This window comes from Cytobacillus sp. GQ23, from assembly GCF_059758675.1.
The window spans coordinates 57,672-140,569 of the sequence record NZ_JCAXER010000014.1; the positions used below are offsets into that span (position 1 = coordinate 57,672).

Here is an 82,898-nt window from a genome sequence, read left to right on the forward strand (position 1 = left end):
GGTAATAATAGCAAAAACTGTTCCCATCAAACGCGCTGCGACCCAAAATTTACTTACATTGAGTAATTTATTCAAATAAGGGCTGTTTAATATAAAGGCCGGTTTGAAAATTACTGCTATCAATGAGCCAATTACTGATAGAGCCATTATAGCAACAGTAGTAGCAGGGATAGAAGCTCCCAGCCATCCATTAATTTGATTTGCTAAATATGCAACCGGGATCGTGATCCCATCTTCTCCTTGAACGGGTATCATAAATAGTAAAACCCCAACAAGAGATGGTATTAAAAATTTAATATAGTCCCCGGCTGTATACGATGCCGAATCTTCCTGCTGAATGATTTTCTTTGAAAGACTGCTCATACGTTGTGCCCCTTTTTATTTTTTTGATTTTTACTCCCCTGCTGTTCAGTTTTATTCAACAAATAACTCCTGATCAGCAAATAAAATTTCCAGTTCCTTCCGTCTTCCAGCGATACGTTCACGAACCTGCTCATGGATACCCGCTATCAGCACCTCCAGCAGACTAATAACCGAAGCAATTGAATGATGTCCGGTATCCATTAGTTCATCAGTAGTAAGTGTGACTGCAGCCATCTGCCCGATTGGCGAAAGCTGCCGGTCTGTGATGGCAATCACCCTCGAGCCTTTCCTATCAGCAAACGATGCAAGCTTTAAAGTTTCCTTTCGATAGCGGGGAAAAGAAAAAATGACAACTGCTGACTGATCTGTCCAATCACACACATCCTCAGGAAGAAATCCATGAGGGTCTGAAATATAAACATTTCCCCTCATTTGTTTAAGTGTGTAGTAGAACCAGTATGCGGCTGCAAAAGAACTTCCAAATCCCCCAATATAAACCCTGTCTGCCTGGATTAATGCATCAATCGCTTTCCAGAGGTCATTATCATCAACCTGATCAAGCAATTGCCGAAGTATTTTCCTCTCTTGATCTATGACTCTCTTAAACAAGTTCTCGTGCGCTGCATTTTCTATGTAAGAATCATTTTCATCTGCAGCCTGTTGTTTCCCTGCAAGCCAGTCTTTTCTGATACGTTCCTGCATTTGGGAATAACCGCTGAATCCAAGTGCATACGCAAGCCGAATGACGGTTGTCTCACTGACACCTGCCTTTCTTCCAACTTGAAATGCTGTTAACAACACTGCTTCATCAGCATGCTCCATAATAAATTCAGCTGCTTTCCGCTGTCCTGGCGAGAGGGTTGAATAGTTTTCTTTAATCATCTGGCTAATTGTTTTCTTATCCATGCCGGCTCCTCATGAATAGTGAAGGAAAAACTTCTTATTCAAAGTATAAAGCACGAAATGCTTCTTAAACAAGAAAATTTTCTACTATTCGCAATTATTTTATTTATTTTGGCTTAGAAATCAATATTTTCGTGAAGGCAATCCTTCTTTAAGAAAATTTTAAAGGATAAAATACTTCTTTAGCAATAGATAATTGTATTTTTAATAAAATCTATTTATTTTTATGCACAACAAACAAATTAGAATTTAGATAAAATCGATTACAAATTATTAATGTTATATCTAAGTAAGAAGCCTGGAGAATTATTTGATTGCCAGATACCTCAGCACTAATAGTTTTACCATTTCTATTCATTCTTCTATGAATTATCATATTACAATCTGTATTACTGCAGCTCTTTCGTCCTTATTCATGCCTTTATAATGATCGCTGCCCAATTCAGGTAATTATGGAACATAAAAAAATGGCTATTCTGCTATTCAGCGGAATCCTCCGCAAAAGGAAATTTGATACGAAGTGAGAAGGAGATTTGATCATAAGATGGAGCGTATTTTTGTTTGGTTGAAATTTAAAGAATCCAAAAGAAAATCCCGGACAATGCAGTCAGGGATACCACTATAATTTTTATTTGTAAATAGGTTCTGGGTGAAAAGCCTGAAAAATCTCACCTGTCGGCTCAAGCCAACCTTCTCATAAACCCGGATAGCAGGCTCATTCTCCTTGATGACAGACAGGTAGATTTCATCGCATACATACATCTCTTTCATTTCCTCAATTACAAGCTTAATTGCAGGCATACCATCCTTTACCCTGGAATTGATGTCCAAGCATCAGACTCACAATACCGGTTATGGTCCCTGTCCAGTCCATGGGTTGCAAACCCCATTAAAATATCTTTGTCATATATTGCTTTGCATGTCCAGCCATTAACTGAAGCAAGAGCAATGAAAAAAGCATTGGATCCGACAAATCTTTCGAAGATCTGAAACTTCTTTTCCTGCTCTTCCTCAGGTTTCAAATTAATAATCTCAAAAAGTCTGTAACAAGTTTCAGCTGCAGGTCCATTTCCGTCCCTATCCTTCGGTTCTAAAATATTTGCTAAGATCAGATTCGCAGTTAAGATCAGAAATTCCTTTCGGAAAAGAAAAAGCCTCCCTGAATTTCTAACAAAGGGAGGCTCTTGCTTATTATTTTTTTCTCTTTTTTGTCAATCTTCCTAATAGGAAAGCTCCTGCTGCTACACCAATCACAGTATTGGTTTTCTTAGTAAATACCTGCTTGGCAACAAGGTTTATGTTCTGAGGCCGTTCTGCCAGGCGCCTCATGAAGTAACCGTACCAGTCATGCCCAAAAGGGACATATGTGCAGAAATTATAGCCTTCACCCGCAAGCTTCAGCTGCATATCCTTGCGGAAGCCATATAGCATTTGGAATTCAAATTTATCTTTTGGGATATTGTTAGCCCTTACAAAATCTTTTACATGATTAATTACATTATGGTCATGTGTTGCAATTGAAGTAAATTTGCCATTTAGCAGATGCCACTCTATTAATTTTATGAAGTTAGCGTCAATGTCATTTTTGTCCTGATAAGCAATTTCTTCAGGCTCCTTGTAAGCACCTTTTACAATCCGCAGCCGGAAATTCTGATACTTTTTAAGGTCTTCTTCTGCAGCACGGAAATATGCCTGGATAACAGTACCAAAGTTATCATATTCTCTGGATAATTCATCCAAAATATCAAAAGAGGGCTGCAGACGCTTTGAGTCTTCCATATCCATATTCACAAAAATACCATAGCGGCTTGCTCTCTCGACTATCTCCCTGACATTTTCAAGGCAAAAAGAATAGTCAATATCAAGGCCTAATTGAGAAGGCTTTAAAGAGATATGTGCATCAACCTGATTTTCATGAATTGCCTCTATTACTTCTATTATTTGTTTTTTCGCCTCTGCCGCCTCTTCTTTTTTAAATACAAATTCCCCGAGATTATCGACAGTACAAGAGATGCCATGAGCATTAAGCTCTTTTATACTCTGAATTGCTTCATCTAAATTTGTTCCCGCAACTACATTCTGCGCTCCCAATTTCAAACCATATTTCTTTGCAGCGTTATTCAGAAATTCGTTTTGGGAAAGGCCTATAAACAGATCTTTCAACATAGAAATATCCCCTAACTCTTGTAATTTCACAATAAGATTATAGCATGGATTTTCAATAAAAATTATTTTGCGAATTTTTATATTTTATTGATTCCCTACCAATGTTTCGTTAAAACCTCACAGGAAACCCGGCTCAACAATGACGATCCCCAGGCGCATAAAAAAACGCTTGGCATTATTAGCCAAGCGCTATAAGTATGATTCCGACTGGGTTCGAACCAGCGACCTCTACCCTGTCAAGGTAGCGCTCTCCCAGCTGAGCTACGGAATCGTTATGAATATTCCCCTTTACTTGGGACAATATAAAATATACTTCTTTTTATTCTAAAAGTCAATACCTATATTTCATCCAGAAACTATCAGGTTAGTAACTTTATAACCAGATTACATTCCCTTTACAAATTCAGCATTTGTACCTTTTAGGTATCTTTTTAAGATTATATGCTTTATAATGCCCTCTATATGATTCTTTTCTTAGTTGAATCAATCTATGCAGGGTTACGGAAGGAGAATTTGAATGAAGAAGCTAATGTACCCCTTTTTACTAGTATTAATATCTGCCGTTTTAGCTGCTTGTGGAGCTGATGACGAAAGCAAGAAGGCAGATAAAAAAGAAGAAGCAAAAACAGCTGAAACCGATCAGCAGGACCAGCAAAAGCAAATGGAAGAAATGCAAAAGAAAATGGATAAGCAAAAGCTTGATGAAAACAAGACAGTTGCCATTGTGAATGACCAGAAAATTCTTGGACGCGAGTATAACAGCGTGCTTACATCATCACAAATGATGTATCAGCAAATGGGACAAGATCCTACTAGCAAAGATGCTGCAGAAGAAATTAAGAAACAGACACTTGACAGTCTAGTGGGACAGACCCTGCTTCTACAGGAGGCTGATAAAAAAGGCTATAAAGCTTCAGATGAAGAAATTAAGAAAAAGCTAGAAGAAACAAAAGGGCAATTCAAAGATGACAAGGAATTTGAAACAGCAATGAAACAGGCTGGCCTTAATCCCGATTCATTAGAGACGGAAATTGCCAATAATATTAAATATACGAAATACATCGAAGGCGAGATTAAGCCTGGAGAAGTTACAGATGCTGATATTCAGAAGTTCTATGAAGAATATGCCAGCCAGGGTGGTGCTGAAGGTCAGGAGCCCCCTAAATTGGAAGAAGTAAAGCCGCAGATCAAACAGAATCTCGAACAGCAAAAACAGCAGGAAATGCTCGTTAAGCATGTAGAAGAGTTGAAGAAAAATGCAAAAATTGATATTAAGGTATAAATATATTTGAACAGCTCCCTATATCGGGAGCTGTTTTTCTATGCAAATGGCACTTAATGGATGTAATCTTCCCCTTGAGGAATTATTTAAATGCTGTAATATGTACTAGGGAGGATCAACATGATAAAACATACTACATTTATTCAAATAATTGCAGGTTATTTAATTCTCACTCTCGGTGTCTCATTAATCATTTTATCCAATATTGGTGCAGGTGCCTGGGACACTGTTTATGTTGGACTTTTTAATCAGTTCGGTCTGACCATCGGAACATGGTCATTCCTGGTCACTGCATCCCTTATATTTTTCAATGCCTTACTGACCTGGGAAAAACCGCAGTTTAAATCATTCATTGGTACCATATTAGCGAGTCTGGGGATTGATTTTTGGATGGAGATTGTTTTTAGCGGCTTCACAGTTACACAACTTCCCTATCAGATATTTGCCTTCTTCACTGGTATTATTCTTCTGGGCTTCGGGGTATCTATCTATATCCGACCGCAATTATTCAGCGGCCCAATTGATGGTTTAATGATCGCCACTGCCAAAAGGCTCAATATCAGCATAAAATCAGCTCGTATCATTAATGAATTTCTAGCATTAGCCCTTGGCCTTCTCTTAGGCGGCCCTGTAGGATTGGGTACATTAATTGTAGCCATCTTTTTAGGCTATGCCATACAATATGGAACTGCTTTTCTAAATCACTTAAAAGATAAGGGATTAAAAATTATTTAAAAGACTTCATTTGTGAAGTCTTTTTTTAAGCGAACAAATTTTCGTATTTCTCTTGATTAAGAACACACGTTCGTTTATAATGTAAATAAAAGTAAGGAGGGATTTCTCTATGAAAGGAATTCTTTATCGAGCTATGGAAGAGAGAAAACCTGTGGAAATCATTTACCACTCCAAACGCAATTCATTTACGCAAAGAAAAATATTAATCAAAGAACTTCGAGGCAGCACGATTTTAGCCTATTGTTTATATAGAAAACAGATGCGAATCTTTAATTTAAATCATATCATGTCCATTTTACCTGAAAAGCAGGCTCGCCAGATCAGCTAAAGGACAATTCAATATATTCATCAAGGCTGTATTTCACAGAAGAAGTACGCCTTTTTATTATGCCCCCTTCCCGATTATCCAGCTCCCTTTGGGGTATATATTCTCTAACTGGGATTGGACCCTAAAATTCTGCATGGTTTGGAAAGGATGGATTTTATGAAATCAAAATCATTCATTACTGCTTTGTTTGCAGGCTCCCTTTTATTGGCAGGCTGTAATCAGACTGAAGAGCAAATTGTAGAGAAGGAAGACAAAAACAACCCTTCTACTGAAGAACAGCGGGCAGAAACGAAGGAAGCATCGAAAGAGAACAAAAGAATCACTGAAGAAGTTGGCTTAGGAGACTCTCGAGATCTTTTCACAGAGGCTTATGGCGAAAATAAAAACAACGAGGAAATAGCCCGCTTTAATGGAGACAGTTTGCTGGTAGAGTTTCAGACCCATCGTGCAGTTAACGTTGAACTGCAATTTGAGGATATGGAAAAAGAAATGAGCAATGAAGAGGTTCTTGCATTTATCGAAAAAAGGATTCCGAAAGATGCTGAGGAAGTTAACAGAGTTAAAGATGATAATAACCACCGTGAAATCATTGAGTATAAAAGCGAACTATTAAAAGAAACCCTCAGTGAAGAAGTATATGAGGGGGATGAACCCGGTACCTTTACTGTTCTATTAACGAGCAGCGAAGAAAATTACGTCAGTGCCACACTTTCTATCGGCCATAGCGGCCAAGGTGCCTGACAGACCATACCAGATGAAAAAAGGAAGGATCTCATAGGAGCATCCTTCCTTTTTGCTATAATATTATTTTAAATTTGGAACTGCCCGGCTCGAGCCTGTTAGCCTTTTTATTAGGTTAAGCTGTTTGCGGCTTAGCCTGATCATCTTTTTTCATGAAAACCTGCAATGCAATCAACAGGATAAAGATACCTAAACCTACAATATCAGAAACCCCTTCAGGGTAAATAAGCAGCAGCCCCCCTGCAATTCCAAGCAGTCTTTCAAGAATATTCAGCTTTCGCAGCCAGTAGCCTATTACGCCAGCGCCTATGGCCATCATACCTGCCAAAGCGGTGAATACTACCCAGATTAAGTAATACCAGGTGGTATCAATCATCAATAACTCCGGTGAAAGTACAAACATATATGGAATAATAAAAGCCCCGATGGCAAGCTTGGAGGCTGTTACTCCAGTCTTTATCGGATCTCCACCGGATACACCAGCCGCCGCAAATGCTGCCAGAGCAACTGGAGGTGTGACATCTGCTATAATACCGAAGTAGAAAACAAATAAGTGTGCAGATAAATCAGGTACGCCCAGTAGAATAATTGCCGGGGCGGCTATTGTTGATGTAATAACATAGTTTGCTGTTGTTGGCGAACCCATTCCAAGGATAATTGCTGCAATCATTGTCAGCATCAAAGTCGGGATTAACAGCCCGCCGGAAAGATCAAGAAGGCCATTCGCCATCTTTAATCCAAGACCTGTCTTTACAACTACCCCAACAATAATACCTGCTGCAGCTGTGGCTGCAGCAACGCCCAAAGCCGTACGTGCACCATCAACTAAAGCATCGATAGCATCTCTGAATCCAATACGTGTTTCCTTGCTGATCATACTTACTGCAACCGTAATGACAATTGACCAGAGTGCAGCACGTATTACACTCATTCCGCTCATAAGCAGGATGATAACTGCCAAAATAGGCAGCAGCAGATAAATCTTTTTCATTACTTCTTTACGGTTAGGCATCTCTTCGTCTTTCAGACCTCTAAGGCCTACACGCTTTGCTTCGAAGTGAGTCATGATCCAGACCCCTGCAAAATACAGGAGCGCCGGAATTGCAGCAGCCTTAGCAATATCCCAATATGTAATACCGCCGCCAATAAACTCAACCATCAGGAATGCAGCAGCACCCATTATCGGCGGCATTATCTGGCCGCCGGTTGATGCAGTGGCTTCAACTGCGCCAGCGAATTCTTTCTTGTAGCCAAGCTTTTTCATCATTGGGATGGTAAAAGATCCTGAAGTTACTACGTTAGCTACAGAACTTCCGCTTATTGTTCCCTGTAGTGCACTTGAGAAAATGGCAACCTTCGCCGGTCCGCCAGTTCTCTTTCCAGCGATAGAAACAGCCAAATCATTAAAATACTGCCCTACCCCGGTTTTTACAAGGAATGATCCAAATAACAAGAATAAAAATATAAACGTAGCAGATACACCTAAAGGAGTACCCAGGATTCCCTCCGTTGTAAAGAACATGGTCTGCACCAATCTCTCTAAATCCAGACCGCGGTGCGCCAAAAATGCCGGCATATATGGCCCAAAAATCGCATAGGCAAGAAAAACAACAGCAATAATGGTTATTGGAAGTCCAACCGCTCGCCTGGTCGCTTCCAATACTAAAAGCACTGCTGCTAATCCTACATAAAAATCTATTTCAGTCAAACGCCCTGCCCTCATGACTATTTCATCAATAAAAAGCGGCCAATAAGCTCCTACCGCAACACCCAGTATAGCTAAAATTATGTCGTACCAGGCAACTTTATGATTTCGGCCTCTGTCTTTTTTTCTTGCAGGGAATAATAGAAATATTAGGGCCAAAGCAAAACCTAAATGAATCGAACGCTGCAGCTGAGCTGTAAGCATCCCGAATACCCCAGTATATAAATGGAACAGAGAAAATGCCAGAAGCCCCAAAAAGACAATCCAGCCCAATAATCCTCCTAATTTCCTTGTACCTGCCTCAGGATCATATTTTTCAAGTAATTTTTGCTGTTCCTCGAGAGATAATGTTTCCCCTTTATGTTCCAAGGATATTCACTCCTTTCACACCTTCGAATAAGTTTATTTTTTTTGCCTTAATTCGTACCCATGTGCCGGGTTCAATATAATTGGAAAGGACGTATTCTTTGTCTTTGAAAATTAACCTGTGATTTGCCTTCACCTTCCCCAGTCTTAAATCAAATGAAGGAAGTACCCTTTTCATATTCTTAATATAATATTTGCCATCCTTTTGCTCGAATATCTCTCCTTCTGAAGCATTCTCAGGCATACCGATCGAAAAGTCTTCATACATGAGTTCAAACAAATTAATATTGCCATCCTCAGTTATGGTATAGCTTTCTACAACATCTGAAAGGTGGATGGAATGGGTATACTTTATTTTAAAAACACTTCCTTCATTAAGCGGAAAGTAAGCAATCACATTTCCTTTGTTTTGATACTCGAAAACAACTGCCTGCTTAATGGGAATGAAAAAAATGATTGCGATGGTAATGACTATAAGGATTACCAGGCTCAGTTTTCTAATCCCCCGCTTTTGAAAACACATGGAAACTCCACCTAAAAAGTATTGACAGTTTTTACATGTCAACGCTGTTTGATATTAAAATTAATTGACCGGCGCAATAACCCTAACAGGTTTTACAGCCGGCCAAATTTCATCCTCTGATTATGTTAGTGAAACATTATTCAGCTTTAAAGCCTTTTTCGTCAAAGTACTTTTTAGCACCTGGATGCAGTTCAATGCCAGTACCTTTAACAGCATTTTCAGCCTTAATCATTTTTCCTTTGGCATGTGTAACTTTATCAAGGTTCTCAAAAATTGCTTTCGTAACATCGTAAACTACATCCTCTGAAAGGTCATTTGAAACAACAAGCATTGCCTGCACTGCCACTGTCGGCGCAGCTTCTGCAAGCTTATATGTTCCAGATGGCACTTCGTCCTGTACATAGTAAGGATATTTTTCGATTAGTGCATCAATTTTATCCTGTTCAATCGGAACGATCACAACATCTTCAGTTGCAGAAAGTCCTTCAACAGCACCTGTAGGAGTTCCTGCTGTAACGAATGCTGCATCAATATTGCCATCCTGGATTCCGGCAGTTGACTCATCAAAAGAAAGATCCTGCTTTTGAATGTCATCCAATTTGATTCCATGCACTTCAAGAATTTGTTCTGCATTCGCAGCTGTTCCTGAACCAGGTGCTCCGATTGAAACCTTTTTGCCTTTTAAGTCTTCAACAGATTTAATGCCAGATTTTGCAGTAGTAACGATCTGGATCGTTTCAGGATAAAGCGTGCCGATTGCACTCACATTATCCACAGCTGCACCTTCAAACATTAACTTTCCTTCTTGCGCATATGACGCAATATCTGTTTGAGAGAAAGCAATCTCAGCATTGCCGTCTTTCAGTGTGTTCATGTTCTCTGCAGATGCACCTGAAACTTCAGCATTTGTATCAATGCCTGTAGCATCAGAAATAATCTCAGCGAATGATCCGCCCAGCGGATAGTATGTACCGCCTGTTCCACCAGTCACGATGCTCATGAACTTAGGCTTGTCTGCGCCGCCTTCTTTATCACCGCCGCCTTCATCTTTTCCGCCGCCGCAGGCTGCAAGAACCATAGATAGTGCTAACAGCAGAGCTGTAGCTAGAAACATACTTCTCTTTTTCATCCTGTTTCCCCCTTTTATATTTAGAAAATTCTCTATTATATACTAACATAAAACTTATCAGAATTGTTAAATGATCCCTAATTACCTTTTAAAAAAAAGAAATTTACATACTCCATTAAATTGCACTCTGTCTATGAATGATAATGCAAGTAAAAAGCAATTCCTATATATATATGATAAAATCATCATGTAAACTCTTACATAAAGACTAAACGGAGGATAAGACCAATATGGATTACCCTAGAGGATCAATACAGGATATAACAATTCAAAGCAAAGAACTGGGTGAAGAAGTTGAATTGCTCATTTATTTGCCCGCTTCCTTTTCACCTTTATATAAATACACTGTTGTTATAGCCCAAGACGGTAAAGACTACTTCCAGATGGGAAGAGTCGGACGGGTCGCAGATGAATTATTAGATTGTAAAGAAATCGAAAATATCATTATTGTTGGAGTTCCCTATAAAAACGTAAAGGACAGATGGAAGAAATATCATCCGGACGGTGAACAGCATAATGCATATATCCGTTTTCTTGCACATGAACTGGTTCCATACCTTGACCGTGAATTCCCTACTTATCAAATGGGAATGGGACGAGCCCTTATGGGAGATTCCCTTGCTGCTACTGTTTCCTTAATGGCAGCCCTTCAATATCCTAATACATTCGGAAGGTTAATTCTTCAATCACCTTATGTTGATAATTCTGTTACAGAAGCAGTAGAGGAATTTACGCAGCCCCACCTTCTTAATATTTATCATGTAATCGGGAAAGGCGAGACATCTGTAAAAACTACTGGTGGCGATGAGAAAGATTTTCTAACTCCAAATCGGGAACTTTCCAATTTGTTAAAGCAAAAGCAATTTCCTTACTTCTATGAGGAATTCGATGGAGATCATACTTGGACATACTGGCAGCCGGATTTAAAAAGAGCGTTAAAGTTTATGTTTTAACTTAGAATTGAGTGAAAAGAACTACTCTTCCTCAATAAAAAGATTCCCTAAGCTCACTGCTTTTTATTATGAAAAAAGGTATAATTATATAATGAATTTAGAAAATTTGCTATAATGATTCAACAAAGTGTTTTTCATTTATTGTTTAACCTGCCAATTATAAAAAAATTAAGAAACATGGAGGTTGTTGTATGGAGACTAATTACGGCATCGTTATTTTCCCGTCAAAAAAGCTGCAGGATTTGGCCAATTCTTATAGAAAGCGGTATGATCCTCATTATGCTTTAATTTCTCCGCATATAACTTTAAGATCGCTCTTCGAAGCGACTGAAGAAGAAATAAAGCAATTGACAGAAACACTTTATGAAATAGCTAAAAAACACGAACCGTTTCAAATTAACGCATCAAAAATCAGCTCATTCCAGCCAGTCAACAATGTCATTTATTTCAAAATTGAACCTTCATCCCAGCTCGAAGAGTTACATGTAGAACTGAATGATCATATTAGCGGAGAAACACCTGAGTATAATTTTGTTCCCCATATTACCATTGGGCAAAAACTCTCCAATGATGAGCATTCAGATGTATATGGGAGCTTAAGAATGCAGCCTGTAAATCACGAGGAGATTGTAGATCGTTTTCATCTTCTGTATCAGCTGGAAAACGGATCTTGGACCGTTTATGAAACATTCAGGCTAGGAAAGGAATAGTGTAATGGAAGTTAAGGTGGTATCATCAGAACAAGAAATGCAAGATGCCTTCTCAATAAGGAAACAAGTTTTTGTCGGCGAGCAAAATGTTCCCCTGGAAGAAGAGATCGATCAATTCGAGGACGAAGCAGTCCATTTTGTACTATATAATAAGGGTATTCCCGCAGGTGCCGGAAGGTTTCGCACCGTTGACGGCAATGGCAAAGTAGAAAGAATTTGTGTATTGAAGGAGCACCGCAAAAGTGGATCCGGAAAAGCAATTATGGATAAAATTGAAGAACTTGCCAGGAAACAAGGACTGCCTGCTTTAAAGTTAAATGCCCAGACCCAAGCCATTCCTTTTTATGAAAAGCTGGGCTACCAGGTAATCTCAGAAGAATTTATGGATGCAGGAATCCCCCACCGTACAATGAAGAAGACGATATAGCGGACAAGCTCCTGCCCTGATGGCAGGAGCTTTTTTAAATGCCTAATCTCAGGCCGAATTGTTAGAAGCACTTAAAACTTACATGCAATAATTTAGGGACTTTCTGCAAACACTATTCAGGATATAGCATTCTAAGGAGTGGTTTGAATGGAATATTTACATATCCTCAGTGTACTTGTGATAGGCTATTTTTTCTTATTTATAATGGCGAAACTCCTGGGCAAAACCCAGATCACACAGATTACTCCTTTTGATTTTATCTCCGCCATCGTATTAGGTGAGCTCGTTGGCAATGCTCTGTACGATCAGGAGACTGGAATTCCCGAGATTTTCTTTGCTGTTACAGTATGGGGTACCCTCATTTACGCAACAGAAACGCTTACCCAGAAATTTAAACGGGCACGCAAGCTACTTGAGGGTGAACCTTCAATAGTAATAAAAAAAGGGAAAATTATTTTTGAAGAACTGAAGAAAAATCACCTTGATATCAATCAGCTGCAGCACCTCCTCCGGGCAAAGGATGTTTTTTCAATAAGGGAATGTGAATATGCCATTCTGGAAACAGATGGAACAATCAGCGCTTTAAAAAAAGCGCTCTACTCGACACCAACCATTCAAGATTTAAATCTTCCACTAAATAATCCTGAACTGTCTGTAACATTAATTTTAGATGGAGAGGTGGTTTGGGATAATCTTAAAAGCATTAATTGGGACGAAACAATCCTAAAGAATGAAATAAAAAAATTCGGAGCGAACGGTATCAAAGATGTTTTGTACGCCGAATGGAAAAAAGGAGAGGCTTTGCACGTGCAAACGTACTAAGCCCCTCCTTTTTCATATACATTCACTAATAAACCGACCTTTTCCTGTCAGGTCTCCATATATATCGTCTGCTTTTTTCCCATCAGTCCGCGTTTTTTCAGCCTGTTCTTGAGTATTTGATTTAGGAAACCTTCTTTGTACATCCAGGGGAAGTGCTTGATGGAAAGCTTTTGGATTAGATTGTGCGGATATCCTGGCAACTGGAACGAACCGAAATGGGTCATACTTTGTGCTATTCTTTCTTTCTGCATACTGTTTATATTGATATGAAGTTACCGGTAGAATGTAGCCCATTAAAACTCCCCTTTCGATTATGTATTTTATCTAATTATTAAGAGGATACGAAATTGTATTGGATTTTATGTACCCGTTTCCATGAATTTTTAAACAGAAAAGCACTTTAGAATCCTCAATCGGTTTGTTATGATTAAGTTTGGCTTATATCTAAAAGGCTCTTTTCGTATAAATTGTTGATTTCCGCTTATCAATGGTGCCCGTTGATTGCGCGAAGGGATGCTCAAGCGTTCCCTGGGCAGGCGGTGAGCCTCCTCGATGCTATGCGTCTGCGCGGTCTCACCTGTCCCACAACTTCCGCAGGACGTTGGATAAGCTTCATTAAGTACACACCGCACGAAGAAAATGCGCATGCATTTTCGAGGATCTCGCACACCTGCCACAATCAACTCAGTAAATATAATACAAATAGCAACAAACGATACGAAAAAAGCTATTTAAAAAGAAAAGTCATATTGTTAAACTCGGCAATTTATATATAATGGGGTATTTTTAATGAAAACAGCAAAGCTGCATAATAAAACTGTGAATCTGGAACAATTGAACAGAGAAAGTTTTCAGCATATTTATGAAGAAGGAAAAAAAGGAAAGCTGTACTGCCCTGATTGTGGCGCTGCTGTCCGTTTGTATTTGGGAATTCTTGATGAACCTCATTTTTATCATATTCAGAAAAACAGCAATACGTGCAAAGATATGCATCTTGACCCGGAACCAGTCATGACTGAGACTGCAGAATATATAGAAAGAAACGGATTTAAAATCCCTGTATCAAGATCAATAGCTACAGCTGAAGTGATTGAAGCCCATTCAGCCTTTAAAAAGGCCCAGCAAGTAAAAAATATCCCCCCCTATATCCAGGAAGGCACTGACAGTCCCAATTTTCCTGATGAATACCTAAAGTCTCTTTCAGAAGCAGGGGTCTTTTTGGATCAGCAGCAGGCAGCGGCAGTGTCTCACCTGGATGGGCCATTGCTTGTTCTGGCAGGTGCAGGCAGCGGCAAAACCCGTGTGCTGACAACACGAACTGCATTCATGCTTCGCGAGAAAAATATCGATCCTAAGTCAATTATGCTTGTTACCTTTACAGCTAAGGCTGCAGCTGAAATGAAGGAGCGCCTTACCCAATATCCCGGAATGGACGCCCGAAAGGTCAGGCAAATCGTTTCAGGCACTTTTCACAGCTTATTTTATCGGATACTTTCTTTCCACAATCCGGAAAAATGGGCATCTGGCAAGCTCCTTAATAAAGAATGGCAGCGGGAACAGATTATTAAAGAATCCAGCAGAGACTTAAAGCTCGATGAAAAGGAATTTGCCTTTGACCTTGCCCTCCAGCAAATCAGCTTTTGGAAAAATTCCCTTATCACACCTGGAAAAGTTCACCCAAAGAATGAATGGGAGGAACAAGCAGCTATTCTTTATCAAAGGTATGAACAAATAAAAAGAAAAAGAGAAATATTTGATTTTGATGATATGCTCACTAGCTGCCATGCCCTTTTTCTGAACGAACCTAGGGTTTTGGAACAATATCAAAATCGCTTTCATTATTTCCTAATTGACGAGTTCCAGGATATTAATAATGTTCAATATGAGCTTATGAAAATGCTGTCTGACAAAACAAAAAATGTTTGTGCAGTTGGGGACGATGATCAATCGATTTATGCCTTCAGGGGAAGTGATCCCCAATATCTTTTAGATTTCGAAAAAGACTTCCCTAGCGCTAAGGTAATAACATTAAGCCAGAACTATCGCTCTGCTCATGAGATTGTTTCAGCAGCAAATCAAATTATTTCTCAGAATAAATATAGGCGTCCCAAGAGCATGAATGCTCAATTTTCCGGTGGACAGCATCCATTCCTCTTTTTTCCATATGACGAGGAGGAAGAAGCTACAATGATCCTGACTGATATCCAGGAAAAAATTGAAGAAGGGTATGAGCCGAGGGATTTTGCAGTTTTATTCCGTACTCATACCGGGAGCAGAGCCATTTTCGAGCGGCTGGCCAACTCCAGCCTTCCTTTCAAGTTAGATCATGATGCCGAATCATTTTATGACCGTTTTATTGTTCGAAGCATGCTTGCTTTTCTAAAGCTATCGTTAAATGAGGAGGACCAGAATAGCTTAAAAGATGCGCTTCCATCTCTGTTTGTTAAGCAATCCGTCCTTCAGGATATTAAAGCAGAAAGTATCTTACAGGATTGCTCACTGCTTGAAAGCCTGAAGTTTATTAAAACAGGCTTTGCTTTTCAGGAAAGCAAATTAAAAAAAGCGATCCCTGTTATTAGATCAATCTCAGGTCATTGTCCCATTGCCGCTATTGAAACGGTTGAAAAAGAATTGGGATTCCAGGACTTTTTAAAAAAACGGGGCAATGAAGGAAATAAAATGGATAAAGGCTCTGATGATATAAAAGATTTGAAGGTCGCTGCCCGTAATTTCCAGTCTCTTAAAGAATTTCTGGAGCATACTGAACATATGAGAGCCATGAACAAGGAGATTAAGCGCCTGAATAGAAATAATGATAATGCCGTTACACTGAGCACTATCCACCGTGCAAAAGGGCTGGAATATAATGTGGTATATGTGGCTGGTGCAGTAGAAGGAAACCTGCCGCATGATCATGCGCTGGAAGCTTACCGTTCTGGAGAGTCGGCGCCGCTTGAGGAAGAACGAAGGTTAATGTATGTTGCCGTAACAAGGGCCAAAAAGGACTTGTATATATCCGTGCCAGAAAAAAGGCGTGGACGGAAGGCTTATTCATCAAGGTTTCTTGCCCCCATCACAAGAAGCAGCAGGAGCAAAGGGAAAAAATAAACAGAAGACCTGGCTTTTACCCGGCCAGGCCCTTCTGTTATTTTTTATTCATCATCTGGGAAATTGTATTGAAATCAAGCTGTTTTCCATCAGCAACGATGGATTTTACAATCTTATCTTCCATATCTTTTGAAACAGGTTTATTTGCAATTTGCGAAACTCTCTTGATTACATTTCTTACTGTTTTTTCATCTTTGAAATTTGCATTCTGCAATGAGCCGGCCAGTTCAAATACATCCTTCATATTAACACCTGTTTTCTTTTCGAGGTTCTTAAAAAAGTTGTTATCCATCCTGCTCAATCACGCTCCTTCATTTACTCCTTTATATCTTATGAAGGTGGGCGGAAAACGTGTCATTTATGTACATGATATGCAAAAAAGCCGACACAAAACCTGCTGCCGGTTCTGAGTCAGCTCTTTACAATTTAGTTGTAGAAACTTGCTCCGACAATAATTAGTAAAATGAATAGGACGACGATTAAAACAAACGTATTACCATAGCCCCCGCCATATCCGCAGCCTCCATAGCCATAGCCCATGCCTCTCACCTCACTTCAATTTCTCCTTACACAATATGAGATAGAGAAGCATGGTGTATGGGCAAGCTCCCAAGAAAGGCTTAGTTTATTCATTCGGATTGGATAAGGGGCTTGTTCATATTAGTTTAGAGAATTCCCTGTATGATTTAGCCTTTTGGCTTGAAAATTAATGCACCAATAAAGCCGAAAATAATTGCTGCTGAGATACCGGAGCTCGTTACTTCGAACATTCCGGTCAAGACGCCGACAAGTCCATGCTGGTCAGCCTCCTGAAGGGCTCCATGGACAAGGGAATTGCCAAAGCTGGTTATCGGTATGGTCGCGCCAGCTCCGGCAAAGTCCGCAAGTGGCTCATAAAGCCCCACACCATCCAGAACAGCTCCTATTACTACTAGAAGACTTAGTGTATGGCCTGGGGTCAGCTTAAAAACATCAAACAATATTTGGCCAAATACACAGAATAAGCCTCCAATTACAAACGCCCAAAAAAACATAGGCAGCATACAAATTCCTCCTCTAAGTCATTTCTATAGAAACAGCATGGGCAATGCAGGGAATACTTTCACTCTGCTGGAATGTCAAAGGCGATAATAGCGCACCTGTAGCGACCACAAGGATTCTTCTGTAAGCCCCCTGCTTCATTTGATTCAAAAGATGCCCGTAAAGAACAGCAGCTGAGCACCCTGCACCACTCCCTCCAGATTGGACCGGCTGATCTTCTTTATATATCATTAATCCGCAATCTTTAAATTTCTCTCTATCTATTTTCAGGCCATTATTTAAGAGCAGCTCATAGGTAGTTTCCTGGCCAATTCTTCCTAGATCTCCTGTAACAATCAGATCGTAATGTGATGGATCGAGCTGCATATCTTTGAAGTGTGCCGTAATGGTATCTGCTGCAGCTGGCGCCATGGCCCCTCCCATATTAAAAGGGTCTGTCAGACCCATGTCAATTACTTTGCCAATTGTAGCAGATGTGGTAACCGGCAAATTGGGACCAGCTGCTTTCGCGGATATCAGAGCAGCACCTGCACCAGTTACTGTCCATTGGGCTGTAGGAGGCTTTTGGCCTCCGTACTCTGTCGGGTACCTAAATTGCTTTTCAACAGCAGCATTATGGCTCGAAGCTCCTGTTAAAACGTAATCAGCCCCTCCGTAATTGACAATAAAGGATGCAAGAGCAAGTCCTTCCATTGAAGTTGAACACGCTCCAAAAACGCCAAAATAAGGGATTTGAATCGTTCTTGCACTTAAACTAGAGGGAGTTATCTGATTAATTAAATCTCCAGCAATATAAAAATGAACATCTTCCTTTTGAACATTTGCTTTATTTAAGGCCGTTTGTCCCGCTTCTTCCAAGAGGACCCTGTGTGCTTTCTCATAAGAATCTTCGCCCATCCATAAGTCATCATGGAGAACATCAAAATCCTCCGATAAATTGCCATTTGCCTCAAAAGGCCCGCCTGAAACACCGGATGCTGCAATTACCGGGAGATTTTGAAAGACCCAGGATTGTTTTCCCTTAAGCATTAAATAACCCCCCATATAATTAATAGCGTTTTTATCAGGGCTACCACAAAAGCCGCAAAGACTCCAAAAAGAATAACTGATCCAGCGAGTTTAAACATGTTCCCGCCTACACCCAGTACAAAACCTTCCGTTCGATGCTCGATAGCAGCTGAAATCACAGCATTTCCGAAACCTGTTACAGGAACCGCGCTGCCAGCACCGGCAAACTGGCCTAAACGGTCATATACGCCAAAGCCTGTCAGCAGCATAGAAATAAAAATCATGGTAGCAACAGTTGGATTTCCGGCTGTCTGTTCGGTGAAATTAAAGAAATAGATATAAAAATACGTTATTGCCTGTCCAACAACACAGATGAGCCCGCCCACCCAGAAAGCATGGATGCAATTTTTCAGTACCGGGCGTTTAAGCTCATGTTTTTGCTCAAGTTTCTCATATTTCATCTGTTCCGGTGTTTTATTTGCCTTATTACTCATACCCATGTTCCCTTCTATGTCATTTCATTTTTAAGTTTAATGATTTTATCAAGTTTCTTTTTTGCTTTTTTATCTGTAAAGTTTGGATCTTTCATTTTTTCCTGAAGTTCTACTGCTTCTATAAAGATTTTATAATCGCTAGAAACAATGAAGTTTTCATCCGGGTATTTTTCTTCAAGCATTTTTGTCATCTCTTTCTCAATTTTCTTCATGTGGAATCGCTGCAAGTGCTTAACTTTGTAAGCAACTAGTGTATCTCCATTGCTTTTAACTACTGCAACATCATAAAGTTCTTTCATTTTTTCCACGTCATGCTCAATTTTTTGGACTAGATCCAAATTTTTTTTTGTATTTTTATCAATTAATACAGCAGGAGGATTAGTCGTTTTGAGGAGTGCAAGGTCACTTTCCGTTACCTCTCCATCCCCGCTGCAGCCTGGCAATAAGACCATTGAAAATACAATAAACAATAACAGTTTCTGTTTCATAATAGTCCCTTCCTATGTAGAGTCTTTAATTATATTGTCTCGAAATGTTTTGGTTTTATGAACAATAATATCCATCCTATTTTTCCCAAAAAAGAGCAAATAAAAAAAGCCGGAAAAACCGGCTTCAAGTATATTATCGTTTTTTTCCGCAGCCGCATCCCTTTTTCTTTTTCTTTTTCTTGGTGACCGGCTCTGATTTTTCCGATGGCTGATTATTATGCTTATTTAACATCGATGAGGCCCTCCATTACCAGTAATTTTCCTCAAATTAATTTATGCTGAGCCTCAGGAGCTTGTGTAAAACAAATGCCCACATAAAATATAAATAGATATGCTAATCAATCAGCTTTTGCACAAAAGTTTCTATAATGGCAGCAAGGCCTGCAACCGCTAAAATAACCAGCACCGGAGCCGCAAAAGCTGCATACAAGTAATAGGAAGCATATAAAAATATGGCACTCCACACACCAGTACACCAATAACAGCTTAATAGCTCTCCAAAAAAGCTCCTGACTCTTCCTTCTCTTACTACCCAATAAACTTCTATTTCTCCGTTTTCATTTGTCTCTTCCACTTCTTTTAGAAAAGGCCTGCGCAAAAATCCTGTAATTTTATCATACACAATCAGTCTGGTCAGCCTAAAGGACGCAAGAGCCAATATAAGCAGCTCCATAGGTGTTATGTCCATTTTTTTCACCTCAATTATTAAAAAATAGCCTATTTTTTGAAAAAACAAGGCGTTTGTCCGTAACCCATAGGGCACTTCGGCAATATGTTAGTAGTGTAGACCACAAGAAACAAACAAGGAGGAAAACAAAAATGGGTTGTGGAAAAAAAGACGACTTCAAAGGCAAAAGCTGTGTATGTGAAGTACTTCGTGCTATAAAAGATATTCAAGATAACGCAGAAGATGTGTGCGAATGCCCTTCAAACTGTTTCCTGGAGCCGCTTGGAACTATATCTCCCTCTGGCAGAAAGCGCCATAAGCGTCCAGATACACGCGTATTCACATTAAAAACTGCGGACGGGTCACCATTCCATGCTTTCTTTACAGGAAATGACTGTGCTTGTGTATCAATCTTCTTTAGAGTAGAAGAAGTCTTTGATAACTGCTGTGCAGTGCTTCGCGTTCTTGAGCCAGTTAACAGAATATCTGGCCCTGATAAAACAGTAAACCTTGTTGAAGACTGCTGCATCGACTTGAAAAAGGTTTGCGAAGTTGACTACTTCCGCAGTACAGATGACTGTGTAACAGTTGACTTAACTTGCTTCTGCGCAGTTCAATGTATTGCAGATGTTGACCTTGATATTTGCGAAGACTAATTAAACGAGGCCAGCCGAACATTCGGCTGGCTATTTTTTTGCCTGCCTGCTTTCGTATTCAAATCTACCTTCTCAGGCCGATCATTTTGACTGCCTTTAAGGATAGAACATTTAATTTTTCAACCCTGTCATCAAATAACTTGACCTCGATCCATTCATCATTCTTTGAAATCAGAAAGCCTCTTATCGCCTTTTCCTCGGTTTCAAATATGCATGGTATGGGCGGAAGCTGTTTTGGGAAATCAATTAAGTAATCCAGGCGTTCAAGTGTGTCCATTTCCTTAAACCTTTTTACCCGATTAAAAGATGGTTTTCTTTTTTCTGCCGTAAAGGCAAAGGATACACCTTTTTTCTCTTCTCTCCCCGATTCAAACTCTTCAATAGCTCCCTGCACATCTGCTCGCTCTGCAGTATTTTCAATTACTTCTTGAGGTACTTTTTGTTCCTCTTTAGGACCAGCCAATTCCAATAAATTGGAATTTTGTTTCTGTTTGCATTCCTGCTCTGCTTTTCTGCTGGAATAGATTGTTTGCATCCTGTTTTCAGGAATTTGAAAATTCGGCTGCTGTATATAGAATAACGGCTCCCTTTCTCTCTTCTCCGTCACTTTTTGCCACCTCCGCTATCTTAATGTTTCGTCGTATTATATGTATGCAGATAATGGGCTTTCGTTTCTAAGGAAAATAAAAAAGCCCGCTCACATTGGAGCGGACAATTTCATTAAAGGATATGATAACCGGAATCTACATGAATATTTTCACCCGTTATTCCTCTGGACAGGCTGCTGAATAAGAACAGAGCAGTATCTCCAACTTCTTCAGGCGTTGTGGTTTTGCGAAGCGGAGCTTTTTCCTCAATTTCCTTCAGGATCGTATTAAATTCGCTTATGCCTTTAGCAGAAAGGGTCCTGATTGGGCCGGCTGAAATAGAATTAACCCTAATCCCATCCTTTCCAAGGTCATTAGCCAAATATTTAACGCTTGCATCAAGGGAGGCTTTTGCTACACCCATAACATTATAATTTTTCACAACCTTTTCACCGCCTAGGTATGTGAGAGTCACAATGCTTCCGCCTTCTGTCATTAGTCCCCTGGCTTCCTTTGCAATGGCCGTCAGGGAATAAGAACTGATATTATGAGCCAGCAGGAATCCATCTCTTGTTGTGTTCATATATTCTCCCTGAAGTTCTTCCTTATGGGCAAAGGCGATGCAATGGGCAATGCCATGAATTACACCGGCTTCCTCCTTAATTGTGCTGAAACACTTCGCTATGTCTTCATCGCTTGTTACATCACACGGAAGAACCAATGATTGGGCATCCTCCAATGATTCAGCCAATTCACGTACACTTTTCTCCAGTCTTTCGCCCGCATATGTAAAGATTAAACGCGCACCAGCATCATGAAGGGATTTGGCAATTCCCCATGCAATGCTTCTTTTATTAGCTACACCCATTACGACGAATGTTTTTCCATTTAAAGAAAGAGTCATAATATATCCTCCTGATTTATTGTTACATGTTATTAGTACCTAGTGCTAATTGTACATCAATTCTGCTCAAAAGAAAAGCCGAAAAAATCCTATTGTTATCGTAGGGTTTTTTCGGCAAGAATATGCAATCAGATTCTAACACCATTCACAAAATTCGAGTTCCCGTTTTAATTCATCAACATATTCCTTAGATCCCGTAACAATCAAGCGGTCATTTACATGAAGTTCAGTATCTCCGTGCGGAACAATGGAATCTTTCCCCCTGAATATCCGGACGAATATAACATCCCCTGTAAACGGAAATCTCCGAAGCATCATGCCTTCGAACTGCTCATTCTTTAATCGGATTTCATATAAAGCTGTCTCCTGGTTCGTTAAGATGTTCACCACACTAGGTGACTCGATTAATGCACGAAGGAGCGCCTTCGATGAAAGAATAGTTGAAAACAATTCAATGTCATGTTCCCGAAGCGTTTCTTCCATATCAGGGCTTTCCATTCGGCAAATGACCCGTTCCACTCCCATATCTTTAAAAGCAATGGAAAGTGTAGCATTGGTCTCTTCATCCCCTGTGGAGATGACAACAATATCCGAATCAAAAACCTCTGTGCCTTCAAAATGTTCCATAACAAATTCATCAACTTCTATAATATCAAACAGAGAGTCAGCTATCTGCTTTTCCGCCTTTTCCTGCTTCTTATGATATAAAGCTGGCTCGTAAAGGGATGACTTAAGCTCATTATAGATCGGCATTGTCATTTGGTTAGCACCAATAAATGCCACTTTAAGCTTCTTCTCCTCGGCAGCTTCCTGAGGGAATAGCTTTTTAAAGACAACAGGTGTGAATATACTTGTGATGACAGCAACTAGGATCAATGTACCGCTCATTTCTGCAGTAATAACACCCATTCTTTCACCTATTGTTGCTGCTGCAATAACAAGAGAAAGAGTTGACGTTAACAGAAAGCCTGAGGCAAATACTGTTTTGATGTCATACCATTTCTTTAGAATATAAATCGGGATCAGCTTTGACAGCAGAAGAGCAATCAGAAGCAATGGGATAAGCATAAGCATCTTCGGATCTCCAAACAAAGTCCATACGTCCAGCTCTACCCCAACCATTACAAAGAAAATCGGGATAAGAAAGCCGTATCCGAAAGAATCAAGCTTATGGATCATTTCCTGATTTGGAGCAAGCAGCGACACGAGAACCCCGGCAAGGAATGCACCTAATATATTCTCTGCCCCGACTGTTTCTGATAATGCCACAAGGAAAATAATTAGTGCAAATACTGCTCTTGTTCCAATCTGAACAGTCCCTGTCGACATCGCTTCTAGGAAATTAAGGTTCTTAAACCTTCTGCCCAGGAAGTATAGCAATACGCCTACTCCAAATAAAATGAGAAGCAGCCATGTATTTCCTCCCCCTTTATCATTTAAGGAAACAAATACAGCCAGAAGAATCATTGTAGCCAAATCCGCAATAACCGCGATTAATAGAATAATTTGGCCAATGACTGTTTTCATTAAATGTGCTTCCTTGAGTGTCGGAACCACGACTCCCAGAGATATGGTTGAAATAATTAAAGTCATTAAAAAGGCATTATCAATAAATCCTGCCCAGACAAATAAATAAGAAAGCCCTAATGAAACAAAAAATATCCCTGCAAAAATAATTGATGACACCGCAAATGAATTTGGTTCCAGTTTACCGTTGGGAAGCTTTTCTCTCTTCTTTGCCGAAGAGAAAGCTGTAAAGTCAATCTCCAGTCCGCTCAGGAACATTAAAAATATAAATCCCAGTGTCGAGAGAGTTTCCAGCCACATATCCTCATGGACAATATCAAAGCCGCTTTTACCAATAACTAAACCAATAAGAATCTCAGCAACCACTACGGGAATAAAACTAACCTTTAGACGGTGCAGTATTATCGGTGTTATAAAAGCAGCTAGAATAACGATGACAAGCGATGCTACCGATGCCCCATGTTCCATAATATAACCCCCTTAGCCTGTTAAATAGCTCATAAATAATGTCGCCATTCCAAAATAAATTAAAATACTGATTAGATCGTTGATGGTAGTAATAAATGGACCTGACGCTACTGCCGGATCTATTTTCATCCTGTGCATTAATAAAGGAATCAGCGCACCGGCAAGGGTCGCTACGATTAATGTAAACAAAATTGAAATGCCAACTAAAATCCCCAGAAAGAAGTTCCCTTTCCAGAAGTACACAATGAAAGTAACCAGGATACCGCAAATGCTTCCATTAATGAATCCAGTACCGGCTTCTCTAATCACCAGTTTCCATTTATTTTCTTTCTCCAGGTCTCCTGTCGCAATTCCCCTTACAGCAACAGCTAATGCCTGAGTTCCGGTATTACCAGCCATCCCGGCAATAAGAGGAATGAATACAGCCAGTATGGCCACCTTATTCAAAGTGCCCTCAAACCTGCCGATCAGGCTTGCAGTTAACATACCCAAAAACAGCAGGATGATAAGCCAGGGCAACCGTTTACGCGCAGCGGAAATTGGATTCCGGTCAATATGATCCATATCCGAAACAGCAGCCAATTTAGAGTAGTCATCGGATGCTTCTTCTTCCATAACATCCATGACATCATCAACGGTGATAATGCCCAGCAAATGGTTTTGAAAATCTACAACCGGAACAGCCAGAAAGTTATAGTCCTTAATTTTTCTCGCAACTTCTTCCTGATCTTCTCCCACTGAAACCGAAACGACTCTGTCATTTGTTATTTCCGAAATCATCACATCATCGTCACTTACTATTAAGTCCCTTAATGAAATGACGCCTATAAGCTTTTTTTCGTCATTCACAACGTATACATAATAAATGGTTTCTGCCCTTGGCGCTTCATTCTTTAAGATATACATAGCAGAACGAACAGTCTGATTGGCTGAAAGTGAAACAAACTCTGTTGTCATAATACTTCCTGCTGTATATTCTTCGTAATGAAGCAAATCCTTAATTTCTTTTGCCGATTCATCATCCATAATTGTTAAATAGCTGACAACCTGATCTTTATCAAGTTCATTTAAAACATCAACCGCATCATCGGCATACATTTCTGAAAGCATATCTGCTGCATAATGGGGGCTCATCTCAGCAAGTACGTCTTTATAATCTTCTTCTTCAATCTCCAGATTTTCAAAAAGTGCTGCCATTTCTTCAGGAGATAGATAAAGATAAATTTTTGCACGAATATCCTCATCCAGATCTTTAAAAAATGAAGCCTGATCATATGGGTGCATATCAAGAAATTCATTCCTGAAGGTATCAATTTCTTCATTTTGTAAAGATTGGATTAAAAGACTGGCATTGATGTGGGAAGCTGATTTTTCCTCTGTATGACCTTCCAATTAATTAACCTCCTCTCATTCCATTAGCCATCCATACTCTGTTGGATAACAGGAAAATGTACTTCCCTATACTAGCAAAACTTTGTTTTTTTGTCGTCTCTGAGCATTTTGTAAATTTAATTTCCCCATTCTTGAACTTTAAAATCGTTAAAGCTTTATATCCTGCTTGAAAAATAATGCGATATGATAAATATTATGAAAATAGATATGATAACAGTAGAACTTTAAAGGAGCATTAAAAATGAGACTAGATATTATCGGTGATATCCATGGCTGCTTTGCTGAATTTAAAGAGCTTACATTAAAACTGGACTATAGCTGGAAAAAAGGATTTCCTGTCCATCCAAGCGGCAGAAAACTGGCCTTTGTGGGAGACCTGACTGACAGAGGCCCGGAGTCGCTTGCAGTCATTGAAGCAGTATATAACCTTGCAGTAAACAACTTGGGTTACTATGTCCCAGGCAATCATTGCAATAAGCTCTACCGCTTCTTTTTAGGAAATAAAGTACAAATTACACACGGACTTGAAACGACTGTCGCTGAATATGAAAAGCTGTCTTCCCGCTCACAGGAGGAAGTCAGACAAAAATTTATGGAGCTATATGAAAACGCACCTTTATATCATGTACTCGATAACGGCAAGTTGGTATTCGCCCATGCTGGAATTAAAGAAAGCTATATTGGGAAACACTCGTCAAAAGTAAAAACCTTTGTACTGTATGGTGATATTACAGGAGAAGAAAATCCTGACGGCACACCTGTAAGACGGGATTGGGCGAAGGAATATATGGGTGACTCCGTAATCGTCTACGGCCATACTCCCATTAAGGAAGTTAGGATAGTAAATAACACTTATAATATTGATACTGGTGCTGTATTTGGCAATAAATTAACCGCGCTTAGATATCCGGAAATGCAATTTCAATCTGTCCAGTCCCGCATGCCTTATGTGGAAGAGAAATTCAGAAAGGTATAACTAAAAAAGGCCGGCAAAGGCCGGCATTTTATAAAAGGCAATTCATGTCTCCAGGAAGCTGTTGTTCAAATTCAAGGGTTTTGTCCAGGAAGGGATGTTCGAAGGAAAGACTGCAGCAGTGCAGTGCCTGCCTCTTGATGAAAAGTCTTGTTCCACCATATAATTCGTCACCCGCAAGAGGGTAACCAAGCCAGGCCAAATGCACTCTTATCTGATGAGTTCTGCCGGTATCAAGTTTCAGTTTTACATGCGTAAATTCATTATGCCGGCTGATGACCTGATAATGTGTACATGCATATTGGCCTTCCGCACTGACTTCCCGCTCAATTATACTGTCTTTTTTTCTGGCAATCGGCTGCTCTATTGTTCCTTTATCCTGGCATATTGAACTCTCTGCAATTGCTTCATACAAGCGATGAATTTTTCGTGAGCGCTGCTGCCAGCTGAACAAATGATGTACATGCCTGTGTTTGGCAATCAGAACCAGGCCAGATGTATCTCTATCAAGACGTGTCACAATATGGGCTGCAGACTTTAAGCCGATCCGCTGATAATATCCAATCAGCCCATTGGCCAGACTTCCTGAAGGATGTTCTCGGGAAGGAATGGAACTCACACCTGCCGGTTTATTTACCACAAGAAGATAATCATCTTCATAGCGAATATCCAGGGGCAAGTTTTCCCCCTTCATGCCTTCACTCGGAACTTCTTCAGGGAATCCAACCTGAAGGTCATCCCCCTCCTTTAACACATATCGGACATTGACTTCCTGACTATTCACTCGAATGAAGCCGCCTGCGAATTTTATATCTGTCAGTGCAGTTTTCGAAATATGATTGTCTTTTAAAAAGTCTCTGATTAACAAGCCCGCCTGACGGGCTGTAATTTTCCAATGTAATACAAAACGCTCCATGAGCTATGGCTCCTGTTCTGTCAGCTGGTGACCTTTCTTCAATCAGCAACAAAAGAATCGTGGACCCTTTTCCAAAATGGAAATGGCCTGAACCTGGCAAAACGGATCTTCTCATCTGCCACTCTGAATTGTATTGACTTTACATCTTTATGAAGAAGCGTCAAATGATCAATCGTAATCTGAAAATCCGGTTCATTCACAGGCTTCAGCATGCATGTATGATGGGCCGGTAATACAAGCGGGGAGCCCACTGTTCGGAAAACCTTATTATTGATGGAAGCCATTTCAGCCAGCTGGATGGCAGGCAAGGAAGGGTGCAGAATAGCCCCTCCCAGCGCCTTATTATAAGCTGTACTTCCTGATGGTGTGGAAACGCACAGGCCATCTCCGCGGAACCGCTCAAAATGCTGGCCGCGTATTTCCACATCCATAACTAAGGTACCCTCTACCGCCTTGACCGTAGATTCATTTAATGCAAGATAACGGGTTTCTTTCCCGCCATGCTGGTAGCGGATAATCACTTCCAGGAGCGGATATTCAATCACCTGATAAGGGGTTTTGGCAATTGCAATGACAAGCTTTTCGATTTCCTCCGGCACCCAGTCAGCATAAAAGCCAAGGTGACCTGTGTGTATGCCTACAAACGCGGTCTTGTCCAAGCGGCTGCTGTATCGGTGAAAGGCATAGAGTAAAGTGCCATCCCCGCCTACCGATATGACTATATCAGGCTCTTCTTCATCATATGTAAGCTCGAAGTCCAATAAATAGGTTCTCATTTTGTGCATGAGTGTATTTGATTTTGAATCTCCTTTTGAGGTAATGGCAAATTTCATCTTATCCAAGCTCCTCTTTTTATACTGTTAGTTTTCTCCCTTTTGCTGCTTTTCCTTTTTTCTTGTAAAGAATGCCTGGGCATCCTGTATTTCACCGCGAATAAGAGACATTTCTTCATCAAGCCTGAAAGCAGCTTCTGCCGCCCGCTGAAGCCTCATCTTAATATCTTCAGGGAATTGGCCCTTATATTTGTAATTCAGGGAGTGTTCAACCGTGGCCCAGAAATTCATGGCAAGCGTCCGGATCTGTATCTCGGCAAGGATTTTCTTCTCTCCTTTGATTGTCTGAACAGGATACCGGATCACGACATGGTAAGACCGGTAACCGCTTGCTTTTTTATGAGATATATAGTCTCTTTCTTCAACTATTTCAAAATCATTTCTTTGTCTTAATAATTCAACCACTTTTTTAATATCATCAACAAACTGGCACATCATTCTTACACCGGCTATATCCTGCATTTCCGATTCCAATCTGTCGAGTGGTATGCCTTTTTGATTTGCCTTATCTAAAATGCTGGCAATAGGCTTTACCCTCCCGGTAACAAATTCAATCGGAGAATGGGAAGAATCCATTTCAAATTGGCTTCTCATGCCTTTTAGCTTTATTTTAAGCTCTTCAACCGCCTGTTTATATGGCGCCAAAAATAAGTCCCAATGTTTCACCTGCAACACCACCAAATATCCGAAATAAAAAAACAGCAACCCTACTGCACCTGCTGGGCAGGCACTTATTTGTTCATGAAGATCAACAATATTCTCTATGTTAAATACATAGCCTATCTCTATAGCCAAGTATTAAGCCGCTTAAACATTCAGCTGGAATACATTCTCTGCTTTTTCGACCATTTCATTTCCGTAATTGCTGTTCCCACGGATATTTTCTAATAAATCCCCTAATTCTTCATGAAACCCTAAAAGCTCTATGCGATCATGATTACTGTCAGCAGCGTAAACCCGCAGCTGGCCATCAAGCGCCTTCTTTAATTCCGGCCAGACTGTTTCCGGAAGAGAAATATATGTATAATCATCATTTTGCTCTGCTATGTAAATAAATGAAAGATTGTCGGAATCAGCCAATATTTGCTGCATGGCTGTCAGCCCTGAGACTTTTCCAGTTTCTATTCCTAATATTAATTCATTTTCAATCCATTCTGCATTTACAACTGTAAGTTTCTGTTTCATTTTTTCTACCTCCATTGTCATAACTTATTCTATCGCAGTTTTTATAGACAGTAAAACCCCTGCTGCATTTTTTACAGCGGCAGTAAGCCACTCTCCTGAATGAATTTATCACAAGCCTAAAAAGATATTCAAAGGATTGATGTCCAGACGGAATAAGGAGATAATACAGGTAATTACTTATTGCTGAGGTGTACAGGCTTGTCTAATAAAAATATTGAAATTGAATTTAAAAATTTGATCACAAGAGATGAATTTACTGCTTTAAAGAATTTTTTTAAATTAAGAAATGAAGATTTTATCGAACAGGAGAACCATTATTTCGATACACCTGATTTTTTATTAAAAAAAATGGGAAGTGCATTAAGGATCAGGCAAAAAAGTGGCTCATTTGAATTGACACTAAAACAGCCCCACCCTGATGGGTTACTGGAAACCAATGAAAATCTTACGGAGTCTGAAGCTGCCATGATGATTCAGACAGGTAACATTCCCGTTGAACAATTAAAACAATCCGTAGAAGAGCTTGGCATCAAGACAGATAAACTTCAATACTTTGGTACTCTCACCACAAGACGCGCTGAAAGGGAATATAAAAAAGGATTGGCTGTTCTTGACCACAGCCTCTATTTAGATAAGGAAGATTATGAGCTTGAATTTGAAGTGGATAATCGGGTTGAAGGCAAATCGACTTTCGATAATTTGCTTCAGCAGCTTAACATTCCCGTCAGAAAGACCGAAAATAAAATTAAGAGGTTTTACACCGAAAAATACAGACAGCAAAAGGCTTAATAAAAGCAGACTTTTGCCAAGGAGCAATACAATGAACATAGAACAGCTAAAACTAATGATGGAGCTGCAGGCATTGCAGGGGTTCAATAGCTCTAATCAAACGAACAATTCTAACCCTCTGTTTCATGAGCTGCTTTCAGGGTTAGTTTCGGAAAATAACGGTTCATCCAATCAAATCACAGGCGGACTTGGAGCAGTTGCATCCTTGGAGCCTTTTATTATCGCTTTACAAACTGATTCTCTTTCGGCAGCCACTCTCCCGCCTGTTAAACTAACCAAGTTCGCAGAATCCTCAAAAAGTGAGTTTGATGATCTTATTCAAAAAGCATCAGAAATGTTTCATGTACCTGTTAACCTGATTAAGTCAGTCATTAAGCAGGAATCAAACTTTAATCCGAATGCAGTCAGTCATGCAGGTGCATCCGGCTTAATGCAGCTGATGCCCGAAACAGCCAGGGGGCTTGGAGTTAAAAATATCTTCGATCCTGCAGAGAATATTTTTGCAGGAGTCAAATATTTAAGGCAAATGATGGACAGATATGGGGATAATGTAGAACTGGCATTGGCAGCCTATAATGCCGGACCGGGAAATGTAGATAAATACGGCGGGGTCCCTCCTTTTAAAGAAACCCTAAATTACATAAAGAAAGTTACCACATCGTTTATGGCTTAAGCTATCTATTGCCGCCCGACTTATTGGGCGGTTTTTTCATGTACCTTTTCAGCAGATGTTCCGGATTGACAGGACAGGCTTAATCCATACTATATAAATAAGCTGGCGATGGAGACGTAAAAGCGGAAAGTAAGCTATTTGTTTGAGATATAAACCCCTCATTGATAAAATATAAAGAGATCACAGCAATTAACATTAAACATTTTTACAAATGATAACTCATAAAAGGAGTTTTAAATATGGCCGAGAAAATGCACACTCCCTTCGACGCTATCGGTGAGGAAAAGCTTCACCAGCTAATTGACGCTTTTTACCTGCGCGTAGGACAACATCCTGATCTCGTTCCTATTTTTCCAGAAGACCTGACAGAGACAGCGAGAAAGCAAAAACAATTTATGACCCAGTATTTAGGGGGGCCGCCATTATATACATCAGAACATGGACATCCGATGCTCCGTGCGCGGCACATGCCTTTTCCTATAACAGAAACCCGGGCAAAGGCCTGGCTCTTATGTATGAATGAAGCAATGGATGAGATCGGGCTCGATGGACAATTGAGGGAAGACTTTTTTTCCAGACTTGTGCTCACTGCCCAGCATATGATCAATACACCTGAGGCCGGCGTGAAAGGTGATAACCCGTGAATATGCCAGAATCCAATGAAATCAAGTTTACATCACCCCATTGCTACGGCAGTGAAAAAAAGCCCATAGAAGTCTATATGTTTGTTGACCCCCTTTGCCCTGAATGCTGGGCTCTGGAGCCAATCTTAAAAAAGCTCCTGATTGAATATGGCCGATACTTTTCAATAAAGCATGTATTAAGCGGCAGGCTTGCAACTTTAAATATGGGGAAAAGACAAAACTACGAAAACATTGCTGAATTGTGGGAAAAGACAGCAAGCCGATCTGGAATGTCATGTGATGGAAACCTTTGGTTCGAAAATCCAATTTCTTCACCTCATCTGGCTTCAGTTGCCATTAAAGCGGCTGAATTACAAGGGAGAAAAGCTGGCATCAAATTTTTGCGCAAGCTTCAGGAGGTTTTATTTCTTGAAAAGCAGAATGTGTCAAATTTTGAAGTTTTAAAGGATTGTGCTAAGGAAGTCGGTCTTGACGTTGTAGAATTTATTTCTGATATTCACTCAGATAGTGCAGCTAAAGCATTCCAATGCGATTTAAAAATAACTTCTGAAATGGATGTTCAAGAAATACCCACTCTCGTCTTTTTCAATGAAAATATAGAAGATGAAGGCATCAAAGTAACAGGGTATTATCCCTATGAAATATATGAACAGATTTTGGAAGAAATGCTGCCTGCTAAACCTGAACGTGCTCCTCTCCCCCCCCTGGAATATTTTTTACAATATTTCAAGCTGGTGGCCAGCAAGGAGATCGCTGTCGTATACAATATGACCGACAGCGAAGTGAACAAGGAAATGAAAAAGCTTCAGCTTAAGCAAATCGCTGAATATGTACCTGCAAAATATGGTAATTTCTGGAGATATTCAGGCTAATCAAAGCTGTGCATGCTGCACAGCTTTATTTTTTTCATGAAAAAACCATGCAGTTTTCGCACGGTTCTCTCGGGGTTATTTTTTACGAACAAAGGGGATGGGAGAAATTCTCACATCCAAACAAAAGGGGTAAATGTTTGCATGTGATCAACTTAACATCTGTACTATATCATGAGGTAAAAGAACAGAGCAATAAGTTTGTGTTTTTATTCACAATATTGTCAAAATCAAGTCATGACACTCTGGACAACCGCATAAAATAGAAATAAAGCGGCTCAAAGAGGAGGCTGCAATATGAAAAAGCTGCCTGTATTTCTAATGCTGATGCTCATCTTGCTCTCCTTTATTTTAAATATTCTTGGCTTGATGAAGCTTATTCCCCTTTTCATTACTTCACCTATACTATTTATTTCAATCCTGATCTTATGTTTATATTTGAATGACCGAAGGAGATTTAAAGGGTTTTGAACCATCACAAAAGGTGCCGGGCAATTTAGCCCGGCACCTTTACATTAAGAAAGCAAGCTTTCCATTTCATTAAGTTTTTCTTCAAATACTTTACAGGCATCTTCAATCGGCTTGCTGCTCGTCATATCAACTCCAGCTTTCTTTAGGACTTCAATAGGGTAATCTGAGCTGCCGGATTTCAGAAATTCAATGTATCTGTCAACTGCAGGCTGCCCTTCCTGAAGAATCTGCTTACTTAATGCAGTAGCAGCACTGAAACCTGTAGCATATTGATAAACATAATAATTATAGTAGAAATGCGGGATTCTGGACCATTCCAGTCCGATTTCCTCATCAATTATGATGTCTTCTTCCCCAAAATACTTCTTATTAAGTTCATAATACTCTTTTGTTAATGAATCCGCTGTCAAAGCTTCATTGTTTTGCGCCTTTTGATGAATGAGATGTTCAAACTCTGCAAACATAGTCTGGCGGAAAACTGTCCCTCTAAAGCCTTCAAGATAATGATTCAGGAGATACAGCCGCTTCTTATCATCATCAATTGTTTTTAGCAAATAATCATTTAAGAGGGCTTCATTACAAGTGGAGGCAACCTCTGCAACAAAAATTGAGTAGTTTCCATAAGGATATGGCTGACATTTTCTTGTGTAATAGCTGTGAACAGAATGCCCAAATTCATGAGCCAGAGTAAATAAGTTGTTCACATTGTCCTGCCAGTTCATAAGTATATAAGGGTTGGTGCCATATGTACCTGAAGAATAAGCACCGCTTCTTTTGCCCTTATTCTCATGAACATCCACCCACCTATTTTCAAAACCTTCTTTTAGAATATTTAAATAGTCATCGCCTAGTGGCTTCAATCCTTTTAAAATCAGATCCTTTGCCTCATTATATGGGATCTCCATTTTAACTTCCTTCACTAAAGGAGTATAAAGATCATACATATGAAGCTCCTTAACCCCAAGAACCTTCTTGCGGAGTTTGACATAGCGATGCAGCAAATGCAGATTATCGTTTACGGTATTAACCAGATTTTCATAGACACTTTCAGGGATATTGTTAGCGGAAAGGGCAGCATGGCGCGCCGAATCATAATTCCGGATCTTTGCATTGAAATTATCTTTTTTTACGTTTCCGCTTAATGTGCTTGCAAATGTATTGCGAAACTTTCCATAAGTCTTATAAACTGCCTTGAAAGCATCCTGTCTGACACGCTGATCATCACTTTCGAGAAAACGGATGAATCGTCCATGAGTAATTTCTACCTCTTCTCCATTTTCATCTTTAATGGATGGAAACTCCAAATCAGCATTATTCAGCATGCCAAATGTGTTACTGGAAGCCCCAAGCACCTCGGAAGCTTGTGCAAGCAAAGATTCCTGTTCAGCGGATAAAACATGAGGCCTTTGAAGATTAATTTCTTCAAGTGAATGTTTATATAATTGGAGCTCATTTTTTTCCGTTAAAAAGCGTTCAATCTTCTTTTCATCTTCAGCAAGCAGCTCAGGAACAATATAGGCAAGTGCACTTGCAGCTTCAGAATACAAGTTTTTAATCTTATCATCCATTCCCTGATAAAATGAATTAGTTGTATCCTGGTCATAACGCATATGGGCATATGTATAAAGCTTCCCAAGGCGCGAAAGTAAATGATCCTGGAACTGAAGCGCTGTATATAATGTTTCAGCACTTTCCCCGAGCCTGCCCTGATACTTTCCTGCATCAGGAATCAGTTTCTGCACCTCACTATATTCCTTGTTCCACTCATCATCAGAAGGGAAAATATCCTCCAAACGCCAGGTATCTTCAGGTGAAATCTCACTTCTTGCCGGCAGTTTCTTAACAGCTGTTTCATTAGCCATACAATCATCCTCCATTCATAAATCCCATTACACTATCTTCTCTTTGAAGAAAAAAATTCCTGCTTTTTTAAAGTACAAAAGTGGAAGTCTTTGATTATTTTATGTTAATTTCATCTTTTTCATTTATGACCCAGTAAAATCCTTTGAGTGATGCCTTTGTAAAAATCCTCCTCTATTTGGATAATACGGGAGAAATAATCAGGATCAATGCTTAATGCGGTTTTTTCATACAAACCTTTTCCTGTATGCTTAACAATGTTTAAGCTAATAAGAACATTAAGGTATTCACTTATTGCCATGATTTCGGAGCCTTTTTGAACCAATGGGATTGACCTGATTTTTATATCGTTATTCTTTACCCTATTGCGAAAGGCAGAAATCATTTGCAGAAGTGAGAACGGCCTTTCTTTGCAGACTATATCCAAAAACAAATAACTCTGCCACTGTACTGGTGAGGTTTCGATAAATACAGAATGATGAACAGGAAGGCCAATCTCAGGCGGGAGGAACGCTGGAGCAATTGAGCGGGAGTATAAATCCTGAAGAAAATTATTTTTAACAGAACCATTATTTCGAGAAAGGGAATTCTTAATTTTCCGGACTTCCCTTTTCCACTCCTGTATATTTATATCTTTATTAAAATATGGGGCAAATAATATATCTGTTTCTGCTTTGAAAATAGGTTTTACATCATAATGCGCCCAGGCATTTCTGACAGTGAGGGGCTGGATATGGTGGATATTGATGAAAGACTTTGTAATGGGGCAAAAAGAGGGAATTACCCAATGCCCTGAAGGTGCTTGACGAAGGAACAGGTACTGAAAACCAGACAAAGAAATTTTTGTTTTGCCAATCCGCTTAATGCTTTTTCCTGCGAGTATCCAAATTGGAACGATACCTGCCTGAAAGTAAGCTTCTGTCCGCTTTATAAATAACTCCTCCGAAATACTGGAACATTGATATTCAAGAGCATATTGTACACCTTCATAACGGACAGCAATATCCGGTCTTTGTGAAATTTCCGGATAGTATGGTTCTAAAATTGGATTTAAACCTTTTTTCTCCAGCCACTGAAACAATAACACCTTTCCTGAAATATGATATTCTGATTCCCTTTCATACCTTTCCGGACATTCAGAACCCTTTCTGTGGCTGAAATGCGGAATTCTCTTTATTCCGATTTTCATAATTACTTTCTCTTTGCATTCCGGGCAGAAAAAGGTGTGTGATTCCCTGAAATGCTGTAAATCCTGGGTACTGTGTGAACCTGCTAGGCTTATTCGCACCCCTTTCTCTGTTGAGGCAACTAACAAATGATCATCTCCTTTCCTCCTTATTGTTCTATCAGTTATGGTTAAATTCCTTTTTTATCTGAGGTATTCTCTCAGTTTTTCTTATAGCTGCTATGTACAGTCCGCATACAAAAAAGCCGATTCCAAAAATGAAATCGACTTTCCTTTACTATTTAAAGTGTTTTCTAAGATTTTCAAAAACATCGTTTTCAATGATCAATTTACCATATTCCATTACACGGTGAATTGTTGTACTTGTTTCGTGCCCGTATTCAAGAAGAATGCTCAGCATGTTATCTATGTCATCCTCTTCAAAAAGCTCCTCAGGGAACTCTGCGAATAAATAATACTTCCCTTCAAAGGAATATAGCTTTGTGGTAATGGAATCAAGAATTGACCGCTTTGATAACGAAATAATGTCTTCAAAATCTCTAAATGATAATAGGAACTCAAGGTCACCCTCATATCCGCTGTCATTTGCATCTGATTTACGGAAATGATGATCAAGCATTTCCTCTATTTGTTCATCCACAGGCAAATCTTTCACTTTTTCATCCGGGACAGGAAGCTCAAACTTTTGACCATCCTTTGATAGCTGAGCTTTTGTCACAAGAACCTCCAACCCCTTATCCAATGCTTGAACCTGGATCCATAAAGGGCCTTCAACAAGAAATTCTTCCTCTTGATGGACTTCATCCATCATTTCCCAAAAGAGTTCCTCACTCCGTTCACGATTGTACCAAATCTCTTCACGGTCAAAGCCTCTTTCTTCTATATCAAGATAAGAAATATAAAATTTAACGGTATGATCATTAATACGTTCGATTTCCATGCAGCAACTCTCCCTTCTGGCTATGATTGAAGGGACTAAATACCCCCAGCAGTCATGTGTTATCCATTTACCCGTATATCATTTGGTTAATCCCCGATTAATTAAGGTAAAATGTATTTTGTACCTTGTACTTTTATTTTATGACAAATTGAGCATAAAGGGAATTAAAAAGTCATATGTTTAAAAAAACCGTTAAATGCCTATCTTGTCACAGTTGGTACATCTTATCTCATTGGCTTTACTAAATATTCTCTTATTATGTCCATTTTCCTTTTTCTTTTTCATATAATGGACAAAAAGACCTTCTTCTGTTAACAGAAAGAAGGCCTCTTAATTTTAAGTATTAATAATGCACTGGTTAATTAACCATACGCTGCGCTTCACGCAACTGGTAAGTACGGACTTTTCTTGGAAGGAAACGTCTTATTTCGTCCTCATTATATCCAACCTGCAAACGTTTTTCATCAAGAATAATTGGACGGCGGAGCAGCCCCGGGTTTTCCTTGATTAGCTCAAATAAATCTTGGAGAGGCATTGATTCAAGGTTTACATCAAGCTTTTGAAATGTCTTTGAGCGAGTTGAAATGATTTCATCTGTCCCATCTTCAGTCATTCGAAGAATTTCCTTAATTTCATCAATCGAGAGCGGTTCAGAAAAGATATTTCGTTCTTTATAAGCAATTTCATGCTCTTCCAACCATGATTTAGCTTTCCTGCAGGATGTACAACTTGGTGAAGTGTATAATGTGACCATTTTACAAATTCACACTCCTTAAATTTAGACATATATGAAACTATCAGAGATTATATTTGTTTAATCAACTATTTCTAGATTCTTCTAGATTAAAATAACTTTAATCAAGGAATTTATATTATTAATTATACACTAAACAGTTTCTATTTGGTATAACTTTTTATAAATATGATAAAAGTATTAAACATTCATTAAACAAATAGATTAAGAATTAAAATCTACTTAATAAGACGAATGAACAAGCAAAAAGTTTCATTTTTATATATATTTTTTGTTATAATTGCTTCCATAAAGTTTCTTAGGCCCAAGCCTAAGGGAAATATATATATGATTACATTAATGTTCATATTAAATTATTATATATATACCCCAGTTAATTTCAAATAAACCATTATGCTTATGAATATTTTCTCAATTAATTAATGAAAATGAAAACACAGCCATTTACATAAATGGCTGTGTTTTTCCAAATTCTTATAAATCCTCTAATACATCTGTCCCGCTTTTATTCTCTTCATAAGTCAGAACCTCATCTACTGGCTGATATGACTTCCCATAAAAATGTGAATCCTTATAAGTGTGAATCATTTCATATGTTTTCTTCATGGCCTCATAAATCATTTCTTCACTTTGATTCTCAGGGGACCAATAAAGAATTTCCATAGTATTGATCTCATTAGTCGCAAGAGAACGGCGGCTGTAACCAATTGATTGTGCGTGCTCAAACCCTTCTCTCTTATAGAACTTGAGCCTCTTCTCAGTATCAGTGTCTTCGTAATCAACCGGCTCAACTTCCAATATGATCGGTTTGCCTTTGTTTTTTAGTTTTTGAAGTAATTTATGGCCAAGTCCCTGTCCTCTGGATTCCTTCGAAACAAACAGATAATCAATAAACACAAAGTTATCCAGTTCAACATACATAAGTACATGATGTGGACCTTCATCTTTATGATAAATGTCTGACCGTTCCTTCAATAAGGTTTCCATATGTTCTCTTGATTTCATTTCTTCAATCGGGAAATATTGATTCAATTTTTCATACCAATGCATGGATCTTCTCCTTTTTTGCCCACAAACAACCTATTGTCTGCAGTGCTTGAATATTTATTCCAGCATGATAAGCTCCCAGCTTTCCTTTCCACTTACTATTATACTTAGACTGCTAATATTTCTATTCAGATTAAGTATTCGTGGAATTTCCCCTTTTAATACTTGAAAATTTCGAATAAAATAAGATTAGGGATGTTCACACACTAATCACAGGGAACTGTGAAAAGAAAGATGGGGATTTATCATGGTTGGCTACATAACTGATTTAACAATTGTTGCTCTGCTCATAATTGGATTTACTGCCTTATTAGGTGTACTGACTAATGGTATTGGAGAAAAAGTATTTGGCGGTAAAAATAAATCCGAATTCGTGGATCAATCTGCCAGGGTGCAGACTGGATGGAAAAGCGTAGGCGGAAAGAAAAAGCAGTAGCCTATGCCTTTATACTATGATACCGCATTCAAAAATAGTGTCAAATGATATGTAACTTAATGACTTGATAAACAAAGCCAGAAGGAGGCCAAATAAACGGCCTCTTTCTGGCTTTTTATGGTGTATAATCAACATTTGGTGTATATGAATTACCTGCATTCCATAAAAGGAATTCCTTAATTCCCTGTTCGTTCAGTGCCTTTATTTGAGCTTGCACCTCTGATTTTCCATAATTCTTATAATTTCCGGCTCCTAAATAAGAGGCTGTAAAGTCCTGAAGCCACGGTCTTGATACAGGCGGACTATCCAATTCTCCCAGCTTCGCTTTCTCAAGTTTAGCATATTCAGAAACAAGCTTATATGGCTCCAGATCTGGCTTTGCTATGCCAAAATAAGATGTCCAATGGCTTGGATAAATCATAGAAGAAATTACATCAACATGTTCTGAGATCTTGGAAAAATTTTGGCCAATTCCAGGTGCTTCAGGAAGGGTAGCCGTGTAGCCAAAGATATCAACCGAGACCTTTACACCATATGGCTCAAGCTGCTTCCTCGCGTACTCGACAAAGTCGGTAACTGCACTTACACGCTTTTGTACATTTTCAATCTTAAGATTTTCATATTCACCCATACTGTACTTCAAAGAGGTATCACGCTGTTCAAAACCTTCAGGAAAACGGACATAATCAAATTGAATTTCCTGAAATCCCATTTTTGCAGCTTCGATGGCAATTCCAATATTGTAATCCCAAACTTCTTTTAAGAATGGATTCACAAAGGATTCACCTCTGCCATTCTTCCATACAGAATTTCCTTCCTTATACGACCATTCAGGTTTTTTATTGGCCAGAACGGAATCCTTGAAAACGACAACCCGTGCAATCGGATAAATTTGCTTTTCTTCCATTTCTTTCAAAATGTTTTTTGGATCCTTTATGTAAGGCTTGCCGATATCATTATAGGATGAATCGTCTTCTGGAACATATGTAAGGTTGCCCCAATCATCCTTTATATCGATAACCATCGCATTTAAATCGGTGTCATCCATCAATTTCATTAATTTATTGAACTTCGCTCCCCCTGCTGAATGTCCGGTAACATAAATACCCCTTACAGCATCTGGATATTCAAAATGATAACCGGAATCAAATTGAAAACGGTTTACTTTTTCCGGAAGGGTTTTAACAAGGGAAACATGTTCCCTTTGAGGGTTTTGTCCTAATCCCTGATTTTCATGTTCTTTTGCCCCAACTGAATCGGCTGATACGGATAAAGCTGATACTAACATGAAGGCAGCAGCTAATTTTATTGACTTGTTCAAATGTTATGCCCCCTTTTCTTAGCAATCTATTGGTACCTACATTATAATTTTTTTTCAAAGAATTAAGTACTATCTTTATACTAAATTATCATTATAAGTATTCTTTAAACCAATTCTATTAAAAAAATCTCAAAATTGTGGTTAAAAAACCAAATTGACGGAAAAATATAAATAATTGAAAATTCTCATAGTAAAATTCCGGAAAATGTTGTATTATAAAGAAAATCACACATTAGTGAATAAAAGTGTTAAAGAGAAATTTCCAATCTATCTCAATATTTGATCGGGTTATTTACATCTTGGCAATTCCTTTATAGCTAACCTTTACTTTTCCAGGATGTAAAAAACGATCTCATTCGAGATCGTTTTTTGTTATTTGGCATATTTAGCTTTTAATTCTCTGTATTCTTTTTCAGAGCAATAAACAAAATGACCAGGAGTTATTTCACGCATTTCCATCTTTTCATCATCAGCGTAATTGTGAACTGATGGATCATAAGATTTTCTTCTGCGGGAACGCTCTGTTTCTGGATCTGGAAGCGGAATAGCTGACAGCAGTGATTGTGTATAAGGGTGCATAGGGTTATTGTATAAGTCTTCAGCTGGCGCAAGCTCAACCAGTTTACCAAAGTACATAACACCGATGCGGTCGCTGATGTATTTAACCATAGATAGGTCATGTGCGATAAACAGGTAGGTTAATCCTTTTTCACGCTGCAGCTTTTTCATCAGGTTTACTACCTGAGCCTGAATGGAAACGTCTAAAGCTGAAATTGGCTCATCGGCAATAATGAAATCAGGGTCAACTGCAAGCGCGCGGGCTATCCCGATACGCTGTCTCTGTCCTCCAGAGAATTCATGCGGGTAACGGTTAGCATGTTCTTTATTCAGACCGACAGTGTCCAAAAGTTCGTAAACCCTTTCCATACGTTCTTTTTTGCTTTTTGCCAAACCATGAATATCGATTCCTTCAGCAATAATATCAGCAACTGTCATACGCGGGTTTAAAGAAGCATAAGGATCCTGGAATATCATTTGCATTTTCCGATTAAACTTTTTCAGTTCTTTTGCAGATTTTTTGCCGTGAACATCTTCACCTTCAAAAAGCACCTGCCCATCGGTTGCATCGTATAATCTGATTATAGTCCGTCCAGTAGTTGATTTACCGCAGCCAGACTCACCAACTAATCCTAGGGTCTCTCCCTTGTAAATATCAAAAGTAATCCCGTCAACTGCTTTTACCATATTCGGACGGCCAACGTTAAAATGCTGCTTTAAGTTCTTAATCTCAAGTAACTTTTCCGCCATTATTATTTCCCCTCCTTCACTAATACAGGCTTATCAAAAGTGGAGGATAGCTGGCGCATACGTTTTTTAACTGCTTCTGGCGGCTCAACCTTTGGTGCATCCGGGTGAAGAAGCCATGTTTTGGCATAATGTGTTTCTGAGATTTGGAACATTGGCGGCTCTTCTTCAAAGTCAATTGCAAGTGCATATTTATTTCTGGGAGCAAATGCGTCTCCTTTTGGAGGATTTGTCAGATCCGGTGGTGTTCCTGGAATTGCAGCTAAATCGGCTTTCTCATCGTTTTCTAAACTTGGCATGGATGCAAGCAATCCCCATGTATAAGGATGACGGGGATCATAGAAAATTTCATCTACTGTACCCATTTCAACAATCTGCCCGGCATACATTACCGCTACTCTGTCAGCAACATTTGCAACGACACCCAGATCATGTGTGATAAAGATAATGGACGTATCCATTTTATTTTGCAGATCTTTCATAAGCTCCAGGATTTGCGCCTGAATGGTAACATCAAGTGCTGTTGTCGGCTCATCCGCGATAAGCAGTTTGGGATTGGCTGCAAGAGCAATCGCAATCATCGCACGCTGCCTCATACCTCCGGAAAATTCATGAGGATATTGATCTACCCTTTTCTCAGGTATCGGAATACCTACAAGTCTCAGTAATTCAATTGCTCTGTTTTTGGCATCAGACTTAGACATATTCTGATGTTTAATCAGCACTTCCATTATCTGTGTTCCAACTCTCATTGTTGGATTTAATGAAGTCATTGGATCCTGGAAGATCATACTGATTTCTTTACCACGGATCTTTTCCATTTGTTTTTCTGTTTTTGGGACGATGTCGTCACCACTCAACAGAATCTGTCCGCCAGTAATACGGCCCGGCGGCATAGGTATTAGCTTCATAATAGACTGGGAAGTAACACTTTTTCCTGACCCAGATTCGCCAACAATCGCTAGCGTCTCTCCCTTATGAAGGTCAAAGCTGACTCCGCGGACTGCTTTTACTGTACCTCCATATGTTTGGAATGAGACTTCTAAATTTTTAACTTCAAGCAATTTTTCCATGTTCTCACTCCTTATTTACGCATTCTAGGATCTAGAGCATCACGCAAACCGTCGCCAACCACGTTAAATGCAAAGATCGTTAAGCAGATAAATATTGCAGGGAAGAATAAGCGCCATGGGTAGTAACGCATAGCCGCAAGTCCATCATTAGCCATCGTTCCCCAGCTCGCAATCGGCGGTGTTAATCCCAGACCAATAAAGCTTAGGAATGCTTCTGTAAAAATGGCCGAAGGGATTGTAAGAGTCATTGTGACTAAAATAGGTCCCATTGAATTTGGAATTAAGTGTTTACCCATAATCCTGCTTGTATTGGCACCAAGCGTTTTGGCAGCCAGGACATATTCCTGATTTTTAAGAGATAACACCTGTCCACGGACGATACGCGACATATTGATCCACCCAGTGATGGACATGGCAATAATCATAGTCGACAATCCCTGCCCAAGTACAACCATTAACAAGATTACTAATAATAGATAAGGTACACCATATAAAATATCGGCAAAGCGCATCATACCTTCATCTGTGCGTCCGCCTTTATAACCGGCAATACCGCCCCAAAGTACACCAATAATCAAATCAATTACTGCTGCAGCAACTCCAATGAAAATAGAAATTCTTGCACCTTCCCAAGTACGGGCAAACATATCGCGGCCAAGATCATCCGTACCAAACCAGTGTTCTGATGAAGGTGGCTGATTTTTATTTCCAAGATCATTTGATGCATAATCATATGGAGTCATATATGGTCCAAAGATTGCCATGAAGATCAGCAGAGCTAATAATACTAATCCAAACAGGGCAAGCTTGTTTTTTCGAAATCGGATAAATACATCTTTCCAAAATGAAAGACTTGGTTTTGAAATTTTCTCAGCTTCGCCGAGCTGTGTCCCGACTATCTTAAATTTATCTTTCGAAATCTGCATAATTACTCTCCTTTCTTCCCGCCGGCAAGTTTGATGCGTGGGTCGATGATTCCGTATGCAATGTCAACAAGGAGAATAGATACAAGCAACAGAATACTGTAGAAAACGGTTACACCCATAATTACCGTATAGTCACGATTGTTGATACTAGTTACAAAGTGTGCACCAAGTCCAGGAATCCCGAAAATTCTTTCAATTACGAAGCTTCCTGTTAATATACCTGCAGTTAATGGCCCCATATATGTTACCACTGGTAATAGGGCATTACGGATTGCATGTTTTACAGTAATTACTCCCCTGCTTAAACCTTTTGATTTAGCAGTCTTAATATAATCATTCGCCAGAACTTCAAGCATGCTTGAACGGGTTAACCTCGCGATAAACGCCATTGGTGTTGAAGCCAACGCAATGGCTGGCAGGACGCTGTGCATGAAAGATTCCCAACGTGCTACAGGAAAGATACCCATTTTTATTGCCAGGAAATATTGCAGGAATGACGCCATGATAAAAGAAGGTACAGAGATGCCTAATACAGCTACAATCATAGCTGTGTAATCCGGCCATCTATTGTGTTTTAATGCTGCAACAATTCCTAAAAGAACTCCTACTGCAACGGCAATAAAGATGGCTTCCATCCCAAGAAGAAATGAGACAGGGAAACCTTCATTGATTAAGTCGTTAACAGTCTGGCTTTTATATTTAAAAGACGGGCCGAAATCCCAATTTACTATACGAACAAGATATTCCCAATATTGTGCATACCAAGGCTTGTCCAAGCCAAAATGAGCATTCAGGTTAGCTTCAATTTCGGGAGGAAGTTTTTTCTCAGATGCAAAAGGGTTTCCGGGTGCAATGCGCATAAAGAAAAATGTTGCTGTTACAATCATCCATAGTGACAGGATCATGTAGAGCAAGCGTTTTCCAATATATTTCGCCATTGTCAAACACCTCCATTTTATTACAATGCCTTAATCAGAAACGAAGGTATATGGGATTGAGAATCCCATATACCTTTCGTAAAGTTAGCTATTTTTATTCGAAGTGTGCCCACTTATACTGGACATCACCTAGACCGGATACTGCAACATCTTTTAGGTTCTCAGCCTGTACCCAGTTGTTAGTATAGAAATAGACTGGAGCTACTGGCATATCTTCCATGAAGATTGCTTCAGCATCTTTCAGTAACTGCTGGCGCGCTTCAGGGTCAGTTTCTGTTGCAGATTTAGCAAGCAGATCCTGGAACTCTTTGCTTTCCCATCCAGTATTGTTGTTTCCGCCATCAGCGTCACGGTACATTTCTAAGAAGTTGATTGCATCATTAAAGTCACCCAACCAGCCCATACGTGCTACTTGGTAATCCATTTGGTTTACGTTATCAAGGAATACGTTCCATTCAGCGTTATCAAGTGTTACTTCAACACCTAGATTTTGCTTCCACATATCCTGGATTGCCTGTGCAATCTTTTGGTGCGCCTCAGAAGTGTTATAAGAAAGAGTTACAGCTGGAAGTTCAGATGCATCTTTCATTCCAAGTTCTTCAAGACCTTTTTGTAAATATTCTTTAGCTTTTTCTACATCATTATCAGGGAAATAACCCTTTTCGTTTTCTTCAAACATTGATGGTGGAACAATTGCCATTGCAGGAAGCTGCTCACCCTGAAGGATGTTATCAATAAGCTCCTGACGGTTGATAGCATGTGCAAATGCCTTACGGATATTGACATTATTAAATGGTTCTACAGTTGTATTAAACTTGTAATTGTAAATACCTGCGATTGGTTGAGTAACTAAGCGGCCTTCCTCTTTAAGAGCCTGCATAGCGTCAGTTGGAAGGGCACCTGTTGGAGCTCCAGCCCAATCTAGTTCGCCGTTATCAAACATAGATAATTCAGTGTTAGGATCATTGATCATAATCATTTCAATGCTGTCCAGCTTAACTGTTTCAGCATCCCAATATGTTTCGCTCTTTTCAAGAACAATCTTGTCACTGTGAGCCCATTCAACTAAATGGAAAGGACCGTTAGTAGTGAAATTATCACCAGCGTCTGTTGCCCAATCTGGGTTAGCTTCAGCAATCTTGCTGTTAACTGGAAGATAAGTATAGAAAGCAGTTAATTCTTCAAAATATGGTGTTGGGTTTACTAATTTAACTTCTAAAGTTTTTTCATCGACAGCTTTAACACCAACAGCATCCTTTTCACCTTTGCCTGAGTTGAATGCTTCTGCACCTTCGATGTAGTAAAGCTGGTATGCATAAGTTGAGTTATTTGCAGGATCTAATGCCCATTTCCAAGCATATTCAAAGTCATTAGCGGTTACAGGATCACCATTTGACCATTCCGCATCGCGAATTGTGAATGTATAAGTTTTTCCGTCTTCAGAGACTTTAATGTCTTCTGCCATTGCTTTTTCAGGCTTACCATCTTGATTGATGCGAGTAAGACCTTCTAAAACGTTACGAAGTACAGTTCCAGAAGTTGAATCTTCTGCAAGTCCTGGATTTAAAGATGGTGGTTCAGTGTTGATATTTACTCTTAGCTCCTGCGGCACATCAGACTTTCCGCTGTCATCTCCGCCTTTTTTGTCGCCGTCAGCATTGTCTCCGCCGCCGCTGCACGCAGCAAGGAACATACTTAGCACAAGCAACATGCTAAAAAAGATCGATAATCTTTTGTTCACGGTATTAACCCCCTATTAATTTCCTCAAACAGTCTCTTTACCATTTGCCTATCATAAAAAACACAACTGTGCGCTCCAGATATATTGCTTAAATAGTCTGTTAATTAAATTTAAAAAATTTGCAGACTATTTAAAAGGCAACAAAAAAAGCAAGTTTATATTCTCTTAAAGATAGATTATCCCTATATTCTGATAATTCAGATTAAAAAGAGTAATCTATAATATGTAAGCAATAAACTTACTCAATATGCACTATATTCCTGAAACCTAGAATGATATAGTTTTGTTTTAAATGTAACAAATTCGTAAAGATTATGTTTGTTACGTTTATTATAAATAGTTTAAAAACTTATTGCAAGTGGCTTTTTGTACGTGCAATCCGCTCTGGTATGACATTTTTCGTCAAAAAGTCTTATAAATTAAGATTTTTGCGATAATAAAAAAATTTTTCTTTTTAATATATTTTACTATTTTACTAGGAGTTTCCACCCACATTTTGGTAAAATGCATTCTCAAAACAATGTAGATGAATGACCTTTAATTGCTTTTTATTTACTTGCTTTTTGTATCCGGATAGTTTATTTTATTATATAATAAAATTAAATTAAATTATTTGTCGGCGATGAAAAAAGAGTAGTACATTTACCGAGGGTTCAGCAGAGAGCCTGTGGAAGGTGCAAACAGGCAGCCCGGTAGATCGAATGGACTTTTGAGCCTCTGAATTTCTCAGGCGCTTCCCTGCGTTATCGGGGACCTATGCATTTTCTGCATAGGGCAGAGTGACTCAGTATTTGAGTAATTAGGGTGGCAACGCGGACCATTCGTCCCTATTTTATAGGGATGAATGGTTCTTTTTTATGCTTTTTTATGATTACAGGAAGCATTCCCATCCTTCAGCGCCTGACTGCTCATGAATTTTTGTGCCGATTAAAGGAGGAAAAACATGAAAACTATATTTTCCGGCATCCAGCCAAGCGGTACTATTACCCTAGGCAATTACATTGGTGCCATGAAACAATTTGTTGAACTGCAGAATGACTACAACTGTTATTTTTGTATTGTTGATCAGCACGCAATTACTGTTCCGCAGGACAGACTGGAATTGAGAAGGAACATTCGAAGTCTTGCTGCCTTATATTTGGCTGTTGGAATCGATCCTGATAAATCCACCCTATTCATTCAGTCGGAAGTTCCAGCCCATGCCCAGGCAGGCTGGATGATGCAATGTGTTTCTTACATCGGTGAACTTGAGCGCATGACTCAATTCAAAGACAAATCAGAAGGCAAGGATGCGGTTTCTGCAGGATTGCTGACCTATCCTCCTTTGATGGCTGCAGATATCCTTCTATATAATACTGACTTGGTTCCGGTTGGAGAGGATCAAAAACAGCACCTGGAATTAACCCGTGATCTTGCTGAAAGATTCAATAAAAAGTACAATGATATTTTCACTATTCCAGATGTAAGAATCGCCCAGGAAGGTGCAAGGGTAATGTCACTTCAGGATCCATTAAAGAAGATGAGCAAATCTGATCTCAATAAAAAGGCGTTTATTTCTTTATTAGATGACCCAAAACAAATCGAAAAGAAAATAAAAAGCGCCGTAACAGATTCTGAAGGCATTGTTAAGTATGATAAGGAAAACAAACCAGGAGTATCAAATCTCCTTTCCATTAATTCAATCCTTTCAGGGAAAACTATTGCGGAAATCGAAAGAGAATACGAAGGCAAAGGATACGGGGATTTTAAAGCCGGCCTGTCTGATATTATTATTGGGGCACTTAAGCCTATTCAGGATAGATATTATGCGCTAATGGAATCAGAAGAACTTGATCTTGTACTTGATCAAGGAGCAGAAAAAGCTAATAGAGCCGCAAATAAAATGATTAAAAAAATGGAAAACGCCATGGGACTTGGCCGAAAAAGAAAATAAAAAAAACAGCCTCGGGCTGTTTTTTTTAATTTACTTTTGGACCATGCTCCATTTCCCACAACTTCTCGAAAAATGGCTGTCCTTTAATTAAATTTTCACAGAACTTTTCATGTTTACTTGACCAGCCGTATTTACTTTCATCAAATAATTCATACCAGGCTTCCTCAAAATTCATTGATTGGATTTTCTTATAGCGCTCAGGACTCCACTCCGTATACCAATAACGGATTTCAGCATCATTTTTAGAGGAATGAAGCTGGTCCAGCGCCATAAACAGCAGCTGTTTAAGCTGCCTTTCTTTCCTTGTCAAACCTGCCATCAAATCCGGAGACGGGGAAAGAATATGGAATTCCTTCAAAGCGGTTTGATCATTAAAAGAGTAATTTGCCGTTTCCTGATTTTCAAGCATTTCATATGCAAGCTGCTCCTGCCTTGGTATTAGCCTGCTTTTTCTGATAGGGATGTTGTAGCCGATTGTATCTACAGCCAATATGCCTGTCCCATCTGATACAACAAAACAATATTCCAATTGAATGCGTTCATGATTTTTCCTTAAGTAAGCTTTTTGATAAATGTCATCCAGCAGTTGTTGTGGCAGCTCAGAAAGATCATTTTCGATGTAATTAAAAAGCACCGGGTCAATCTTCAGCAGAGGGACCTGATCTAGCAGTTCTACACCATCATCTTTTCTCCATTCATGAAAATGGCATACATTGTATCCATTTTCTTCTCCTTCAAACCAATTCACCCAAACATCATGAAGATACAACATTTTTCAACCCCCACTTCAACAAACTATTTGTCACTCAGTATGGGCATCAAGCAGTAAATTTATTCCTATATTGCACTTGCAATCCATTTTTTGTAATAACCATTCTTTATAATTAATGAAATGCCCTTTATTCACCCTCGTTTGAATGGGGTATATAAATGCTCATGGTTATAATAATGATTCCGGCCGGAAGCAAATAGCATTCTGGACGATGGGTGATAAAATTTATATATTCTTTGAATGTATGTCCAGTTGTAAGCAGGTTTAAATACCCTATGACACTGACTCCTCCTGAAACAGCGACTCCAAACCCTGTTAGAAGCCAAAATGCCCTAAATAACATGTTCTTTTCTATACTTGTGAGTCATAAAAGTTTTTACTGCTGCCATAAACACACTCCCAGTCCCTGTTTTTACAAGTATATGAAAGCATTTGTTTGGATATGTACAAGCTATAGGCCTGAAAACAACAAAAAACGCCTGAATACAGGCGTTTTTTGTTATCTTATCTGTTTGATTTAGGATTGAAAGCATCTTTTAAGCCTTCTCCAATGAAGTTGATAGACAGGATGGTTAATGTAAGAATCGCAGCAGGCGGGATCCATATCCACCATTTACTTGTTAAAACATCCGGGCTCCTTGCTTCCTGAAGCATGTTCCCCCAAGTTGGAATGTTAATTGGTACACCAAAACCGAGGAAGCTTAAGCCAGTCTCAGCTACAATCATCGCAGCCAGAGTAATCGTTGCCTGAACAATAATGGTCGACATGACATTAGGCAGCAAGTGTTTAAAAATAGTTTTTGGTGCTGAGCATCCAATGGATACCGCACTCATTATATATTCATTTTCCTTCTCAGCCATTACCTTGCTTCGTACCAGACGTGCTGTTCCTGTCCAGCTAAGTACACTTATTACAAAAATGAGTGTTCCTGTACTGGATTCAATAAAAATGGATTTTAATACGATAACAAATAGCAGGAATGGAAAATTCATCATAAAGTCTGTGAATCTCATCAGAGCATTATCGACCCAGCCCCCAAAATATCCGGCAGCAGCACCAACAATAGTACCAATGGTAATAACAGAGAGCGTGATAGAGAATGCCAGCAGGAGTGATGTCTTACCGCCGTGCAGTGTTCTGGCAAAGACATCTCGGCCAGACTTGTCTGTGCCAAAGTAGTGATCTGCGGATGGTTCTTTGCTCATCTGTGTTAAATTAATCTTCGCTGTCTCCTCCACCGGCATAGACAGCGGCTCTGCCAATATGGACATTACACAGACGATCAGCAGGAAAACAAGACTGATCATCGCAGCTTTATTGCGCAAAAACTTGCGGCGGGCGAGAGCCCATGGTGATTGACTCTTCGGAGGTTTAACAGGCTCTGCTAAACCAGGCGAAGTTTGCTGTGAAATTGATGGTTCCATACTCTCACCTACCTAACTTAAACGAATACGCGGATCTACTAATCCATATAGTAAATCAGCAATTAAATTTCCAATGAGCGTTAAAATAGTCAGCATCATGGCAATAGCCATCATGACTGAATAATCCCGTGAATTAACTGATTCTACGAATAAATAACCGATGCCAGGGTATGTGAAAATGGTTTCTGTAATAATTGCCCCTCCAAATAGGTTGGCAATATCGAATCCAAGTAAAGTAACAATAGGTATGATTGAGTTTCTTAGAATGTGCTTATTATAAATCGCAGATTCTTTCGTACCTTTCGCTCTTGCTGTACGAACATAATCCTTGCGAGAGCTTTCGATCATATCATTTCTCAGGAACTGTGTATAAGCGGCTGTAGCCATGGCTCCCAGGACAATAGCCGGCAATACTGTATGTTTTGCTTTACTTAAGTAATATTCCAGTGTTCCTGCTTCTACTCCGCTGCCGATACTTCCACTGGCAGGAACCCATCCAAGATTGATGGCAAAGACATAAATGGCAACCAAAGCTGCAACAAAGCTAGGTATTGCAAGTGCTAAATAGTTAAAAGCTGATATTAAATAATCCCCTATACTATAGGCAAACCGCCCGGAGTACCTTCCCATTAAAAAAGCTAAAAAATAAGTGATTAATAGAGCTGATATTCCTAAAATAATCGTGTTCGGCAAACGGTCACCAATTAGCTCCATAACCGGACGCTTATGAACAAATGAATCTCCAAAATCTCCTTGGACCACACCACTCATCCAGCGGACATACTGTACAGGAATAGGATCGTTCAATCCCATCTGCTCACGCATTTCTTCAATATACTCCGGATCTGAGTTTAATGGGTCAATTTTTCCAGACAGTGCATCACCGGGCATAAGCTTTGCCAGGGTGAAAACCACTACTGAGATAAGGAAAATTATTGGAATCATACCTATGAGTCGTCGAATCGTGTACTGTAGCATTTCCATTCCCCTTACCAAACAAAGATTTATTCGCTGGTTAAACTTGTATTCCTTGGAGGAGCAGCTCCACCAAGGAATACAGGTTCCTTTTATTCTATTACTCTACAATGTGCCACTTGTGGAACTCATCAGTTCCAAATGGTGTAACTTTAACTCCGCCCACACGCTTGTTGATCGCCCATGGATCTACACGCTGTTCGAAGAAAATGATTGGCAATTCTTCGTTAACAAGCTTTTGCCATTCGTTATAGACTTCCTTACGGTGTTCAGTAACATCTTTGCTTGAGTCTTCAGGGAATGATACACCTTTTTTGATTAGAGCGTCAGACTCTTCGCTATACCATCTCCACATGTTCCATTTGTCAGTAGACAGCCAGATGCCTGCTGGATCCGGGTCGTTAGCAAGTCCCCATGCACCCATGAATGTTTCAACAGATGGGTCATCTGCTTCGATAGTGTCATAGAACAGGTTGAAGTCTTTTAATGAACCGCCGTTAAGCTTTGCATTTAAGCCAACTTCCTGCCAGGATTGAAGGATGAATTGTGCACGCGCTTCTGAAGTTTCAGCACCAGCCATTGCATCAAAGTTGATTGTGAATGGCTTTCCTTCTGGATCTTCACGGAAGCCGTCACCGTCTTTATCAACATAGCCTGCTTCGTCAAGTAATTTCTTTGCTTTTTCCGGATCATATTCGTACTGATTGATTTCTGAATCGTCAATCTTAGCCCATGATACTGAAGGGAAAGGAGTGTTTAATGGTTTACCTAAGCCGTTTGCAAAACCATCGATAAATGCCTGACGGTCAATGGCATGTGCCATTGCATGGCGAAGGGATTTGTTCTGGAATTTCTTGTTATCAGATACTACTACGCCTTTTTTAGTGTCATAGTGACCCCAGTCAAAAGCAATGTAGCTGTAGGACATAGCATCTGCTTCAACAGGATTTACATTATCAAGGGCTTTAATAGCTTCCCACTGATCTTTCGGAGCTTCAATTACATCGATTTCTCCGTTTTGCACTAAACCTTGCGCCAGGGAACCATCAATGATTTTGTAAACCACACCATCCAATTTGGCTGGTCCCTGCCAGTAATCATCAAAACGCTCAAATTCGATCATTTCACCAGGTACGATATTTTTCACTTTAAAAGGACCTACACCGATTGGAGCTTTACGGATTTGATCGGCGTCCGGAAGTTCTTTAGAAGAAATATCTCCATAGTAGTGTTTTGGCTCAGGGTAAACCCAAATATTTTCCAATAAGTTAACAGAAGGTTCAGTTACTGTTACCTCAATAGTATAATCGTCTACTACTTTGATACCTTCAATTTTGTCAGCTTTTCCGTCTTTATATTCTTGAGCACCTTTGATCATTGCAACGTTAGCAAAACGCGCACCCTCATACGTTGGATCTGCAATTAAATACCATGCAAATTCCATATCCTCTGCTGTTAATTCTTCACCATCATGCCATTTAACTCCCTGCTTAAGTTTGAAAGTTAATTTAGTATTGTCTTCAGACAGCTCATAGTCTGCCAAATTCGGCTCGGAAATAAGCTCATCATTTACTTTAAGTAAACCTTCATGCATAAACTGAAGGGCATTTGCATCATCTTCACCTTCATAATAAGCATATGATAAAACGCCTTTGAATGGCTGTGTGTAACCGAAAGTTACTGTGCCGCCTTCTTTTACTTCTCCAGATGCTTTCCCATCATCTTTATTTTCCTTGTCAGTGCTGGCTTTCTCTCCGCCGCCAGAACATGCTGCAAGGAATACAGACATGACAAGCAGAAGTGAAAGCAGCCAAAATGCTGATTTCTTCATTGTTTTCCCCCCGAAAAGTATTTTTTTGATAAAGCCCTATTTATATAAGTGACAAGCTACCCTATGCCCAGGCTTCACCTCCTTTAATTGCGGTTTAACACTTTGGCACTCCGGCATTGCATGTGCGCAGCGCGGGTGGAAAGTACATCCTTTTGGAGGATCAATCGGGCTTGGGACATCGCCCTCTAAAATAATTCTTTCTTTTTTCTTGCGAGGATCCGGCTCAGGAATCGCAGAGATCAGAGCCTGAGTATAAGGATGCAGAGGCTCTGCATAGAGACTGTCCTTTTCAGCGACTTCTACAAGGCCTCCCAGATACATAACACCTATCCGGTCACTCATATGTTTAACAACACTTAAATCATGGGCAATAAATAAGAAAGTAAGATCAAATTCATCCTGCAGCTCTTTCAAAAGGTTCAATACCTGTGATTGGACTGATACGTCAAGGGCAGAAACAGGTTCATCCGCAATGATAAGCTTAGGCCTTAAAGCCAGTGCTCTTGCAATTCCGATACGCTGTCTTTGTCCCCCGGAAAACTCATGCGGATATTTATAGTAAGCATCTTCAGGAAGTCCAACCTTTCCGAGAAGATCCATCACTTCCGGTTTCAGTTCCTTTTCGGATTTACTGCTGTAATTTCTGATTGGCTCTGACACAAGGTGTCCAACCATCATCGTCGGATTTAATGATGCATATGGGTCCTGGAACACCATTTGGAAGTCCTGGCGGATTTTCCTCAAGCTGGTCCCTCTTACATTTGTAATATCCTGTCCATCAAAGATTATTTGTCCATCTGTCGGTTCCAGAAGTCTTAGGATCGTTCGGCCAGCTGTTGATTTTCCGCAGCCTGACTCTCCAACCAGTCCTAATGTCTCCCCTTTCTTAATTTCAAAGGAAATATCATCGACAGCTTTAACAACAGCCACAGTCCTTCTAAGGATACCGCCTTTTATCGGATAGTAAGTTTTTAGGTTTTTAACTTCTAATAGTACATCACTGCGGCTTTTATCTTTTTTTAGAACAGCTGTATTATTATGCACTGTACTCATTATGCGTTCACCTCTTGTTTCGGCTGGCTTGTCTTGTAAAGCAGACAGGCAACCTCATGTCCTTCTTCATTTTCTGCCAGAAGAGGTGTAACTGTATGGCATTCCGGCATTGCCTTAGGGCATCGCGCTGCAAATTTGCAACCTGTTTTTGGCATGTTTTTTAATGAAGGCACAATCCCCTTTATAGTGCTTAGCTTTTCCACTTCTACATCCATTTTTGGTATAGCTCCCATAAGAAGCTGGGTATATGGATGCTTAGGATTGTGGAATAGGGAATCGACATCTGTCCGTTCAGCTATTTTCCCTGCATACATTACAATTACTTCATCGCACATCTCAGCCACAACACCCAGGTCATGGGTAATTAGAATGACTGACATATCATTTACTTCCTGTATTTCTTTTAAAAGTTCAAGAATTTGGGCTTGTACAGTAACATCCAGTGCCGTAGTCGGCTCATCAGCGATCAGCAGCTTCGGCTGGCAGGCAATGGCGATGGCAATCATGACCCTTTGCCTCATTCCGCCTGAAAGCTGATGCGGATATTCATCTACAATTTTTTCAGGCCTTGAGATCCCTACACTTTTTAGTAGTGCAATACTTTTTAACCGCGCTTCCCTTTTTGAGATCTTCATATGATTGAATAATACTTCCTGGAGCTGGAACCCGATCGAGAACACAGGATTTAAAGAAGTCATAGGTTCCTGGAAGATCATAGCGATATCCTTTCCCCTGATTTTATTAATCTCTGAATCTGTCATATTCTCCAGATGTACACCGTCAAAAATAATCTCGCCGTTACGGATTTTGCCAATGCCTTTAGGCAGGAGCTTCATAACAGAGAGGCTCATTACAGATTTTCCGCAGCCAGACTCTCCCACTATTCCAACGATTTGTCTGGACTTAACTCTAAAAGAAACATTATCTACTGCATTATAGTATGTACCATCTATGGAAAAGGCAGTTTCTAAATTCTTCACCTCTAGTAAAGGTGCGTCTTTAAGTTGACGGGGACTTGAGCTCATAGGAACACCTCTAACCTTTTTAATTATTCTGTTAATTCATTCTATTTGTCTAAAATATTATTACAAAGTTATTACAATTGCAAGATTTTTTTAAACTTTATTAATATTCATTATCGTTTTTCAAAAAAAAAGCCCACATTTTAGGACTTTAAAGTGTATATGAATTCAGTATCTATAAAGTTTGATCCACAAAAAATTCGGATGGAGCATTAAAAGATATTTTTGCAGTAAAATGTTTTTTCTCTCGGAATTCCCTTACAATCTCGTAGCCGGCAGCATAACCAACTAATGGAGGATATGGCCTCTCTCCATATAATATCTTTCGATGGAGCCTATTATTCTTTTTTAGTTGTAAGTTCGGTTTTATTAATTTTTCCCAGAAATCCCCGATTTCTTCTTTAGAATATCGGCTGCACCAAGATCCTCTAAACCTCTTGCCGCAGTTTATTTCTACTGCATTTTCGGCAAGCCCCTCCAATATGATGGAATCAAGAAGCGTGTATTCCTCCAGTTTTTTTTTCTGGGAGTTAATTCTGCAGACATGGTGATATTCATGCACAAATAAAGCCTCCAGTTCAGCTTCGTCTATATTAGAAGGGAGAAATAGAAACAGCATTTTTGCGAATGAAACTCCTGATTTGCCCGGCTGCCGTGAAAAAAGTCCGCCGCCTGCAGACGGGAAGATGTAAATATCACAATCTGGGCCTGCCCACATCCTCCTATATTTTACGTGAATCTTTTTCGCCAGATCCCACGCATTCTTCTTTTTAAGCTCCAGGAAATTATGCCTGCTGAACCGTGCAGGTGTATACATGCCGAAATCCGCCAGGTACTCGTATATTTTTTGGGGATTATCATCATTGAAGGGTCCGGTAAGTTTTTCACACATTTTAACCGGTTCATTAAAATCTTCCTCGAGCCATAAATCTGTTCTAACTATCCCATTTCCACACCTCCCTTTACTCGATAATATGTAGATATAAGGAATTTGTTGATCAAAACAAAAAGCTGATTTAAGGAAAGGTTATTCCCTTAAATCAGCTTTTGTTATTTTTATTCATATTTTTTAAAGACAATTGTTGCATTGTGACCGCCAAAGCCCAGTGAATTGCTCATTGCAGCTTTGATTTCTTTTTCCCTTGCCTCATTTGGAACATAATCCAAATCACATTCAGGATCTGGGTTTTCGAGATTAATGGTCGGAGGCAGGATCCCTTCCTTCATTGCCAGAACTGTGAAAATGGCTTCAATTCCGCCTGCAGCTCCTAAAAGATGTCCTGTCATTGATTTAGTCGAGCTTACTGCCAATTTATAGGCATGCTCTCCGAACACCTCTTTAATTGCCAATGTTTCAAATTTGTCGTTATAATCGGTACTTGTTCCATGAGCATTTATATAATCGATATCATCCGGCTTTAAGCCGCCATCTTCAATAGCCATTTTCATGGCTCTTGCCCCGCCTTCTCCGCCTGGAGCAGGTGCAGTGATATGATATGCATCCCCGGTAGCACCATAGCCTACTATTTCTGCATAAATTTTTGCGCCGCGGGCAAGTGCATGTTCAAGTTCTTCAAGTACTACAATTCCCGCACCTTCTCCGATAACAAACCCGTCACGATTTTGATCAAATGGACGGCTTGCTGTTTTAGGATCCGGGTTTGTTGAAAGCGCGGTGTTCGCACAAAATCCTGCAACAGACATTTTTGTGATTGGCGCTTCTGCTCCGCCGGAAATCATCGCATCGGCATCGCCTCGCTGAATAACCTTAAAGGCATCACCAATTGAGTTTGTACCAGTGGCACATGCAGTCACTGTACAAGAGTTAAACCCTTTTGCACCTAAATAAATCGAAACTTGGCCGGTTGCCATGTCCGGTATCATCATTGGCACGAAGAACGGGCTGACTCTTCTGTATCCTCGCTTCATAAATGTTTCATATTGGTTCTCAAAGGTTTCCATTCCGCCGATGCCTGAACCTATCCAAACACCGATGCGGTGCGCATTATCATCTGTAATCTGAAGGTTTGCATCTTTAACTGCCATCATGGATGCAGCAACAGCGTAATGTGTGAAGCGGTCCATCTTTCTGGCATCTTTTTTATCAAAAAAATCTTCGGGATTAAAATCCTTTACTTCAGCAGCTACTTTAGCAGGGTACTCATCAGCATTCAATCTGGTCAGCGGTCCTACCCCTGAAATACCTGACTTAATATTATTCCATGTCGTTTCTGTATTATTTCCAAGCGGTGATACAGCTCCGATGCCTGTAACGACAACTCTTCTTTTATTCATATAATTGCAGCTCCTTATAAATAGTCATCCATATTAAATGGTGTTCTTATCTTCCCCAACGCATCGCAATGGCTCCCCAGGTTAGCCCTCCGCCAAAGCCGACCATCACAAGCAAATCACCATCTTTAATTTTACCAGCTTCCAGCTCTTCCACCAATGCAATTGGAATAGATGAAGCAGACGTATTTCCATATTTATCAACTGTTTTGGACATTTTTTCAACAGGGAGTTCCAATCTTTGACGGGAAGCCTCCATGATGCGGATATTCGCCTGATGAGGGATTAAAAAATCTACGTCTTCTTTGGATAATCCCGCTTTATCGAGTACGTTGATGCAACTCTCACCCATTTGACGAACTGCAAATTTGAATACTTCACGCCCGTTCATGATGATATATTCATCCTGGTATAGATGTTTTGCACCTGTGCCATCTGCTCCTAATTCAAATGATAATATTCCCCGGCCATCCGAGACTGGCCCAATAACAGCTGCACCTGCACCGTCTCCAAATAAAACCGCAGTATTACGGTCATTCCAGTCTGTAATTTTTGAAAGCTTTTCTACCCCTACTACTAAAACGTTTTTATAGGTTCCAGTTTCAATAAATTGTTTTGCCGTTATGATTCCATACATGAAACCTGCACATGCAGCACTAATATCCATTGCTGCCGCCTTACTTGCTTTTAATCGCTCCTGAAGCATGCAGGCAACAGATGGAAAGGGATTATCCGGTGTAACCGTTGCAACTAAAATCAGGTCTAACTCCTCTGCGTCAATGCCTGCATTATCCAATGCCTTAATTGCTGACTCATAGGCCATATCTGATGTTTCTACACTGTCATCTGCAATTCGTCTCTCTTCAATTCCAGTCCTTGTCCGGATCCATTCGTCAGAAGTATCAACTATTTTTTCCAAATCAGCATTTGTAACCACTTTTTCAGGAAGATATCTTCCGATTCCTATAATTCCAGCATTCATGGAGTCCCACACCCTTTTCAATTTTACTGTCCTTTATCCAGTCTCTATCTAAATTTAATATCAATTATTATGACTTGGTACTAATTTTATCAAATAAATATATACAAACGCAACACTTTTTACCTTTCCTTATGATTACTCCACAAATGTCTATACCCAGTGAATTTTTCTTCATATTCTGAAATATAGGCATCTGAAAGGAGGTAAATTGCATGCTTGATAAGGATGAAAAAGAGATGGGAAATACTGAAGACCCTTTAACACATTTTTTATTTGGAGGAAGAGTCAGGAAAAACCATCAGCAAGCTGAAAGCAATTTTGAATTGGACAGCGATGATGAAAAAAATCAGGGGAAAGACGACTGGCTTTTCGGAGGCAGAAGTAGAAATGCTCATGAAGCTGACGATTGGCTCCTTGGGGGAAAACGCAGAGAATTTAATGAAGGAGGTGAAAGTTCCGATAAAGAATATGCCAACAATATCCTGAACAACATAAACTTAGAGGAACTAATGGTCAACATTGATACGATCATGACCTCAGCCCATCATTTAAAGCCATTGCTGAAAAAAGCCGGTCCTTTGCTGGAGATGTTTTGGAAGAAGTAGGGGCGGGATTATACCTTATACGCAGATTTTACTTTTTTAACAGGTACATTAACCGGCAGTCCCGGTATTCTTTATTTGTAATATTAAAATCATTAAACAGAAGTTTACTCGCTGATCTTCTTAGTTCAGCTCTCTCTTCTGTAAGATTTCCTATCTTAACGTCATAAATAGCAAAAACCAGCCAATAAGGCTGGTTTCCTATTATTCACTCCCATTTAACGCATCCGCTTTGCCCATTTCGTAGGCTTCGTTCATGACTTTTGTGAACAGGTTCATGAATGGCTGGATCATTTCCAGGGATAATTCGATGCCTGCTTCATCGAGCTGCTGTTTGGCTTCAGGCAGGTATTTCATGGCTATTTGCATGAATTCCATGTTTTTTTCGTTCATCTTGCTGTACCTCCTATGTATGGTAATTACTATTCAGGCAGTTTCCCTGTTTTTTTGTAATGCTCAATGGCAGCATTGAGTTCTTTTTTGAATTCTTCATCGACGTCAGGGCTGAATTTCCCAAGTGAAATTACATCATCCTCGAAATCAAATGTCAGATTTCCTGATTCCAGTTCACCCTCGTTAAATTTTTCTGCCACAAGTTCATATAAAACATCAACATGCTGAATTGTACTGGTCAGGACGACCGATTCACCCAGATCTGACTGGTCGGAAATATAGCCTATTGCGTACAGCCCTTCTTCTTTTAGCTTTTCGATGACAGGAACATTATACCCATCTCCTGCCGGATAGACAACATCTGTCTTATTGGCTATTAGCTTGTCCAGAAGAGCGATGGCTTTATCATCATTGTCCCAGTTGCCGACATATTGGATCTGCACGTTTACGCTTTTATTAGTATAGTTTGCACCTTCATAAAAACCTTCTACTTCCGGCTGCCATTCAAAAGCCGCCAATATTCCTATATTATTCGTTTTCGTCATATGCCCTGCAACCATGCCTCCGAAGAAACCCATAGCGTATGCTTCAAAGTTCAAACTGGTGGTGTTTTCATTTTGAGCATCGCCATTAAAGCTGACGAATTGAATGTCAGGATATTTTTTTGAAATATTATTAAAGTATGCTGCGTATTCATTGCCATGTCCAAATATCAGGTTCACGCCTTTTTGGTCTAACTCTTTAACAGCTCTTTCAACAACCAGCTCTGAATTCATACCCTCTTTATAATAAACCTCAATATCATAATGGGATTGAATCTTCAGCATGCCTTTATAGCCTTTGGTCCCCCATACCTGGTCATTGACAGTATCGGGTACTAATAATCCAGCTTTCTCAAGTTTCCCTGCAGACATCGGCTGTCTGCAGGAGGCCAATAAAAGAAGGCACAAAAGAAGAATCCCTAATTTCTTTAATGTCTTATGCATCTTCTTTTTCTCCGCCTCTCTGTCTTTCACTTCATATCACCGGTTTAATTTACCAATCTAATTCAATTCTACCTTTTCTTTATGTTAAATGGAAAGATTTTTTTGCGATTTACAAGCCATCCGGGCTCTCTAATGAAATAAATTGTTTTCTTTGCTTTTCGAGACCATCGGAGATATTAACTGAACAATGAATCGTCCTTTCAGTTACTTTTCCGATTGCCAAATCGGGACTGCGCCAGTTTTCATTATAGTCAATGGAGAGATAATCAGCGCATTTACGCCAGTGCCCTTTGATATTGCTTTTTAGCAGAAAGGACTCATCCGAATTCCTATCTGGACCACTTGACAAAAAAAGAATGAGGTCATCGATGAAAATCGCATCATGTATCCATTCTCTCTCACTTATTATTACTCTTTCTTTCGCTATAGATTGGTAAAAACTAAATTCCTTAGGCTGCCAGGGACCGTAAATGACAGGCAGGTAAAAGGAGGAAACGAAAATATCGTTTTCTTTCAGGACTTTAATAGCATCTTCCAGCCGGCTATGTGTTCTGCTCATGTCTTTAACCCACTGAATAGGGAACAGGAATGCAATTTTCACCTGAAGGGTTTGAAATAAAGCCAAGTTTTTCAAAAGAAATCCTTCTATAAGCTCCTTCTCCCTTAAAGCAGCAATCCCATTCCTAATATATAAGTCGTAAATATCTATAAATATTGTGTCACTTTTTTGTAATTCTGCTGATTTGATCCATTCATTATAGTTTATTTCATAAAAGTTGGCATTCCGTCCGATTGTCAGCCGTTTTTCGTGAGTTATAGCGTCATCATCTTCTTTGCCAAAATGAACTCCATCTATCTCGCAGCCCTGTTCCAGAAGATACTTGCACAGGCTGAACCCTATAAATTCAAATGTTCCTAAGATGACTGCCCTGTCCATCTTCACCCCTCCTCGGAAGCATATTACTGTATACTATGCTCAAAGGGTTGTCCTTATTTCTTTACTGAATTGCAGCAGATTTTCATAGGATTTTTTCATATTTTCTAAAGAAGCTTGTCATTTGAGAGGATATTCTTTGTTTTTTATCTGGGAGGATATAAAATACAGAGATAGGGCAATTTTCATTTTCCCATTGAATTGATCGCTTCTTTAAATAATCCGATTGCTTGTAAGCTCTGCCACCGGCCAAAACCTGAATGATTCTGACGGGAACTTTAAGGCCGGATGTGAGGTTTTTTTCTTGTTTGCTGAGCAAATCCGCTATATTATCCGTTTCTATCTCATATGAAACTGCCAATTCTCTTAATAGTTTCTTATAAAAGAACTTATGCTCTCTTTCCTGTTCAAGGTGATGCTTTAATGAAAGAATAGGATTTATTAATACGGCTGAACGGATTAAATCACCCATTTCATGCAATAATCTAAGTGCAACCAATGCTCCCATGCCCTCAGCAATAATATGAATCTTTTCGTTTATAATTTCAGTGCGCAGGATATGCTCATACAAGTACTTAGCTTTCTCAACAGCCCGATCACTGCCCCAGTGCCTTCCATATAGATTTGAATAAAAAATGGTATAGCCATCTTGTCTTAGTTTCTTAATTAATGAATGTTTCCCTTCATTTTGAGTCCAAAAACTGCAGTTAGCGTCAACAAAGTGCCGATCATCCCCAATAATCAGAATACCGAAACCACTTGGTTTATCTGGGTAATGAATCATGCACCATTCTGTATCCAGCTGGAAGTTCCGGCTTTCCATAGTAAAACTCCTTTGCAAGTTTGTTCATAATATACTGTATGTATACCAACTTAAAATGAAAGGGAGATTTGCCTACTTTTAGACAAGTTCATCAATGGGCTGAAAAGAGAAAAAATAAATTTATTTCTTTAATGGGTTATGCTAATATGAAAAGGGATTAATTATGTTAGAGGTGAAATAGATGAGATTCTTTTGGACATTTTTCTGGACTTTCCTTCTTGTTCAAATGTTAACGTATGTAGTTTCCTCAATGCTTGGAACGTCTTACGATTTTGTAACCGGCACCATTTTGGCAGTTGCAACAACTGTTTTAATTTTTGTTGTCGCTTCCATCATTCCTGAAGGTCCTGTTGAAAAAGAGGGAATTCATTAATCTGCACCTTTGCAGGAAATGAAAAGAGTCATCCTGTTTATTCAGGATGATTCTTTTCATTTATGTCCTTATTTTACCAGCAGTTCAATTTTGCCGTTATCTGCGGAAATAATAACTTCACTGTGATCTTTAATTTCTCCTGCAATTATTTTGCGGGCGAGTCCCGTTTCAACGTTCCTTTGGATAAACCGTTTGAGCGGCCGGGCGCCATAGACAGGATCAAATCCGTTTTCTGCAATATATTCTCTAGCATCCTCATTTATACTTAACTTAATATGCTGATCTGATAATCTTGCTTGAAGATGAGTGATTAATTTTAGTACAATACCCTTTATTTCATTGAGAGTTAATGGCTTAAACAAGATAATTTCGTCCACTCTATTTAAAAATTCCGGGCGGAAATGGCTTCTCAGCTGTCCGAGTACATTGTCTCTGGTTTCTTCAGTTATGTCTGCCCCATTGGCAGAGCGTTCCAGAAGGAATTGGGAGCCAATATTGGAAGTCATTATGATAACAGTATTTTTAAAATCAACCGTGCGGCCCTGTGAGTCAGTTATTCTTCCATCATCAAGCATCTGCAGCAGGATATTAAATACTTCAGGGTGAGCCTTCTCAATTTCATCAAGCAGGATTACTGAATATGGCTTTCTTCTGACAGCTTCTGTCAGCTGACCGCCTTCCTCATAACCTACATACCCCGGAGGAGCGCCTATCAATCTTGATACAGCGTGTTTTTCCATATATTCGGACATATCAATTCTAATTATTTGTTCTTCGCTATCGAACAATGACTGTGCAAGTGCCTTAGCTAACTCTGTCTTTCCCACTCCGGTTGGACCCAGGAAGATAAAGGAACCAATGGGGCGGTTCGGATCTTTAATTCCTGCTCTGGCTCTCAGGACAGCATCTGACACCAGCTGTACCGCCTCATCCTGGCCAATTACTCTTTCTTGAAGGATGCTTTCAAGGCGAAGGAGCTTTTCACGTTCTCCTTCAACAAGTTTAACCACGGGAATACCAGTCCATCTTGCCACTATGCCAGCAATTTCTTCTTCTGTGACTTCCTCTCTCAGCAGCCTGTCCCCTTGATTCTCATTAACGGCTTGTTCTAGCTCTTTCAATTCCTTTTCCATAGCAGGAATTCTTCCATGGCGAAGTTCCGCAGCTTTATTCAAGTCATAATTATTTTCGGCCTCATCCAGTTCGCGGCGCATTATCTCCAGCTGCTCCCGCTTTTCCTGGACTTTTTGGATTCCTTCTTTTTCAAGCTGCCATTTTGCTTTCATGCTATTTGCCTGATCTTTTAGTTCGGCAAGTTCTTTTTGGAGGTCTCCTAGTCTCTGCTTGCTTGCTTCATCACTTTCTTTTCTTAGTGCAGCTTCTTCTATTTCCAGCTGCATGACCCTTCTTGTAACCTCATCAAGCTCGGATGGCATTGAATCAATCTCCGTCCTAATCATTGCACAGGCTTCGTCCACCAGGTCAATCGCCTTATCGGGAAGAAATCTATCTGTAATATACCTGTCTGATAATGTTGCGGCAGCCACTAAAGCACGATCGTGGATGTTGACTCCATGATGAATTTCAAAGCGCTCCTTCAGTCCTCTGAGAATGGAGATTGTATCCTCTGCATCCGGCTCCTGCACTAATACCTGCTGAAAACGCCGTTCGAGGGCAGGATCTTTTTCAATATATTTGCGATGCTCTTCAAGTGTGGTAGCTCCAATACAATGCAATTCGCCTCTTGCAAGCATAGGCTTCAGCATATTCCCAGCATCCATTGCTCCTTCTGTCTTGCCCGCTCCCACGATTGTATGCAGCTCGTCAATAAAAAGAAGAATTCTGCCTTCGCTTTTCTTTATCTCATTTAATACAGCTTTTAGTCTTTCTTCGAATTCCCCCCGGAATTTGGCCCCTGCAATCAAGGAGCTCATATCAAGTGCAAAAATGGTTTTATCCTTGAGGCCCTCAGGTACATCCTTACGTACAATTCTCTGTGCCAGTCCTTCAACAATAGCTGTCTTGCCTACCCCCGGTTCCCCTATCAGCACTGGATTATTTTTTGTTTTTCTTGAAAGGATGCGAATGACATGCCTGATTTCGCTATCCCGCCCTATTACAGGATCTACTTTTCCCTGCTTGACCTCTGCAACAAGATCTCTTCCATATTTTTTTAAAGCCTCATATGTTGATTCCGGATTTTGCGATGTCACCCTCTGATTCCCCCTAATTTCCTTAATCGCCTGCTCCACTTGTTCCTGATTGATTCCGTATGTCTTTAAAACAGCTGCAGTTTCAGAATCCGCTGATGCAGCAGCTTGGAATACATGCTCTACTGACATGAAATCATCCTGATAAATTTTCATTTTATTTTCTGCTTCTGCCAGCAGCCGCTGCAGTTTACCGGTTATATACAGTTTTCCTTGTTCCGTTCCCGAACCGGATACTTGCGGTTTCTTTCTCATTGCTTCCTGCATTTTATCAAGAAAGAAATCGGCCGGAATCTCCATTTTTGACAGAATTAATGAAACAAGGCTGTTTTCCTGCTCCAGTAAAGCCAGGAATAAATGGGCTTCATCCACCTCCTGATGCTGCTCACGGACAGCTATGGACTGTGCATTCATTAACCCTTCCTGAAGCCGTTCTGTCATCCGATTTATATCCATTATGGAACCTCCCTTTTTGACCTTTTTTGACCTTTTATTTTATTATAATTCAATCTTTTCATATGTAAAGTTTTCAGCTATTACCATATCCAAAAAGCCATCCGCAAATGGGATGGCTCTATTTCTTATTTCCCCATTTTCCAGTTAATTAATCAGAATCAGGGCTTTCTTTTATATGTCCAAATGCGGTTATGATTGGATGTTTCCGGGAATTGATCTCCAGCTCTCATTTTAAGCATTTGCGGATTATTGACGTTGCTTCCCGTTTCGCCAATTTCTATATAAATTCCATTATTAGGCGCTTTCTGGCCAGGCTTAAATTGTCTATTTTGCCCCATGCCCAATACCTCCTTTAATCGTAAATCACTTATTATTATTTCCACTCTTGCATCTCTCATGAGGGAAACTATTGGCAGTCATTTAAAGCATGGAAAAAGAATTCTGCCTTCATGTTTATTTGAAACGGAGGGATTGTGCGGGTTTATTTGCGGCTGATTTTCTGACATTCCTAAATACTGAATTTGGGGATAAATTCAGGAACTTACTGAGCCTATCCTTTTTCTACCCGGCACAGGAAATTGCCCAGCATTTATTCGGGCTTATATAGGGTATATTGTGAGGCTGATACAAAGCGGTGATGCATAGGATCCTAACCTGAATAGGCCTTGACGTATACCACAGCCTTTTTCGCCCATTTCACTGAAATGGATTGTAAATATTATGGATAAGTCATCCTGAAGTATTTTTGTGATTTATTGTTATGCTTTTGGACCTCTTGTGTTATTCTCATCTTACTAACAAGGCCTTCTCAACAACTGAGAAGGCCTTGTTCATTATTATAATATCTCTGAAAGAATGGCTTTTTGTACGTGAAGTCTGTTTCCAGCCTGCTGAAACACGGCAGAGTTTTTTCCATCAATGACCTCCGCTGTAACTTCCTCACCGCGATGGGCAGGGAGACAATGCAAAAAGACATAATCTTTTTTGGCTTTTTGGACAAGATATTCATTAACCTGAAAATCAGCAAAGTCTTTGAGCCTTTTGTCATTTTCAGCTTCCTGGCCCATGCTCGTCCATACATCTGTATAGATGGCATCAGCATTAGCAGAGGCTTCTTCAGGTTTGGATGTGATGATTACCTTTGAACCGCTTAATTCAGCAAACTCCAATGATTGGTTAAGCACACCTTGGTCAGGCTCATACCCTTCAGGACAGGCAATCGTGATATTTACCCCCATCTTGGCAGAAGCAATCATTAGAGAATGTGCCACATTATTGCCATCACCTACATATACCAGATTTTGTCCTTTTAACTCTCCATTTTTCTCTTCGAGTGTAAGGAGATCGGCAAGAGCCTGGCATGGATGATATAGATCTGTTAGGCCGTTAATAACCGGAATGTCTGCATGATATGCGAGTTCCTGGATCTTATCATGGGAGAACGTTCGGATCATAATTGCATCAACGTACTGTGAAAGCACTTTAGCTGTATCCGCAATGCTTTCTCCTCTTCCAAGCTGCAGATCCTGGCTATTTAAATATAAGGCATGCCCCCCAAGCTGCAGCATTCCAGCTTCAAAGGAAACTCTAGTGCGGGTAGATGACTTTTCAAAAATCATGCCAAGAATTTTGCCTTTTAGGATAGAAGTTTCTGCCCCTTGCAGATGAGCTTCCTTTAATTGCTTTGCTTTTTCCAAAAGTCCCTTTATTTCGTCTGCAGTAAAGTCGGCAAGTGTTAGAAGGTCCTTTCCTTTTATATTTAAGCCCTTTTTCGCTTCCTGAATTGAAATCATATAACGCCCACTTCCTTTTCTCCCATATTATGTTTTGCGCCCTGCCAATCTTCAATGGAATTAACATCCCACTCGCCTGCTGTCATCGATTTTAATAAGGCAATAAGCGTTTCCTTCTCACTGAAAGTCAAAATTCTGTTTTTTGTTCCCATTTCTCTCATTTTTTTATCTGCTTCACTCATTCCGGGATTATATAAAGCAAAGGTTTCCTGAGCACTCCAGTCCATATTGTCTTGAGTCAGAAGAACCGGCACAGCTTTCACCTGATTAATATAATGTGTTAATTCGTCTGTATTTGAAGAATTTGCTATTACAATACATTTGCCCTTAACACCATTCAAGCTGGCATGGAAGGACTTTCTGACAGCTTCCTCATAATTTGGTGCCAGCGAAATGCCCTCACCTGTAGATTTCATTTCAGGACCCACTTTGCTGTCCAATCCCTTTAGTGCATAATTCGAGAAGACCGGGAATTTCACACATACAAATGGGAGTTTCCCTGCTGCCGGAATTTCATCTTTCGACAATTTATATTTCCCAAGCAATATTTTTGTCGCAATCTCCACCAGCTGCACGCCTGTGACCTTGCTGATAATAGGGACCGTTCTGCTTGCACGCGGGTTAATTTCCAGTATTAATACCTCTTCACCATTCACGATAAATTGAATATTCATAAGGCCTTTATAATGAAGCTTTTGCACAATTGCTTTTGCATAGGCCAGCATTTTATTCTTTACTTGTTCTGAAAGACTTTGAGGCGGGAGAACTGACATGCTGTCTCCTGAGTGCACTCCAGTTTTTTCAATATGCTCCATAATTGCAGGTGCACAGATATAGTTTCCGTCTGCTGCCAGATCAAGTTCAGCTTCTAATGCATGGACGAATTGATCAATTAATATAGGATAAGGGATATCCCCCTTCTTTAAATAGCGCTCCAGCTCGAACGAAGAAGAAATACGTTCCATTCCTCTGCCGCCTATAACATACGATGGGCGGACCAAAATCGGGAATCCAATCTTTTTGGCTGCTGCTTTTAACTCTGCTTCTGTGTGGACGACATCACCTTTTATCCTCGGGATATTTAAATCATCCAATAACTGATAAAAGAGCTTGCGGTCCTCTAATGCATCAATGGTCTTTGAGTCCGTTCCGAGCAGGGTAACTCCACAATCCTCCAGTTCCGACGCAAGATTCAGGGCTGTCTGCCCTCCAAGCTGCACAATGGCTTCTGAAATACCTTCTGCTTCAATCACATTCAGAATATCCTCAAGAATCAGCGGTTCAAAATAAAGTCTATCAGCTGTTGTATAATCCGTACTAACCGTTTCAGGATTATTGTTGATCATGATTGTCTCTACGCCTTCATCCTTTAACGCAAAGACTCCTTGGACGGAGCAATAATCAAATTCAATGCCCTGGCCAATCCTGATGGGGCCGCTTCCGATAATCAGAACTTTTTTCTTATCACTCTTCACCTGTTCATTTTCGCCAAAATAACTGGAATAGTAATAATTAGATTGTGCTTCGAATTCAGCTGCACAGGTGTCAACCATTTTATAAGCAGGAAGAATGCCTGCTTCTTTCCGTTTTTCCCTGACTGCTTTCTCCGACACTTTCCATTCCAATGCAAGAAACTTATCACTGAAGCCCTTTTCTTTAAAAAGCTGCAGTTCCTCTTTTGTTGCTTCATCAAGTGTTAAGGAAGCAATTTGTCTTTCCATCTTTACCATTTCATTAAGTGTATTGAGATAGAAATAATCTATTTTTGTGATGGTATGCAAATCTTCCAATGAGTAATTTCTCCGGAGTAATTCAATCACGGTAAAAAATCTCTCATCGGTTTGCTTTAACAGCAGTTCCTCAAGTGAAGCAATCGATTTAGCTGATAAGCCGGGGGATTTTAAATCATATCCCTTCACTTCAAGTGAATGAATGGCTTTTAAAAGAGCCCGCTCCAGATTCCGGTCAATCCCCATTACCTCACCGGTAGCTTTCATTTGTGTTCCGAGCCTGCGGTCTGCAGAAGGAAATTTATCAAAAGGCCATTTTGGAAATTTAACAATGACATAATCAAGAGCTGGTTCAAAGCTTGCGAAAGTGTCTCCTGTTACAGGATTAATGATCTCCGATAAGTTATACCCGACTGCAAGCTTTGCTGCCATTCTGGCAATTGGATAGCCTGTTGCTTTGGAAGCAAGGGCAGATGACCTGCTGACTCTTGGATTTACTTCAATCAAGTAATAATTTCTGCTATGCGGATCCAGGGCGAATTGAATGTTGCAGCCTCCAATAATGCCCAGTTCTGAAATGATTTTAATGGATGCCGTCCGGAGCATCTGGTACTCATCATCAGTTAAAGTCTGGGAAGGTGCGACAACAATTGAATCACCGGTATGAATTCCCACGGGATCAATATTTTCCATATTGCAAATCGTAATGCACGTATTCTGTGAATCCCGCATAACCTCGTACTCAACTTCCTTAAATCCTGCTATGCTTTTCTCAACCAGGCATTGGCTTATCGCACTCTCTTTTAATCCTCCCTTCACCAGAGAAGTCAGTTCATCAAAATCTCCTGCAATTCCCCCGCCTGTTCCGCCAAGGGTATAGGCTGGACGTACGATAATGGGGAATCCAATTTCATGGGCAAATTGAACAGCTTCTTCCACTTCATGGACAATAATGCTTTCAGGAACAGGCTCGTTAAGCTCGTTCATCAGTTTTCGAAAGGCTTCCCGGTCTTCGCCTTTCTTAATGGACTCAATACTGCTGCCCAAAAGCTTCACTCCATACCGTTCAAGCACACCTGATTCACTCAATTTAAAAGCAAGATTCAATCCAGTCTGTCCTCCCAATGTGGCAAGCAGGCCATCTGGACGTTCTTTCTTAATAATCTTTTCAAGGCTGTCAGCAGTCATTGGCTCGAAATAGACTTGATCAGCAAAGGCTTTGTCTGACATGATGGTAGCCGGGTTGTTATTAACAAGAATAACCTTATAACCTTCTTCCTTTAATGCTGCGCAGGCCTGTGTTCCTGCATAATCAAATTCTGCTGCCTGCCCGATGACAATCGGGCCTGAGCCAATAACTAATATGGATTGGATGCTGGTGTCTTTAGGCATAAGCGAAAACTCTCCTATTCTCCTCTTGAATCATGTTCATAAACTCATCAAAAATATAATCGCCATCCGCAGGTCCCGGACGAGCTTCCGGATGAAACTGCACCGTATGGATTGGCAGGACCTTATGCATAAGTCCCTCAATTGACTGGTCATGAAGATTTACATAACGTGTTTTAAACCCTGTATCCTTGATGCTTTCTTCATCAACCACATAACTGTGATTTTGTGATGACATAAAGACAGTGCCCTTCTTCATATCAGCAATCGGGTGGTTGGCACCCCTATGGCCAAATGACAGTTTCTTTGTATTGCCTCCAAATGCTAAAGCTGCCAGCTGATGACCAAGGCAAATTCCTAATGCCGGATACACCTCCAGCACCTTTTTTAGTTCCGGGAGTATGTTTATTAATTCTTTTGGATCTCCAGGTCCGTTTGAGAGCACCACACCATCTGGGCTGAGATTTTTTATCTGTGCGAAGCTTGTATTGTAAGGAACTGATGTAATCTTGCACGCTCTTTTCAGCAGGGAGTCCACAATAGATTTTTTTGCACCAAAATCATAGACAACTATATGAATGTTTCCTTCTCCAAAGCTCTCTATAGCTTGGGATGAGACTTTACAGACTTTATCATCCTTCGGCAGCAGCAATCCGGCAGCTGCTGTTTTTGAGGTGGTCATTTTTGCCGGCATACTGCCTTCGGAACGGATTTTCTTTACTATGGAGCGGGTATCCACATGCCCTAATAATGGAATATCCCATTTTTGCAAATATTCCTGAAGTGAATAAGCGGATTTATAATGTGATGGATTTCTGCTCCCTTCATAAACAATAACACCAGCAGCATGAGGCTTTTTGCTCTCAAAATCGAATTCATTAATTCCGTAATTTCCGATTAAAGGGTATGTGAATACAATAATTTGGTCTTTATAAGAAGGATCGGTCAATACTTCCTGATAACCTGTCATTCCTGTAAAAAAAACGATTTCCCCTTCTATATCCTTTTCAGGCTGATCCGTCAGCCATTGGCCCTTATAGGAATGGCCGCTATTTAAATGAAGATATCCTTCCATTCTCAACACCTCGATGCTATCTGTATATTTATATAAATTTATTAATTTTTATTCATTCATATGAAAAATAATACAGCTTAAACAGCTGACTTTGATAATTCCTTAAATGTGGATTGCAGAATTTGCACCGCTGTATCTATTTCAGATTTTGAGGCTGTCAAGGGAGGAAGCAGCCGTAAAACATTATCTCCTGCAGGCAATGCCAGCAAACCATTATTTCTTAACTCTTTTAACAAAGATGGAAGGGGAATATCAGATTCAATACCAGTCATCAAACCAAGATTTCGAATTTCCTTAACAGCTGGTATCTGTTCAAGCGATTCGGCCAATTTGTCAGCAAGTAAAGCACTTTTTTCCTGTACAGCATGTAAAAAGTCATCATCAAATATTGTCTTCATTGTTGCAATAGCAGCTGCAATGCTGATCGGGTTTCCGCCGAATGTTGATCCATGGCTTCCTGGTCCAAATACCTCTTCTAATGTTCTTTTTCCAATCACCGCGCCGATAGGCATTCCGCTGCCCAGTCCTTTAGCGGCGGTTACGATATCGGGAGTTAGATTAAAATGCTGAAATCCGAAGGCTTTGCCCGTTCTGCCAATGCCGGTCTGTATTTCATCAATTATCAGGAGCGCACCGTATTCTTTGCAAAGATGTTCAATTTCTGCAAGAAACTCCTGATTCCCAATGTGAATACCGCCTTCACCCTGTACAATTTCCAGCATAACTGCGGCGGTTTCTGAATCCATTTCATCTCTCAATGCATGAATATCATTAAAGGGAACATATTTAAATGTTTCCAGCATGGACCCATAGCCGTTTTTTATTTTATCCTGGCCGGTAGCAGCCATAGTTGCGAAGGTCCTCCCATGGAATGATTGCTGAAAAGTAATGATTTTTTCACGTCCGGTTGCTTTTCTTGCAAGTTTAATCGCTGCTTCATTTGCTTCCGCACCGCTGTTGGAAAAGAACACAAGGTCCATGCCAGCAGCTTCAGAGAGAGCTTTAGCAGCAGTCTCCTGCTGATCCTGTATAAATAAATTGGAAACATGCCAGAATTTATTCAGCTGTTCATTAATTGATTTTTGAACAGCTTCCGGACGGTGACCAAGATTGCATACTCCAATTCCTGATGTGAAGTCCAGATAGCGCTTCCCATTTTTATCGTAAAGATAACTTCCTTCTGCTTTTTCCGGCTCCACTTCCCACCGTGCATACGTTGGAAATAAATTACTCAAGTTAAGACCTCCTTCTTGGCAGATATGTTCGTCCCGATCCATATGCCATCCTCATAAAACTTATCTTTACCTGATACAATCATTACGCTGTTAAGCCCGCTGCTGATCAGGTTCAATGCCGACGTAACTTTTGGAATCATTCCTCCGGTGATTTTTTTATCGTTAATATGCTGTTCAATTTCTTTCCCGTCCAGCTGCTGAGCCAGGTTTCCGTCAATATAAATGCCTCTTACATCCGTTACAAAGATGCAATGTTCAGCTTTAATGGCATTGGCAACAGCTGCAGCGGCATAGTCGGCATTTATATTTAACTTCGTGCCTCCTTCTGAAGCAGCAATAGGAGTAATAACAGGTACCAGGTCTTCATTAAATAACATTTTTAGTACTGACTGATCAACAGAGGTAATTTCCCCCACCAGCCCAAGCTCATTCTGATTGATACATTCTGCCTTTAGCAATCCGGCATCGCTGCCGTTTACTCCAAAGCCCCTCAAGCCATGCTGTTCGAGCATCGAAGTAAGTTTGCGGTTGGATTGTCCTGCCAAAACCATCTCTGCCACCTTCAGAACTTCCGGAGTCGTCTTTCTAAGCCCGTTTACAAATTCATGCTGAATATTATAAAGTCCCAGCAAGCTGTTAATTGCCGGTCCTCCTCCATGAACAAAAACAATCTGGTATCCTTCTTTTTTTAAAACTAAAAGACTATCAAAAAAAGCTTCTCCCAATTCTTCCATTACACTGCCGCCGCATTTAATCACTATACTTTTCATAAGTCATCCCCTTCAGGTACGGTAGCTTGCATTGATTTTGACATAATCATAGGATAAGTCACATCCCCAGGCTTTTCCTTTACCTGCTCCCTGATGAAGATCTACAGTAATTTGAATGACGGAATTTGATAAGTACTCTTTTGCTTCTTCTTCAGAAAATGCCAGTGGAACACTATTTTTCAGCATGACTATAGGTCCGATTGCGATATCCACCGAAGACGGATTAATAGCCGGCTGGCTCTGTCCGATTGCTCCTATGATTCTCCCCCAGTTGGCATCAGCTCCATATATGGCAGTCTTTACAAGGTTTGAGCCGACAATTTGCTTGGCAATTATTCTTGCCTCATCATCGTTTTTGGTTCCCGACACCTCCACCTCGATCAGCTTTGTTGCTCCTTCTCCATCTTTGGCTATCTGTTTGGCAAGACTCTCACACGTTTTGGAAAGCATCTGTATAAATACATCCCACTCCGGGTGCTTTGGTGAAAGTTTGTTGGCAGAGCTGACTCCATTAGCCATAACCATTACCATATCATTTGTTGAAGTATCCCCATCAACGGTTATCTGATTGAACGTTCGGTCGGTAACCTGTTTTAAGGCCATTTGCAAATCATAGCTTTCTATATTGGCATCTGTTGTAATAAAGGCAAGCATGGTTGCCATATTGGGATGAATCATTCCTGAACCCTTAGCCGACCCGCCCATCGTGACTTTTTTTCCATCAATATCTGCCGAGTAGCAGCACTTTTTCATTACTAAATCTGTTGTTAATATGGCTGTTTGAAAATCCTCCGAGTGTAATGCTTCATTGCCGGGCTTCAGCATCTTAATGCCCTTTTCAATCTTATCCATCTGCATATATTCTCCAATGACACCCGTAGAGGCAACTGCCACATGATGTTCCTTCAATTTAAACTGATCAGCAGCAGACTTTCTCATTTGATAGGCATCTTTTAGCCCCTGATCCCCAGTACAGGCATTGGCACACGCACTATTTACAATAACAGCCTGAATGAGCCCTTCTGCAGCAATGCTTTCCTTCGTCACTTTTAGAGGGGCCGCCTGAAAGTGGCTTGTGGTATAGACAGCTGCACATTGTGCAGGCGTATCGCTTAATATAATTCCCAAGTCCTTTTTGGAATAGCGCAGTCCTGCATGGACACCAGCTGCTGTAAAGCCTTTTGGTGTGATGATGCTTCCGGCTGGCAGTTCGGTTATTTCAGCTTGAGATACTAATTGCATTTATCTTTTCCTCCTTATGGATAGAGCGGAACAAATCCAAGTCCGGCTGTTTCATCACATCCGCTCATTATATTAGCATTTTGTACAGCCTGACCGGCAGCACCCTTCATTAAATTGTCAATCACTGAAACGATTGTCAGTCTGCCCGTTCTGGAATCTGCATGGACACCTATGTCGCAAAAATTAGAGCCAGCCACTTCTTTGATAGAAGGGAATGTATTTTCAGGCCGAATTCGAATAAATGGGTGATTTTCATAAACTGATTGATAGAGTTCAAGAATCTGAGAAGAAGTGTATTCGCTGGTCAGCTGAACGTAGCTGGTTGTCATAATGCCTCTTGTTATCGGCAGAAGATGGGTTGTGAATGTGATCGGCATTAAGGCCGAATTCCATCTCATCAGCTGCTGTTCAATTTCAGGGGTATGTTGATGCTGGTTCACCTTATATACCCGCATATTTTCATTTGCCTCCGCATAGCTCGCATTTCTTGTAAGCGCCCTTCCTGCCCCGGACACTCCTGATTTTGCATCGATGACAATGCTATCCGGCTTAATTAAATTTTCATTTACAACAGGTGCAAGACTTAGCAGAGCAGCTGTTGGATAGCACCCCGGATTGGATATGATTTCGGCTGATGCTATTTCATCATGATGCCATTCAGAAAGCCCATACACTGCTTTTTCAACTAGCGTTTCGTTTGCAGGAGTGTGTTTATACCACTTCATGTAATCTTGAGCTGGTATCCGAAGATCGCCGGATAAGTCAATTATCTTAATGTCTTTACCTGAAAAATCTTCTGCAAGTTTTCCCGATATTCCAGATGGCGTAGCCAGGAACACAATATCAGACTGAACTGCTATTTGAGCTGAATCAATTCCCTCTAAATTCTTCTCTAAGATTCCGTATAGATGCGGGTATTCATGCCATATCGGAATATCATCTTTAGTTGAATGAATAGATTTAATGTTAAATTCCGGATGCTGCTTAAGGATACGGAGCAATTCAGCTCCCCCATAACCGGTGGTACCGATAATTGAAACGTTCATAACTGCTCCCTTCACACTCTCTTGTATATTTAATCATTTATATACATATTTATGAATTTATGTTTCTCTTATTATAGAAACTGGTTAAAAAAAATGCAACCTATTTTACTGAAGTTTTTAAGATTTCTAATATTTATTTTCACCATTTCTGGATTAATTGAAAAAACCGGTCTTTTCAGAGCCGGTTCTTAAGTGTGTATGGAAAATAATAACATTAAAAAGAATATCGAAGCATTAGCTATTTCATAAATGCCAATTTTTTTAGGTGAAAATGACCTCCCATAAAATGCAATCGACCGGAAAAGGCTGGGAATAAACGCAGCAGATATAATCCATCCTCCCGCCAGCAGCCAAAGTATCGGTACCGCAGCATGAAAAATCCAGGAAATCCATTTAAAGGATCTATTTTTCTTTTCTCTTATCATGGATTTCACATAAAAGGTGCTTCCTGCAAAAAATAAAATAGATGCCGTAAATACAGTCCAGGCCATCATTGATATTTCCCCATGCGGCAAATAGCTGCTCGCAAGACCCGCTATTGAAAAGGCACAGATAGCACTAAAGTCGTTGCCTAAAGCTCTGTCTCTGTTTTTGGAAGAATAGAGCGCATTAATAATAAAAAAAGGAATCATAAGAAGTCCGAAAATGATAATCGACGGCCTATCCAGCAAAGGAATTAAAAGGAGCAAAATAGCCGGGAGAAGATAAATCGCCGTCCATTTTGCATATAAAGCCATTCTTTTTCTTTTAAAAAGAAGAAGGCCCGGATATGTGGCCAGATATAGTAATATCCAACCTAAAAAAAACGGGATATGAGACCAAATAATATCAGATGCAGCCGCTCCGAGCCAAAATGGCAGAATAAGCATAGCCCAGGCGCCATGCTGCTTCGGCATAAATAACTTCATCTATAATACCTCCCCGCTGCTTTCTGTCTTTAATATATAATCTCCCCGGCAAATTTTAAGTGAAGATTATCACTGACACACATAACGCCACAAAACGTTCAATTTTGAGAGAATAAAAAAACAGCCCAAAATTAAATTGAGCTGTTCTTGCTTCTATTTTTTTTCATTCTTTCGCTCACTAAAAACTCCACAATCCAATCAGGGCCTTTGGGATCACCAATACCGAAAAACGGGGCTTCAAGAGGTACATTATTTCCATTTACTTCTTTATTATCCCAGATGAGAACGGCACAGATATTTGTCAATTCCTTCAAAAGGTGCATATCTTCATCACTTCTAAGCAAGAGTGCCTTAGAATATGATGCCTTTTTATGACCTTCAATAAGCACGACATCCGGCTTCATGTGCAGTACAAGTTTAATTTGCTCCTCCAGGCTCCAGCTATTCTTTTCAGCATGCATAAGCAGTCTGCCTCCCCCTTCAACAAGTGAAGCGGCAGCTCCTGATTCAATATGGCTGCTGGAATCCTTTCCTTCCGGGATTTCGGGTTTGCCGCCATGGCCATGATGTTTAATGGTAATGACAGAAAGTCCCTTTTCTTTTAATCCTGTAATTAATTTATTTATCAAAGTTGTTTTTCCGCTGTTTTGATAGCCTGATACCTGAAAGATAACAGGTTCCTTTACCATGGCCATTCGCTTCCTTCATGGTCCTCAAGCAATAGGACCTCAACGATGTCCCCCTTGCCATAGCCCCTGGTACCGCCTGGCAGAATCATTAGTGAATTCGCACCGGCAAGACTCATCACAATGTTTGATTTATCCACTCCGCTTGGTGCTGCCACCAGCCGTCCTTCCAAATAATTAACAGATGTCCTGACAAATCGTGTAAATGGGTTTGCTTTTGGAAATTCTGCGACCAGCTCAGCCGTTTCTTTCCTTAAATGCGGTTTCTCAGAAAAAAGCATTTTTCGGATGATTGGTCTTGTAAAAAGCTCAAAGCCGACATAGCAGGCAGAAGGATTTCCTGAAAGTCCAAACAGCAGCTTCCCTTCATACTGTGCAACAGTCGTCACACTTCCTGGCCTCATGGCGACTTTATTAAAAAGCACCTCAGCCTGAAGCTTTTCATAAATTCCCGGCAGATAATCAAAATCACCCACGGATACACCGCCTGTAGTAATCAGCATATCCACGTCGTCCAATGCATCTTTTACAGCATTAAAACAAGTGTTAAATTCGTCAGGCAGCTTGCCATAATAAATAACTTCCGCCCCTGCCCGTTCAATTTGGGCTTTAATCATGTGCGCATTGCTGTTTCTGATTTTTCCCGGCTCCAGCGGTTCGTGGACTTCCAATAGTTCAGTGCCTGTTGCAAATAATCCAATAACAGGCTTTTTGGCAACAGGCACTTCCGCATAACCAAAGGTTGCAAGAATGGCCTGAATTCCGGGATTGATCTTAGACCCCTTCTTAACTAAAGAATCTCCTTTTTTTGCATCTTCTCCCTTGAAGGAAACATTGTCTCCAGGTTTATATGAGCGCTTAATGGACATAAATTTCTTACCATCTTCTTCATATGCTTTTGCCAGTTCAAGCATTACAACAGCATCACACTCCTCAGGCATTTGCGCACCTGTCATGATTCTTACAGCCTGGAAGGGGCCGATTTGTTTAGAAGTCACGTGTCCCGCACCAATGTGGTCTACCACCTCAAATACGACAGGATTTTCCATTGAAGCTTCCTTTGTATCTGCAGATCGGACAGCAAATCCATCATATGGTGATCGATTAAAATGAGGGACATCATGTGTCGCTTTTAAATCTTCTGCCAAAAAACGGCCATTGCTTTCATTAATGGATATGCATTCTGCACTCCCGTTTAAATGATATGCCATGACTTTTTTTACTGCTTCAGCAACAGGAATGGGAGTTCTTTTTTCCAGCATGGTATCAGCTCCTATGGACTTTTCTAATTAGATTATTATAAACGTACATGAAAATTCATAACATGACAATCGTCACACTTCCGTTTTCATATACCTTTGGGTTTACCAAAAAATTTTATAAAAAGCCTGCAAGTGTGATGTCCGTCACCAGGTTGATGCAGATAATCGTTTATTCTTTAGGTAGTTCACAAGATAGAAGGAGGAAATTTCAATGGCTATACAAATTTCAGAAGATCGTCTGGTAAAAGATATCGTAAATGAATTTCCAAAGACAAGCGATGTTTTTAAACGTCACCGCATTGATTTTTGCTGCGGCGGAAATATTCCGCTGGCGCGTGCAGTTTCAGAGCAGTCAGCGGATATGGATGTTTTAATTCACGAATTAAACGAAGTCATTCAAAAGGAAAACCCAACCGAGGATTTAGAGGTTTGGACAGACAGTACTTCAGAAGACATTATTGAACATGTCATCTATCGGTATCATCGTCCTCTTGAAGAAGAACTATCACTATTAAGCCCATATGTAACAAAGGTATCAAGAGTTCATGGTGAAAGCCATGAGGAGCTTCTTAAAGTTCATCAATTATTCTTTGAATTGAAGCACGAGCTTCTTGAACATACTTCCAAAGAAGAAGAGTCAGTTTTTCCGCTTCTGCTAAAGCTTGAAGACCCTCAGGTTAAGAATCGCGAAGAAATCATCAGTTATATCCGGGAGCTTGAGAAGGAGCATGATCATGCAGGTTCCATTTTAAAGGAATTGAGGGAGATTACAGCTGATTTTACTCCTCCAGCAGATGCATGCGGTTCTTACCGTCTTGTATATAAGCGCCTTGAAGATTTGGAAAGCCAGACATTCATGCATGTTCATCTGGAAAATAATATTCTATTCCCCCGATATATTTAAACCTGTTTATCTGCAGCCATTACAGGCTGCAGATTGTTTTTATGTTAACGGCAAAAATAAAAGCCTGCCTGCTATGGCCATTTCCCATGACACAGCAAAGCATGCTTCTTTATCCACCAATATAGGACATTTCAATCTTTTTCCTGTTTGCAGCAGTTTCCTCTGTACGTTCGTCTGAATATCTGTCTTTTCTGCCGCTCCAAATCATGATAATCCGATCGGTAATTTCTTCGTCCGTTGCGCCTTTTCTCATAAATTCCTTTATATCGTGGCCTTCTCCATTAAATAGGCACGTGAAAATTTGGCCGTTTGCTGACAATCTTGAACGAGTGCAGCTTGAACAGAAAGATTCAGAAACAGATGTAATAAACCCGACATCCACACCGCTGTCTTTATAGCGGTATCTCTTGGCCACTTCTCCGAAATAATCCGGGTCTACCGGCTCCAGCAAATAATGTTCCTTTAAGATGTCATATATCTCTTTTTTCGTAACGACCTCGTCCATTTTCCAGCCGTTTGTGCTGCCGACATCCATGTATTCAATAAAACGGAGCTGTAAGCCATTATCCTTGCAGAACTTAGCCATAGGAACAATTTCAGAATCATTCAGGCCTTTTTTTACAACCATATTAATCTTCACGCCAAGTCCAGCTTCTTTTGCTGCTTCGATCCCTTTTAGGACTGGCTTGACACCTACATTGCGTCCGTTGATTTGTCCAAAAAGCTCATCATCCAAACTGTCGAGACTGATGTTAACCCTCAACAATCCAGCTTCCTTTAAATCCTTCGCATGTTTGGGAAGCAAGACACCATTCGTGGTCAGTCCTATATCTTTTAATCCCTCAATGTCTGATAGCATTTTGACAAGTTTAGGCATGTCCTTTCTCATGAGGGGCTCCCCGCCTGTCAACCTGATCTTCTCCACTCCAAGGCTTACGAAAATTCTAGCCAGCCTTTCAATTTCTTCATAGCTGAGAAGCTCGCTTTTTGGAAGAAAAGCAAAATCAGGACCGAAAATTTCTGCCGGCATGCAATATTGACAGCGGAAATTACAGCGGTCAATAACAGAAATTCTCAGGTCTCTTAAAGGCCTATTTAATTTATCTTTAACGATTGTTTTAGCCATTCCGTTCAACTCCATATAAAGAGTGACTTGTTTAAGCTTTCTATACAGATGTATATTTTAGCCTTTCCCTTAAAATAACAGAAATAACCCAGTATCTCAAATTAAAGGCTTTTACTATTAGAACATACAATCGATACAATGTTAATAGGGAATTGCTTCTTATTAGCTATCATTCAGCCATATCTATAGAAAATGCCACAATAAAGACACAAAAGCCGGCCATGTTTTCACTATACAAATGATATTATTGTGAAAAAAGACAGTTGTTTTATGAGGAGGATTCCCATGGCTCATAAAGCCATTAAACAAACACACTCCATTGAGATTAAAGAGCTTCTTCATTTCGCTGACCGGCATATGAAAACCCTGAAAGGAGCTTATATTTTTCAGGAAGGGATGGATGCTGATGAGTTATACATCATCCTTTCCGGCAAGATACAAATCAGCAAGATAACAGCAGATGGAAGGGAACTCACCTTCAGGTTATGCGGAGAAAATGAAATCATTGGCGAGCTGACCTTATTTACCAGTGACCCAAAATATTTATTGAATGCTTTAGTTCTGGAAGATGGTGAAGTAGCTGTGATAAAAAAAGATGTCCTGGAAAGAGAGATTTTTAAAAATAGTACTCTCGCCTATGAATTTATGAAATGGATGAGCGACCATTTCCGCAATACACAAACTAAATTCAGAGACCTCGTGCTTAATGGAAAAAAAGGTGCCCTGTATTCAACTCTTATCAGAATGACTAACAGCTATGGAGTAAAAGTGAATGGCGGCATACTCATTGATCTGCCCCTTACGAACCAGGAGCTTGGAAATTTCTGCGGCACTTCCCGGGAAAGCACCAATCGGATACTGGGTGAACTGAAGAAGGACGGCATTATTACAATAATAAATGGAAAAATTACAGTTAATGATCTCCAATACTTAAAAAATGAAATAGGCTGTGAAAATTGCCCAGCCGTATACTGCAGCATTGAATAGGAGTGCAGTCAATCTGCACCCCTGTATCCTTTTATGCTTTTTCCGTTTTCTTTCTAAGCGCCTTAGGAATATATACACAAAATGGTTCACTTTCCATATAATCTCCCGTCATGGCAAATGCACGTGATCTTGATCCTCCGCAGACATAACGGAATTCACATTGGCCGCATTTTCCTTTGTATTTATCAGGATTTCTGAGATCTTTAAAAATAGGTGAATCCCTGTATATTTCAGCGAGCGGCTGTTCCCTTACATTCCCTGCTTTAACAGGCAGCAGCCCGCTTGGATAAACGTCCCCAATGTGTGAAATGAATACAAAGCCGTTTCCATCATTTACTCCCTTTGGCGCCCTTCCTAAACCATCTATAGAACCTGTCAGCCCTTGCTGTGTAAGTGCATTGAGATAGTGAATATCCTCATTTTGAGCCTTTGCTTCCTTCATTTTTTGCTGAATGACTACTCGACGGTAATGTTGGGCTGCAGTGGTCTTAATATCGAAGGAAACCTTCTTGCTTAAATTATAAAGCCATGTAAATACCTTCTCATGCTCAACCGGTGTGATCATATCTTTTTCCTGCCCTCTCCCTGTTGGGACGAGGAAGAACACACTCCAAAGAACACATTTGAGTTCTTCTACAGCCTGGGCCATCTCCTCAAGAAAATCGATATTATAACGCGAGATAACTGTATTAATCTGAACCGGAATTTCAAGCTCGTGTAAATATTTTATCCTTTCAATCGTTAAATCAAAGGAGCCTGAAGTTCCCCTAAAATGGTCGTGAATTTCTGCATTTGGCCCATCAAGGCTAAATGCCCATCGAGCCAGGCCGACCTGTTTGGCTTTTTCAATTGCTTCTTTAGTTACATTTGGTGTCGCACTGGGGGTCATGGAGACACGCAAGCCCTTTTTCACGGCATAATCGGCAATGTTGAATACATCCTGCCTCATTAATGGGTCTCCACCTGTAAACACAAGCATAGGGTTGTTCATTTCCCTGATTTGGTCAATTAGGGCCTTTCCTTCTTCAAAGGAAAGCTCCCGCGGGTCTCTCCTATACTGCGCTTCAGCACGGCAATGCAGACATTTTAGCTGGCATGCCCTTGTTAATTCCCAGATAACAATAAAAGGGGCTTTATTAAAATCTCTATTAAATCCCATTAAAGATGCCTCCTTGACGGCCTCACTCCCGGCCATTTGTCAAAACAAAGCAGACTATTTTTTGTTTTTCATTGTTATTATAGGATAATCGGAATGTGAAATAAGTGAACTACCTCACAAGGGCAAAAAAAAACAGCAGGAAATACTCCTG

84 protein-coding genes, 1 tRNA gene and 1 other annotated feature (1 of these 86 only partly in view) are annotated in these 82,898 nt (G+C 40.0%); of the genes, 22 read left to right on the top strand and 63 right to left on the bottom strand.

Annotated elements, in window-relative coordinates:
* The 5 genes from AC6CHU_RS13160 to AC6CHU_RS13180 form a co-directional block, all read right to left on the bottom strand.
* Positions 1-363 carry the 5' portion of a YjiH family protein gene (locus tag AC6CHU_RS13160; RefSeq protein WP_498122005.1) on the bottom strand. Its footprint begins 1,020 nt before the window's first position, so 363 of the gene's 1,383 nt are visible here — the first part of the coding sequence; the start codon lies at positions 361-363; its stop codon lies beyond the left edge, outside the window.
* Positions 364-414: 51 nt separating this feature from the next.
* The gene (locus AC6CHU_RS13165) at positions 415-1,269 is read right to left on the bottom strand and encodes a MurR/RpiR family transcriptional regulator (protein WP_498122007.1); all 855 of its coding nucleotides are present in this window, start codon (positions 1,267-1,269) and stop codon (positions 415-417) included.
* 806 nt (positions 1,270-2,075) lie between these two features.
* The gene (locus AC6CHU_RS13170; RefSeq protein WP_498122009.1) at positions 2,076-2,288 is read right to left on the bottom strand and encodes a hypothetical protein; all 213 of its coding nucleotides are present in this window, start codon (positions 2,286-2,288) and stop codon (positions 2,076-2,078) included.
* 169 nt (positions 2,289-2,457) lie between these two features.
* Positions 2,458-3,432, bottom strand: coding sequence for a proline dehydrogenase family protein (locus AC6CHU_RS13175; RefSeq protein WP_498122011.1), 975 nt, complete (start codon positions 3,430-3,432; stop codon positions 2,458-2,460).
* 198 nt (positions 3,433-3,630) lie between these two features.
* Positions 3,631-3,703, bottom strand: a tRNA-Val gene (locus AC6CHU_RS13180).
* Between the two features lie 246 nt (positions 3,704-3,949).
* Here AC6CHU_RS13180 and AC6CHU_RS13185 point away from each other — a divergent pair.
* The 4 genes from AC6CHU_RS13185 to AC6CHU_RS13200 all read left to right on the top strand — a co-directional run bounded on the left by AC6CHU_RS13185 (position 3,950) and on the right by AC6CHU_RS13200 (position 6,518).
* Entirely contained in the window at positions 3,950-4,714 is a 765-nt protein-coding gene (locus tag AC6CHU_RS13185) for a SurA N-terminal domain-containing protein (RefSeq protein WP_498122013.1), read from the top strand.
* Positions 4,715-4,834: 120 nt separating this feature from the next.
* The gene (locus AC6CHU_RS13190; RefSeq protein WP_498122015.1) at positions 4,835-5,449 is read left to right on the top strand and encodes a YczE/YyaS/YitT family protein; all 615 of its coding nucleotides are present in this window, start codon (positions 4,835-4,837) and stop codon (positions 5,447-5,449) included.
* Between the two features lie 109 nt (positions 5,450-5,558).
* Positions 5,559-5,777 carry a WYL domain-containing protein gene (locus tag AC6CHU_RS13195; protein WP_251170734.1) on the top strand — a complete coding sequence of 73 codons (219 nt, stop codon included), beginning with the start codon at positions 5,559-5,561 and terminating at the stop codon, positions 5,775-5,777.
* Positions 5,778-5,933: 156 nt separating this feature from the next.
* Positions 5,934-6,518, top strand: a complete 585-nt coding sequence (locus tag AC6CHU_RS13200) for a hypothetical protein (RefSeq protein WP_498122017.1) — start codon at positions 5,934-5,936, stop codon at positions 6,516-6,518.
* Between the two features lie 115 nt (positions 6,519-6,633).
* Here AC6CHU_RS13200 and AC6CHU_RS13205 read toward each other — a convergent pair whose 3' ends face one another.
* The 3 genes from AC6CHU_RS13205 to AC6CHU_RS13215 form a co-directional block, all read right to left on the bottom strand.
* Positions 6,634-8,592: a TRAP transporter permease gene (locus AC6CHU_RS13205; RefSeq protein WP_498122019.1), complete on the bottom strand. Its 1,959-nt coding sequence runs from the start codon at positions 8,590-8,592 to the stop codon at positions 6,634-6,636.
* Positions 8,582-9,112 carry a DUF1850 domain-containing protein gene (locus tag AC6CHU_RS13210; RefSeq protein WP_498122021.1) on the bottom strand — a complete coding sequence of 177 codons (531 nt, stop codon included), beginning with the start codon at positions 9,110-9,112 and terminating at the stop codon, positions 8,582-8,584. The genes AC6CHU_RS13205 and AC6CHU_RS13210 overlap by 11 nt, the downstream gene beginning before the upstream one ends.
* A gap of 136 nt (positions 9,113-9,248) precedes the next feature.
* Positions 9,249-10,241 carry a TAXI family TRAP transporter solute-binding subunit gene (locus tag AC6CHU_RS13215; protein WP_498122023.1) on the bottom strand — a complete coding sequence of 331 codons (993 nt, stop codon included), beginning with the start codon at positions 10,239-10,241 and terminating at the stop codon, positions 9,249-9,251.
* A gap of 230 nt (positions 10,242-10,471) precedes the next feature.
* Between AC6CHU_RS13215 and AC6CHU_RS13220 the strand changes: the two genes are divergently transcribed.
* The 4 genes from AC6CHU_RS13220 to AC6CHU_RS13235 all read left to right on the top strand — a co-directional run bounded on the left by AC6CHU_RS13220 (position 10,472) and on the right by AC6CHU_RS13235 (position 13,153).
* A complete protein-coding gene (locus AC6CHU_RS13220) occupies positions 10,472-11,194 on the top strand; it encodes an alpha/beta hydrolase (protein ID WP_498122025.1) in 723 nt (240 codons plus the stop codon).
* A 191-nt stretch (positions 11,195-11,385) separates the two neighbouring features.
* A complete protein-coding gene (locus tag AC6CHU_RS13225) occupies positions 11,386-11,904 on the top strand; it encodes a YjcG family protein (RefSeq protein WP_159868677.1) in 519 nt (172 codons plus the stop codon).
* A gap of 4 nt (positions 11,905-11,908) precedes the next feature.
* On the top strand, positions 11,909-12,331 hold the full coding sequence (locus tag AC6CHU_RS13230) for a GNAT family N-acetyltransferase (RefSeq protein WP_159868680.1): 423 nt from the start codon (positions 11,909-11,911) through the stop codon (positions 12,329-12,331).
* A gap of 147 nt (positions 12,332-12,478) precedes the next feature.
* Positions 12,479-13,153, top strand: a complete 675-nt coding sequence (locus AC6CHU_RS13235) for a DUF421 domain-containing protein (RefSeq protein ID WP_159868683.1) — start codon at positions 12,479-12,481, stop codon at positions 13,151-13,153.
* Between the two features lie 12 nt (positions 13,154-13,165).
* Here the strand turns inward: AC6CHU_RS13235 and AC6CHU_RS13240 are convergent, their stop codons facing one another.
* Positions 13,166-13,447: a hypothetical protein gene (locus AC6CHU_RS13240; protein WP_159868686.1), complete on the bottom strand. Its 282-nt coding sequence runs from the start codon at positions 13,445-13,447 to the stop codon at positions 13,166-13,168.
* 495 nt (positions 13,448-13,942) lie between these two features.
* Between AC6CHU_RS13240 and AC6CHU_RS13245 the strand changes: the two genes are divergently transcribed.
* Entirely contained in the window at positions 13,943-16,261 is a 2,319-nt protein-coding gene (locus tag AC6CHU_RS13245; RefSeq protein WP_498122027.1) for a UvrD-helicase domain-containing protein, read from the top strand.
* 37 nt (positions 16,262-16,298) lie between these two features.
* Here the strand turns inward: AC6CHU_RS13245 and spoVIF are convergent, their stop codons facing one another.
* The 7 genes from spoVIF to AC6CHU_RS13280 form a co-directional block, all read right to left on the bottom strand.
* Positions 16,299-16,553, bottom strand: coding sequence for a sporulation-specific transcription regulator SpoVIF (gene spoVIF, locus AC6CHU_RS13250; RefSeq protein WP_159868869.1), 255 nt, complete (start codon positions 16,551-16,553; stop codon positions 16,299-16,301).
* A 134-nt stretch (positions 16,554-16,687) separates the two neighbouring features.
* Entirely contained in the window at positions 16,688-16,801 is a 114-nt protein-coding gene (locus AC6CHU_RS13255) for a YjcZ family sporulation protein (protein WP_019381501.1), read from the bottom strand.
* A 146-nt stretch (positions 16,802-16,947) separates the two neighbouring features.
* Entirely contained in the window at positions 16,948-17,304 is a 357-nt protein-coding gene (gene spoVAE / locus AC6CHU_RS13260; protein ID WP_159868692.1) for a stage V sporulation protein AE, read from the bottom strand.
* A gap of 13 nt (positions 17,305-17,317) precedes the next feature.
* Positions 17,318-18,331, bottom strand: a complete 1,014-nt coding sequence (spoVAD, locus tag AC6CHU_RS13265) for a stage V sporulation protein AD (RefSeq protein WP_159868695.1) — start codon at positions 18,329-18,331, stop codon at positions 17,318-17,320.
* Entirely contained in the window at positions 18,331-18,804 is a 474-nt protein-coding gene (gene spoVAC / locus AC6CHU_RS13270; RefSeq protein WP_159868698.1) for a stage V sporulation protein AC, read from the bottom strand. The genes spoVAD and spoVAC overlap by 1 nt, the downstream gene beginning before the upstream one ends.
* A gap of 14 nt (positions 18,805-18,818) precedes the next feature.
* Positions 18,819-19,292 carry a YhcN/YlaJ family sporulation lipoprotein gene (locus AC6CHU_RS13275; RefSeq protein ID WP_159868701.1) on the bottom strand — a complete coding sequence of 158 codons (474 nt, stop codon included), beginning with the start codon at positions 19,290-19,292 and terminating at the stop codon, positions 18,819-18,821.
* Positions 19,293-19,626: 334 nt separating this feature from the next.
* The gene (locus tag AC6CHU_RS13280) at positions 19,627-19,980 is read right to left on the bottom strand and encodes a DUF1360 domain-containing protein (protein WP_159868704.1); all 354 of its coding nucleotides are present in this window, start codon (positions 19,978-19,980) and stop codon (positions 19,627-19,629) included.
* Positions 19,981-20,111: 131 nt separating this feature from the next.
* On the opposite strand from AC6CHU_RS13280, the gene AC6CHU_RS13285 reads away from it, so the two are divergent.
* A complete protein-coding gene (locus AC6CHU_RS13285) occupies positions 20,112-20,615 on the top strand; it encodes a CotY/CotZ family spore coat protein (protein WP_159868707.1) in 504 nt (167 codons plus the stop codon).
* 64 nt (positions 20,616-20,679) lie between these two features.
* Here the strand turns inward: AC6CHU_RS13285 and AC6CHU_RS13290 are convergent, their stop codons facing one another.
* The 4 genes from AC6CHU_RS13290 to mgtE form a co-directional block, all read right to left on the bottom strand.
* Positions 20,680-21,222 carry a CotO family spore coat protein gene (locus AC6CHU_RS13290; protein ID WP_498122030.1) on the bottom strand — a complete coding sequence of 181 codons (543 nt, stop codon included), beginning with the start codon at positions 21,220-21,222 and terminating at the stop codon, positions 20,680-20,682.
* 113 nt (positions 21,223-21,335) lie between these two features.
* A complete protein-coding gene (fabI, locus tag AC6CHU_RS13295; RefSeq protein WP_159868713.1) occupies positions 21,336-22,106 on the bottom strand; it encodes an enoyl-ACP reductase FabI in 771 nt (256 codons plus the stop codon).
* Positions 22,107-22,241: 135 nt separating this feature from the next.
* Positions 22,242-24,101 (bottom strand): monovalent cation:proton antiporter family protein, encoded by a 1,860-nt coding sequence (locus AC6CHU_RS13300; protein WP_498122032.1) that lies wholly within the window; start codon positions 24,099-24,101, stop codon positions 22,242-22,244.
* A gap of 12 nt (positions 24,102-24,113) precedes the next feature.
* Complete coding sequence (mgtE, locus tag AC6CHU_RS13305; protein ID WP_498122034.1) at positions 24,114-25,493, bottom strand: magnesium transporter; 1,380 nt, start codon at positions 25,491-25,493, stop codon at positions 24,114-24,116.
* 241 nt (positions 25,494-25,734) lie between these two features.
* Between mgtE and prpE the strand changes: the two genes are divergently transcribed.
* Positions 25,735-26,469: a bis(5'-nucleosyl)-tetraphosphatase PrpE gene (prpE, locus tag AC6CHU_RS13310; protein ID WP_498122036.1), complete on the top strand. Its 735-nt coding sequence runs from the start codon at positions 25,735-25,737 to the stop codon at positions 26,467-26,469.
* Between the two features lie 28 nt (positions 26,470-26,497).
* On the opposite strand, the gene AC6CHU_RS13315 is transcribed toward prpE, so the two are convergent.
* The 4 genes from AC6CHU_RS13315 to AC6CHU_RS13330 all read right to left on the bottom strand — a co-directional run bounded on the left by AC6CHU_RS13315 (position 26,498) and on the right by AC6CHU_RS13330 (position 29,400).
* The gene (locus AC6CHU_RS13315; protein WP_498122038.1) at positions 26,498-27,382 is read right to left on the bottom strand and encodes an RluA family pseudouridine synthase; all 885 of its coding nucleotides are present in this window, start codon (positions 27,380-27,382) and stop codon (positions 26,498-26,500) included.
* Positions 27,383-27,420: 38 nt separating this feature from the next.
* Entirely contained in the window at positions 27,421-28,215 is a 795-nt protein-coding gene (locus tag AC6CHU_RS13320) for an NAD kinase (protein ID WP_009331194.1), read from the bottom strand.
* Positions 28,216-28,242: 27 nt separating this feature from the next.
* Entirely contained in the window at positions 28,243-28,881 is a 639-nt protein-coding gene (gene yjbM, locus AC6CHU_RS13325) for a GTP diphosphokinase (RefSeq protein WP_159868872.1), read from the bottom strand.
* A gap of 141 nt (positions 28,882-29,022) precedes the next feature.
* Positions 29,023-29,400, bottom strand: coding sequence for a UPF0738 family protein (locus AC6CHU_RS13330; protein WP_159868728.1), 378 nt, complete (start codon positions 29,398-29,400; stop codon positions 29,023-29,025).
* A gap of 198 nt (positions 29,401-29,598) precedes the next feature.
* On the opposite strand from AC6CHU_RS13330, the gene AC6CHU_RS13335 reads away from it, so the two are divergent.
* The 5 genes from AC6CHU_RS13335 to AC6CHU_RS13355 all read left to right on the top strand — a co-directional run bounded on the left by AC6CHU_RS13335 (position 29,599) and on the right by AC6CHU_RS13355 (position 32,846).
* Positions 29,599-30,189 (top strand): CYTH domain-containing protein, encoded by a 591-nt coding sequence (locus AC6CHU_RS13335; RefSeq protein WP_498122040.1) that lies wholly within the window; start codon positions 29,599-29,601, stop codon positions 30,187-30,189.
* Between the two features lie 31 nt (positions 30,190-30,220).
* Positions 30,221-30,862, top strand: a complete 642-nt coding sequence (locus tag AC6CHU_RS13340) for a lytic transglycosylase domain-containing protein (protein ID WP_159868734.1) — start codon at positions 30,221-30,223, stop codon at positions 30,860-30,862.
* 239 nt (positions 30,863-31,101) lie between these two features.
* Complete coding sequence (locus tag AC6CHU_RS13345; RefSeq protein WP_159868737.1) at positions 31,102-31,506, top strand: globin domain-containing protein; 405 nt, start codon at positions 31,102-31,104, stop codon at positions 31,504-31,506.
* 2 nt (positions 31,507-31,508) lie between these two features.
* Positions 31,509-32,378, top strand: a complete 870-nt coding sequence (locus AC6CHU_RS13350) for a ClpXP adapter SpxH family protein (RefSeq protein ID WP_159868875.1) — start codon at positions 31,509-31,511, stop codon at positions 32,376-32,378.
* A gap of 324 nt (positions 32,379-32,702) precedes the next feature.
* Positions 32,703-32,846, top strand: coding sequence for a hypothetical protein (locus AC6CHU_RS13355; RefSeq protein ID WP_498122052.1), 144 nt, complete (start codon positions 32,703-32,705; stop codon positions 32,844-32,846).
* 44 nt (positions 32,847-32,890) lie between these two features.
* Here AC6CHU_RS13355 and pepF read toward each other — a convergent pair whose 3' ends face one another.
* The 5 genes from pepF to AC6CHU_RS13380 all read right to left on the bottom strand — a co-directional run bounded on the left by pepF (position 32,891) and on the right by AC6CHU_RS13380 (position 38,636).
* Positions 32,891-34,708, bottom strand: a complete 1,818-nt coding sequence (gene pepF, locus AC6CHU_RS13360; RefSeq protein WP_159868740.1) for an oligoendopeptidase F — start codon at positions 34,706-34,708, stop codon at positions 32,891-32,893.
* 119 nt (positions 34,709-34,827) lie between these two features.
* The gene (locus tag AC6CHU_RS13365; RefSeq protein ID WP_236566299.1) at positions 34,828-35,994 is read right to left on the bottom strand and encodes a competence protein CoiA; all 1,167 of its coding nucleotides are present in this window, start codon (positions 35,992-35,994) and stop codon (positions 34,828-34,830) included.
* 175 nt (positions 35,995-36,169) lie between these two features.
* A complete protein-coding gene (gene mecA / locus AC6CHU_RS13370; protein WP_159868746.1) occupies positions 36,170-36,832 on the bottom strand; it encodes an adaptor protein MecA in 663 nt (220 codons plus the stop codon).
* Positions 36,833-37,190: 358 nt separating this feature from the next.
* Positions 37,191-37,586, bottom strand: a complete 396-nt coding sequence (gene spxA, locus AC6CHU_RS13375; RefSeq protein WP_009331204.1) for a transcriptional regulator SpxA — start codon at positions 37,584-37,586, stop codon at positions 37,191-37,193.
* 474 nt (positions 37,587-38,060) lie between these two features.
* Positions 38,061-38,636 (bottom strand): GNAT family N-acetyltransferase, encoded by a 576-nt coding sequence (locus AC6CHU_RS13380; RefSeq protein ID WP_159868749.1) that lies wholly within the window; start codon positions 38,634-38,636, stop codon positions 38,061-38,063.
* Between the two features lie 244 nt (positions 38,637-38,880).
* Between AC6CHU_RS13380 and AC6CHU_RS13385 the strand changes: the two genes are divergently transcribed.
* Positions 38,881-39,069 (top strand): hypothetical protein, encoded by a 189-nt coding sequence (locus AC6CHU_RS13385; protein WP_159868752.1) that lies wholly within the window; start codon positions 38,881-38,883, stop codon positions 39,067-39,069.
* A gap of 115 nt (positions 39,070-39,184) precedes the next feature.
* Here the strand turns inward: AC6CHU_RS13385 and AC6CHU_RS13390 are convergent, their stop codons facing one another.
* From AC6CHU_RS13390 to AC6CHU_RS13415, 6 genes are all read right to left on the bottom strand, one after another.
* On the bottom strand, positions 39,185-40,357 hold the full coding sequence (locus AC6CHU_RS13390) for a putative glycoside hydrolase (protein ID WP_201306587.1): 1,173 nt from the start codon (positions 40,355-40,357) through the stop codon (positions 39,185-39,187).
* 405 nt (positions 40,358-40,762) lie between these two features.
* Complete coding sequence (locus AC6CHU_RS13395; RefSeq protein WP_251283071.1) at positions 40,763-41,698, bottom strand: ABC transporter ATP-binding protein; 936 nt, start codon at positions 41,696-41,698, stop codon at positions 40,763-40,765.
* Between the two features lie 2 nt (positions 41,699-41,700).
* Complete coding sequence (locus AC6CHU_RS13400; protein WP_251283070.1) at positions 41,701-42,768, bottom strand: ABC transporter ATP-binding protein; 1,068 nt, start codon at positions 42,766-42,768, stop codon at positions 41,701-41,703.
* Positions 42,769-42,779: 11 nt separating this feature from the next.
* On the bottom strand, positions 42,780-43,697 hold the full coding sequence (locus AC6CHU_RS13405; protein ID WP_396398259.1) for an ABC transporter permease: 918 nt from the start codon (positions 43,695-43,697) through the stop codon (positions 42,780-42,782).
* On the bottom strand, positions 43,697-44,632 hold the full coding sequence (locus tag AC6CHU_RS13410; RefSeq protein WP_251283068.1) for an ABC transporter permease: 936 nt from the start codon (positions 44,630-44,632) through the stop codon (positions 43,697-43,699). Before AC6CHU_RS13410 ends, AC6CHU_RS13405 begins: the two co-directional genes overlap by 1 nt.
* Positions 44,633-44,726: 94 nt before the next feature.
* Positions 44,727-46,373, bottom strand: coding sequence for a peptide ABC transporter substrate-binding protein (locus tag AC6CHU_RS13415; protein WP_251283067.1), 1,647 nt, complete (start codon positions 46,371-46,373; stop codon positions 44,727-44,729).
* Positions 46,374-46,986: 613 nt separating this feature from the next.
* Positions 46,987-47,205: a binding site (T-box leader), on the top strand.
* A gap of 111 nt (positions 47,206-47,316) precedes the next feature.
* Between AC6CHU_RS13415 and trpS the strand changes: the two genes are divergently transcribed.
* Positions 47,317-48,306, top strand: a complete 990-nt coding sequence (trpS, locus tag AC6CHU_RS13420) for a tryptophan--tRNA ligase (protein WP_159868773.1) — start codon at positions 47,317-47,319, stop codon at positions 48,304-48,306.
* 25 nt (positions 48,307-48,331) lie between these two features.
* Here the strand turns inward: trpS and AC6CHU_RS13425 are convergent, their stop codons facing one another.
* The 10 genes from AC6CHU_RS13425 to AC6CHU_RS13470 all read right to left on the bottom strand — a co-directional run bounded on the left by AC6CHU_RS13425 (position 48,332) and on the right by AC6CHU_RS13470 (position 58,658).
* Positions 48,332-49,078, bottom strand: a complete 747-nt coding sequence (locus AC6CHU_RS13425) for a YjbA family protein (RefSeq protein WP_159868776.1) — start codon at positions 49,076-49,078, stop codon at positions 48,332-48,334.
* Between the two features lie 127 nt (positions 49,079-49,205).
* Positions 49,206-49,421 carry a YuzI family membrane protein gene (locus AC6CHU_RS13430; protein WP_236566298.1) on the bottom strand — a complete coding sequence of 72 codons (216 nt, stop codon included), beginning with the start codon at positions 49,419-49,421 and terminating at the stop codon, positions 49,206-49,208.
* A gap of 161 nt (positions 49,422-49,582) precedes the next feature.
* Complete coding sequence (opp4C, locus tag AC6CHU_RS13435) at positions 49,583-50,503, bottom strand: oligopeptide ABC transporter permease (protein WP_159868779.1); 921 nt, start codon at positions 50,501-50,503, stop codon at positions 49,583-49,585.
* 12 nt (positions 50,504-50,515) lie between these two features.
* Positions 50,516-51,481 (bottom strand): oligopeptide ABC transporter permease, encoded by a 966-nt coding sequence (opp4B, locus tag AC6CHU_RS13440; protein ID WP_159868782.1) that lies wholly within the window; start codon positions 51,479-51,481, stop codon positions 50,516-50,518.
* 97 nt (positions 51,482-51,578) lie between these two features.
* Positions 51,579-53,309 (bottom strand): oligopeptide ABC transporter substrate-binding protein, encoded by a 1,731-nt coding sequence (opp4A, locus tag AC6CHU_RS13445; protein ID WP_159868785.1) that lies wholly within the window; start codon positions 53,307-53,309, stop codon positions 51,579-51,581.
* A gap of 36 nt (positions 53,310-53,345) precedes the next feature.
* A complete protein-coding gene (locus AC6CHU_RS13450) occupies positions 53,346-54,362 on the bottom strand; it encodes an ABC transporter ATP-binding protein (RefSeq protein ID WP_251283065.1) in 1,017 nt (338 codons plus the stop codon).
* Positions 54,362-55,387 (bottom strand): ABC transporter ATP-binding protein, encoded by a 1,026-nt coding sequence (locus AC6CHU_RS13455; RefSeq protein ID WP_251283064.1) that lies wholly within the window; start codon positions 55,385-55,387, stop codon positions 54,362-54,364. The genes AC6CHU_RS13450 and AC6CHU_RS13455 overlap by 1 nt, the downstream gene beginning before the upstream one ends.
* Positions 55,388-55,559: 172 nt before the next feature.
* Complete coding sequence (locus tag AC6CHU_RS13460) at positions 55,560-56,276, bottom strand: DUF2268 domain-containing putative Zn-dependent protease (protein WP_251283063.1); 717 nt, start codon at positions 56,274-56,276, stop codon at positions 55,560-55,562.
* Positions 56,277-56,440: 164 nt separating this feature from the next.
* Positions 56,441-57,679 (bottom strand): beta-ketoacyl-ACP synthase II, encoded by a 1,239-nt coding sequence (gene fabF / locus AC6CHU_RS13465; protein WP_251283062.1) that lies wholly within the window; start codon positions 57,677-57,679, stop codon positions 56,441-56,443.
* A 46-nt stretch (positions 57,680-57,725) separates the two neighbouring features.
* Positions 57,726-58,658 (bottom strand): beta-ketoacyl-ACP synthase III, encoded by a 933-nt coding sequence (locus AC6CHU_RS13470; RefSeq protein ID WP_159868800.1) that lies wholly within the window; start codon positions 58,656-58,658, stop codon positions 57,726-57,728.
* A 212-nt stretch (positions 58,659-58,870) separates the two neighbouring features.
* On the opposite strand from AC6CHU_RS13470, the gene AC6CHU_RS13475 reads away from it, so the two are divergent.
* The gene (locus AC6CHU_RS13475) at positions 58,871-59,263 is read left to right on the top strand and encodes a hypothetical protein (protein ID WP_159868803.1); all 393 of its coding nucleotides are present in this window, start codon (positions 58,871-58,873) and stop codon (positions 59,261-59,263) included.
* A 201-nt stretch (positions 59,264-59,464) separates the two neighbouring features.
* Here AC6CHU_RS13475 and AC6CHU_RS13480 read toward each other — a convergent pair whose 3' ends face one another.
* From AC6CHU_RS13480 to AC6CHU_RS13495, 4 genes are all read right to left on the bottom strand, one after another.
* The gene (locus tag AC6CHU_RS13480; protein WP_159868806.1) at positions 59,465-59,653 is read right to left on the bottom strand and encodes a ComZ family protein; all 189 of its coding nucleotides are present in this window, start codon (positions 59,651-59,653) and stop codon (positions 59,465-59,467) included.
* Positions 59,654-59,682: 29 nt separating this feature from the next.
* Entirely contained in the window at positions 59,683-60,639 is a 957-nt protein-coding gene (locus AC6CHU_RS13485; protein ID WP_159868809.1) for a BMP family ABC transporter substrate-binding protein, read from the bottom strand.
* Positions 60,640-60,748: 109 nt separating this feature from the next.
* Positions 60,749-61,576, bottom strand: coding sequence for a hypothetical protein (locus AC6CHU_RS13490; protein WP_159868812.1), 828 nt, complete (start codon positions 61,574-61,576; stop codon positions 60,749-60,751).
* Positions 61,577-61,658: 82 nt separating this feature from the next.
* On the bottom strand, positions 61,659-62,396 hold the full coding sequence (locus tag AC6CHU_RS13495; protein ID WP_159868815.1) for an alpha/beta fold hydrolase: 738 nt from the start codon (positions 62,394-62,396) through the stop codon (positions 61,659-61,661).
* A gap of 181 nt (positions 62,397-62,577) precedes the next feature.
* Between AC6CHU_RS13495 and AC6CHU_RS13500 the strand changes: the two genes are divergently transcribed.
* Positions 62,578-62,769, top strand: a complete 192-nt coding sequence (locus AC6CHU_RS13500) for a DUF2929 family protein (RefSeq protein ID WP_159868818.1) — start codon at positions 62,578-62,580, stop codon at positions 62,767-62,769.
* A 68-nt stretch (positions 62,770-62,837) separates the two neighbouring features.
* On the opposite strand, the gene clpB is transcribed toward AC6CHU_RS13500, so the two are convergent.
* From clpB to AC6CHU_RS13560, 12 genes are all read right to left on the bottom strand, one after another.
* Complete coding sequence (clpB, locus tag AC6CHU_RS13505; protein WP_159868821.1) at positions 62,838-65,435, bottom strand: ATP-dependent chaperone ClpB; 2,598 nt, start codon at positions 65,433-65,435, stop codon at positions 62,838-62,840.
* 158 nt (positions 65,436-65,593) lie between these two features.
* Complete coding sequence (locus AC6CHU_RS13510; protein WP_048010977.1) at positions 65,594-65,773, bottom strand: YjzC family protein; 180 nt, start codon at positions 65,771-65,773, stop codon at positions 65,594-65,596.
* A 498-nt stretch (positions 65,774-66,271) separates the two neighbouring features.
* Positions 66,272-67,228, bottom strand: coding sequence for an ornithine carbamoyltransferase (argF, locus tag AC6CHU_RS13515; protein ID WP_251283058.1), 957 nt, complete (start codon positions 67,226-67,228; stop codon positions 66,272-66,274).
* Complete coding sequence (carB, locus tag AC6CHU_RS13520) at positions 67,225-70,350, bottom strand: carbamoyl-phosphate synthase (glutamine-hydrolyzing) large subunit (RefSeq protein WP_251283057.1); 3,126 nt, start codon at positions 70,348-70,350, stop codon at positions 67,225-67,227. The genes argF and carB overlap by 4 nt, the downstream gene beginning before the upstream one ends.
* The gene (locus AC6CHU_RS13525) at positions 70,343-71,422 is read right to left on the bottom strand and encodes a carbamoyl phosphate synthase small subunit (protein WP_159868829.1); all 1,080 of its coding nucleotides are present in this window, start codon (positions 71,420-71,422) and stop codon (positions 70,343-70,345) included. Before AC6CHU_RS13525 ends, carB begins: the two co-directional genes overlap by 8 nt.
* 77 nt (positions 71,423-71,499) lie before the next feature.
* Positions 71,500-72,657 (bottom strand): acetylornithine transaminase, encoded by a 1,158-nt coding sequence (gene argD, locus AC6CHU_RS13530; protein WP_159868832.1) that lies wholly within the window; start codon positions 72,655-72,657, stop codon positions 71,500-71,502.
* Positions 72,654-73,427 (bottom strand): acetylglutamate kinase, encoded by a 774-nt coding sequence (gene argB / locus AC6CHU_RS13535; RefSeq protein ID WP_159868835.1) that lies wholly within the window; start codon positions 73,425-73,427, stop codon positions 72,654-72,656. Before argB ends, argD begins: the two co-directional genes overlap by 4 nt.
* Before the next feature lie 12 nt (positions 73,428-73,439).
* A complete protein-coding gene (gene argJ / locus AC6CHU_RS13540; protein ID WP_251283056.1) occupies positions 73,440-74,669 on the bottom strand; it encodes a bifunctional ornithine acetyltransferase/N-acetylglutamate synthase in 1,230 nt (409 codons plus the stop codon).
* Between the two features lie 14 nt (positions 74,670-74,683).
* A complete protein-coding gene (argC, locus tag AC6CHU_RS13545; RefSeq protein ID WP_498122048.1) occupies positions 74,684-75,715 on the bottom strand; it encodes an N-acetyl-gamma-glutamyl-phosphate reductase in 1,032 nt (343 codons plus the stop codon).
* Positions 75,716-75,903: 188 nt separating this feature from the next.
* Positions 75,904-76,623: a YwiC-like family protein gene (locus AC6CHU_RS13550; RefSeq protein WP_159868844.1), complete on the bottom strand. Its 720-nt coding sequence runs from the start codon at positions 76,621-76,623 to the stop codon at positions 75,904-75,906.
* Between the two features lie 131 nt (positions 76,624-76,754).
* Complete coding sequence (gene mobB / locus AC6CHU_RS13555) at positions 76,755-77,312, bottom strand: molybdopterin-guanine dinucleotide biosynthesis protein B (protein ID WP_251283055.1); 558 nt, start codon at positions 77,310-77,312, stop codon at positions 76,755-76,757.
* Complete coding sequence (locus AC6CHU_RS13560) at positions 77,306-78,571, bottom strand: molybdopterin molybdotransferase MoeA (RefSeq protein ID WP_159868850.1); 1,266 nt, start codon at positions 78,569-78,571, stop codon at positions 77,306-77,308. The genes mobB and AC6CHU_RS13560 overlap by 7 nt, the downstream gene beginning before the upstream one ends.
* 211 nt (positions 78,572-78,782) lie before the next feature.
* On the opposite strand from AC6CHU_RS13560, the gene ric reads away from it, so the two are divergent.
* Positions 78,783-79,475: an iron-sulfur cluster repair di-iron protein gene (ric, locus tag AC6CHU_RS13565; RefSeq protein ID WP_159868853.1), complete on the top strand. Its 693-nt coding sequence runs from the start codon at positions 78,783-78,785 to the stop codon at positions 79,473-79,475.
* Between the two features lie 109 nt (positions 79,476-79,584).
* On the opposite strand, the gene moaA is transcribed toward ric, so the two are convergent.
* On the bottom strand, positions 79,585-80,601 hold the full coding sequence (gene moaA, locus AC6CHU_RS13570) for a GTP 3',8-cyclase MoaA (RefSeq protein WP_159868856.1): 1,017 nt from the start codon (positions 80,599-80,601) through the stop codon (positions 79,585-79,587).
* Between the two features lie 285 nt (positions 80,602-80,886).
* On the opposite strand from moaA, the gene AC6CHU_RS13575 reads away from it, so the two are divergent.
* Positions 80,887-81,588 carry a Crp/Fnr family transcriptional regulator gene (locus tag AC6CHU_RS13575; protein ID WP_251283053.1) on the top strand — a complete coding sequence of 234 codons (702 nt, stop codon included), beginning with the start codon at positions 80,887-80,889 and terminating at the stop codon, positions 81,586-81,588.
* Between the two features lie 31 nt (positions 81,589-81,619).
* Here AC6CHU_RS13575 and AC6CHU_RS13580 read toward each other — a convergent pair whose 3' ends face one another.
* The gene (locus AC6CHU_RS13580; protein WP_159868866.1) at positions 81,620-82,747 is read right to left on the bottom strand and encodes a TIGR04053 family radical SAM/SPASM domain-containing protein; all 1,128 of its coding nucleotides are present in this window, start codon (positions 82,745-82,747) and stop codon (positions 81,620-81,622) included.
* Positions 82,748-82,898 lie beyond the last annotated feature (151 nt).

Excerpts from the sequence above, each read along its gene's own strand:
- AC6CHU_RS13165 (WP_498122007.1), bottom strand. The coding sequence starts at position 1,269 with ATGGATAAGAAAACAATTAGCCAGATGATTAAAGAAAACTATTCAACC.
- AC6CHU_RS13175 (WP_498122011.1), bottom strand. The coding sequence starts at position 3,432 with ATGTTGAAAGATCTGTTTATAGGCCTTTCCCAAAACGAATTTCTGAAT.
- AC6CHU_RS13185 (WP_498122013.1), top strand. The coding sequence starts at position 3,950 with ATGAAGAAGCTAATGTACCCCTTTTTACTAGTATTAATATCTGCCGTT.
- AC6CHU_RS13190 (WP_498122015.1), top strand. The coding sequence starts at position 4,835 with ATGATAAAACATACTACATTTATTCAAATAATTGCAGGTTATTTAATT.
- AC6CHU_RS13195 (WP_251170734.1), top strand. The coding sequence starts at position 5,559 with ATGAAAGGAATTCTTTATCGAGCTATGGAAGAGAGAAAACCTGTGGAA.
- AC6CHU_RS13200 (WP_498122017.1), top strand. The coding sequence starts at position 5,934 with ATGAAATCAAAATCATTCATTACTGCTTTGTTTGCAGGCTCCCTTTTA.
- AC6CHU_RS13210 (WP_498122021.1), bottom strand. The coding sequence starts at position 9,112 with ATGTGTTTTCAAAAGCGGGGGATTAGAAAACTGAGCCTGGTAATCCTT.
- AC6CHU_RS13215 (WP_498122023.1), bottom strand. The coding sequence starts at position 10,241 with ATGAAAAAGAGAAGTATGTTTCTAGCTACAGCTCTGCTGTTAGCACTA.
- AC6CHU_RS13220 (WP_498122025.1), top strand. The coding sequence starts at position 10,472 with ATGGATTACCCTAGAGGATCAATACAGGATATAACAATTCAAAGCAAA.
- AC6CHU_RS13225 (WP_159868677.1), top strand. The coding sequence starts at position 11,386 with ATGGAGACTAATTACGGCATCGTTATTTTCCCGTCAAAAAAGCTGCAG.
- AC6CHU_RS13230 (WP_159868680.1), top strand. The coding sequence starts at position 11,909 with ATGGAAGTTAAGGTGGTATCATCAGAACAAGAAATGCAAGATGCCTTC.
- AC6CHU_RS13235 (WP_159868683.1), top strand. The coding sequence starts at position 12,479 with ATGGAATATTTACATATCCTCAGTGTACTTGTGATAGGCTATTTTTTC.
- AC6CHU_RS13240 (WP_159868686.1), bottom strand. The coding sequence starts at position 13,447 with ATGGGCTACATTCTACCGGTAACTTCATATCAATATAAACAGTATGCA.
- AC6CHU_RS13245 (WP_498122027.1), top strand. The coding sequence starts at position 13,943 with ATGAAAACAGCAAAGCTGCATAATAAAACTGTGAATCTGGAACAATTG.
- spoVIF (WP_159868869.1), bottom strand. The coding sequence starts at position 16,553 with ATGGATAACAACTTTTTTAAGAACCTCGAAAAGAAAACAGGTGTTAAT.
- AC6CHU_RS13255 (WP_019381501.1), bottom strand. The coding sequence starts at position 16,801 with ATGGGCTATGGCTATGGAGGCTGCGGATATGGCGGGGGCTATGGTAAT.
- spoVAE (WP_159868692.1), bottom strand. The coding sequence starts at position 17,304 with ATGCTGCCTATGTTTTTTTGGGCGTTTGTAATTGGAGGCTTATTCTGT.
- spoVAD (WP_159868695.1), bottom strand. The coding sequence starts at position 18,331 with ATGCTTAAGGGAAAACAATCCTGGGTCTTTCAAAATCTCCCGGTAATT.
- spoVAC (WP_159868698.1), bottom strand. The coding sequence starts at position 18,804 with ATGAGTAATAAGGCAAATAAAACACCGGAACAGATGAAATATGAGAAA.
- AC6CHU_RS13275 (WP_159868701.1), bottom strand. The coding sequence starts at position 19,292 with ATGAAACAGAAACTGTTATTGTTTATTGTATTTTCAATGGTCTTATTG.
- AC6CHU_RS13280 (WP_159868704.1), bottom strand. The coding sequence starts at position 19,980 with ATGGACATAACACCTATGGAGCTGCTTATATTGGCTCTTGCGTCCTTT.
- AC6CHU_RS13285 (WP_159868707.1), top strand. The coding sequence starts at position 20,112 with ATGGGTTGTGGAAAAAAAGACGACTTCAAAGGCAAAAGCTGTGTATGT.
- fabI (WP_159868713.1), bottom strand. The coding sequence starts at position 22,106 with ATGACTCTTTCTTTAAATGGAAAAACATTCGTCGTAATGGGTGTAGCT.
- AC6CHU_RS13300 (WP_498122032.1), bottom strand. The coding sequence starts at position 24,101 with ATGGAACATGGGGCATCGGTAGCATCGCTTGTCATCGTTATTCTAGCT.
- prpE (WP_498122036.1), top strand. The coding sequence starts at position 25,735 with ATGAGACTAGATATTATCGGTGATATCCATGGCTGCTTTGCTGAATTT.
- AC6CHU_RS13315 (WP_498122038.1), bottom strand. The coding sequence starts at position 27,382 with ATGGAGCGTTTTGTATTACATTGGAAAATTACAGCCCGTCAGGCGGGC.
- AC6CHU_RS13320 (WP_009331194.1), bottom strand. The coding sequence starts at position 28,215 with ATGAAATTTGCCATTACCTCAAAAGGAGATTCAAAATCAAATACACTC.
- AC6CHU_RS13330 (WP_159868728.1), bottom strand. The coding sequence starts at position 29,400 with ATGAAACAGAAACTTACAGTTGTAAATGCAGAATGGATTGAAAATGAA.
- AC6CHU_RS13340 (WP_159868734.1), top strand. The coding sequence starts at position 30,221 with ATGAACATAGAACAGCTAAAACTAATGATGGAGCTGCAGGCATTGCAG.
- AC6CHU_RS13345 (WP_159868737.1), top strand. The coding sequence starts at position 31,102 with ATGGCCGAGAAAATGCACACTCCCTTCGACGCTATCGGTGAGGAAAAG.
- AC6CHU_RS13350 (WP_159868875.1), top strand. The coding sequence starts at position 31,509 with ATGCCAGAATCCAATGAAATCAAGTTTACATCACCCCATTGCTACGGC.
- AC6CHU_RS13355 (WP_498122052.1), top strand. The coding sequence starts at position 32,703 with ATGCTCATCTTGCTCTCCTTTATTTTAAATATTCTTGGCTTGATGAAG.
- pepF (WP_159868740.1), bottom strand. The coding sequence starts at position 34,708 with ATGGCTAATGAAACAGCTGTTAAGAAACTGCCGGCAAGAAGTGAGATT.
- mecA (WP_159868746.1), bottom strand. The coding sequence starts at position 36,832 with ATGGAAATCGAACGTATTAATGATCATACCGTTAAATTTTATATTTCT.
- spxA (WP_009331204.1), bottom strand. The coding sequence starts at position 37,586 with ATGGTCACATTATACACTTCACCAAGTTGTACATCCTGCAGGAAAGCT.
- AC6CHU_RS13380 (WP_159868749.1), bottom strand. The coding sequence starts at position 38,636 with ATGCATTGGTATGAAAAATTGAATCAATATTTCCCGATTGAAGAAATG.
- AC6CHU_RS13385 (WP_159868752.1), top strand. The coding sequence starts at position 38,881 with ATGGTTGGCTACATAACTGATTTAACAATTGTTGCTCTGCTCATAATT.
- AC6CHU_RS13390 (WP_201306587.1), bottom strand. The coding sequence starts at position 40,357 with ATGTTAGTATCAGCTTTATCCGTATCAGCCGATTCAGTTGGGGCAAAA.
- AC6CHU_RS13395 (WP_251283071.1), bottom strand. The coding sequence starts at position 41,698 with ATGGCGGAAAAGTTACTTGAGATTAAGAACTTAAAGCAGCATTTTAAC.
- AC6CHU_RS13400 (WP_251283070.1), bottom strand. The coding sequence starts at position 42,768 with ATGGAAAAATTGCTTGAAGTTAAAAATTTAGAAGTCTCATTCCAAACA.
- AC6CHU_RS13410 (WP_251283068.1), bottom strand. The coding sequence starts at position 44,632 with ATGGCGAAATATATTGGAAAACGCTTGCTCTACATGATCCTGTCACTA.
- trpS (WP_159868773.1), top strand. The coding sequence starts at position 47,317 with ATGAAAACTATATTTTCCGGCATCCAGCCAAGCGGTACTATTACCCTA.
- AC6CHU_RS13425 (WP_159868776.1), bottom strand. The coding sequence starts at position 49,078 with ATGTTGTATCTTCATGATGTTTGGGTGAATTGGTTTGAAGGAGAAGAA.
- AC6CHU_RS13430 (WP_236566298.1), bottom strand. The coding sequence starts at position 49,421 with ATGTTATTTAGGGCATTTTGGCTTCTAACAGGGTTTGGAGTCGCTGTT.
- opp4C (WP_159868779.1), bottom strand. The coding sequence starts at position 50,503 with ATGGAACCATCAATTTCACAGCAAACTTCGCCTGGTTTAGCAGAGCCT.
- opp4B (WP_159868782.1), bottom strand. The coding sequence starts at position 51,481 with ATGCTACAGTACACGATTCGACGACTCATAGGTATGATTCCAATAATT.
- opp4A (WP_159868785.1), bottom strand. The coding sequence starts at position 53,309 with ATGAAGAAATCAGCATTTTGGCTGCTTTCACTTCTGCTTGTCATGTCT.
- AC6CHU_RS13450 (WP_251283065.1), bottom strand. The coding sequence starts at position 54,362 with ATGAGTACAGTGCATAATAATACAGCTGTTCTAAAAAAAGATAAAAGC.
- AC6CHU_RS13455 (WP_251283064.1), bottom strand. The coding sequence starts at position 55,387 with ATGAGCTCAAGTCCCCGTCAACTTAAAGACGCACCTTTACTAGAGGTG.
- AC6CHU_RS13460 (WP_251283063.1), bottom strand. The coding sequence starts at position 56,276 with ATGTGTGAAAAACTTACCGGACCCTTCAATGATGATAATCCCCAAAAA.
- fabF (WP_251283062.1), bottom strand. The coding sequence starts at position 57,679 with ATGAATAAAAGAAGAGTTGTCGTTACAGGCATCGGAGCTGTATCACCG.
- AC6CHU_RS13470 (WP_159868800.1), bottom strand. The coding sequence starts at position 58,658 with ATGAATGCTGGAATTATAGGAATCGGAAGATATCTTCCTGAAAAAGTG.
- AC6CHU_RS13475 (WP_159868803.1), top strand. The coding sequence starts at position 58,871 with ATGCTTGATAAGGATGAAAAAGAGATGGGAAATACTGAAGACCCTTTA.
- AC6CHU_RS13480 (WP_159868806.1), bottom strand. The coding sequence starts at position 59,653 with ATGAACGAAAAAAACATGGAATTCATGCAAATAGCCATGAAATACCTG.
- AC6CHU_RS13485 (WP_159868809.1), bottom strand. The coding sequence starts at position 60,639 with ATGCATAAGACATTAAAGAAATTAGGGATTCTTCTTTTGTGCCTTCTT.
- AC6CHU_RS13490 (WP_159868812.1), bottom strand. The coding sequence starts at position 61,576 with ATGGACAGGGCAGTCATCTTAGGAACATTTGAATTTATAGGGTTCAGC.
- AC6CHU_RS13495 (WP_159868815.1), bottom strand. The coding sequence starts at position 62,396 with ATGGAAAGCCGGAACTTCCAGCTGGATACAGAATGGTGCATGATTCAT.
- AC6CHU_RS13500 (WP_159868818.1), top strand. The coding sequence starts at position 62,578 with ATGAGATTCTTTTGGACATTTTTCTGGACTTTCCTTCTTGTTCAAATG.
- clpB (WP_159868821.1), bottom strand. The coding sequence starts at position 65,435 with ATGGATATAAATCGGATGACAGAACGGCTTCAGGAAGGGTTAATGAAT.
- AC6CHU_RS13510 (WP_048010977.1), bottom strand. The coding sequence starts at position 65,773 with ATGGGGCAAAATAGACAATTTAAGCCTGGCCAGAAAGCGCCTAATAAT.
- argF (WP_251283058.1), bottom strand. The coding sequence starts at position 67,228 with ATGATTTCAATTCAGGAAGCGAAAAAGGGCTTAAATATAAAAGGAAAG.
- carB (WP_251283057.1), bottom strand. The coding sequence starts at position 70,350 with ATGCCTAAAGACACCAGCATCCAATCCATATTAGTTATTGGCTCAGGC.
- AC6CHU_RS13525 (WP_159868829.1), bottom strand. The coding sequence starts at position 71,422 with ATGGAAGGATATCTTCATTTAAATAGCGGCCATTCCTATAAGGGCCAA.
- argB (WP_159868835.1), bottom strand. The coding sequence starts at position 73,427 with ATGAAAAGTATAGTGATTAAATGCGGCGGCAGTGTAATGGAAGAATTG.
- argJ (WP_251283056.1), bottom strand. The coding sequence starts at position 74,669 with ATGCAATTAGTATCTCAAGCTGAAATAACCGAACTGCCAGCCGGAAGC.
- argC (WP_498122048.1), bottom strand. The coding sequence starts at position 75,715 with ATGAACGTTTCAATTATCGGTACCACCGGTTATGGGGGAGCTGAATTG.
- AC6CHU_RS13550 (WP_159868844.1), bottom strand. The coding sequence starts at position 76,623 with ATGAAGTTATTTATGCCGAAGCAGCATGGCGCCTGGGCTATGCTTATT.
- mobB (WP_251283055.1), bottom strand. The coding sequence starts at position 77,312 with ATGGTAAAGGAACCTGTTATCTTTCAGGTATCAGGCTATCAAAACAGC.
- AC6CHU_RS13560 (WP_159868850.1), bottom strand. The coding sequence starts at position 78,571 with ATGCTGGAAAAAAGAACTCCCATTCCTGTTGCTGAAGCAGTAAAAAAA.
- ric (WP_159868853.1), top strand. The coding sequence starts at position 78,783 with ATGGCTATACAAATTTCAGAAGATCGTCTGGTAAAAGATATCGTAAAT.
- moaA (WP_159868856.1), bottom strand. The coding sequence starts at position 80,601 with ATGGCTAAAACAATCGTTAAAGATAAATTAAATAGGCCTTTAAGAGAC.
- AC6CHU_RS13575 (WP_251283053.1), top strand. The coding sequence starts at position 80,887 with ATGGCTCATAAAGCCATTAAACAAACACACTCCATTGAGATTAAAGAG.
- AC6CHU_RS13580 (WP_159868866.1), bottom strand. The coding sequence starts at position 82,747 with ATGGGATTTAATAGAGATTTTAATAAAGCCCCTTTTATTGTTATCTGG.